The organism is Staphylococcus shinii (genome assembly GCF_017583065.1).
Classification (GTDB): domain Bacteria; phylum Bacillota; class Bacilli; order Staphylococcales; family Staphylococcaceae; genus Staphylococcus; species Staphylococcus shinii.
The window spans coordinates 346,027-461,369 of sequence record NZ_JAGEVL010000005.1 but is presented as its reverse complement, the minus strand read 5'-3'; the positions used below and the strand labels follow the sequence as shown (position 1 = coordinate 461,369).

The window sequence follows — 115,343 nt, the reverse complement described above, 5'->3', positions numbered from 1 at the left end:
CCATAACAATAAAAAATAGCTCTAAAGAAATTTACAACGATAAATTTCTTTAGAGCTAATCTTATTATATTTCTTTTAATAGCTACTATTTCTTTACCATTTAGTTCTGTTCATTTCTCTCAACTTCGTCAATTTTATCAACTTTACGCTGAGAACCGCCTTCCCAACTTACATTAAGATATGCTTCCACATTTTTCTTAGCGACTTCTATACCAATAATTTGAGCACCCATTGTTAAAATCTGTGCATTATTACTTAATTGCGCACGTTCTGCAGAATAAAAATCATGTGCTAATGCAGCGCGTATCCCCGTTAATTTATTAGCTGTTATAGCTACACCAATACCTGTGCCACATATTAAAATACCGCGAGCATTTTGGCCTTGTTGTATACTTTTACCAACTTCAGCTGCCACATCTGGGTAGTCTGTTTCTGCACATTGATGACAACCAAAATCTTCAACTTCATGCCCTAACGCTTCAACATGTTCTTTGACCGCTTCTTTTAAATCGTATCCATTATGGTCTGCACCAATTGCTATTTTCATGTAATTTCCTCCTTAATATTTTTCCTTTAATTTTCAATAAAACTGTCAAATGTTTCTAACATTAAATAGGCAGACATCGCGCCTGGGTCCACGTGTCCTTGAGATCTATAACCTAACCTCTTAGAACGTCCTTTATTAGAAATAATATCTTTTGTACTTTCCATACCTATATGAGCTTCTTTTAAAGCTTTATTGTATCCATCTGTAAATGGCATCTCTTGTTCCATTGATTGTGCTAATGATTTATAAAATGGTTCTAATGTATCTATCATTGTTTTATCACCAATTTCGGCTTTACCTCTATCTTTAATACCTTTACTAAAAGCAATCCAAAATTGATATAATCCATTATCATTCAACTCTGTTTGGTTTTTAATCGCAACCGCACCTTTTAAATAACCAGACGCGTATAAAGGACCGACAGATGAACCTACAGCATCTAAAAAACTTTTGCCTACAGCCACACTAATTTTCGCAATATCATTTTGTGATACTAGCTCATTCTGAATCGTTTCCTTTACTGCTTGATAACCAATGTCCATTGTGACACCGTGATCACCATCACCAATTTTTCGGTCTAACTCACAAAGTTCGTCTTTTTTCTGTTCAAACAGTGTTGTTAACGCTAATATATAATCTTTAAATGCTTGATTTGTTAATATCATATTTACGCCTCCCTAAACTACCTTGAAGTTCGGACAATCTACTGGATGATCCACGCATGCCTTCAGCGTCTCATCCACTTTCATTAGCGTCACTGAGAAACCGCCCATCTCCATAGAAGTAATAAAGTTGCCTACAAATGTTTTATAAATGCTAATGTTTTTATCTTCTAAAATTTCACTTACTTCTTTATTAATTATATAAAGTTCCATTTGAGATGTAGCACCCAGACCATTAACTAAGACAACCACTTCATCACCTTCATGATATATCGCTTCTTTTAAAATGTTTTGCATAATCACATTTACTGTTTCTTTAGCTGTTCGAATTGTTGTTTTTTCTATACCTGGTTCACCGTGATGACCTAAACCAATTTCCATTTCGTTATCTTCTAAATCAAAACTTGGTTTGCCTGTTTGAGGTAAATAACAAGGACTTAAACCTATCCCCATAGAACGTGTTTGATCATTTGCGAATTGCGCAATACGTCTTACTTCTTCTAAGTTATATCCAAAGTCTGCCGCCGCACCGGCTGCTTTATACACAAGTAGTTCGCCAGCGATTCCTCTACGGTCATCAATATCTTTAGATGAAGCAACATCATCATTGCCGATAACAGCCGCCGTTTGGATATCATCTTCTATTTCTGTCATTTCGCTAGCCATCTCAAAATTCATTAAGTCACCAGCGTAATTACCATAAATATATAACACACCGTAATCTTGATTGATTTCTTTCGTCACAGCTTGGATTGGTATCGGTGAAGGAGATGCAAATATATTACCCACCGCGACACCATCTGCCATACCTTTCCCTACATAACCTAAAAATCCAGGTTCATGACCAGATCCTCCACCAATCAATACGCTTACTTTACGTTTTTCACTTCTTTTGTTACCTATTAAAGCCCTTTTATGAAGTTCTGAACGTCTTAAATATTCAGGATAAGCAGCTAAATAACCAGTCATTAATTCATCAATAACATGGTCTGGATTATTAACCATTTTTTTCATTTCAATGCGCTCCTTTTATTAAATAAATTCTGTAGTCATTGACTTTAATTTAAGGTACAAGAACAATTTTTAATGATTTGTCTCCTTTTTTCATCAAATCAAATCCTTGTTCAAAATCTTTTAAAGGCAATTGATGTGTGACAACGCCATCAGTTGGAAAGTCATCTTTTTGGATACCATCAATAACAAGTGGATAGCAATAAGGTCCTAAATGACTACCCATTAAATCTAATTCTTTACGATCTGAAATGATGCTCCAATCTACCGTTACAGGATCAGCAAATACAGAGAATTCTACAAAACGACCTAATTTTCTGATTGCACTTAAACCTTGTTCAACAGATTTAGGATGACCCGTAGCTTCAATATAAGTATCACAACCATACCCTTCAGTCATCGCCTTGATTTCCTTAACGACATCAACCTTAGCCGGATTCATTACGATATCAGCACCAAATTTCTTAGCTAGTTCTAAACGCTCATCTTTCATATCTAAAACGACTAATGTCTCAGCTCCTGCTTTTTTAGCTGCGCCTACCATACCTAAACCTAATGTGCCAGCACCAGAAAGTACAACAAAATCTCCTAATTTGATATTGGCACGCTGTACTGCATGCAAACTACAAGCGTAAGGTTCTATTAAAATTGCTTTTTCTATAGGCATATCCTCAGGCACTTTATAATTGATTGCTTCTTTTGTGAATTTCATATACTCTGCCATACCACCATTTACATTGTTTTGGAAGCCATATAAGTCATGTTTTTCACACATCCAATATTCTCCACGGTTACAGAATCTGCAATCCCAACAAGGTACGATTTGTTCGGAAATTACACGGTCGCCAATTTCAAAATCTATAACATCCTCGCCCTTTTCAACGATACGAGCTATAAATTCGTGACCCGGAATCATTGGTGCTTTAATATATGGTGGCTGCGTTTCATCACCCCAAAAGCTCGGCGCACCATCATAAGCTTTAATATCACCAGCACATATGCCACATGCTTCTACTTTTACGATTATTTCTTTTGAATTTTCTATTTTCGGAGTTTCGACTGTTTCATATTTATATTCACCAGGTGCGTAAGCTACAACAGCGTTCATTTGTTCTGGATAATTTTTCTTAGTCATAATTAAAATCTCCCCTTTTCTTTTTAGAAAACGTTTTCATTAACAATTATTATTCTAATATATTTTTTCGTTTCTTTCAAACATTCTTTCATTTATTTTCATTTTTCTTTGTTTTAGTTTTCTTGTGCACTATTTATGTTAAAATGTATTATGATATAAAGAAGGATGTGACTTATATGAAAATATATGCTGATGAGCGTAGAGAACATATTTATACCTATATAAAATCTCATAAACGCGCAACGGTAAAACAGCTCTCTGATTACTTAAGTGTTACAGAAGCAACTGTAAGAAGTGATTTAAGACGCCTTGAAAGTGAAAACAAATTAATCCGTACACACGGTGGTGCAAAGATAACCAATAATCTTGGGTCTAAGTTGAATTTTTCTTATCGTTTATCTCAAAAACATTCGGAAAAATATAAAATTAGTAAGCATGCTTTAAAAAAAATACAACCACAACAATGTATTATGATTGATGCAAGTTCTACAACTTATGAACTAGCTAAACTATTAACCGAAACGACAATGGAACTAACTATCATCACAAATGGCTTAGAAAACGCGGTATTATTAAAAGAGAATCCACATTTAACTGTGCTTGTGGTTGGAGGTTTTGTTTCACAGGATTCAAACGCAATCACCGGTAATATTGACTCGCAAATACTAGAAATGTATCACATAGATTATTTCTTTTTATCTGCGAATGGCTTTACACTTGAAAATGGGTTAACTGATTTCTCTTTACCTGAAGTTCAATTAAAAAAACAAATGGTAAAAGAAAGTGAAAATGTCATTGCGCTTATTGATAAAAGTAAATTTGATATATCCTCGACTCTTTCTTTTGCAAAAATCAGTGATATTACAGAAGTCATAACTGATGAAACACCATCAAATAAGTGGAAAAAAGATGTACCATTTTCATTAACAGTTGCACCATGAAAAAATGAAACACAAAAAGGAACAATGATGACTTTATCTAAAAGTAATTTACATTTAGATCGTTAAAGTACATCATTGTTCCTTTTATTTTGAGTATTATTATACGCCGCCACTCCAGCCAATCGCTGTATATACATAAAGTAAGACGCCTGCAACTATTATCCATATGACAAATAACGGTGCCATAAATTTGAACCATGAGCCAAAGTTAGCTTTAGCGATGGCTATAGCACCAATTGTAGCACCTAAAGTTGGCGTAATAAGGTTACCTAATCCACCACCAAAAGAAAGTGAAGTTAGTAATATTTGATCATTAACTCCTAATGCTGTTGTAACAGGTTGTAATATAGGCACCATCACACTCATCAACCCAGAACCAGAGGGCACTAAGAAATTGAATATTGTAGCTACAAAAAACACTAATACTGAAACAACGCCTGATGAAGCACCCTCAAGTTGCGTCGTCAGACCATGCACAATAGTGCTTAAAATTTGTCCTTTTTCTAATATCACACTAATGGTATTTGCCATAATGATAGCAAAAGCAACTACAAGCATTGGTTTCGCGCCTTCTAAAAATCCATCTACCATTTCAGATGGCCGTTTTTCTTTAACAATATAGGCTAACACGAAGCTTAGACCAAATACTGTAATAAAAACACCATTACCATATCGTTCAGTCCAATTAAGCAAACCGTTTCCTAGCGCCAAAATGATTGGCGTCACAACAACTAAACCAACGACAATAATATCTCTCCAACTTACCTTTCTATCTTCCACCTCCATTGCTTCATTTGATGAATGATTGCTTTGCTGTTGCCAATATTTTGTCGTCATCATACTATTGTCCGGGTTTTTAATCACTCTTCTCGCGTACCATACTACATATAATAAGGTCACAATTAAAAATACAACATACATAATTGCTCTACCACCGTAACCTGAATAAAGTGCGACATCAGGATATACAATTTGTCCTATTTTAGCCATTCCTGAAGGTGAAACTGAAAATGCCATATACAAAGGTAAAAATGTAATCGCTAATGCCATAATAGGGTCTAATTTTAAACGTTTTACTAAAATAACACCTAGGGTTACAAACACAATCATTTGGTCACCGCCAACAAAGAAACCGATAAAAGCCATTAGCGAAAATAAACCTATGATTAATGGTAATGCACCTGCATGTTCAAATCGATAAATCATGAAATTGGTCATTTTCGTAACTGAATTCAACTGCAGAATGCCTCCCATTGAACCTCCTATAAACAATAGCAAGGTAACAGTTTGGGCAGACTGAATACCACCATTTAAAATCAAAGTTATTGCATATAATGGATTCACAGGATGTTGTTCGATTGCGTGATACGTCCCTTGTATCATTGAGCCATCTTTTGCTGTATTAAATGCCCCGGCAGGAATAACATATGTCAAAAAGCAAGCAAACATCATCATTATTAACATCATTAATAAAACATGTGGTAATTCTAATTTTCTTTTTGTTTTTACAGAATTTTGGTTTGCTGTTTGATTAATGGTATTTTGATAAGATGTTGTATTATATTCTGACATAACCGTTCACTCCTTTTAATAAAAAATAGACACAACTTTTATAATTCAGATGTGTCCATCAATTTCAACGCTTGTAAAAATTTAATTCGTAACTTGAGATTGTGTATATCTATTTTCTTTGAAAGGGAGGCCAAGATGATCTCTTAACGTTTCACCATGAAACGATTTATCATAATATCCTTTTTCTTCTAAAATAGGTAATACATTTTCTAAAAATTCATCATAAACCGCACCATATATATGTGGACCAAAAATAAAACCATCTGCTGCGCCGTCTTCTACCCATTCAATAATCAAATCTGCTACTTCTTCGTATGTTCCCATAAACGGAGAGCGTCTGACTGTTTCTTCAAGCGCAACTTCTCTTAACGTTAATTGATTTCTTTTTGCACGAATAGCGATTGCATCTGCTGTAGCTCGAAAACTATTTTGTCCAATTTCTCCTAAATCTGGAAAAGGTGCATCTAAGTCATATTGGCTAAAATCATGGTGATCATAATAACGGCCTAAATAATCTAACGCTTCATCAATATTTGCTAAAGTTTTAATATTTTCAAAGCGCGCTTCTACTTCATTTTTTGTATTAGCTATGACTGGCGCTAATATTGGATAAACTCTTACCTCATCTGGATTACGATTATAAGCTTTGGCTTGCGCTTTAATGCTTTCATAATTACGTTGTGCACTTTCTTTTGATTCTCCTAATGTGAAAACAGCATCTGCATATTTAGCAGCATAATCTTGTCCTTTAGTTGAAGCACCAGCTTGAAAAATAACCGGTTGACCTTGCTCAGAACGACTTGCATTCAAAGGTCCTTTAACTTGGAAATATTGACCTTTATAATTTAATGTGTGCATTTTATTTTTATCTAAATATTCGCCTTTTTCAGCATCAAATTTAAAAGCATCATCTTCATATGAATCCCATAATCCTTGCACTACCTGGATATGTTCTTCAGCAATATCATATCTCGTATCATGCTCTGGGTGATCGCCTTTACTATAATTATCCGCACTACCTTCAAGAGGTGATGTAACTACGTTCCACCCTGCGCGACCGTGGCTGATATTATCAATTGTAGCTAACTGTCTAGCAACAGTAAAAGGTTCACTATATGAAGTGGAAATTGTACCGACTAAACCAATTTTTTTAGTAATAGGTGCAAGTGCAGCTAGCAGTGTTAAAGGTTCATGCCTATCTAAGAAATGGGGGATAGATTTTTCATGAATATATAGTCCATCAGCTACAAAAACAAAACTAAAACCCGCTTGCTCTGCTCTCTTAGCAATATCTAGTTGATAATCAAAATTAGTACTTGCATCGCTTGGCACCTCATTAGACTTCCAAGCATGCATATGGCTACCTGGACCATTTAACATAATCCCAAAATCTATTTTTTTCTGACTCATAATACCCCTTCTTTCTGATTCGCAATTGTGTATAATGGCGCAAGTTGCTCAACCGTTTTTAATCTTAATTTGTGATTTTGTACTGGCATATGCAACATAAACTCGTCAATGAGTCCTTCATTATTTAACTGAACTAGTTGTTGTTTAACTTCAGCAGCTGATCCTTCCAAAACTTCTATTTGCTTTTCTTCAACCTCAAAGTGTTCTGTACTCTGATTAATAAAATCTTCTAATTGCTCCTTAGTATTTACAGTAATCTTCCTACCATCCTTAAAATGCAAAGCGTAGTTTGTACGGCCAGCTTTAACTAATGCTTTATCATTTTCGTTTTCTGTTACTACTGCTGCTATAGCAACAATGAACCGTCCTTCTGGGTATTGTTGTTTATAAGATTTCACTGCGCTTCGTAACGTATCAACATTAGAATTTATAAAAAATGCATATACAAAACCGACATTTTCATTCGCTGCAAACTGTGCCGAATTATCACTACCACCTAATAAAAAGAGCTCAGGGGTATGAATTTCATTATCTCGTATAGACGTTTGTAATTGCTTATATGGCTCGTCTTCTTTAAAACTGCGCTTATTGAAACGGTTTAACAATTGGAATTTATCATTAAATGTTACTTTCGATGATTTGAATTCTGATTGTAAAGCTTGTGTTGCTAATGGAAATCCACCAGGCGCTTTACCAATTCCTAAATCTACTCTACCTGGTGCAAGGTGACTAATAAGATGGAATTGTTCTATTACTTTAAAAGGGCTATAGTGCTGTAACATAACTCCTCCTGAACCTACACGTATTTGGTTAGTCTTGTTCAGTAGATGTGTCACTAATATTTCTGGGCTTGTGCCCGCAACTTCTGGAATATTATGATGCTCTGCAACAAAATATCTTGTATATTTTAATTTATCTGCTAGTTGTGCTAATTCAACAGTTCGCTGTATACCCTCATTTACCGTTTCATTAATATCAATTGGACTTTGATCTAGAATACTCATAGATGTCATATACAATCCCCCCAAATCAATTTTCTGAATATTAGATTACTAGTAATATTATGCTTCTTACATAATTTTGTCAAGTATTCTTATCGTTTTAATAAGGATTAGATACAGACAGAATTATTTAACGTGTGAAATTTAAAAATATTCATAAAAATAGAAGTTGGGCGTTATTTAACTCCAACTTCTATTTCGGGTATTTATAGGAATTGTCTATACACATCGACGTTCTTTGTATATAATGTTTTATTTCATCGTTTATTACTATAAAAAGACGACGCAATATAATTAGCTATTTTCGTTGCAATTTCATGACTATCGCTCTATTTTGAAATTAAAAACAAGCTACTTATAATGCTGTGTATCCACCATCAATTGTGACTACGCTACCTGTAACAAATGATGAAGCATCAGAAGCTAAATATAGTGCTGCTCCTTGTAATTCTTCAGGCACGCCTGGTCTACCTAATGGTGTAAAATTCATCCATGTGTCAATCATTTCTCCACCTTGGGCGAAGTAATCTCTAGTTAATTCCGTTTCCATATAACCTGGAGCAATCGTATTTACACGTATACCATGTTCTGCCCATTCATTAGCCAAACTTTTAGTAAACATAATTACTGCACCTTTAGAAGTATTATATGCTGCTTGAGGTTGTGGTGTGTTTACGATAATACCTGACATTGAAGAAGTGTTCACAATAGAACCCCTTTGTTGTTCAATCATCACTTTACCTACAGCTTGTGAAACTAATACCATGCTATTGATATTGACGTCCATATTTTTAACCCAGCGATCATATGGCATATCTTCAAATTTAACATGTTCATTGATACCAGCATTGTTGAATAGGATGTCTATACGTCCAAACTTATCCATTACATCTGAAACCATTTGTTCAACATCTGACACGTTTGTCACATCTACTTTACATGCCAAAGCTTGATTTCCTGTTTCAGTTTCGAATTCATTTGCTGTTTCTTTTGCTAAATCTAAATTAATATCAGCAATAACTAAGTTGGCGCCTGCTTCAGCTAAACCTTTTCCCATTGCTTTACCTAAGCCTGAAGCACCTCCTGTCACGATTGCGACTTGGCCATCCAATTTAAATTTGTCTAAAACACTCATATATGTAACCTCCATTTAATTCTTCTGTTATTTGTAATTGTAAAATAAATTAATATCCAAAGATAGTGGAAACGCTTACTAATTTTATTCTCTGTCTTTAATTCAACATACGAGCTTTACATGTTAACTTATAAAAATCCATTTATAAGATACTACGCTATAATTTTTACATCTGTTTTAAATATTAATACCAAAATTATTTAAGCTGCACAACGCTTCATAGCTTAATAGCTTAATAAATCTATAACTTATCTAAAAGTAATACCCTTTTTAATAAGTTATAAAAAAGACGAGACAGAAATCAAAATTTGAAATTTGATCTCTGTCTCGCCTATAATAGTCATTTAATGAATAATTAAATGCTAATTCTTTACAATTACATATTATTTAGTAAGACCAACCTATTGGATTCTCGGCATGTTCTTCTAATTCTATTTCATCAATATCAACCATTGATTCTGAAATATTTCTAGAATGGTAACCGATACGTTCTAATATTGCAATCATATCTAAATATAGTAATCCACCTTCTGGTGAACACTCACCTGAGCTTAAACGCTTGATATGTTTTTTCCTTAAATCATGTTCAAGTTTGTATGAGTCATTACTAATTTTAACAATTTCATCACGTTTAACTCTGTCATAAACATTAAACATTTCAACTGTTTTTTCAAATGACATGTTAACATGGTTGTAAAGCTTTTCGATACTTTGTTCAGCTTTATCAGATATTTTGATAGGGTCTGTTTCTTTTTTCTTCAGATCTAATAAATAGGCTTCTGATAAGCCAGCCACTTTTAACATCGTGCGATTAACATCGAATAACACAGACATTCTTTCTGCATCATCTTGTGACAACTTCTTCTCAGATATTTTAGTAAGATACTGTCTGACATTATCATACATATTGTCAATTGCTGCGTGTTTCTGAATAATATCTTTTTCAGTTTTTTCATCGTAATGATTGACTTTTTGTAACATAGATAAAGTCATTCTACCAATGTTTTGGATTTCATCTTGAGCTTCTTGTAGAGCAATATTAGGCGCTCTATTAATTAAATTTTTATCAAGATGTCTTGGCTTGTATTTTTCATTAATATCTTCACCTGGGATAATTTTCGTAACAATCCAAGCTAGTACAAAAATAAACGGTAATTGAATTAAAGTATTAGTTATGTTAAATGTACCGTGCGCAAATGCAATAACCATTTCTGGTTTTAAATGCATCGCTCCTTGCATCCATTCAATAACTATTTGATATAACGGTAAGATAAGTAAGAATATTGCTGCGCCAATTACGTTAAACATAACATGAACTGCCGCAACACGTTTTGATGCGAGAGAACCCGCTAAACTTGCTAAAACAGCAGTAATCGTTGTACCGATATTGTCGCCTAATAATACTGGTAATGCGCCATGTAAACTAATTAAATCATTGGCAAAGAACCCTTGTAATATACCAATCGTTGCACTTGAGCTTTGGATGATGACAGTTAAGAATGTACCTGCTATAACACCATATATTGGGTTTGATGACATATCTAACATAATTTGCTTAAATCCATCTAAATTAGCAAGTGGTTTTACTGCCCCGCTCATTAACTCCAAACCATAAAATAGTGAACCAAATCCAAATAAAATCATACCGATATTTTTTACTTTTCTTTTCTGGATAAAGAATATTAAAAAAGCACCAATTGCTAGGATGGGTAGTGAATAAGCACCGATATCAATACCTATAATAAATGCAGTAACCGTGGTACCTATATTCGCTCCCATAACAACTCCAATTGCTTGTCGCATTGTCATAAATCCTGCACTTACGAGACCAATTGTAATAACTGTAGTCCCTGAACTACTTTGAATTAAAATAGTAACAATCATACCTGCAAGAACACCCATGATTGGGTTACTAGTAAATTTATTTAATATACTTCTTAGTCGATCTCCAGCAGTGGCTTGTAGGCCATCGCCCATCTGTTTGATACCATACAAGAATATACCTAAACCACCGATAAAAGTGAAAATTATCTCCATTACGGATGAATCCATTGTCACACCTCTTTAAATTATTTGTAAACTATGTGAATTATAACTTATTTTTGTTAAGCAAATGTTAATTCTTTATTAAAATTACAGGAAAAGTGCTAAACAATTATGTAATCATATTTCATTATGTCTTCAATACATATATAAACACTACAATGACAGCTTTTAATAAAAACAACAAACATTCAATTATACACAAATAAATTTTGTACATTTTATGAACTTAACTTTATATTAAATAACTATCGAGTTAGTTGACATTTTATAATAAATACTTTATATGTTTTTAACATAAAAAAGCAATGCTTTATCTTTCATTTCTACTTGAATACGTTACTTTTTAATAAAAAAACACTTCCGAATAAATTCATTTTAATATGAATTCAACGAAAGTGTTTTTATATTTTATAAACTTATGAAGGAACTTCTGTACGTTTACCACTATGCTTTCTAATTATTGCAGCACTTAATGAAGAGACAATGCCAAAAATAATAAAACCTACAAACATCCACATAGTACCATTCATTTCTAATGGTTGATTCATATAAAGTAATTCTCTCAAATATTCACCATAGTGAGTAAATGGATTCCAACTTACAATATAGTCTTGATAAAATTTCGGTAGCATTTGTTTAGGGAACATCACAAGTTGCATACTAAAGAACATGGCTATAAAGAATATTGGAATAGACTTCATGCCTAGCCAAGTCATTACACCTAATATAAGTCCTATAAAGCCTAATAGCGCAATTGAAACATACATACCTATTTTATTAATATCTGGAAAATCAAATCCCTGCGCAGCCGACATAAAGTAAACATATCCAAAGCCACCTACAAATGCAGTAATTACACCTATTGCTATTTGTCCTAACGAAGCAATTAAGCGATGTGTTACTTTAATATTATTAGAAGTTCTAAACGCAAAGAATAACAATATAGAGGCAACGATTGAACTAATCCACACCGGCATAAACATTAAGAAAGATGCATTACCGTTACCTTGATGATCTTTAACTTTATGAATCTTTTGATCAGCTACTTCTACTGGATTTGTTAGCCCTTTAATATCACTTGCATTAACTTTAACACCTTGTTTTTCTAAAGTATCTAAACTCTGTTGTGTTATTTGTTTATTTAAATTATCACCAATACCCTTTAATACATTTGTAGAAATTTGTGATGCTTGCATATTCGCGCCATTATTAATTAACGTTTTAAATTCTGCACGTTTGACTGTAACATCTTGAGAAGCCCCAGATTTAGCCATTTGACTTTGCATTTGTTTAGCCTGTTCTGGTTGTATTTCACCTGATTTTACTTTATCTTGCATTTCTTGCTTTTTACTATCCATTATTACTTTTTGAGTTTTACTCATTGCATGTTTTGAAAAATCTTTTTCGAAAATAGCTGCACCAAAATATTTTTGTTCATCTATCCCTTTTCGTGCTTCTTTTTCATTATCAACTTCAACCCATTTTACAGTATTAGAATCACTATTTAATAAATTATCTTCTAATTTTTTTCCTATATTAATATCGTTATTTTGAATAGAAGTTCCTTTATCTTGATTCACAATCGCAATTGGTAATTCCTTTGGTTTTGGATTATACGCTGGATAAAACGCAATTGAAAATATAACCAATATTACTAAAATTGCAATTGGAGCTATCCAAAGTAATTTACTTTTAAATATATTCATTTTTATTTACCTCCTTATCGAACACTATGTTGATTAATAACTACTTTGTTTATTATAATGAGCATAATGCAATTAGCAATACGCAATACACTTAGTATTGTTTGTTTATCAACAAACAATCATGTTTTGTCTATTAAAGTTTAAGGAGTTGAAAAAATGGTAGAAGATCGTCGTGTCAGAAAAACTAAAAACGCAATTAAGCAAGCTTTTATAAAATTATTAGCAGAAAAAGAACTAGAGCGGATAACAATACAAGATATTACAACCCTAGCTGATATTAATCGAGGTACTTTTTACTTACATTATGAAGATAAATATATTTTACTTTCAGATCTCGAAGATGAATTTATTGATGATTTAGCTGAAGAAATAGGTACTTTTAAGTTAGTTTTACAAGGCTCAAATTTAGAAGATTTCGCCAAAATTTTTTCGGAAAAAATTCTTAAAAATATTATATTACACATTCAAAAAGATATAGATTTTTACTTACTTATTTTTAAATTAGATAGAAAAAGCCATCTTGAAGATAAAATTTCTGAGCTTATATATGTTAATATGGCTAAAAACATTAATAACAAGACAAAAATTTCAGGCATTCCATTAGATTATTTTCATAGTTATGTATCTGGTGCTACGATTTCTTTTATCAAACATTGGGTACAAGATAAAAATAGAATGGATCCCGACGTGGTTGTTGATTACTTATTCAAAATTATATTTAATGGTCCGTTACGCCTAATGGCGAACGAACAATATCAATAATATTTCTAAAGAAAGGATTTCATTTTATCATGATAACTGCATATAAACATTCTCCAACAGATAAAATAATTGAATCTGAACTGAATCAAACAGCTTCGTGGGTTAATGTTGTTGATCCCAACTGGGAGGAAATCGAAACACTAATAGATTTATATGGTATTCCTGAAGATTTTATACGTGATCCACTAGATAGTGAAGAAAGTGCGCGCGTTGAATACGACGAAGATTCGCATTATTCATTAATCATATTAGACTTACCCATTATAAATGACACTAATTCAAAGGTATTATCATTTATTACTATTCCTTTAGGCATTATTATTGGAAATAAAAAAATCATTACGATCTGTAATGTTGAAAATGAATTCTTAGAAAACTTTGCGCGTCAGAATATAAATTTACGTTTCCATAGTCGTTTTGCATTAAATATATTGTTAACAATTACAAATCATTACAATAGAAATTTAAGATTGCTAAATAAAACACGTATTCGAATTGAACGTGACTTAAAGAATAATGTCACAAATAAACAACTTTATAATTTAATGGAAGTAGAAAAAAGTTTAGTTTATTTTTTAGCTGCACTTAAGGGTAATGAAAGCATCGTAAAAAAATTATTTCGTTTACCAGCTATGAAACGATTTGATGAAGATGAAGATATTTTAGAAGACTTGGTAATCGAAAACAATCAAGCCTTAGAAACGACGAGACTTTATACAGATATCCTAGAAAGTATCACTACTTCATATGCGTCATTACTATCAAATGAAATGAATAATACGATGAAAACATTAACACTTTTTACTGTATTTTTAACATTGCCAACATTAGTATTTAGTTTTTTTGGTATGAATGTGCCCTTACCTATCGATGACCATAGTTATGTTTCATGGCTCATTGTAATCGGCATATCTCTCATTATCGTAACTATTGTAGGTGCATTTTTATGGCGTAAACAAAAATTTTGAATTAATTTATAGACTAATGCAGTGCCCGCGGAAAGCGTGCACAAAAAACTGTCAACAAAGTTGGAAAATTTGTCGACAGTCTGAGACTAATCCGCCTTCATACGGATTAGTCTTTTATTTTGATAATGCAATTTTTGTAATACTATTAATCTTAATATATCTTTATACTACTATGCTTCAATATTTCTATATTTCTTTCTATATGATAAAGCGTATGTTAAGCCAAATGCTACAATAAATGCAATTATCATGGCTATACCATAATGTAACCAACCATTGTTTTGACCACTAATAGATATAAACCCTGGTATACCTGCAGTACCTAATGCAATAGCTTTAACTTTGAAAAAAGCTATATAGGCAGAGCCAATACCTGAGCCAACGATTGCTCCAATAAATGGATATCTTAACTTCAAGTTCACTCCAAACATTGCTGGTTCTGTAATACCTAGTAAAGCAGATACACCTGCAGCCGAAGCTACGCCTTTTAACTTTTTATTTTCCTTTATAATAAGGAACGCTGCAAGAGTTGCCGCACCTTGTGCAATATTAGACATGGTTGCAATAGGGAATATAAATGAACCACCTGTCGACGTACTGTCAGCAATAAGTTGTGTTTCAATAGCAATAAAACTATGATGCATACCTGTAATAACGATTGGTGCGTATAATAAACCAAATATAAGACCACCGATAGCGCCACCAAATTCATATAACCATGTTAAACCATCTGATAGCCAATATCCTAACGTACGTGTTAATGGACCAACCAATGAAAATGTTATAAAACCTGTTGATAATATTGCTAATAAAGGGGTTAATAAATTATCTAATACTGTAGGTATAACTTTTCTTAGCCCTTTTTCAATTGTCGCAAGAATGTATGTAGCTACTAGCATTGGTAATACTTGACCTTGGTACCCTACTTGATTAATTTCTAGCCCAAATAAGTTCCAATGAGGAATTTCTTTACCCGCTTCTAATGCTTTCGGATAATCATAAGCACTCATCAATTCTGGATGAACCAATATCATTCCAAGCGCTGCGCCGAGATATGCGTTACCCCCAAATCGTTTAGCCGCACTAAAACCAATTAATATAGGTAGTAATGTGAATGGTGCATTAGCAAAAATATTAATCATTTCAGCTAAACCACTAAACTGATTTTGTACTTCTATTAACGATTTATTATCATAAAAAATACCTGGTGCAGTTAATATATTGTTGATCCCCATGAGTAAGCCACCAGCTACAATCGCTGGTATAATTGGAACAAATATATCTGAGAGCATTTTCACAAACTTTTGAAAAGGATTCATGTTTTTAGTGCCCTGTGCTTTTACCTCTGACACCGAAGACGCTTCTTTGCCTGTAAGCTTTTCTAATTCACTAAATACTTTATTTACCGTACCAGAACCTATAATGACCTGGTATTGTCCTCCTGTTGAAAATGTGCCCTTTACAACATCCATACTCCCTAATGCCTTTTCATCTACCAAACTTTCATCTTTCAATACAAGTCGCAAACGTGTTGCACAATGTGTCATTGCATCAACATTATCTTCCCCACCAAGCGCTTGCAAAATATTTTCTGCAGCCTTTTTATAATTCATTATATAACCTCCTCTATCTAACGGAACCGGTACCAAAACACTTTATAATCATTATTGTAATCGGTTCCAATAAATAACGCAATCCCATTTTTGTATATTCTTTATGACTAAACTTTTAAATCAACCCACTACTGCCGTATCATTTTCTTGTATATTGGTGTAATGTGCTTTAATCTTATTTATAAAATAATCTTGTAAGGTTTTTATATTTTCTGCATTTGTAGTTGTATTATCCAAATGTATTGACCACGCTCTTGCAGGACATTGCGTATCAAAAAACATTTTATGAAGTTTCACCGTCTCTCTGTTTACTGGTAACTGATACTTTTTCAATAGCAAGGCTGCAATCCAAAAACTGGCTTCTTCATTCTCCATAAATTCTTTATCAGACAATATCCCATTAATTTTTGATTGGCAGCGTTCTATGCCAATATAATGCGTATTCGCAAAAGCATCACCACAATGCCATTCTACATCTGAAGATGGATGAAACCAATAACATGTCTGCTTATCAACATATGCACACGCCCATCCCTTATCCAATTCATTATTATCCATTCTTTGTTGTAACCAAGCAATATAATCCTTTGCATTGTTATTTTCTGCATCATCATGTAACACCACGCCTAATACATCTGGTTTTAATTCCGTTATTTTAGTTTTTTGATTGTAAAATTCAGAATAAATATGTTCCATTTGTTAACGTCTCCTTTAATAAATCTAATGTAAAAATTTAAACTGATTTATCCGAAAAAATCATCTCTTAAACAAAATACATTGCCTGAAACTTAATTTTTAATATCGAACCTCTTTATAAGATAAAAAAATATTTATATTTAAAGGATTAAAAGACACAACTTTTTGTAATATAATGTATTTTAAACAATATACCATTTTAAATTATTATCAGGAGTTGCCTTTACTATGAAAAATACAACTTTGTGTATTCATGAATTTTTAAACACTCATACACAACGGTGTATACATCAAGTCATAATTTTATTTTCTTTAAACAATAAACTAGATGTTACCTTAAATGGCCACCAGTTATCTGCTGAAAACCATATTATTATTATAAATCACAACGATTTATATCACATCTCAGATGCTGAACAAGTAGTAGAAATGTGTATACCAATACAACAATTCACAAAAACAGTTAAAAGTTTCTTCAATTTTTATTATAACTATAAATTGTTAAATTCGAATGAATATCTAAAATTTCAAATTTTAACGATGATTCAACAGTTGAGCCAATGTGAATCAATTGAGTCACCTATGCTGAACGAAATTATAACGATAATCAATAAGGAAACAAGGGTTGAACATGATTTTATCTATATCCCATCTATACATACAGAAAATACATTACTAAATAATATAACTGATTTTATAAAAGCTCATGTTGCTGAACCACTTTCCTCTAAAGATGTTTCGAGTACATTTTATATTTCTGCGCCTTATATTTCTATATTATTCAAGAAATATTTGGGTATTAGCTTTAAACATTATATAACTAGTCTAAAAATTGCTTTATCACTCGTTGATCTTATTCAAACGAAACATGCAATTTATCATATCTCTGAACATTACGGCTTCAACCATTATTCAAATTATATTCATCAGTTTAAATTTTTCTTAAATATAACACCTAATGAATTCAGAAAATCAGTACATAATTTGCATCAAGACAACATCGTACTAATAAACAATGATTTGAATCGCTTCAAGTCTCAAATTGATATAATCACTAAAGAAAAGCCTGGGCCTTTAAAACAATTACATATCGATATCGAACAATTGGATTTTAAGGATTGGGCAAAAACTCCAACTATCTTTATTCATATTGATAGTTTAATGGATATTATTCAGTCTGACCTTAATTCTAAATTGAATTTTAAAGATTTAACTGATGCCTACGTATTAATAAATAATGTTAGAAACTTCTCTTTAGAAAATTTAAGCCTCACTGGTATGATTGATTTTATCGATTCACTGTTTTCTGATTATGTAGGTATTGCGCTAAGAATAAAATCGATGACACAATTTGATTTTATCGAAGGTTTGATATCACAATTTTTAAAATTCAAACCAGAATATGCAAAACAACAACAGAATTATAATTTTCTAATTCTCTTTGATGCATCTCATTTATCATTGAAGGATGTTAACCGATTATATATTAAAATCAAAAACCTGAATTTTAATATAAAAATGGCTATCACTATTGAAGGCGTAATTGAACAGGTTACTTCGCTGAAGCATGCGTTCACATTACTTCAAAGGTTTAATTTTGATTATCATTTTATTGATATAGAACAAGTACAAGTTCGAAAGTTATTAAACAAAAAAGGTGAAGGTTTCAATAATTCAATGAGTTATTACGATTATTATAATAAAGTGATCAAAGCATCACATATTGACACATCAAAGTTTGTATATACAAAACTAACAAAGCAATGCTTCAAGTTTTATGAAGAACACTATCCTTTAGAAATCACTGATTTAATGTGTCATATACTTATCTTGTTAAATAGAGGCTGTGGTGTAGGATACGAGCTGATGCGAAAAGAGAAAGATGATGTCGCTCTAATGAATAGTCATGGAATCTATGAACCCTTAATGTACTTATATCAATTCATTAAACCTTTTATTGGCAAAGCTATTTCTATACATAAAAATTTTATTATGTTAAAAGAAAGAGATGAGTTTCATTTGCTTTTATTTAATTCTATAAATCACCGTACTTCACCGAAAGATGTACTCAATGTCGTCTTAAAACAATCTTTATTAAATTCAAATATCACATTGTTCATCCAAACGTTGAATCGAGAACATGGATTTATAGACTATGCTTTACCGCCTTCTTTCAACGACATATATATCGAAAGATCTTTATTACGCTATATTGAACAATCCACTATACCAAAAGCAGAAATTAGACAGTTTACAGAATTTAAAAGCAGCTTAGAATTCATATTGCATTATGATGAATTAAAATATATTCGGATATTACAGTCTTAACATTTCAACTATACAATCGTGATAAAGTAAAATATTTAAAAGCATAATAAGACTTTCATTATTAACGTAACTAAATCATGAATAGTACTTTCGATTGCATAATTTAATTATTTTAGATATAACAGAAAGAAATAGATATAAAGGAGAATTATACCTTGAAAAACAGTAAAGTATTCGCAATTACTATAAGCATAATAATGTTAATTGTTGCTATCGTATTGATTATTATGATGATGTCTAGCGGCCAAAAAGAAACTTATTATGGTTATATGAAAAATGAAACAACGGCTGATAAAATAATTAGTGAAAAAGATCATAAAATAGAAAAAGATGTTAAGTTACCTGCTGAATCAGGATTTTCTCCTAAAAAAGGAGATTTTGTTAAGCTAATTAAAGCAGAAGGTGATGGTGCTTTTAGTAAAATGGAAGTTGTAGATCATGACGACATCCCTCACGGTTTAATGATGAAAATTCATGATATGGGTGAGATGAAAGGTATGTGATGTTTGTAAGTTAACATACCACTAACTTTTGCAAAGCTATAGCCTTTATACAATTCGAATGATCTTAATTAAAGTTGATATTCATTTTTTATTAAGAGTCATAAACGAAACTCCCTTTAAAGTTTTTCACTTTTCCAGTGTCTACTTTAAAGGGAGTTTATTATTAATTGTCTTAGCATAAATCAATATATTAGCTGTAGCTGACAGGATTGAAAATTAAAGCTCATTTGTCTAAATACTATTGCTCAGGCAAACCTTTTATCCATGTCAACTTTGTTTGCGGGGAATGAAATCTTTTTAAGTGTACTAGATTCCTGTTCAATTTCCCTCGCTTTTAACAATGTATTCCTATTTGTCTTTCGGTTTATAATCTTCTTTAAATTCGTTATGTTTAGCATCTTTGATATTTTTGTTGGTCTCACTATCAAAACCTTGTACTAAGATGCCTTTAAATGTACTAATTGGTTGCACCGTATACGTATGTTCCGGATCATCTTTAAATTTAACTTGCTTATAATATAAACCCTTCTTAGCACTATACAATGTTTTCTCAGATTCAATTTCTTCAGTTAAATTTTGTTCATCCATATAACGATCTACTAGTTCTAGATTTTTATGTCCTTGATATGTTCTCATTCCAAAGAAAAACACAATAGCAATAATCAGTGACAAAACTAATAGACCCATGATTTTTAAAAATGTTTTCATCATTAATCTCCTTTAGTTAAAACGATAACTTTCTAACTGATAGATGAGTAAGTATACTCCCTCATTAATGCTTTATTACACCATTATTATATAACAAAAACACAATATTATCAGTATGACTGATTGTAAATGATTAATAAAGTCATATAGGCTTTTTGTAACAAAATCTTCTTAAATTAAACCTTCATACTAAATCAATTTTGATTTTCTTAAGACTTACTTTCTCAATTTAAAAACACTTTATATTACGGTTCTTTTCCACTATATAGTTTCTTGTTAAGTAAACGTCGATAAATATTATTTTTTTATCAGAAAGAGGTGCGCAACCGTTCCTTGACAACAACCATAGTTCATAATAAGGTTAAATTTCAAAAGGGGTGATTAAATGGAGGAAAAAGACAGCTACTTAGAAAGACAACTATGTTTTCTTTTTTATGTGTCTTCTAAAGAAATCATTAAGAAGTATACGTCTTACTTAAAAGAATTCGATTTAACATATACTGGCTACATTGTGCTACTAGCAATTGAAGTAGATGAAAAACTCAATATTAAAACGCTTGGCGAACGTGTTTATTTAGATTCAGGGACACTTACACCTTTACTTAAAAAACTTGAGAAAAAAGGCTATGTAACTAGAACACGTGAAATTGATGATGAGCGTAACCTACAGATTGCACTTACAGAAAAAGGCGCAAATGTTAAAGAACCACTCTCTAAAATATCAAAACGTGTGTTTAGCGAATTCGATATGGATATAGACGAAGCTATTAATTTAAAAGAAACATTACAACACTTCGTTAATAAACATTTTTCTAAAGATATTTAATCTGTCAGAGGTAAAGTTAAAGTTAGAAGTTCTAGTTTTCATGTTATTATTTTTGACTTTACTTACCTCTTACTTAAATCTTTTTATTATGCCCCCTTCCGCTGCCCAACAATGTTACTAACTTAATTATCTTAATATTACACTTTTTTTATTTTTACATAGTTTGACTTTGACTTTCTTTGACTAATATATTATACTATATTTGTACGATAAAAGGAGAGGTGAACAGAGATGATACAAAGCACTAACAATCTTACTAAAGATTTATTAGAAAGTTTAGTCTCAGACCATCACGATTTCAAAGTAAATGTATATCAAACACAAGATAGCTATACAGTTGAAGCTGAACTTCCTGGTTATCAAAAAGATGATATTACTATTAATTTTGAACATAAAACGTTAACTATACTAGCAAAACGTGTATCTAATATACAACAAGATAGCACTTATCTAATTAATGAGCGCAATTCTAATGAGCAAAGTAGACAGTTTATCTTTAAAAATATCGACACAAATAAAATAAATGCATCTATGAATAACGGCATCTTAACGGTAAAACTACCAATTAAACAAACGAAAACACAAATTTCAATTGACTAAATCTAAAATTTAAGGAGAGATGTATCATGGCTTTTAATAAGAGACCGTATAACAATCCATTTTTCGAAGGTGACCCAACTGAGTTATTTAGAGATTTTGGACGTCAATTTTTTGAACATTTTCCTGAAACTACGAGCATTAAATCAGATGTCAGAGAGTTAGATAATGTTTTTATAATTGAAGCTGAACTTCCTGGTTTCAAAAAAGAAAATATTAGCTTACAATTTGAAAATAACGCTCTAACAATTGAAGCTAAGCAATCAAACGACGATAAAGAGCAAGATGAGGATGGTCGCATACTTCATCAAGAACGCACTTATAGCGATGTTAAGCGTCAATACCCTTTTGAAAATATAGATGAAACAGCTATTAAAGCATCATTTGAAGATGGCGTATTAAACGTAACACTACCTAAAAAAGCACAAGAAGAACACTCAGCATCAAATATCCAAATAGATTAATATAGTCATTTTATTGGCTACTGATAATCTTTATAAAATAAATTAAAAAGCTGTAGTTAGAGAAATTATCTAACTACAGCTTTTTTTATAATGTCGTTTTTAATTTTTCACGTTTCATAATGTGACTCATGGTAACTAAAGCAATTACACCAAATATCGCTAATAAGATAAAAGAGAAATGACTTGTTCCAGTAAGACTTGTTATATAGGCTATGACTAATGGCGGGAAGAAACCGCCTAAGCCCCCCATCATTGAAACTATACCATTAGCTGATCCAGCCTCTTTTCCAAAATAAGATGGCACGAGTTTAAATATTAAACCATTACCGACACCTGCGCACATACTAATGAGTAAACAACCTATTGTAAATAATAAGATATGGGCTGATAGACCTAGCATAATTGCACCGATAATCATTAATATAAAGTCACACATTAGTAAAGTTACAGCATTAAACTTATCTCCTAACACGCCGCCTAGCGGTCTTAGGAAAGTAGATAATGCGATAAAGACACCCGCTCTTATACCTGCATCAACTTCACTGATGCCAAAATTTTGTACTAAAAAATTAGGTAAAAACAATCCAAAAGCTACGAATGAACCAAATGTAATAAAATACCAAAGTGATAAATAATATAATCTTAAATCTTTCATCAAAATTTTATACTGTTTAACTAAAGGTACTTTTATTTTTTGTTCTTTATTGTCACCTAACAAAAACATAAAAATCGCAAAAAGTGCTATGACGATTAAATAACCTCTCACTGTTGATTGCCAGCCTATAATACCAGCTATCGGGGGCGCTAAGAATGAGGAAATGGCAGTCCCAATATTTCCCATGCCATATATACCATTTGCTAATCCTACGCGTTCTTTTGGAAAATACTTAGGTATGGATGTTACACCTACTGAAAATACTGCGCCACCTACTCCAAGAAAGAAACCTGATGCCATTAACATCCTAGGCGATTGTGCATAACTTAAGAAGAATATCGGAAATAATAATATAATAAAACTACAAAAGAATACCCATTTCGCACCAATAATATTTGTCAAATAACCAAAAGGGACCCTTAAAATAGAACCTAATATAACAGGAATAGCTAAAATAATAGAAAGTTGGCTGCTTGTAATATGCACATCCTGAGAGATAAAAGGCATAAGTGGCGCAATAATACTCCATGCCATAAAACCTACAACAAGACTTAAAGACTGTAATGTTAATTGAAAAACACCACTTGCTTTGTTCATTTATTTCACCTTCAATTTATAATATTTTTTGATAACTAAGACCAGTATTTGCACACAGTTGAAGTGCTGAATTTCTATATAACAATCATTATCACCGGTGTAATATGAGTAAGTATAAACGTTACTATTAGCAGAATCCTGGCCTCATTTTTATTATAAAATCTTTGTGAAAAATTGAACATAAGGATTATCCCTTAACAAATTGCGGAATTTCCCTACTTCATTAAGCGGCTTTTTTAAAAATAGAATATATTCCAGTAGTTAGATAGTGAAACGACTTTATCCTGTATTATATGTGTTCTAATTAACAAAAAGAGCTAACCTATGCCTATCTATTTAGGCATTTACGTTAGCTCTTTTATATAATTAATGTTTTAAAAATCAATCAATTTTTTCTTCATAGCATATTCTACTAATTCTGGTTTTGATTTTAATTCTAATTTTTGCATAATATGTGTTTTATGTGCTTCAACTGTTTTTACAGAAACAAATAACTTTTCAGCGATATCTTTATTCCCATAACCTTTTGCTATTAAAGGTAATATCTCTATTTCACGCTTTGATAAAATCTTATAAGGGTCTGTTGTAGCTTGCTTATCATGACCTGAATTGTTCACGAATTCATTGACTAACGATGTCGTCAATTTCATATCAACATATGTTTCCCCTTTAAAAACTGTTCTAATTGCCAGTATCAATTGTTCATCAGGGGCGTTTTTTAAAATATATCCTTTAGCTCCATTTCTTAATACGTGAAATAGATATTCTTCGTCATCATACATTGTTAATATTAAAATTTTCGTATCTGGAAAACTTTCTGTAATTTTGCTTGTTGCTATAAGCCCAGATTCACCTGGCGGCATACTTAAGTCCATGATTAGTACGTCTGGCTTGTACTTCATTACTTTTTGGTAAGCTTCCACGCCATCGGCTGCAGTTCCAACTACTTCCATATCTTCTTGATAATTTAATATCATTGTAAACCCAGTACGTACAACTGCATGATCATCCGCGATAACTATTCTCAAAATTAATGTCTCCTTATCCCCTATATTGGAACTTCTAATGTAACAATTGTGCCTCGACCTATTTGAGTATCAATATTTATTTCAGCATTTACAAGTTCTGCACGCTCGTTCATACCATAAAGTCCCAAGCCTGTTCCTTTTGGCTGGTCTGTCTTTATAAATCCATTGCCTCTGTCTATGATTTCAGCAATAAGTTTTCCATGACTAACTTGTACATCAACTTCAATTGTATCAACGTTCGCATATTTAATCGCGTTAAATAAAGCTTCTTGTACAATTCTATAGACTACAGTTTCAATTTCATTACCAAATCTATGCATTGCTAAATTAGATTGATAGATAATATTAATACCATAATTTACTTCTGCCTGTTTAAAATATGTCTTAAAGGCTGCATCTAATCCTAAGTCATCTAATGAAGACGGTCTAAGTTCCACAGATAAATTACGTATATCATCAATTAACTTAGACATTAAGCCTTCTATGCGTTTAGAACCATTAACCAACTGTTCTATTTCTTGTTGATATTTTAAAAGTCTTAATTCAACATCGATATTTAACATTTCTTGTACTACACTATCATGCAATTCTCTAGATATTCGTTTTCTTTCATTTTCTTGTGCTGAGATTGTTTTTTGCATCATTTTTCGTTGGTACATCTTATCGTGTCTTTCTATTTGAGGCGATACATTTTGTAACGTGAACGCTTTAATTCCTTTAGATTCGTCAATCGTTTGATAGGTAGCTGCAAAGGGTTCAACTGTACCACGTGTTGTTTTCATAAATACCTGAAAGCTAGTATTTCCTACGTTTTCTGGCTCTAAAAAGCAATACCTACAAGATTGCAAATCAAATTCATTAGTATAACCGTCACAATGATTACATATGACATTAGTCATACCTTCATAATCATTGTCCAATGAGATAATATCCCTTGCTGCTTGATTCATTGCAACAACTTGGCCACGATTATCAACGAATACAATTTTTTCACTCGTATTATTAAAATATTGCATTAACAACGATTCCATATCTAACTGTTGATTGCTTTCCATTATAATCACCTAATCTTCTTCATTAAATATGCCCAATTTACTTTTAAGTGATATGTTTTTATATGTTTTAGGCAATGGTTGTTGGTTTCTCTGGCCTAGTAATAAAACACCATAAACTTTCTTTTCATACCATAAAGGTATCGCAACCATCGCTGTTAATAACTCACAAAGAACGATAGGATATTTATGTTGTTCGTGCGAAGATAATGATTGTGCTACATTTTCTATCACCATACGTTTACCTGTCTTCATCACGTTACCTGCTAATCCTTTTCCCTTACGTAGCACAATCAGTTTATAACGATTATTTAAATTTCCAGAGGCATAACACCACTTAATTGGGGAAATATCACTTTCTTGCTCATAAAATGCTATTGCCGCAAAATCAAATCCTTCTTCGCTTCGAATTGAGTCTAATATTGATTGGTAGTTAATACTTTCTTTTAACGATAACGCCTTCAACTTATCGCCTCCATTCAAACTTTATGTTTACGATAAATAATATAACTACGACTTGCATATGTGAGTGGCACGCTCCAAACATGCACCAATCTAGTAAACGGCCAGAATGCCATAATTATAAAACCTAAAAGTATATGCATTTTAAAAGCAAGTGGCACTTGTAACATCAAATCGGCGTTCGGAGAAAATATAAATAATTGTCTAAACCAAACTGATATTGTCTCTCTATAATCAAATGATGGTATCGTTGCATTAGTCACTAGCGTTGCATAGCATCCCATAAAAATAATCGTTAATAATAAGAAATTAACAATAATATCAGATGCTGAACTTAGTCTTCTTATATTTTTTTTAGTCACACGTCGTGCAGTTAATAGCAACATACCAATCAATGTTATTATACCAAAAATACTTCCAATATAAACAGCTCCAATATGGTATAAATGATCGCTCACGCCTACTGCAGTTAACCAAGATGCAGGGATAAGCAAACCTACTATATGCCCCATCGCCACAGGAATAATACCCAAATGAAACATTAAACTGCCCCATTTAAGTTGTTTCTTTTCTATAAATTCACTAGATTTTGCAGTCCATGAAAATTTATCAAACTTAAATCTAGCAAGGTGCCCGATAAAAAAGATTGCTATACATAAATAGGGCATAATCACCCATAGAAATTGATTAAACATGTTGCTCCACCTCATTTGCAGGCTCTATACAAGCTTTTAACGTTTCTCTTAAACCTTTTATTAAGAAATAATAAGGGCTATTTTGCTCGGCTAATTGGTTTGTCATTGCATACGTACCATCCTCAATAATCATAATGACAAATTCAATATTCCCTTTTGCTCTTGGATCATTTTGCCACTGTGCTATATACAAAAATTCAAGCATTAATGGCAGAAAATCAGATAGTTCATTATCTGCCATCTTCAATCCAAACATTTCATATAATACTTTTAATTTAGCTAATAATTGTCCACGCTCTTTTTGAGTATCTAATTTATTATATGTCATATAGAGTGGCGCAGTTTTATTGAAATCAAATGTATCGGAATACAATTGCTTTATTTGTAGTAAGCTCAATTCATACATTTGTTCACGATACTGAATTATATCTTGGTATGCCGGATGTTCCATATGAATAACTTCTTCAAACGTTTTAGGGTGTAATGTCAGCTTATCTGGAAATATTAATTGTTGTGCAAAGTATCCAAGTGCCTCTTGATGTTTATTAAACTGCGCTAAATTAATCACGGAAAATCCCTCCATAGAAATTTTCATTATAGATTTCTTGTCCTGATTTTCCAGAAGCAGTAGTTACAGGCACACCACATCCATCGCAATTCGACCCGAAGTATTCTCCTCCATATCCTTCACTACCTTGAGCACGATATGTGTCCATATAGGCTTCTTTGTGTGATGTTGGTATCACAAATCGATCTTCGTGTTTAGCAATTGCTAATAATCGATACATATCTTTAGTTTGTCTTTCGGATAATCCAAGTTTTGATAATCTATCTACATCGAACGCTTTATTTGTTACTTGGGCACGCATATAACTTCTCATCATTGCCATGCGTTGCAATGCCGATTTCACTGGCTCAGTATCACCTGCTGTAAATAAGTTAGCTAAATATTGAATCGGTAATCTCATTTCTTCGATTGCCGGGAATATCATATCAGGATTTCTATTAGCTTTCGTTGCAGTTTGTCCTTCAAAATAACTCATAATAGGACTAAGCGGCGGGCAATACCATACCATTGGCATTGTGCGATATTCTGGATGTAAAGGGAATGCTAATTTATATTCAATAGCTAACTTATAGACTGGAGAATTCTGAGCAGCTTCTATCCATTCTAATGATATTCCATCTTTTTGTGCTTGTTCTATAACCGCTTCATCATAAGGATTTAAAAATAAATCTAATTGTTTTTCGTATAATTCTTGTTCATTTTCAGCTGTAGCGGCTTCTTCAACTCTATCAGCGTCATAAAGTAGTACACCTAAATAACGCATTCTACCAGTACACGTTTCTGAACATACTGTTGGCATACCTGCTTCAATTCGTGGGAAGCAAAAAGTACATTTCTCTGCTTTATTTGTTTTCCAGTTGAAATAAACTTTCTTATATGGGCAACCTGTCATACAATATCTCCAACCACGGCATGCATCTTGGTCTACAAGTACGATACCGTCTTCATCACGTTTATACATTGCTCCAGATGGACATGATGCTACGCAACTTGGGTTCAAGCAATGTTCACACAATCTAGGTAAATACATCATAAAAGTTTGATCAAATTGAAATTTAATATCTTCTTCAATACGCTTAATGTTTGGATCCTTTGGTCCTGTAACGTGACCACCTGCTAAATCATCTTCCCAATTTGGACCCCATTCTAAGTTTAATTTGTCACCTGAAATTAATGAATGTGCTGTTGCTACTGGAGAGTGATTAGTAGCTTTAGCTGTTGTAAGATTTTCATAATTATATGTCCATGGTTCATAGTAATCTTTAATCACTGGCATATTAGGATTGTAAAATATTTTCCCTAAAGCAATTTTCGATAACTTACTGCCGGATTTTAGTTCTAATTTACCTTTTTTATTTAAATACCAACCACCCTTATATCGCTCTTGATCTTCCCATTGTTTCGGATAACCAATACCAGGCTTTGTTTCTACGTTATTAAACCACATATATTCCGCGCCTGGTCTATTAGTCCACGTACTCTTACAAGTAACACTACACGTGTGACAACCTATACATTTATCTAAATTTAACACCATTGCAATTTGCGCTTTAATCTTCAAGCCAGTCAACCTCCTTCAGCTTTCTCACTGCTACATAAACATCTCTCTGATTCCCTATTGGTCCATAATAGTTAAAGTGGTAACTAATTTGCGCATAACCTCCAACAAGTTGTGTTGGTTTTAAATGAATACGTGTTGGCGCATTATGAGAACCACCTCTTGTATCTGTAATTTGTGATCCCGGTGTTTCAATATGTTTATCTTGAGCATGATACATAAACATCGTTCCTCTTGGCATTCTATGAGATACTACGGCTCTTGCTGTTACAACACCATTTCGGTTATATATTTCTAACCAGTCATTATCTTTAATATTGTGTTTTTCTGCATCCTCATTGGAAAGCCATACAGTTGGCCCTCCTCTAAACAAAGTCAACATATGTTGGTTATCTTGATAAGTTGAGTGAATATTCCATTTACCATGTGGTGTTAAGTAACGTAAGACAAGTGTACTTTCATCTCCGGTTACTTTTTTGTCTCTCGTACCGAATACCATTGGTGGTAAAGTTGGTTTATACACGGGTAAACTTTCTCCGAATTGCTGGAACACTTCATGATCAATGTAATAACTTTGTCGTCCTGTTAATGTTCTAAAAGGAACCAAACGTTCTATATTGGTAGTAAATGGTGAATAACGTTTACCATTTTTATTTGAGCCAGGGAACACCGCTGTTGGAATGACTTCTCGCGGTTGTGCAGTTATATTTAAAAATGAAATCTTTTCTGATGCACGTTCACTTGAAATATCTTTCAACGGCATGCCCGTTTGTTGTTCTAAATCCTCGTAAGATTTTTGCGATAACTTACCATTTGTAGCTGAAGATAAATTTAATACAACGTCTACAGCTCGTCTTGCAGTATCTAATCTTGGTCTATCATTTTTTACGGAATCCTCATCTTCTTCATTCCAAGTTCCAACCATGCTTTTTAACTCTTCATATTGTTCTGCTACGGAGAAACTTACTCCATGAGCACCTACTTTAGCTTTTTCTAATAAAGGCCCTACTGTAACGTATTTATCAAATATTTTAGTATAATCTCTATCGATTACTGCAAAACCTGGCATTGTTTTTCCAGGTATAGCTTCAATTTCGCCCTTCGTCCAGTCTTTAATTATCCCGTTCACATTAGAAATTTCTTGCTTAGAATCGTGTGCAAGTGGCGTTGTAACGACATCTTTATAAACTCCTTTAAGATGTACTTCAGCCATTTCTGACACCTCTTTACTTAATGTTTTAAAAATATCCCAGTCTGAACGTGATTCCCATAATGGGTCTATCGCAGGATTAAATGGGTGTACAAATGGGTGCATATCTGTAGATGACAAATCGTGTTTTTCATACCACGTTGCAGCAGGTAAGATGATATCTGAATACAATGGTGTAGATGTCATTCTAAAATCTAAAGATACTAGTAAATCCAATTTACCTTCTGTATCTTCTCTCCATTGAATTTCTTCTGGTTTTACCTCTTCGTTTGGCTCAGCTAATAAACCTGACTTTGCGCCGAGCAAATGTTTCATAAAGTATTCTTGGCCTTTAGCCGAGCTTGAAATTAAATTAGAACGCCATAAGAACAATGTCTTTGGATGATTTTGTTTTGAATCTGGGTCTTCAATTGCAAATTTCGTTTCTCTAGACTTCACGGACTCAATCGCACGTTTCATAATCGCTTCATTATTAAATTCTCCAACGTCTTTCGCTTCCTCACCAAAAGATAAACTATTTCTGTCAAATTGAGGATAAGACGGTAACCAACCACATCTAGCAGCTAAGACATTGTAATCAGCAGGATGTTGATGCTTAATATTTTCTGCCAATGGAGACTTCAAACTATCAATATTTGATTCTTCATATTTCCATTGGTCTGTTGCGAAGTAAAACCAACTTGTTCCATTTTGCAAACGTGGTGGTGCTTGCCAGTCTTTAGCAAAGGCAATCGTATTCCACCCTTCGATTGGTCGACATTTTTCTTGTCCGACATAGTGTGCCCATCCTCCGCCGTTTACACCTTGACAACCGCATAATAATACTAGATTTAAAATAGAACGATAAATCGTATCTGAGTTAAACCAATGATTAATACCAGCTCCCATGATAATCATTGAACGACCTTTGGTATCAATTGCATTTTGCGCAAACTCTCGACCAACTTGTGTCACAACATTTTGTTTAACCCCGGTAACTTTTTCTTGCCATGCTGGCGTATAATATGACGCTGCATCGTCATATCCTGATGCCTCAAGTTCATGATTGAAACGTTTCACACCATACTGACTCGTCATTAAATCAAATACAGTGGTAATATATTTTTCTTCACCATTTGCTAATTTAACCTTTTGTACAGCAATAGGACGTTCAAATATACCGTTACCTTCATTATTAAAAAATGGAAACTGTATGTTTTTTAATTCATATTCATCTTCAGCAAGGCTCATTGCTGGATCAATTTGCTTACCTTCTTCATTTTCTAGTTTCAGATTCCATTGTTTATCCTCTTCCCAACGTTGACCCATCGTACCATTTGGGACTGTTAACTGTTTTTGTAATTTATCAAAAATTACAGGTTTCCATTCACTATTTTCAGTGGATTGGCCTAAGTCATGTGCACGTAAGAAACGTCCTGCTTTCAAGCCATTATTATCTTCATCTAACATTAGGACAAATGGCATATCAGTATATTGTTTTGCGTAATTAATAAAATAGTTATTCGGTTCATTCACATAATGTTCTTGTAAAATAACATGCGTCATCGCCTGTGCTACTGCAGCGTCTGTGCCTGGGTGCGGAGCTAACCAATTATCAGCAAATTTAACATTTTCTGCATAATCAGGGGCTACAGAAATTACTTTCGTTCCTTTATAGCGAACTTCCGTCATAAAATGCGCATCTGGCGTTCTCGTTAACGGGACATTAGATCCCCACATCATAATATAAGCTGCGTTGTACCAATCACTAGATTCTGGTACATCTGTCTGTTCACCCCATATTTGTGGAGAAGCAGGAGGCAAATCCGCATACCAATCATAAAAGCTCAGCATTTCTCCACCTAACAAGCTCATAAAACGCGCACCAGAAGCATAACTTAACATTGACATAGCCGGGATTGGAGTAAAACCAGCCAATCTATCTGGTCCATATTTCTTAATTGTATATATAATTTGAGCTGATATAAGTTTAGAAACGTCTTTCCAATTCGTTCTTACTAATCCTCCCTTACCTCTCGCCTGTTTATAAATCTTAGCTTTTTCTTCATTTTCAACAATTGAAGCCCAAGCAGCTACTGTATTGTTTTGATGTGCTTCTAATGCTTCTGTCCATAACTCCCATAGCTTTCCACGGATATAAGGGTAACGGATGCGTAAGGGACTATATTCATACCAAGAAAAAGACGCTCCTCGAGGACAACCACGTGGCTCAAATTCAGGTAAATCTGGTCCACAACTAGGATAATCTGTTTGTTGGTTTTCCCAAGTAATCACACCATTTTTCACAAATACCTTCCATGAACAAGATCCTGTACAGTTCACACCATGGGTCGTTCTTACTACTTTGTCATGACTCCAACGTTCTCTATACATTTTTTCCCATTCACGACTTTTACTTTCTAAGATTGACCAATCACCATTAAATTTTTCCGTTGGTTTGAAGAATTGCAATCCAAATTTTTTCATTTTATACATCCTCTCACATCATTCATGTATAATTTATATAGTATTCACAAATTTTGTATTTCTTTAATTCTTATAATCATTGTACTTTTTTTCACAAAGTCTAAATATTAGGGATTTACCTATTTAGATAAAAGAATCCCCTAATAACTTTTCGAACATAAAAAACTCCCTTTACTTGTATAATGATTACCATCATTACAAGTAAAGGAAGTTTGTTTAAAATTTAAAAGTCATTTTTCTTTTATTTATACAGCAACTGCTTGTTCCTCACGCGCTTCTACTCGCATCAAGTGATCAATGATACCAGTATAAAATTCTTCAAGTTCTTGTCCTGTACGTTTTCTATCAAGGTTATCCAAACCTATGAAATCGACATGATCCCAATCTTTTTTAATTGGCATCACTTGCCAAACACCTTTTTCTGTAGCTTGCGTTAAATCTTGTACTTTTTTAGCGGGTTGTCCAGTTGGACTTAATGCAGATGTAACTGCTACAACACCATCATTTTCTTGCCAATCTTCTCTAGAATCTTTACCTATCAATTTACTTGTTAAATCCATTAGTCCAAACAAACCACTGTTAGGTCTGTGATGACCTAAACTATTTTTATGCGTTGCTTGACCTGCAAAAGATGTGTATACAATATTAGGATTAACTGATGTATTTAGGTTCAAATCCTCTGAGCCAAATGTTGTTAAATCTCTAGCTGCATTATCATCAGTATTCCAAACTGGACTATCTTTCAATCGTTTTACATATTCTATATAAGTTTCATTAGGCTGCTGTTCGAAGCCCCATTGTGAAAGTCCAAAATCAATTTTAGATTTTTTATTATTACCTAATTTTGCAATATTGTTCAATATATTTTTGATAAAATCTTTATTTGCTAACTTATCAGAAGCTTGAGAACCTTTATGTGGCGTTGCCAATGTTGTGATTGATGAAATCATATTATCTTTTTGCCCTTGGAATAATGGAGAAATTGTACCACCATGTTGTTCTTGATATTTAATTTCTTCAGGATTACCAAAACGTAAAAATTGCTCAAGTAAACGAATCGTTTGTCCGCCCATACTGTGACCAATTAAATGCACTTTCTGACCCGGTTCCCAGTCAGGCATAATACCTTCATACGTTTTTCCATATCTGTTATGACCGTATTTTGCCGCATGTGCCGCACCATAATCTACCTGACCGCCTTTAATATAGTGATATAACTCTACAGCACGACCATAGTTACTGCCAACTGCACTTATACTCGCTTCGTATACTTCATAACCTGCTTTTTCTAATTCTTCTTTCACTTTGTATTTCTTTCCACCCCAATAATTTGGATACAAATCCGGTTTATTACCATCCATTAAACCTAAGAAACCATGTACTAATATAATTGGGTATTTATTTACATGTACACCTTGTTCTGCTTTTTTAGCAGTTTTTAATAAAGATTCCACTTGAGCTTGTTGCACTTGAGAACGATTACGCGTTGTAGCTTGTTTATTTGCTTCTGAATCTTTTACTTTTGTTGGATCATTTTTAGTCTCTTGCTTTACTTCGTTTTTATTTGGATTAAAACCATTTTTTATTTTTAAATTTTCTATCTTTTGTTTATTGCTATTTTCGTCATTTTTATTTTCAGTGTCTGTTTGAGTTTTGTCATCTTTTTCTGCTTTCGCTTTATTCGAAGGTTCTTCTTCTTTGTCTGCTTCTACTTTATTCGAGGCTTCTTCTTCTTTTTCCACTTCTGCTTTATTCAGGGCTTCTTCTTCTTTGTCTACCTCTGCTTTATTTGGAGCTTCTTCTTCTTTGTCTACCTCTGCTTTATTCGGAGCTTCTTCTTCTTCTTTTTCTACTTCTACTTTATTCGGGGCTTCTTCTTCTTTGTCTACCTCTGCTTTATTCGGAGCTTCTTCTTTGTCTACTTTTACTTTATCCGTGGCTTCTTCTTCTTTTTCTACTTCTGCTTTATTCGGGGCTTCTTCTTCTTTTTCTACTTCTGCTTTATTCAGAGCTTCTTCTTCTTTTTCTACTTCTGCTTTATTCAGAGCTTCTTCTTCTTTTTCTACTTCTGCTTTATTCGGGGTTTCTTCTTCTTTGTCTACTTCTGCTTTATTCGGAGCTTCTTCTTCTTTTTCTACTTCTGCTTTATTCGGAGCTTCTTCTTCTTTTTCTACTTCTGCTTTATTCGAGATTTCTTCTTTATGTTCATTATCAGAATCTGTTGACAATTTTTGATCCGTGGTTTGGTCAACACTATTATTTTTTTCAATATTTGTGTCTTTTTTTTCTGTTGGCGCGTCTTGAACAATAGGTTCTGTTTGTTTTACTAAGTCATTGTGAGATGCGGGAGATGTTTCAGATGATTGCTGACTTAATTCTTCAGGTGTATTACTTGATTCTAATTTAAAATTATTTTCAGAGGGAACTTGTTTCTCTTTGTTTGAGCTCGTGCCATTAGCTATATCGGAGTTAACTGTTGGAATATTGTTATTAGCATTTTCTTGTGTGTGATTCAATTCACTTGCTTCAGAAACGTGCCCACTTGCTATAAAAAATGTTGCTGCTAATACTGAAACCGTTCCGACTGAATACTTCCTAATACTAAATCTTTGTACTTCTGTTTTTGTAGATTGTTTCTCTTTTCTCTTCATTAAAATCACCTCATATTATATTTTTTAAAACTACATTCCTCAAAATAAAATTGTTACCCCAATTAATAACTGTATGTTTACAACTTAACATATTTTATGTTGTGTTAAATTAATTTATAGTAAAATTTCAATGACATTATTTTTATATTGCGTTAATATATTTACTTTTTAAAAATAATAAGACTTAATTTAAGAATGGTTTCATATAAATTAAAACCTTTAGCTATCACGTTCGGTCTGAATTATCCATCTATTATTAGTGCAAATAAAAAATGACAAATTACTAACATAGTAATTTGTCATTTTTTATATTGCTTATTAAATTATGAAAGTGCTAAAAATAGAATTGTCTATGATTGATAATTATCCATAAATATATGTTCATCAAATTCTAAGTCTTTTTCCTGCTGTTCATAAAGTTTAAATTGAGATTTATGATAAGATTGTTGGGAATCTATTTTAATCAAGCAATAATGTCCTGCTGCATATAATTCAAAAGCTTTCTCAATAGCTAAACTTCGCTTTCCAGAAATCAAATAATTTTTTCTTTTCGTATTATCAATGTTTCTGAACATTTCATTTGCCATATCCATGACTTTACCTATAATAATGATACCTGGTGTCATTTCTAAATCTTGTGCTTCTACTTGTTTGATTATTGTAGTAAGGTGGCCAGAAATCATTTGTTCATGATAAGTAGACACATTATAAAAAATTGCTATAGGGAAATCTATTTTTGTTTTTTGATATATTTGTTTTACTATTTGAGGTAGCTTTTTTATGCCCATATAAATAGCCAATGTGTCTCCGTGCATAAGACTGTGTAAATCAAGTGCCTCTACTTGACCTTTACAGTGAGAAGCAGTTGTGAAAGTAATAGCTTTAGCAACATTTCTTGCAGTTAGCCCTATACCCATTTTAGCAGCCGCAGCACTAGCTGATGTAATACCTGGTACAATTTCAAAAGGGATTCCCTGTACAGATAATGCTACGGCTTCTTCTTGAACTCTACCAAATATTGCAGGGTCGCCGCCTTTTAATCTGACTACACACGAATGATGTTGTGCCGCTGAAATGATTTGTTCATTAATTTCACTTTGTTGTATATGTTTTTGGTAAGGTCGTTTTCCTACATCGATAATTTCACTTTCAGGTTTAGCTAATTGTAATATGAATGGGTTTACTAATCTATCGTATAATATAATGTCTGCACATCTTATCAATTGCTCAGCCTTTCTTGTTAAAAGTGTTGGATTACCTGGGCCGGCACCAACAAGATACACTTTGCCTGATTCTACTAAATGCATATATAAACTTCCCTATCGATAATTTCAACTTTATATACTTCTACACATCCTGTATCTGGTTCTTCCACAATGCCTGTCTTTAAGTCAATCTTTTGATCATGTAAAGGGCAATATATAAAGTCACCACTCACTGTCCCTTCCGAAAGTGGCCCTTGTTTATGAGGACAAATATTATTAACTGCATGAATTTCACCATTAGCAGTTAGAAAAATACCAATTTCATGATCTTTAACTCTTACTTTCTTTCCGATTAATGGTGTGAGTTCATCGACGTTCGCCACCTTTACTTTGTTCGTCGCTATCATACTTTCACTTCCTCTACTTCAAATATACTTTGTGCAAATTCATTATCTACAATCTGTCTCCAAGGTTCATTACCCGCCGCTGCTTTTGCTTTCATAATACGATTAAATAATTTCTGTTGTTTTTCTTGATCTAACAATACTGCTTGCACATTTTCAAAACCTAGTCTGTTTAACCAAGGCGCTGTACGTTCAGCATAATTTGCAGTTTCTCTATAATATTGCATCAACGCCCCACATAATAGAACTACTTCATCTTCAGTTTCCACTGTAGTTAAATGTTGGCCGACAGTTACTTCTGTACCGCCATTACCACCAATATATATTTGAAAACCATTTTCTACACCAATAACACCAAAGTCTTTAACGCCTGATTCTACACAGCTTCTTGGACATCCAGACACACCCATTTTGAACTTATGCGGTGTATCGATATACTCAAACATTTTTTCTAACCTGATTCCTAGTTGTGTTGTATGTTGTGTACCAAAACGACAAAATGATTTTCCAACACAACTTTTAACTGAACGTGTCTTTTTACCATATGCAGAAGCAGAACGCATCTCTAAATCTTCCCAGACTTGTGGCAACAACTCTTTCCTTATACCATATAAACCGATACGTTGAGAGCCTGTTACTTTCACTAGTGGTACATTATATTTTTTAGCAACTTCTCCTAAACGTATTAATTGATCTGCATCTGTAACGCCACCACGCATTTGTGGGATTACAGAGAAAGTGCCATCTTTTTGAATATTTGCATGATAACGTTCATTCGCAAATCTTGAAGCAATTTCATCTTCGTGATCAAATGGATATACCATATTTAAATAGTAATTTAATGCTGGTCTACATTTAGGGCAACCATCTTTATCTTTAAAGTTTAATTGGTTTCTTACTGCTTCAGACAACTTTAATTGTTTCGCTCTGATTTGTGTTACAATTTGGTCACGTGTTAAATCTGTACATGCACATATACCTGTAGGTTTAGCAGCAATAAAGTCATCACCCAATGTATATTCTAAAATTTGACCTATTTGTCCTTTACACTTACCACATGAGTTACCCGCTTTTGTCGTCTTTGTTACTTCTTCCACATTTGTTAATCCATTTGTTTTTATGGCTTCAATAATCTTACCTTTCGACACACCATTACATCCACAAATTGTTTCGTCGTCAGCCATATCTTCAATACTAAGTCCTACAGATTCACCGCCTTTATGCAACAGAGATACCATAGTATAATCATCGAGCAATTCTTCCTTTTTCATCATATTAAAGAAACGTGGCCCATCTTCAATGTCACTATATAATACTGCTCCGACAATTACATTATCTTTTACAAACACTTTTTTATAATGGTTTTGTTGACTATCAAAAATTTCAATACCTTTAACATCTTTGTCTTCAGTAATATATCCAGCACTATACAAATCACATCCTGAAACTTTCAATGAAGTAAACGTTGTAGATCCTTTGTAACCTGCCGTATCGCGACCTGTTAAATAATCTGCCAGAACTTTTCCTTGTTCATATAATGGAGCAACTAATCCATATACTTTACCATCATGTTCCGCACACTCACCTACAGCGAAAATATCTGAGTCACTAGTTTGCATATAATCATTTACTTGAATACCTCGATTTACCTCGAGACCACTTTCTTTAGCAACTTCTATAAATGGTCTTATCCCGACAGCCATAACTACTAAATCCGCTTCCATCGTCGTTCCATCTGATAGTTCGATACCTGTTACATCTTCATTACCAAGTATGGCACTCGTACTTGCTTGTAATTTAAAGTTCATGCCTTGCCCCTCTAGATCTTCTTTTAATAGTTCTCCTGCTTTTTTATCAAGTTGCATTTCCATTAACCACTCCGCCAAGTGAACAACAGTAACCGCCATACCTTGATCCATTAGCCCTCTAGCACATTCTAACCCCAGTAACCCTCCACCTATTACGATTGCACGTTTTTTAGATTGCGCTATTTCAATCATACGTTCAGTATCTTCAATAGTACGCCAGCCAATTACGCTTGGTAATGTTGAACCAGGTATTGGTAATACAAACGCTTTTGAACCAGTGGCAAATATACATACGTCATATTCAAATTTACATCCCGCTTTTGTTGTCACGTATTTTAAATTACGGTTAACTTCTACGACTGGATCACCCGTAACGAGTTGTATATTATTTTCTTTATACCAGTCGTAACTATTCATAATAGTTTCTTCAACTGTCATTTTCTTTTGTAAAATATTCGACAACATGATGCGGTTATAATTAGGGTATGATTCTTTACCTATTATCGTTATTTCATATTTTTCTGCTTCACGTTCTAATATTTCTTCTATCGTCCGTAGCCCTGCCATCCCGTTACCAATCATTACTAATTTTTTCTTAGTCATGTTTATCCTCCTTATAAACCTCTGTTAAATAAGCTTGTATTACCTGTGATATATGCTTCACTTTTGCACAATCGTTTCCATTAGATCTCAAACAAATTTTTATATCTTCAAATTCTATCTCTAACATATTGAAAAAATCGGACTGTCGCTGATCGCTTGTATGATTGACTAGTTGATGCGCCTTTGCATCTTTTTTTATTTGGTCATTAACCTTTGAATTATCAGTAGCAGCTATAACCAACGATGCATTTTTAATATCATTTTTGTCATAACACTTTGTTAATAGCTTTACGTTAGGATGTTCAATCTCAAAAAATTCAGGTAAAAATTTTTTACTAATAATCATTACTGAACAAGCATCTTCTTTTAATATTTGCGTTAGTTTTCTATATGCAATCTTGCCTCCGCCTATAATGACAATTTGTTTGTTGGTTACATTAAGTTGAATAGGATACATTTGCTAATTCCTCAATTTCTTTTATTCTGTCTTCTATTATTGCTAAAAGCTCATTATTAAAATTAATCACATCGCTATAATAAACATGTGACGCTATATTAAATTGATTAATTTCTTTTTTTATTTTTTTTACTAAAAAGCCGTTATAAAGAAAAACTGGCACAATCAATATACCTTCACTCTTATTTAAATACTGTTCTATATATAATTGATAGCTATAATCGCCATACACTGTCATCATCTGCATAGGTATATTAAAAACATTACAGTCACGCATTAATTTATTTAATGCATAATCCGGTTCTTTATAATAAGAACTTCCATGGGCGATTAAAATAATTCTGTTTACATGGCCTACTGAAACTAAAGCATTGGCAATCCGTCTGTTAATAATATTCGACATTTCTCTATGTGTACCCAGTGGTTGTGCAATATTACTTCTAATATGTGGATAGTCACTTTTCAAGGATCCTAAAACTGAGGGTATATCATATAAATAATGTTTTGCTGGAAACAACAACAAAGGAATGATATTAAATTCAAAAGATCCTTGTCGTATTAAATTGTTCATGACAACTCTCAAATTGTGCGTTTCACCCTCTAAAAATGCAATATGCACATGTCTGTTCTTTGACATCATCAATTGTTTTACAAATTCATAAATCATGTTGTTTTGTTTACCTTTTCGCATGCCATGAATCACTAAAATATTTTCAGCCATTTCCTCACCACCCATCTTATACTTGCATTGTAATACAAATTTAAGAAATAATGTGAATTTATTCACAAATATATATATAAATAGGGAATCCCCTTATACTTAAGATAAAAGGATTCCCTAATATATCTTTTATTAATTAATGAAAAGGTGGCATACCTAAGACTTCTTCATCAAATCTTTCAGGTATTAGCACTTTACGCATGATTACGCCTAAATCTCCATCATCACTTTCATGTTCAGCATAGACTTCATAACCGCGTTTTTTATAAATATCTAATAACCATGGATGTTTACGTGCAGAAGTACCTAAAGTTACTGCAGGTGCTTTAAGTGTATCTCGTAAGAATGTTTCTTCGACATAATTTAAAAGTTTACTACCATAACCTTTACCATCATAAGACGGTTTTGTAGCAAACCACCAAACGAATGGATAATGAGAGATACGACGTTTACCTTCCCAAGGATAACGAACCGTAATTGTTGAAATTATTTCCGACTCATTTTCCAATACAAATGTCGTACTTGTAATGATATTTTTTTTGACCAAATCTACGCTTGCATTAACAGATGGCCAATCAATTCCTAACTCTCTTAATGGTGTAAATGCTTCATACATTAATTTTTGTATTGATTCTGCATCAGATTCTACCGCAACTCTTATATTATAATCAGACATGTTGTCACTCCTATCTATTGTTCGCTCATTTATCCACTAAAATATTCCTATAATAACAAACAATTTTGCAATCATATAAATACAATATGGCTTCTTAATAATTGAGTCAATCGATACGTTTTATAAACTTAAATTAAATAAAAAGCAGTGAGACAATCATCTATTCTTAATGAATAAACTTTTGTTTTCTCACTGCTCGAGAGATGCTCAATATTTAAATAACTTAATTCGTTTGCTTAGACTCAACATAAACTTTGTCATATCATATTAAAGTCACAACTGATATTTTTGTTAAAGATAAATTAATTGCTCAAGCTATCTCTTCTACCATTTAAATAAGCATATACAAGCCCAACAAAAATACCTCCACCAATATAGTTACCAATAAAGGCGAATATAATATTTTTCAATACGTGTAACCACGCCACCGCGTCAAAATCATAAAAGATCATACCTGAATACAATCCAGCATTAAATACGACATGTTCATAGCCCATAAATACAAAAACAACTACACCACAAGCAATAAAGAATGCTCTAGATAAGCCATCCTTAAATTGGATTGACACGTAAATGCCAATATTAATAAAGAAGTTACAGAAAATGGCTTTCACTAAAATTGCGTACCACGTTGCACCAACTGTTTTACCATCTACCATTTTAATTAAACTGTTAACCATTTCTGTTGTCATGATGGGAGTAAATTTCATTAATCCAAATAATATAAGGCCACCTATAATGTTAAATAAGAAACAAACAAGCATAATTCCAAATGCTTTATTCATACCAATAATTTTATAATACCAACCGACAGTTAAATACATAAAATTACTCGTTAATAATTCAGAATGTGTTAACACAATTAGGACCAATGCTAAACTAAAAGAAATAGCTGCCATTAAATTTATTAAACCTTCATTTGTCCCAGCAAATTGCGTCTTGATACCTAACATAAATACTGTAACGATAGCTAATAAAAATCCCGACATCACTGATTTAAGTGCATAACGTCCTGGCGTTTGATTAAACATAACTTCTTTCATTTGTACTTGATTGTTTATGTTTTCAATAGTTTCATTCGACATATATGTATCTTTTATAGACTTATTATTATCTATCATTGAATTTTAAGCACCTCTCGTAATTCATTTTTAACACTTTTTCATACTAATAACCATATTATATTGCTTTCACTTGATATTTAATAGTATATCAAGCAATTTTTTTAATTTTAATTTATTGCGAGTTTTCAAAAATTATCGTAAACTTCACTTGTATAAAAAACAAACTCAAGTTTATAGTCAGGAGTTTTTACTTTGAACACACAATTTTCGGTGTCAATACATATACTAAGTTTATTAGGGACAAACAGCATACCCATGTCTAGTCAATATATTGCAGACAGTATCAATAGTAATGCTACACTTGTTAGAAAATTATGCCGTCATCTTAAAGAAGGGCATTATTTACAAAGTAGCCAAGGTGTTACTGGATATCGTTTAACATGTCCGACAGATACTATAAGATTAGGTGACTTATACCAACTTATTTTTTCTAATGCAGATCATTTCGCCAAAATCCATGGAGACAGTAATGTTGAATGTCACGTAGGTAAAAATATAAGCCACGCGCTAGATAAAATCTATACTGAAGTTGATCAATCAATAGTTAATAAACTTAATACATTTACAATTAAAGATGTTATTAACCAACTATAAAAAAGCTTGTGCAACATGCTTACAACTCATTTAATATATGGAGTGAAGCGCGTAACACAAGCGTTTTATTTTTGTGAAGGTATATAAAAATAGGCATTTTGATAATGGTAGAGTAAATGAGAACAATCAAATGGAACTCCTGTTGTTGTATAAAATACTTGTTCGTAATTTAAACAAGGGTCTCCTTCTACTAACTCCAACTTGTTAGCATCCGAGGCATTTAATTTATCTACGGTAAAATAAATATCCGAAAAACCGATTTTAACCTTTAGGTGATTCTCTAAATAGTTAAAAATAGATTGTTCTGCGATCGATTCATTTAAAAATAGTACGATATCTTTATTAAAATATGACTGTTCATAACATAGAATATCTCCATTTACATAAACAATACGTTCTAATAAATAAACTGACACGTCGTCTTTTAATTTTAATTTTTGTCGAACACTTTCGGGTGGTGTTACTTCCTCTACTTTCAACACTTTATTTGTCACTTCAAGCCCTACAACCTCGTCACTAAAACCACCTGTAGAGAATAAATTAAGGTAACCTTCTCTTTGCTTATTACGTACATAAATACCACTACCTCGAGCTTGATATATAAATCCTCGTTTCTCAAGCACTTCTAAAGCTTTAATTACTGTACTTTTACTCACTTGGTACTGCTCTTTTAAAGTTTCAACACTTGGTAGTTTATCTCCTGCTTGAAAATGCCCTTCTTCTATAAATAAGTTAATCTTTTGCGCAATTTGTTCATACTTGAGCATATATTTACTCCTTTAAATTTTAAATTCAACTCATTATAACATGTACACGATATAAATAAACCGAACCAAATTTTTGTAAGGGTATTTACAAATTGTACCGGTATAATTATAATAGAGTTTAAATGAAACGCTTACATTATTGTAATTTATATTAAGTATATTAAGGAGCTGAAGCGTGTGGCTGATAAAAACGAGATCCTTGCACAAAATATTCTAGATGCAGTTGGTGGCGAAGAAAATATTGTCAATAGTACGCATTGTGCTACAAGATTACGTTTAGTATTAAAAAGATCTATTCCTAATGCTAAACAAAAAGTCTCTGAAATCGAAGGTGTTGTGACAGTTGTAGAAAATAACGGTCAATTCCAAGTTGTTATTGGAAATAATGTTGGTGAAGTGTTTAAATCCTTCGAAGGTCTAACCAGTGAACATCAATCCGATGACGATGATAGTTCTGAGAATAAAGGTTCAATACTTAACAGAGTTATTGCAACCATGTCTGCAGTATTTGCCCCGTTCATTTATATTTTAGCTGCAGCAGGTATTTTACAAGGTTTATTGATTGTCATAAATCTTATTATTCCATCATTCAAAGACACAGGGACTTATGAAGTATTTAACTTTATGTCCTGGGCACCTTTCACTTTTTTACCAATATTTATTGCCATGACGGCTGCTAGACATTTCAATGTAAATGTTTATATTGCTGTCGCTTGTACTGCTGCACTTGTTAGCCCAGATTTAACTAATATGATAGAAAGAATACAGGATGGAGAAGCAATCAAACTATTCGGTATTCCATTAACAGAAACAAGTTACACGTCTTCTGTGTTACCACCACTTTTCTTAGTATGGATATTATCTTATGTTGAAAAATATTTGAATAAATGGATTCATGATGTTGTTAAACCCTTATTCACACCATTTTTAAGTATTGTCATCATGGTACCAGTTACATTACTAGTTATAGGGCCTATCACTACAATCGCTGCACATGGTATTGCCGGAGGTTTTAATTATCTTGTAGACGTTGCGCCATGGTTAGCAGGAGCCCTTATTGGCGGTTTATGGCAAGTATTTGTGATTTTCGGAGTACACTGGGGGATTACACCTATGGTATTAGCTAACTTTGAACAGCATCAAAGTGACGCTTTCCAAGCATTCCAGACAATTGCCGTAATTTCACAAATTGGTGCTGTTATAGGAGTATTAATCAAGGCAAAACGTACAGAAATTAAGCGTGTAGCTTCATCGGCAGGTATTACCGGCATCTTCGGTATTACTGAACCATCAATGTATGGTATAAATTTACGCTTCAAAAAGCCATTTATTATCGCATGTATAAGCGGTGCAATTGGTGCTTTTATCGCTAGTTTCTTTAACCCTAAATATTATGCATATGCTGGCTTACCAGGACCAATTACAATCGTTAATGGTTATAGTGCTGATAATCCTTCATCAATTTGGGGAATTATCATCGGATCGACGATTGCTATACTTTTACCAATTATTTTAATTCAATTTTTAGGATACGGAGATGATACAACAGAAGAAGTAGAAAATAATGCATCTTCCCCGCTTAATGCAGAAAGTACAGAGCACCCTCTAGAAACGATTGTCTACGCTCCTATTGATGGACAAGTGGTATCACTTTCAGAAGTTAATGACCCTATATTTGCTGAAGGTATGATGGGAAAAGGTATAGCCATTAAACCAGAAGATCAAACAATTCATGCACCTTTCGATGGTGTTGTGAGCATGGTTGCGGCCAGTAAACATGCTATAGGAATCACTTCTTCAACAGGGGTAGAACTATTGATTCACGTTGGTTTAGATACTGTTCAATTAAATGGAGAAGGCTTCGAAGTTTTAATTAATGAAAATGATTCATTACAACAAGGACAACCAATATTGAAATTCGATAAAGTATTACTTGATTCAAAAGATTATGACAGCATTATTCCTGTCATTATTACTAATTCAGCTGAATTTAGTGAAATTATAACAACAACAGAATCACAAATAGTAACAAACAATGAACTACTCACTATCATTAATAAATAATAATCTATTAGGAGGCAATTAAAATGACGAAATTACCAAAAGATTTTTTATGGGGTGGCGCTCTCGCTGCCAATCAATTTGAAGGTGGCTATAATCAAGACGGTAAAGGGCTAAGTGTCATAGATGTTATGACAGGCGGCGCCCATGGCAAAGCACGTGAAATCACTCAAGATGTTGAGCCTGACAAATATTATCCGAATCATATTGGTATCGACTTTTATAATCGCTACAAAGAAGATATTGCTCTATTTAATGAAATGGGGCTGAAGTGCTTACGTACTTCAATTGCTTGGTCACGTATTTTCCCTAACGGCGATGAAAGCGAACCAAATGAAGCAGGTTTAAAATTTTATGATGATTTATTTGATGAATTGTTAAAATATGGTATTGAACCTATCATCACATTATCTCACTTTGAAATGCCGTTACATCTAGCACGTGAATATGGTGGTTTTAGAAATAGAAAAGTAGCAGACTTCTTTGCCCACTTTGCCGAAACAGTATTTACACGTTATAAAGATAAAGTTAAATATTGGATGACATTTAATGAGATTAATAACCAAATGGATACAGACAATCCTATTTTCTTATGGACCAATTCAGGAGTAATTATAGAAGAAGAAGAAAATCCTGAAGAGGTTTTATATCAAGTGGCCCATAATGAACTTATAGCTAGTGCAAAAGCCGTTAAAATTGGTAAAGAAATCAATCCAAATTTTGAAATTGGTTTAATGATTTCTCATGTTGCAATTTACCCTTATTCTTCAAATCCTGAAGATATGATGGAAGCGGTAAAAGCAAACCGCCTACGCTTTTTCTTCCCTGATGTGCAAGTGCGTGGTTATTATCCAAGTTACGCGAACAAAATGCTGACACGTAAAGGTTACGATATAGGTTGGCAAGACGGTGATGAACAAATTTTAAGTGAAGGTACAGTGGATTACATTGGCTTCAGTTATTACATGAGTACAGTAGTTAAACACGATGCTGAATCATACACAGGTGAAAATGTTACCAATGGCGGTTTAGCAAATTCAGTAGATAACCCTTATATTCAACAAAGTGATTGGGGTTGGGCAATTGACCCTACAGGTTTACGCTATACGTTGAATATATTATATGACCGCTATCAACTTCCATTATTTATAGTAGAAAACGGTTTTGGGGCAGTAGACGAGATAGATCATAATGGTCAAATTATTGATACGTATCGTATTGAGTATTTGAAAGCACATATAGATGCTGCTATTGCTGCTGTTGAAGAAGATGGTGTTGACCTTATAGGCTATACACCTTGGGGTATTATTGATATTATTTCATTTACTACAGGTGAAATGAAGAAACGCTATGGTTTAATATACGTAGACAGAGATAATGAAGGTAATGGTACGTTAGAAAGAAAGAAAAAAGCATCCTTTGATTGGTATCGTAAAGTCATTGAAACAAATGGCGAATCATTAGATTAAAGCTAAATATCATCATTGTGAGAAATGGTCCGGAACATAAATATATGTCTCGGACCATTTCTTATTATTATTTAAACTTGCTTAACACGTGTAATCCATAGGCAAAAATACCGTACCCAGCCAATGTACGTACTACCCATTTCAAAGTTTGATTGGGGACTAATTTTTCAGTTGCTATGATAGCTGGCACAAAAGTGCTAAATGAATATAATCCAAGCACTTTAATATATCGTTTTTTCATTAGACACACCTCTTTTCACTTTCTATTATATCTAAAAAAGTGGTGTTATAACTGCGCCATTTCTAACATTTCTTTGACGTTTTATACTTCTAATTATTTTCCACTAGTATTGCCAAATTATCAAAAGTGCTATTCATACCTTCTTCAACACCCATGTCTAACAACTGTTGTGCAGCTTTAGGATCGGGTAATTCAGCAGTAGATTGAACCATTGTAGTACCATTATCGTTTTCAGTGATATGAATAATATTGTGCATACCTGCCATCTTTTTATCTATATTTCCATCTTTATCAGCAAAGTAATCATTATAGTCGATTTTTTTAGGTTCAACGACTTCATTATAATGTGTCACTGTATAACTTGTTCCTTGGGGCGCATGGATTGCAAAAAATGCATCACCGCCTGTTTGTACATCATATTTATATACTTCTGTGGTAGCGCCTTGAGGGTGAAACCATTTTACAAACAATGATTGATCCGTATAAGCGTTAAAAATTTGTTGGGCTGTTGCTTTAAAGTTTCGCGTATAAATAATTTTATTTTCGTCTATTTGAATACTCATTTAAGATTCTCCTTCATTCATAATGATATATGACGTTATGGATTTAACTTTAGCATCTTTACGATGACTTTCAAATTTAAAAATGTCTGTAAAATAAACTATTGAACCATCTTGTGCTATTTGTGTTCCATGTATTGCCCCTACCTTTCCATGCGAAATATTATCCTTCACCTCTAAAGAAGCAATATTAATTTTATGATCTTCAAGTTCTTTATAAAAATCATCAAAACCTTCTAATTTGAAACTACCCGGCACTTCCCAAACAAAATCATTGGTAACTATATTTGATAATTTCTTCTTATCAACTGTCGCTGAAGCAATTAAAAATGTTAACATTGTCCTCCTCTTTGGCGCATTATCGCAGGACAAATCACCTGTTAATTCAAATGGAACTTCAAAATTCGTTTCGTTTTTAAAATTTAAATTATGTGCTTTTAATGCTTCCTCAAGCAGTTCAATTGCTTTAGGACCAATTCCATGAATGCCTAGTAATACGGTACGTTCATATTTAGATACCGCTTCTAATGACTTCACGCCTATATTATGCAAAGCATTTGTTGCTGGTTTTCCTATATTTGGTAAACCTGTGGGCATACCATCGACCTCCCCTTTTACGCTTACTATACCCAAATTAAAAACAATTAAATTTTATTCTCGCTATCTTATATTAAAAGATAGTTGACAAACAAAATTTCCTTCACTATCTTATATAATAAGATAGTGAAAAGAGGGATGCCATGTCAGTTTCAAATCAAATGATGAAAGGATTGTTAGACGGCGCCATTTTAGGTCTAATTTCTCAAGGAGAAACTTACGGCTATGAAATTTTAGATAAATTGAAAGCTCAACAATTTCCTGAAATCAGTGATGGGAGTATCTATCCTGTACTATTAAGATTAAGTAAAAAAGGGTATGTAACTTCAATTTCAAAAAAATCAAATACGGGTGGCCCAAAACGTAAATACTATAACATTACAGAAGAAGGTAAAGTTGAATTAGCTAACTTTATTTATAAATGGAATTATTTAAATAATGGAATGAACAATTTGATGAGGAGTGTTAATGATGTTGAGTAAAAGAGCAGAAGATTTCTTATTAAAATTAAGAATAGAATTATTATTTCGCGGAAAAAATGAAGATGAGGTAAATACAATTGAAGAGGAATTACGAGACCATATTACAATTGCTGAAGAGAATAATGAAAATATCGACTCTCTATTAAACACACCTATCAAGTCTTACGCAGACAAATTCTCAACACATTTAAATATGACACAAGGTTTGTTCAAATATATTTTATATTTCATATCCTTCATGTTTATTATGACGACAATACCTAGAATGTTAGATAATTCATTTCAGTTAACGATTGCTTTAATTTGTTATTTCCTTTTTATTTTTTTAGGATCATTTATCTTTATTTTATTCTTTGTCAAAAAATTAATTATGCGCTGGGGAGACAGTAAAATAACTTATACTATTGTTGGAATTTCATCTGTAGCTATTTTTGGTATATATATATTAAGTGAATATTTATTACGAAACTACCCACTTTATATAATTTGGTCACCTAATCAGACAACTAATTTTACCCTTGGGCTAATACTTTTATTATTAACAATGCTGACTTGCTTTATTTTAAAACAAAAATTTTACGCTGGTCTTATACTATTGTTATGTATACCCAATCTGATTGGTACGCTTTTTACAGGCGGTGACTTTACGAACAAAAACTATGTAATTATTTCTTCAATTATCTTATTGATTATAACTTGGAGTTTTATCATTTATACAATTATCAAATATTATCGCGAAAGAGAATCAAATGACACGAACCAATCATAAGTATGAGTGACATACTAAAAAGTTGAACCGTACCCCAGCCGAGCATGCACAGTCAAAATCGTATGATATGTATATAAAAAGGACTAATCCGTTTTAAAATGGATTAGTCCTTTACTTGAAGAATGAGCTTTATATCTAAGTCACACTCTACTATATTTAAAAACTGTATTAGTCTTCTAAAGCAAATTCTAAACTTACTTGGAATAATACATCTTTACCAATCATAACGCCACCTGTTTCAAGTGCTTGGTTAAATGTAATTCCGTATTTTTCACGATTAATTTTACCATTAACGATAAATCCAGCTGTTGTAGCACCATTTAATGGATTTTTACTTTGGCCTTCATATGATAAATCAAAAGTTTCTTCATTTGTTACACCTTTAATCGTTACATTACCTGTAACAGATGAACTATCCGCTTTTGTTAATTCAAATTTAATTTCAGGATAGTTTTCAACATCTAAGAAATCTCCACTACGTAAATGGCCGTCACGATCTTCTACACGTGTATCAATTGAATTAGCATTGATAGTGAAATCACCTGATAATGAACTTAAATCATTTAAGTCACCATCTAAATTTGCATCAAATTCTGTAAATCTACCTTTAATATTAGATATCATTAAATGTTTAACCGAAAATTCAACTACTGAATGTGCTGGGTCAAAATTAAATTTTGTCATTATAAATATACCTCCAAAGTATTTGAGTTTTTATGATATACTAATTATACCAACTATATAATATATATCAACCATAAAACCTTATTTTCTTTGTTACTTTAAATTTTATTCCCTTTAAACTAAAATTCATGCATTCAAAATATAAAATTTAAACGTAGGGATAATGATTTTTAGTGCGCCAACATCTCTTCTTTGATTTCAGTTTTCGTTAATTTTTCAGGGTAATAAGTTGGCCAGTTATCTAGTTCTTTCAACACTTTACCTTTATCATCGCCTGTAAATATATGGAAATGTTCTGTCTTCTTAGGTGCTATATTATGATCGCTGAACTGAACGTATTTTGGTAAATCTTTATTATTATCTTCTAATTTATATGTGTATCTAACGCCTCTATTACCTTTTTCATATTTCAAAATGTCTTTACCATCGTAACTATACTTTCCAGTTATATCTTTACCATTTTTGTTAAATGTAATTGTATCATCAGTAATTTTTATCTTATCTACATCTGTTTTATAACCTTTATCGTAGTATTCCTTATATTCTTTAGCAGTCATAGAATCATCATCTTCAGCTTTATGTTTCATCACTTCGTCTAGAGTGCCATCTTTAAGATAAGGATAAACTGATTGCCACTCTCCTTTATAATCAGATAATGCTCTATCTTTAACTTGTTTATCTTTAAAATAACCATCAGAAATAGCCTTATCATGTTTCGCTTCATGCTTATCATCATCACTATGGATATTGTCACTTAATGCTTTATCAATATTTTTAATATTTTCTTTCATTAGTTTTTGATAAGTTAAATTATCATCTTTTTGCTGTTCTTTATTCAATGATTCCATATTATAGAATTTTAATGGTTTCGCTGATGTTTCTTTTCTTATAGTATCTGTCACTTTATTAGATACATTATCTTCGTATAATATATATTTGGCATCTGATTCTTTGATTTCTTTGACAATTTTAGTAAGTGCTTTTTGTGATGGGTCTTCTGCATTCATATTCTGAACGCCTTTTTGAACAAAGCCATATCTATCAGCTAGATAACCAATAGATTCATGTGAAATAAATACAGTGTTGCCCTGCTTCTTACTACTAGTTTCTTTCATCTTCTCATCTATGTTTTTTAATTCATCATTTAATTTATTGTAATTTTTTTCATAATACTTCTTGTTATCAGGATCTTTTTTAATCAATTCATCTTTAATTGCTTTTGCAAAAACTTGATCATATTTAGGGTCTAACCAAACATGTGGATCATATCCACCATGATGATGGTGTTCACCCTGTTCGTGTTCATGCTCCTCTTCATGTTCAGATTCACCGTGACTATGTTGATCAGTGAGCAATTGTGATTTGTCTAATTTATTTTCTAAAGATAATTTCTTGTCATCTTTTTTAATTGTAGCTGCAACTTTTTTGGCAACTGGATCTAAATTATCACCAGTATATACGAATAAATCTGCTTTTGAAGCGTTTATAATATCTTTTTGCGTTGGTTCATAACTATGTAAATCTGTACCTGCTGGATAGATAGAATTAACTTCTACATGTTTCCCACCAATTTCTTCTGCAAAAGATTTTAAAGGAAAAACAGTCGTATTAACTTTTATTTTTTCGCTTCCTTTATTAGACTCTGCGTTACCACATCCTGCTAACACCATTACTAAAGCTATCATGCTAAACATGATATATGTATATTTTTTCATTTCTAAACCCCCAAATAGTAATTATTACGATTTATAATTATAAGCTTCTTTTTGCTAAAGTGCAATAGCAAACAGGGAATTAATCGTAACTTTTACGATTTAAAAAATATTAAAAAAAGCGGCATAACAATAACTTATGTTTTCTAATAAGTTTGGTTATGCCACTCCTACTAAATAAGTCTATATTAGTAATTCATAGAATATTTATATTTAGTAATGTACTCCAACTACAGTAAAACACTACTGATGAAGTTCTTATTATAAATAACTATGATTCACTGTATCATGCATATATAAGCCAAGATTATTTATCTAATAATTTTTTATAATTTTTATATTTATAAGGATCTTCTAATTTTTCACCGGCGACATATACAGTTGGTGCTGTCTCAACATGATGTTCTTTAGCTTGTTGTTGATCTTTCTTTGCAGCTTTCCAAGCTTTACTGTCTGGCGTTGTGTATTCATTTTTAATTTTATTTTTCATATCTTGGTTTATCGGTAATTTATCTATTTGATTATCTACTAATGATTTATTAATCCATTCCTTTTCAGAATCTGGCTGCTGCTCAAACATTAACTTTTGAAATGTTAAATATTGATCAGGTGCAACGTGCTTAATCGCGTGACCAGCTCTTGAACCTATAATAGAGTCATCACCTAAAAATGCCATATTTACAAATTGGTAGTCTACCTTGTCTTTATCGATGTAATCCTTTTTTAATTTAGGCATTACATTAGTTTCTACTTTTTTACAATATGGACATTTAAAATCACCATATTCGATTATTTTAATTTTGCCATTTTCATCTGTTTTATCATCTTTATGTACATGTTGATCACTTGAACATGCTGTGACTAATATCATAATAGCTACTAATCCTATACTTAACCATAACTTTCTCATATTCCTATTAGTACACCTCTAACTCGTTCTTGTATTATTGGTTATTCTTCAAGATCCATATTCTCTTCTTTATAGTCTGGTTCATTTTTGTGCAAATAACCTTTAGTATTAAAGTTCTTTACATATTTTGCTTTTCCATCTTCAAACTTATAAGTAAAATAATGAATTTCCGCATCATTTTTTAATGGTTTATAAGCGATTGTAACGTATTTCCCTTTTTCATTAACGTAAATATTGGCGTCTTTTTTATCGAATTTACGCTCGACGTCACCTTTATGTTGTTTAGCAAGGTTTTTTTGATATTGCTGTTGCTTATTTACTGCTTTATCTATTTTATCAGCATATTTTCCACTGCTACATCCAGCAAGTACTAGTCCAAATATAGCAAGTAAAATCAATAACTTTTTCATAGTATGAAACTCACTCCTAAAACCTATCCATTTATCCATTCCAAGTAGATAGTTTAATATACATTATCACCGTAAATCATATCATACACCGATTATATAAAATATACTATATTAATTTGCAATTAAACACATGACTTCACCGCAAATATATGCGTAGCAAAATTTATGTTATTCAACAATACTTTTGATATAATGAATATGTATCACCCAACTTATTATTAAGATATTGTCGTTTAAGGAGGCAAAAACAATGTTATTTGTGAAGATTACTCCTGAAGAGTTTGAAAAATTCACACACAAACACTTTTCACACTATACCCAAACACGTATAAATTATGAAGCTCAACAACAAGCTCATTTATTAGGCGTTAAAAATGACGATGGGAATGTTATTGCTGCAGGTATGTTTACAGAGGCACGCGCTCTTAAATTTTTTAAATACTTTTATAGTCAACGTGGTCCCATACTCGATTATTCCGATATTTCATTAGTTAATTTCTTTTTTAAATCACTAACTCATTACTTAAAACAACATAATTGTCTTTATGTCTTACTTGATCCATATATTTTAGAAAATTTAAGAAATGCTGATGGTGAAATATTACAGTCTTATGATAATAGAATGCTAATACGTACTTTAAACCAATTAGGATATCAACACCAAGGGCTACCTGTAGGCTATTCCAAAACAAGCCAGATTCGTTGGTTATCTGTACTTGATTTAAAAGATAAATCAGAACAGCAGCTTTTAAAAGAAATGGATTATCAAACACGACGTAACATCAAAAAAACTGAAGAAATGGGTGTTAAAGTACGTCAATTACCTATCGATGAAACAAGTCGTTTTTTCAAACTATTTCACATGGCTGAAGAAAAGCATGGCTTTAGTTTTAGAAATCAGCAATATTTTGAACAATTACAAAAAGACTATCAGGAGTATGCCTCTATACAATTAGCGTATATTGATTTGAATGAATATAAGGATGATTTAATTAAAAAGTTAGATTCACTACACAGCCAATTGAAAGATGCAGAAGTTGCATTAGAAGAGAGTCCAAATTCTAAAAAACAAAAAACGAAACGAACACAACTCATGCAGCAAATCACTAGCCTACAGCGTAAAATTAATGATACAGAAACTACTATTGCATCAGATGGTTCAATATTAGACTTAGCTGCTGCCATATATATTTATAATGATTACGAAGTATATTATTTATCCAGTGGTTCAAATCCAACATACAATGCCTATATGGGTGCTTATAAATTACAATGGGAAATGATAAAGTTCGCTAAAGCACATGGTATTGAGCGCTATAATTTTTATGGTATCACCGGTGATTTTAGTGATACCGCAATTGATTACGGTGTACAGCAATTTAAAAAAGGATTTAACGCGCACGTTGAAGAATATATCGGTGACTTTGTAAAACCTGTCAGACCTGTATTATACAAATTGGGTAAATTAATTGGTAAATTATAACAAACACATATGAAATAACCAAATCTATAAAAACACCCATTCATTCTATTAGCTATGTACTGCTTAAAGGTTAGGCTTGAAAGCCAACTTTTAGCTACATGCTAAAGTAATGAATGGGTGTTTTGAGTTATATCATTTAGTCTATTTTATATGATTGAAACTACTTACTAATTAATTGGAGTTCAATCGCTAGCGCCCCGTAAGCCAACTCGTCGGTTTGTGAGTATATCTGGTAAATTGATGCTAATTTTTGTGATAATTGTATATTGTTGCTAAAGCCAGTCACTTGATTAGAATAATGATTCAACAGTGCTTGAAAAGAGGTGAACACTTCAGTTCCAATAACCTTAACTGTTATTTGTTCCGTCGATTTTAAATTTGTAAAAGTAATAAAATCCCCACTTTGTATTCCCTGTCTTTTAGTATCATTTAACCTCACTTCAACGGTCTTTATACCTTCTCTTACTAATTGAAATGGTTCATCATTTAATCTCATCGAATGTTCTATAAGGCTCACGCTCCATTATTATAAATTTTCTTGTTCTTGTTCAATTTTACGTTTACTTTTCAACATAAACACACTGATTAAACTAATAAATGAAATAATTACTGCAAACCAAAAGGCTGCATGATAACCACTTAATAACGCTTCGTGTTGTATTTGCATAGTCATTTCTTTTTTACCCATGCCTTTGTAATCGCTCATATTAGGTGTGAAATCTTTTGCTACTTGACTCATGATTGTAATTAAACCTGCTGTCCCAATTGAAGCAGATATTTGTTGCACCGTGTTAGTCATAGATGAACCATGGGCGTTCATATCGCGAGATAATTGATTCATTGTATGCGTCATTAATGGCATTAACCCAAGTGCAATACCAATCATACGAATCGCATAAACGGTTGCTAACACTGCTGCAGAAGTATTTTCATCCATTATAACAAAATATGATGTTGTAATTACTACGATAAGCATACCGATAAACGCTAATATTTTCGCACCATACTTTTCATATAAAAATCCTGAAGCTACAGACATAATCCCCATTACGATTGCGCCAGGCAATAATATCAATCCTGATTGAAGTGCTGAATCATTCATTATATTTTGAACAAACATTGGTAGTACAGTCTCTGAACCTATCATTGATATCATTGTGAACGCCATAATAACAATACCTACTGCGAATTGACTATTTTTAAATACTGAAAAATCAAGTAACGGTGTTTCTAATCTTGTTTGACGGAAAATAAAAATCGCAACAAGAATTATACCACCTATAACTGATGTTAATACAATGGGATCATTCCAACCATCACGTGAAATTGAACTTGTACCATACAAGAGTCCACCAAAACCTAATACCGATAAGGAAATGGATAATATATCAATCGGTGCTTTCCTATTTGTCCCTACGTTTTTCACAAACTTAAATGCACCTATAAACGTCAATGCTGCAATTGGAGCAACTACGTGGAACAATGAGCGCCAATCAAAATATTCAACAAGATAACCAGATAAAGTAGGCCCAATTGCTGGAGCCAATCCAATTACTAGTCCAAAAGTCCCCATATATTTACCACGTTCATGTGGTTCGAATATATCTAGTATAGTTGTCATCATTAAAGGCATCATAATACCTGAACCAAGTGCTTGCACAATTCTTGCACTTAATAAAATCGTAAAGTTCGGGCTAAAGCCCGCAATAATCGTACCGATAAAGAATATTGAAATTGCTGTTAGAAATACTTGTCTTGTAGAATAGCGCTGTATCACCATCGCTGATAATGGTATAACGACACCGTTTGTTAACAAGAATGCTGTAGTTAGCCATTGTACTTGCGTATAATCTATATTAAAGTCTTTCATTATACTTGGTAATGCTGTGGTCAACAATGTTTCATTTAAAAGTCCAAAGAAACCACCAAACAACATCATCAATATCATTATTATTTTAGTTTTTTGAGTCATTTTTATCTCCTACATTTCTTTAAGTTTAGCCTCTGAGAAATTAGCCACATTGGTGCATTATACATATAATTTTCAAATATAACATTAAAAATACTCAAAAATATTGTAATTTTTACATCTCATTAATAAAACTGATCTTTTCGAAATAAATCGTAATAATTCCTATTTACATTTTTGTATATTTCCTCCATAATGACTTTTGTGAAGGAGGTCATGTCAAATGAAATTAGATTTACAAACCGCTCGACGTAACTTGAATAGCCCAAACATTAAAACTAGAAAACGTGCGCGCAAGATTATTCAACAGCATAAGCGTAATAAATAATTCATCAATTCCTATTTATTACAAATCATTAATTTGGTAGTGATATCCCTAATATTAATATAGTTATTAAAAAGATTTGATAAGCCCAATCTCAATTATTAAATAACTAAACAATCAAATATACAAATGTTAATACACATACAAAAGGTCCAAGGCATGAATAAATGCCTTGGACCTTTTACATAAATTTTATTTATTCCTTTAATTATAAATAATACTTGTCTATTACTTGTAAATCATCTGTCAGTTCATATATTAATGGAGCGCCTGTTTTTATTTCATAGCCAATAATATCTTCGTCAGAAACATTTTCTAAGTATTTAATTAGTGCACGCAACGAATTTCCATGTGCTGAAACTAGCACTGTTTTACCATCTAAAAGTTGTTGTGAGATTTGGTCATTCCAATAAGGTATTACTCTTATTAATGTATCTTTCAAACTTTCTGATTCAGGCATAACTCTTCTATCTAAATGTTCATATTTTCTATCATTTAAATAATCATTTCTTTGTTCTTCACCTTGCTTAGGTGGCGCAACATCATAAGAGCGTCTCCAAATATGTACTTGTTCTTCGCCAAATTTTTCACGTGCATCATCTTTATTCAAACCCTGCAAATCACCATAATGTCTTTCATTTAGTCTCCAAGATTTTATAACTGGAATGAACAATTGATCAGATTCATTTAAAAGATGAAACGTAGTCTTAATCGCTCTTTCTAGTAAAGAAGTATATACAATATCAATTTCGATACCTTGATCCTTTAATTTCTTACCAGAAGTAATGGCTTCGTTTTTACCTTGCTCAGATAAATCTACATCTGCCCACCCTGTAAATAAATTTTCAGCATTCCAGACGCTTTGTCCATGTCTACATAAAATTAATTTTGGCATATTATTCCTTCTTTCATTAATTAAAATATAATTTTTCTGATTTTTACAGAAATGTTACAGCGAAAATAATTTATGAAATATATCATAAATGCAATCATAAAAGCATTTACGAATTTATCTTGCTTCTCTATATATTAAAATTATAACAATTTACACACATTTTTGAAATAAATGTCTTCTTATATTCACAAAAGATACTTTATTTTTATTTCACTGTAACCTACATGCACTTTTATGATGTTATAGTTGTAAACGTTGAATTAAGAAAGTAAGTATAAGCAAGTAAATAAAACAGATAATTATAAGAAATATATAAACCTGTATAGTTCGTTTTCGTACACAGGTAAAATCAATTAGGAGGATTTTTAACAATGAAAAAATTATTATTAGCATCTTTCGCGTCGATTACAATTGCAGCAACTGGATTTGGCGTGAGTTCAAATGTATCAACAGCTGACGCAGCTGAAACACCTGTACAACAAACAACACAATCAACAAATGATGTATATGATCAATTTATTGAAGCAGGCGGTACTAAAGCTTTATGGGACAATATTGTAATGCCAGAATCAAGTGGCAATCCAGATGCTGTAAATGAATTAGGCTATAGAGGTTTAGGGCAAACTAAAGAATCTTGGGGAACTGGATCAGTTGAAGAACAAACAAAAGGTATGATTAACTACGCCGAAGAACGTTATGGTTCGGTTGACGCAGCGATTGACTTCCGTGTAGCTAATGGCTGGTGGTAAGTATTACACCTGATTTCTAGGTTTAAATATATATAAGTAAGCGAATGGGTCATAGGACTCATTCATAAAAAAGGGACTAATTCCGTATTAATGATATGAGATTGGACATAAATCCCAGAAAAATAGCACTCAGATGATTTGATTCTATTCAATTCATCTAAGTGCTTATTTTTTTATTCAATACTTCGCATTGTTGACTCGCTTTCTTAGGGGACAACTTCAGACTGTAGTCTTTAGCTTGCGTTGTTCCCTCATGAGCCGTGCCAAAATACGTCGCATCCGTATGTAATTTTACATTAAAATACTAAAAAATAAGGCCCTTACGTAAAATTTAATAAACACTACTTAAATATATTAACGAGGACCTTATATATAAATTTCATAACATCGCTCAACTAATATTATCAATTGAAACTTCTGTTTTAACCCACTACAACGCAAAATACTATATTAGCTTTTAACGTTGTTTCTATATAGCAATTCAGTTGTCTGAAATTGATAAATTATATTTTTTTATTATAGTAATAGATTTTACTGTATTGATGCAGGTTCGGGATGTACATAGACAGACGATATACCTTTACCATGCATATGTTGTTCCACTTTATCACAAATATGATGCGCCTCTTCTAATGATAAATCTGAATCTACAACGATTGTTACATCAACGAAAATACTACTACCATGATATCTACCTTTAATTGTATGGACATCAATCACTTCTTCAATGTCTAATACATAATTCTTATATGCTTCTAGCTCCTGTTCATTAAATCCATCACTTAATGTAAATATAGCTTCTTTGAAAATACCGAAACCTGTATATATAATAAGCAAACCTAAAACAGTTGCTAGCAATGTATCTATGATCGGTAAACCAAACTGAGTAAATACTAAACCTATTGCGGTACCAATACTAACTAAAGCATCTGATAAATTATCTTTGGCTGCTGAATTAAGCGAACTACTGTTCGTACGCTTTGCAAGCTTTTGGTTGATAGTAAAAACGGCTAACATAATCAAACCACTAATAACACTGACATAAATCGTGACCGCATTCGGTGTACTGTGTTCATTTGAAAATACATTCGGCAGATTTTCAATTACTACTTGAATACCAACAAACATAATAATAAACGAAACCAGTAATGATGAAATATTCTCAGATTTTAAATGACCATAGGGGTGGTTTTTGTCTGCTGGTTTAATAGAAATTTTCAAACCAATAATAACTGCTAATGAAACAATAATATCTGTCATATTATTGATACTATCAGCCCTTACCGCTGCCGAATCATAGATATACCCTACTATAAATTTTAAAATAGAAAGTATGATATAAACGATTAAACTCAGATATGCACCTTTTTGTGCAAGTTTTAAATTCTCACTTTGTGTCATGTGCTACATCCACCTTAATTGATATTGGATTATATATTATGACCTATCACAAGCATATTTACAACATTTTTTATTATAAAATTATTTAATATTTTTTAGTTAATTATTTTTTTAGCCATTCCTAAAACATACTGTTAAATTGTGCAAAAATTAAAATTATAAAGTTGAAAGTCCTGATGTATCTTCAATCTTTTCTATTAGTGTCCTACTAGTTCTTTGGTTATATAGTAGTATTAAATAAAAAGAGCATTATCGTAGCCACTCCAAAATACAGATAGGACAACTAATAATGCTCAATAATCAATGTCATTTCCTCAAAATTTAATTTGGTGTCAGTCTCTTAATATATATTTAGATAATACAAACGTAATTGGTATAGTAATAATAAGCCCAGCAAATGGTGCGATAACAGATGAAATGTGGAACCATTGTACAAATATATATAATAAGATGGTTTGCATCCCCATATTAACTACTTGAGTTAATGGGAATTGAATAAATTTGCGCCATGTAGGTTTTACTTTGTATACAAAATAACAATTTAGATAATAAGAGACTATAAAACTAACTATAAATCCACTGATATGGCTGACTAAATAATTTATATCAATTAACTTTAATAAAAATAAATAAATTACGTAATAATTAAAGGTGTTAATTCCACCAACAAGAATAAATTTTATAATTTCATATTGTGTCTTGGTTAAATCCATCAATTTTCTCCTTTGTGTGCCAATCTAAAATCTCCATACTACAATAAAATATAATTTGTTTACCAAGGTGAAATACGTATAAATATATTGCTTATAAATCAGTATTTCATCATAATAAATTGTATTATATATTAAAAATAATATCTCGAATAGTGTGCACGTATTAAATATGTAACTTTGTCATTGCATTTATATTCACATGTGCGATAATAATCTAGTTACTAAACATTCAATTTTTCTTTATTATAACGTAACTAACTGTGCTTAAAGGAGTACTTTATATGGATAAAATTACCAATCGCCAACTGCCTTTGATGGTCATTATTATGTTAGGTATTATGACTACTTTTGGACCTTTAACAATAGATATGTACGTACCATCACTACCAAATGTACAGAGTGATTTTGGAGCAACTACCTCACAAGTACAACTTACACTGTCGTTTGCTATGATTGGGCTTGCAATTGGACAATTTACTTTTGGCCCTCTATCTGACGCGTATGGGCGTAAGAAAATAGCCTTACTTATTATTTCAATATACGTCATCGCTTCATTAATAGCGGTATTTACAACATCGCTTTCACTTTTACTAATAATACGCCTTATACAAGGGCTAACTGGGGGAGGCGCCATCGTTATTGCCAAAGCATCCATTGGCGATCAACACAAAGGGAAATCTCTTGCTAAGGGATTAGCCTCTTTACTAGTCGTTAATGGGATTATCACTATCCTTGCACCTTTAATTGGTGGATATGCTTTAAGTGTTTCAAATTGGAAAGCAATATTCCTAATTTTAACCGTTGTTAGCTTTGCAATATTAATTTTTGCATTCTTCAAAATGGAAGAAACGAGAGATACAGATCTTACAAAACTTAATTTTCCCTTAATATTTAAAGACTTTGGATATTTACTCAAGAAACCAGCGTTTATCATTCCAATGCTCTTACAAGGATTAACTTATGTGATGCTCTTTAGTTTTTCCTCTGCTGCACCATTTATTACACAGAAGATATACGATATGACACCGCAACAATTTAGTGTTTTATTTGCGTTAAATGGTATCGGCTTAATTATTATGAGTCAATTAACAGCCTTACTCGTAGAATATATGAATCGCTATCTTCTTCTTGTATTATTGACATTAATACAGATTTTAGGCGTTGTGTTAATTATATTCGTGCTTATATTCCACTTACCATTATGGGTATTAATCATCGCATTTTTCCTTAATGTATGTCCTGTAACTGGAATTGGTCCACTAAGTTTCACATTAGCTATGGAATCAAGAACTGGTGGCAGTGGTAACGCATCGAGTTTACTCGGTTTATTCCAATTTATTTTGGGCGGGATTATGTCCCCTCTTGTAGGCTTAAAAGGTGAATACAGCGTTATGTCTTACCTTATTATTCTAGTGATTACTACTATATTAATTATTTTATTAGAAGTATTATTAAAATCTATCTTAGTTAAACATAACGCATAAATTCTAAAAGCCAACATTTTAGAGTGTATAGAATAACAAACTAACAATGCTAACAAAACCGATTAACTAGTCAAATACGACTGGAATGGAAAGCTATATGTAAATTTCATTTCTATCCTAGCCAATTATATGGGGCGAGCTTACAAAATCAAGTTTTAAATTTTTGATTTTTAGCCTGCCCCTATTTTAATTAATCTATTTTTAATTTAAACAATTGGTAACCATATTTCTGTAATATAATCTTCAGCTCTAATTTCCCCTTCTTTATAAAACTCAAAAAATGGCGCATTTCGTAATTCATAATCTAATGATGGTAAGATATATCTATTAATAGATTCCATAGCTTTTTTTATAGAACTTGGTACTGGACCTTCAGCATCAAACACAATGTATCTCCCGCCTGCTATTTCTGTTTGTTGCCAAGTTGTATTAGTATCATCACTAGTAACCCCAATTAAATAATGCATTTCCCCATTATCGAGTGGTTTACATAAACCTAAGAGACCTGGTAAACGTTCGTAACCTAATTTTAATAAGTCGTGTTTTTTACCACTTTCATCAAAATCCATCCAGAACATAAAAATATTTTCTTGTGCTTTTTGTCCTGTAGCATATTCTCTTTTTTCTCCCACTACAGATAATGTTGGTAGTGTTTCTATTCTATGGTTCATATGTAATCCCCCATATTCATTTTTCTGTTATTATAACCAAAACATCATAGCAATATCTATTCTAAGCTATTAACAGATTGCTTAAGCATCTTAATAGGTAATTTTTAAGAATAAATATATAATAAATGAAATGTAAAGTTGCTTCGTTTTTACATTGGAATAAAATCATTAGGGAGAGCGTCATCATGAAATTAAATATATTACCTGTTAAGCCAATCAGTCAGTTGTTTCCAATACCAATGGTTATGGGCTGTGAAGGGGTATCTACAGCAATGATGTTACAGTTTAATCAGCATAAAATACCAGCTACTCAAATAATGAAACATTGGCCTAAACATAAAAATAATCCTTATAAAGGATACGTAGGTCATCACTTATGGATTAAATGGGGGCACCATCAAACTATTTTCCCTTCTGCCCTCGTCCCACATCTAAAGCGCTATGATCAACATATTATAGATAGTACGGGGCAATCTTTAACGGATTTATGTGCAGTTTTAGATAGTGGTCAACCTGTTGTTATTTATCATACCGTACTCGGACAACGACCATTGCGTCGTACTTATAAATTAGATAATCAACCAACTAAATTAGTTTCTAATATCCATGTTACTTTACTCATTGGCTATGATGATAATAATTACTATTACATCGACCCCCTATGGTCACATATAGGAAAATCAATTGTATTTCCAGCACTAATACCTAATAAATACCAAGTAATAAAAATTAGAAAATCAAAGTTAGCACAAAGTTACAACGCACCAGGCCGTTTGAGCTTTCATATACAAACGTAATTATTTTTGAACGCTAAATAAAAATCAGTTACTTAATAAATGGCTATATCAGGTGCTTCAATATGTAGTTACAATAAATTTAATAATAAAGAAGCGACCATGTTATCTTTATGGTCGCTTCTTTTCACTATATGTTAATGGTATATAAAGCGTGATTAATTTCTTGCGCTATATTATCAGAACGCCATTCTCTTTGATAACCGAGACATGAACAAATATATGTTACCCCCTGTTCTTCAAAGACATTTCTAAAATGGACATGTCCCATAATGCTGTATCGAATATCATATTGTTGATAAATCGCATCAAAATCAGAAGTCCCAATAAAAGCATTAAAATAATCAAATATTCTATGAGGCATTGGTACGGCAAACCTAGGGTGTGTCACAATATGCGTCATTAAAATAATATGTTTATGTTTCACTTGTTCTATATCTTTAATTGTTTGTTTTGCTGCAATCGTCGATAGCTTTCTATCTTCCATAGGCCAATCTATTTTAACTTTGTCTTGCCAAGTTGCGCCATAGTATTTTCTACGAGCTATACGCTCAAGTGAAAATTCTGGACTTGCGTACGTATAGTCATACCAACCTGTATTACCAACAATCGCCCATGAGTCATTGAGATGGTATGGTTTACCTATCAAACACGCTTCCATATTCATATAGTAATCTAAAATTTCAGCAGACGATGCATCCGTATCTGTAGCCCAAAAATCATGATTTCCTGGAATAAATAATATTTTTATATGTGATTGAGTCTCTACATCATAGATAAACTTATGCGTTAATTTATAATTATTAGAAATATCTCCTGCAATAAGTAACAGTTCTATTTTTCGTTTCTGTATAGCATTTACTAATTCGTGTGTATAATCCTCTGGTGTTAATCTCTTGTGGCGATCAATATGCAAATCTGATATGACACCTATTTTCATTACTATCACGTTCCTCTATTATCTTAACACCTCTATTATGACACATTTGAATATTAACTTTTAAATCATGCGCCTATAAATTAATAAGTATTGAAGTCAATTGTTTTTTAAAATTACTATCTATGCTTTTGTGATAATGGTAATATAAAACAATCAAAAAAATAAGGAGTAAATATGTTATTATTAGAAGCTTTTTTAATATTTATTATAGCAGTGATTATTAGTTCAATTATACATAACAAGTTTCCAAAGATACCAATGGCTTTCATTCAAATTGGGTTAGGTGTTTGTTTATATATTCTTCCTATCCCCTTACACTTTGAATTTGAACCAGAAGTATTTATGATGGCTGTGATTGCCCCATTACTATTTGTTGAGGGCACACATGTATCTAGGTCTAAACTGTTAGAATATCGCAAACCTATTATTTTAATGGCGATGGCGTTAGTATTTACAACTGTGATAGGTGTAGGTTATTTCATTGGGTGGATTTGGCCTGAATTGCCCATGCCTGCTGCCTTCGCGATAGCAGCCATTCTTTGCCCCACAGATGCTGTCGCTGTACAAGCTATTACTAAAGGAAAAATATTGCCTAAGGGTGCGTTAACTATATTAGAAGGTGAATCGTTATTAAATGATGCTGCTGGTATCATCTCTTTCAAAATCGCTGTTACTGCACTTGTTACTGGTGCATTTTCTGCGTTCGATGCAATCGAACAATTTATTATTTCAACTATTCTAGGCATATTGATAGGTGCAATTTTTGGCTTCATGATTGTACGACTCCGTGTTTATCTATCCATGAACAAGGGTCTTAAAGATGGTAATACAATGATATTCATTCAATTATTAACACCTTTTGTCGTCTACTTTATTTCTGAGATGTTGCACGCGTCGGGGATTATTGCAGTGGTAGTGGCTGGTTTAATACATGGATTTGAACGTGAACGATTGATTCGTGCTCAAACCGAACTACAAATGAACTATAATCAGATATGGAGTACATTAAGTTATGTTCTGAATGGCTTTGTCTTCGTCGTATTAGGTTATATTATACCTAAGGTTGTTTCTTCAATTTTCAAAGACGAACCGCAGAACATTATATTCCTGATTATTACAACATTACTCATTGCATTAGCTATTTATGTTTTCCGTTTCATCTGGGTCTTTATGTTATTCAAACAATTTTATTATCCAAATAATATCCAATCGTATCTTAATGACCAATATGAAGTGCCACCAAAACGTGTACACTACGCTTTTATTATGACAATGTGTGGGATTCACGGTACAATTTCTCTTTCTATGGCATTAACATTGCCTACTTTATTAGCACAACAACAAACTTTTACTTATAAAAATGATTTACTATTTATTGCTTCCTTAATGGTAATTATTAGTTTAGTTATGGCACAAATCGTGCTACCTATTATTACGCCTTCAGAAGAGAAAACAACATCAACCACTATGAGCTATGCGGTTGCAAAAATTTATATAGTACAGCATGTTATTAAAGATTTTAAAGCAAAGTCTAAAGCACAAACGTCCACAAATTATAGTACAGTTATTTCTGATTATTTTGATGAACTATTCTTCCTACTGCAAATGACGCCAGAAGAAAATAATGCTAAAGAGGTCAAACGACTAGAAACAATTGCTGGCGAAGTAGAGACAGAAACGTTAGAACGTTTAGTAACTCAAAATAAAGTTGACCGTCAAACGATTTTGAACTATCGCTCAGCTATAGAAACATCAAGACAATTTAAAGAATCATCAGCTGTTCATAAATTTAAGGTTGTTATTAAAATGTTGATTTTAAGATGGAGAGCAAAAAAACATGAAGAGAGTTCACAGATAAAACAATTCAAATCAAATTTTCAAGAAGTAAAAAAAGTTATGCGTATCGTACATCATAATGTCGCAATACGTTTGAAAGAAGAACAAACAAATGAAAATGTATTAGAAGTCAACATCGTTTTAAACCAGTATTACAACAGACTGCACAGAATTAGAAGAAATCGTAATAAGCAAAATGAAACACCTGTCACAACAAATGAAGCACATAAGTTAGAAGGGTTATATTTACAAAGAGCTTATCTTGATGAACTAATTCAAAATAAACAACTAGATGCACATGTCGCTGCACAAGTTAGAGAACATATTAATTATAATGAAATCATATTGACTTCAAAATAAAACTACTGTCACTACATCCAATTTCACCTTGGGGTAGTGACTTTTTTACATTATTACAATATAAATATAAAGCCTTAAAATCATTTTTCAATTGTGTTAAAGTTATATTTATTAATACATTAATTGGAGGAAATATATTATGTATTGGAAAAGGCTCATTGTATTATTAGTTCCCCTATTTTTAACTGGCTGTGATTATTCTACAGACGAAGCTAAAAGCGGCTTATTTTATTCAATTTTTGTCCAACCAATCGACATGTTGTTACATGGATTAGGACATTTATACAAAGATAATTATGGTTTAGCAATCATCACAATCGTGTTACTAATAAGACTATTTCTGCTTCCTTTTATGCTTGCACAAGTAAAAAACATGCATATGATGCGCGAAAAAACAAAAATTGTTCAACCGCAAATTGACGAGGTGAGAAATAATATTAAAAATGCGAATTCACAAGAAGAAAAAAACGAAGCACAACAATCGCTAATGAATCTTTATAAACAATATGATATTAATCCTTTAAAAAATGTTCTAGGATGTTTACCTATACTTATACAATTGCCTATATTATTCGGTTTAATTATTACTTTAAAGTATCCTACAGGAGATGGCATTGATCGTTATCCAGACTTTTTATGGTTCAACTTAACAGAACCTAATCTTTGGATTTCGCTAATTGCAGCAGTAGTATATTTCTTCCAACCGTTAGTTAATGCGCGCCACTATCCTAAAGACCAAAGAAAAACACACTATATATTGATGGTTTTATCACCTATATTCATCACATATATTTCCCTACATTCTGCTGCAGCACTTGGACTATATTGGACTGTTGGTGGATTATTTTTAATTATTCAAATGCATTTTGCACATTCATATTACGGTAAACTTGCACGCAACAAAGCAAATCACCTTCAAGATCAGTTAAATGAGCGTAAATCGATTTAAATGTATTTAAAATTTTGTTATTTAAACACTTAATATTTTTGCTTTTTATAATTTATTTGAATTGAAAAATTTCTTTTTTCAAAATAATGATGCTATAATAACATCAATTTAGTATAGTAAGGGGGCTTTCTATGGATTTTACAATTAGAGAGTTGACGGAAGAAGATCGTCATGGTAAAGCCAATGTCCATTACGAGAGTTGGTTAAAAACGTATAATCACATTTCTGAAAACGACTACTTAGAAAATCTTGATAAAGAACAATTTATTAAGAAGTCCTCTATACACGATCTTCCTACCTTAGTAGCAACCGTCAAGGGAGAGATTGTAGGGTTTATCACTTATGGTAAAACAAAATCTATTTCAGAATCTGACAATTGGAGTGAGATATACGCGTTGTATCTTTTAGAAGCGTATCAACGTCATATGATTGGCTATGCTTTAACACAACGAGCACTAGAGCTATCTTATCCAGATAACGTGACACTCTGGGTTGTAGAAGAAAATACTAACGCTATTAATTTCTACGAACAAGTTGGATTTAAAAAAACGCCATATAAACAACCTACTTTCTTCGGCAAAACATATAACGAAATTCGCATGGATTACACACGTACTGAACACGATAATTAAATTCAACACAAATAAAAAGGGGATAGGAAATCTTGTTTTAAAGATTTCCTACCCCTTTGTTTATATTATACAATAGAATTTGTTAACTTTTACTTTAGTGTGTTTCTCCAAGTGCGACTTTAATATCTTCGTCAGACTCAATGATAGCTTCTAATGCAGCATTTAATCCCTTTCGGATCGTTTCCACAGACATTGAAGGCTTTTCGGGTTTATCTACTACTTGTTCAGGGATAAATGGCACATGAATAAAACCGAATTTTATATTAGGAAATTGCGTTGCATGTAAGTAACCTAATTGATATAAAATATGATTACATACAAAGGTTCCAGCCGTGTTAGATAAACGTGCAGGCACACCACTCGCTTTAATAGCTTCAGTCATACGTTTTACAGGTAAGTTTGAAAAATACGCCTGTGCCCCATCTTGATGAATGCATTCGTCAATCGGTTGTTGACCTTCGTTATCTGCTATCCGTGCATCATCAACGTTAATACCAACACGCTCTGGTGTTAATTCAAACCTCCCGCCTGCTTGTCCAATTGCTAACACAACATCATAATCATATTGCTTCATACGTGCTTCAACTGCATGTTTACTTTTATGAAAGACAGTTGGTATTTCTAACTTATCTATCGTATGTCCTTCAATACTATCTGGTAATAGTTTCACCGCTTCTAATGCGGGATTAATTTCTTCTCCACCAAATGGATCAAATCCAGTTATTAAGATTCTCATTTTAAAACGCTCCTTTTTCAATTGAAATCAGTTAAAACGCCCATACATACATTAAGCCAATATGTATTACTATAAGTATCAGTGCAATCGGTGCTTGTGCTTTGATAACGCCAAATTCCTGTTTCATTTCTAATAATGCTACCGGCAATGTATTAAAATTAGCTGCCATTGGGGTTAACAAAGTACCACAGAATCCGCCAGTCATAGCTAATGCACCTGCGATAACAGGGTCGCCACCTTGTGCGATGACAAACGGAATACCAATACTTGCAGTAATTACTGTAAATGCAGCAAAAGCATTTCCCATTAACATAGTAAAAAATACCATACCTAATATATATGCAGCTGCACCTATCAAGTGATTTCCTTCTGGTAATACAGACGAAATACCTTTTGATATAACATCTCCAACTCCACTTACAGTAAATAGCACCCCTAAAGCAGCTAAAAATTGAGGTAAAATACCCACCGTACCAATTTGTTGCGTTAGACGGTCGCTATCATAAAGCACATATTTCATCTTAGGTTTAATTACTATATATGCAGCTATTAACCCTAATATAGAGGAAACGCCTAAACCTATTGCGCCACCTAAAGGCGTCCAATTGGAAACAGCGATAGCTGCAATTGCTAAGATGACAGCTGGAACAAATAGTTTATTCCCATATTTTTGGGCACCATGTAGCCCTTCTTTTTCAGTCACATCAACAATATTATTAATTGTCACTTGTTTAAATAAAGTCAGTATCCCCATCATTAAAATAAATAAACCATTAATTACGTTTGGGATATAAGGACCAACAATAAATGTTGCCGCTAACAAAATCCAAAATAATGCTGTGCCATACTTCTTTTTATGGGTAGAAGACTTCAAAATCCGAAAAGCAGTGTATAGTAATTGTAAACCTATTAAAATATAAAAAACTTCTAAGATATTATTTAATACTTGTTCACTCATCACGGCTCACCTGCTTTGAGTTATATTTTTTATCTAAATATTTATCAAATCTTATATTATTAAGCCAGACAAGCACTAATACAATTAAAGCTATGGGTACTGATGCCAAAACTAATTCAATTGCGTCTACCTTAATGCCTAATGATTGAAATGTCCCTACCATTAATAAAACCCCTGCAGCACCGACAAATAAATTTTGTCCAAAGAAGTTTCCATAATTTTCCATTGCAGAAGTTTGTGCTTTTATTTTTTCTATGTCTGCTTCATCAACTTCATCGTCTTTCAAATTATATCTAGTTTTTAACGCCCCTTGAACCATTGGATTAATCAGTGGACGCACAAATTGAGGATGACCACCGATGCGTATTGAAGCCACGCCAGCAATTTCTCTAATTAGTAAATATATTGTCATCAGGCGTCCACTTGTAACTCGTTTCACTTTTCCTATCATGTTAGAAGCTTGTTTTTTCAAACCGAATCGTTCAATCAAGCCAACCATTGGTAACGTTAATATAAATAATGTAACTAAACGATTATCAACAAACGCTTTACCCAGTGTTTCTAAAATGGAATAAAAATCTAATCCAGACACGAGACCAGTAACAACAGCAGCAATTAAAATCACTGCAATCGTATCAATCTTAAACAGGAACCCCAATATAATAATTAGAATACCAATTAACTTTAACCACTCCATAAAACCCCTCCTTATGCCTACATTATAATTTTAAATTTTCTAAATACAATAAAAATTATCGAAATTTCAATAGTTTATAACCGTTCGTCATAATTATTAGTACTTTTTAATATTACTAATAGAAAACACTTGCACTTAAACTGGCTAGACTAATATTAATTATTCATATTTGTACATAACAAGCCAACATGAACACGCTGACTTAAACATTTGATAATATTTTTATGTTATAACAATTTGTATATAGAAAAAGGGCAACACACATAAGTGTATCGCCCAATTGATTCCATTAAAAAGACGTTGGCTGGAGTAAAACAATGGATAATAGCCATCTTCTCCTTGCCAAAGATAGAGAAGCTTATTTTTTATGGTCACATTTACTAACTAATACCAAGCTAATGATTGTCAAAATGATCATCAGCATTTGATAACCAATATTACTCCTTTCTAGGAGTGTTACTATTCTTTATAGGCATCAACCTATTTAGAATGAGATTAGCCATCATCTATCCAACTTGCTCACTTTTTTATTCTAACTTCATGTCATTTTTAACTAATGTAGCAGAGAAAATCAAAATTAATACGTTATCTAATTTTGATAGCTCTTACTATCATCAAATGATTAAATTATAGTATATTTCAGTTATTTCCAAAATAAAAGAGCTATATCCTTTTAATACCAAGGGATAGCTCTTTTACTTTAACCAGTATATTGAGTCAGTGAGACCTATGCATGAGCTTCAGCTCAAGTAAAAATGTTATTTCTTTCAATACTAATAAGTTTCGATGTGCAAGACGACGAAACTTTTTAAAATAAATTAGATTTCTATAGCCTTCTTTTTAAAATAATCATCTATATCACGAACTCATTCATCACAATTAAAATAACTCTCGACATTCTATAAATTACAACCATTTTAATTCTGAATCAGCAACATTACGTGATGGTAATAATGTTTCTATCACCAGGATAATTGTACAAATTAACGAAATTATATTTAATGATACAGCAACACTATTGATTTGAATAATATCAAAGGTAATATTAACAAATATAGATAGTACAATTAGTATGATTGCTGTTGCGCGTTTTCTACCGGCATCATAAAATCTACGCAATGTAATTGCAAACATTGGTACGATTATCGCTAAAGCAAATATACCCACAAAAGCTGATAATATTGCCGCTACAATAAAGATACCCGTAATAAAGCAAACGATACCGATGAGCGCAATGATGAATATACTAATGATATGAATCAATACCGGTGTCCAAAATTCTAATCTGTTTGATTTGCCATTAAAATCTATATATTTTCTCCAAAAATCTTTATACGCCTCTAGCATGTGCTTACCACTCCATTTTCTTCTTGTGGAACTTTTAAAGTACATATACATATATTCACTAATATATCGTAATACCCTATTTTTTAAAACTTATACTAAAAATATTAGTAAATTTAAAAACATTATATCAAATAATTACTTATTTTGTTTTAAATATATGACTTTACGATACGAGTTAATACGTATGGCAATTCTATAAACGCACTATTTTTATGTAGTCTTTCACTTACTTTATGTGCATCTTTACCGATAGGTCCGCAAAGTATGGTTGGCGCACTAATAGCTTGTATCGCTTCAAAAGGAATCGAATAAGTTTGATTAAAATTAGGTGCATTTTGTTGATAAGTAATTATTTGAGACATGTCGCCTGAAAAATTCAAATAACTACTATCACTAATGCCATTAAAATAATGAACACGTTCACTGTTACGTTGAAATTGTTCTTGTAAAGTTTGACGGACCAATTCAATAGTTTCCTCAACTTTTGCATCATAAGACGTATTAACTGCTGGATAATAAGGCGTTGCAAAAAAAGTAACGACCGCTGGCGCAATGTTTCTACAGATTTGCATTAATCTATCTGTCACTTTAATACTTTGTAAATGTAAATCCTTAGTTTGTCGTATCACTTCTCTTATTTCTTTATCTATAAATGCTTCACCATGATGTTTGATCGCATATGTTTTCAATTGCTCAAATGTCAGTACATTAATTTTAGTATCAAAAGGAATATTTTCGCTTTCTAAAACCGATAACCAATCACTTTCACAACATTCTGTTGCTTTTATTACTGTATCAATAAATTGCCTATATAAGTCAGCAGGTTTCTGTTTGAAAAGGAACATATTAAATAATGCCATTGTTCTAAATGGTGTTTGTACATCGTATGTTTGCTTAATATCTCTTGTCATTAATGAAACAGGCAAAGGTGTCGTTTCATTTTCAAATGCTTCTTTAAATATACTATTGTATTCTACCGCTTGATTAATATAACTCATCATAAAATTAGAGCTCAAACCATCCATTGGGTTGCCTACATGTGTCTCTTTGCCATAACACAATACACCTGGCATTATTTTTCCAATAGAACCAGAATATATATAATGTTGTTCATCTGCACTAGCTTGTTGGAAAGTAGGTTCACTGTTTAAATGAAGCTGAATATCTAAATGATGTTGTTGTTTTAATCTAGCAATGGTCTCTACAGCTTTGCGCATACCCGAGGAATTCACTTCTTCATCTGGTACAGTGACTAGAATTAAATTGATATCCCAGTCTTCGATACTTGCTTGTTCTATTAAAGACAAATGCAACATTAAACCTGCCTTCATATCCATTACGCCACGTCCAAACAAGTATGTATCACGATTTAAATCTTCAATAGCATCTTCACTGAGATAACTATTGTTTTCTTTAAAAATAGTTTTTAACGCATCTGGATTAAAAGCATGTTTACTATACGGGCCAAAGTCTTCTACGCCTACAGTATCAAAATGACTGATTAGAACAATAGTTTTTCTAGAAGTAGGTGCCTTATAAAACGCTACAACTGCTTCTTTTTCATCTTCAGTCCGTTCAAGTAATATATGAGATTGATGCTGTTGAAAATAATTTAATTTTAATAGTAAATCTTTTACAAAATTAGGAAATGTAGTCTCACCTTCTGTATTAGTAATCGTCTCATGCTTAACTAAACTTTTTAATAAATTCAGTCTATCTTCATAAGTTTGCCATAGTTGCTGTGACACATAACCCCTCCTTATGTAAACGCTTCCTTAATTATAATATGTTTTTCATTTCATAATCAATATATTCTCGTCAAAAAGCTTGGTGAATTTAACATCCATGCACTTAATATAGTGTGAACTTCGAGTTTATATAAAAATATAATAAAAAACGGAATTACAAAATCAATATTATAAATTGATTTCGTAATTCCGGTTCGAAAATAATTAATTATAATTTAAAGTTCTATAGATTTACGTTAATTATTAAATTGATTTTTTGGTACTAATATAAGTACTGCTAAAAATGCGATAATCGCTAATGCTGCATTGAACCACAAGCCAAACATTGCTCCAACTTGTATATTCGATACTACAGTCATCACGGTAAAGATAGTACCAGATAATGCGACACCAAATGAATTTCCTAATGATGATGCCATTTTATAAACACCTGACGCAACGCCAACTTTGTCTTCTGGTGCAGTTGATACTGCTGTATCTGTCGATGGTGTTGCGTACATACCTAATCCCATACCATAGATTAAATAACCTATTATACACGTTACAATATAAACTAGCGTAGGTAAAAACGTGAATGAAATTAAAATAATCCCAATAGCATTAAGTGCTGCACCAATTAGCATTGGTCTTCTTGGACCAACCTTTTGTAGCACTTTTTCTCCGACTCTAATCATTACAAGCACGGCTACTAAATACGTAATAGACATGACGCCAGATTGGAAAGAACTAAAATGTAATCCAGATTGGAAATACGTATTAGCAACAATAAGTGTCCCTGCCACTGCATTTAATAAAAAGTTAGAGATTGTAGCACCACTATAACCTTTATGTTTGAATAGTTTAAAATCTATAAGTGGATTTTTAACTTTGCTTTCATAATAGAAAAAACAAAGTGTTGAAATAATAAACACAACAATTAGTGACATGATGAATGGTGAGAAAATCCCATAATTAGATGATTCTGTGATAATCAAGTTAACACTTAGCATTGCAATAATTAAAATAATAAGGCCTACTATGTCAAATTTAGCTTGCTTTGTTTCTTCTGTTTGTATAGCTTTCGTTTCTGGTGTATGTCTCATTAAATACATCGCCATTAATGCTACAAGAATCGAAATAATAAATATTGATCTCCAACCAATAAATGTAGACATTATGCCACCAAATAATGAACAAATGCCTGTGCCTCCCCAAGAACCTATTGACCAATAACTCAATGCGCGTTGGCGACGACTACCAATATAATATTCATTGATAATCGCCAAAGTTGAAGGCATAATACACGCTGCAGATAACCCTTGGATTGCGCGTCCAACAACAAGTAATGGCATAAACCCTGGTATTATGATTAATAACGAACCAACAATACTTAATATCAATCCGATGTAGGTCATTTTCACTCTACCATATCTATCAGCCAGCCCTCCTGTTCCTACTACAAATAAACCACATAATAATGCAGTTAAACTTACTGCCACATTGATTGTTCCATAATTCGTATCAAATGATGACTCTAAATCTGGAACAATATTTACTAATGATTGGGCAAACAACCAAAATGTAATGACCCCTAAGAAAATACCGACAAGAAGTTTATTATCTCCTTCAAACGAATGTGTTGATTCCATATGCTTTTTTCCTCCTAATTTCCCGTAAACACATAGATCACATTTCAAAACAGGTATACACGCCTTTAACGCTATCCTCCATATAAACTGGAAAACCGCTAAAAAAGTCTATATCTATTTCAAAACTAATCTTTTAAGATACAATTGGCTTAAAATTATGTAATAATTATATGCAATTAAATTTATATTAATATCTACATTTTTTACAAATCCTTTTAAAAGCCAATATTAATAAAATAACACTTCACTCTCAATAATGCTAAAGAACTGCGTCAATTATGTATTTATTTACATAGTGAGTAATTTGATTCTCCACTCTAATCACTGCTATATTGGGATATTGGATATAATTTATATAAAATAATTCACATAAAACTCATTAATCTATAAAATTCTGTATAATCAACCATGTCAAACTAATAAAAAAAAGGTGAAACCATGTTAAATTTATTTATCTTATTACTAGAACGCGTTGGCCTAATTATACTCATCGCATATATTTTAATGAATATTAACCATTTTAAATCGATGATGAATGACCGAGAAAAACGCCGTTCGCAATGGCAACTAATTATCATATTTGGTTGTTTCTCTATGCTTTCAAATTTTACTGGTGTACAAATTCGTGGTGATGAAATTATCAACGGCACGGTCTATAATCATTTGAGTCCTGATGCGTCGTTAGCAAACACACGCGTATTAACAATTGGAGTATCCGGGCTAATTGGAGGTCCATACGTCGCCTTAGCTGTGGCATCGATTTCTGGCATTTATCGTGTTTATATCGGGGGCGCAGATGCATACATATATTTAATTTCTTCAATTATCATTGCACTTGTTTCAGGCTATTTTGGACATAAAGCTATGCGAGCAAACAGATACCCAACAATTGTAAAAGGCGCGCTCATCGGTGGTGCTACAGAAATTATTCAAATGCTTTGTATTTTAGTATTTTCTGATAATACCGCACACGCGTGGACATTAGTGAAACTTATTGCCTTACCTATGATTTCCATTAACTCAATAGGTACAGCTATATTTTTATCAATCATACTTTCTACAATTAAGAAAGAAGAAGAAACTCGCGCAATCCAAACTCATGATGTCTTACAATTAGCTAACCAGACTTTGCCTTATTTCCGTTCAGGTTTAAATGAGCAATCAGCTAAACAAGCTGCTGAAATTATTCTGAACTTAATGCGTGTTTCAGCCGTTGCTATTACAAATCGTAAAGATATATTAACTCACGTTGGTGTTGCAAGTGATCATCATGTTGCACAAAAAGCAATTATTACGGATTTATCAAAGATTGCAATTCAAACTGGAACTTTAAAAGAAGCTTATTCAAGTGAAGAAATTGGTTGTAACCACCCTGGATGTCCATTAGAAGCTGCGATTGTTATGCCATTACATGTAAAAAATGAAGTCGTAGGTACACTAAAACTCTATTTTACTAACAAGCACGACGTAAATTTTTCAGATAGACAGCTAGCAACTGGACTTGCAGATATATTTTCTAGTCAACTTGAGCTTGGACAAGCTGAAACACAAAATGCATTAATAAGAGATGCTGAGATAAAGTCACTTCAAGCCCAGGTTAATCCTCACTTTTTCTTTAATTCAATTAACACGATTTCAGCATTAGTAAGAATTGATAGTGAAAAAGCACGAGAATTATTATTACAACTCAGCCAATTTTTCCGTTCAAATTTACAAGGTACACGTAATAATACCATTTCTTTAGAAAAAGAATTACAACAGGTTGAGGCTTATTTATCATTAGAACAAGCACGTTATCCAGATCGCTTCAATGTTAGTTTTGATATCGATGATTCAAGCTATAGTGCTTTAGTGCCACCTTTTGCAATTCAAATCCTTGTAGAAAATGCAATTAAACATGCATTTAAAAATAGAAAGTATGATAATAATATTATTGTAAAAGCCCACCAAAATAATTTCGGATTAAATATTTCTGTCTCAGATAACGGTCAAGGCATACCAGTTAACAAACTTGATAAAATTGGCAAAACTAGTGTTTATTCAGATTCTGGCACAGGGAGTGCATTAGAAAATTTAAATCAAAGGTTAGATGGTTTATTTGGCTATAAAGCTAAACTTCAATTTGAATCAAATAAACAAGGTACAAAAGTAAGCTGTACAATTCCACATAATATTACAGAGGAGGAATAAATATGAAGGCGATTATCGTAGATGACGAACCGCTAGCACGTAATGAACTACACTATTTATTAAATCAGATTCGTCCTTTTGATTTAATTAAAGAAGCCGAAAATATCTCTGAAACATTAGAATTGTTACTTTATGATAACTATGATGTTATTTTCTTAGACATTAATTTAATGGATGAAAGTGGTCTTGATTTAGCTAATAAAATCAAAAAAATGAAGCATCGCCCTTTGATTATATTTGCTACTGCACATGATACTTTTGCGGTAAAAGCGTTTGAATTAGATGCCATTGACTATATTTTGAAACCATTTGAACAACAACGAATCGCACAAGCTATCCATAAAGTTGAACAAGTGCTTCACTCAAATATCGAACAACAAAATTTTATAAATAATGATAATAATCCTAATGAAACACACAACAAACTTGAGAATATGCCAAACGTACTTCCTATAGAAGTTAACGAGCGTATTCATATTATTAACTTAGATGATATTATCGCAATTTCCGTCAATAACGGTGTCACAACGATAAATACGACACTCAATGAATTTGAGACTTCTGAACCGCTGAATCATTACGAAAAAAAATTAGACACTACTCAATTTATGAGAATTCATCGTGCCACTTTAATTAACAAGACACATATTCAAACAATTGAACATTGGTTCAACTATACTTATCAATTAACCATGACTAATCAATTAAAATTCCAAGTGAGTCGCTCTTATATGAAACCATTCAAACAAGATATGGGGTTATCTTGATTTTCAAGTTCTAATTTATGCATTTCAGAAACAACGTCTAGTAAGTCGCATGCCAATCCAACTAAAGTAATCGCTTTCATTTTATAATTAACCCAAGATCAATACGGGAGGAACTTTAATTATGGAAGCAAACAAACAACAAAATGCAGCACAAACGCAGCATTCAAAAACATATAATTTTTTCCATCAAGCACTTGTGATTGCTATTATCATGCTTATTTCAAATATTATCGAAAGTTTCATGCCAATTCCTATGCCAGCTTCAGTTATAGGTCTTGTGTTACTATTTATAGCGCTATGTACAGGTATTATTAAACTTGGTCAAGTCGAGAAAGTCGGCACAACTTTAACGAACAATATTGGTTTTCTATTTGTACCAGCAGGTGTATCAGTTATTAATTCACTAGGTATTTTAAGTACGAGCCCTATCCTAATTATTTTATTAATTATTATTTCAACACTCTTATTGTTATTATGTACAGGGTTCTTTGCTCAAATGCTTATAACTAAATCCTTTATTCCAAGAAAAAGACCACAAAAACAACTTGCGGAGGATAAATTATGATTGAACATTTAGCTATCAACACGCCCTATTTCGGCATCTTACTTTCATTGATACCATTTATTATAGCCACATTTTTATTTAAAAAAACTAATGGCTTTTTCTTATTCACACCACTATTTGTAAGTATGGTCGTAGGTATAGCGTTTCTAAAATTAACTGGTATAGATTATGCAAATTATAAAATTGGCGGAGACATCATTAATTTCTTCCTGGAACCGGCAACTATATGTTTCGCTATTCCTTTATATAAAAAACGTGATGTTTTAAAAAAATACTGGAAACAAGTACTAGGCGGTATTACTTTAGGTACCACTGCAGCACTCATTTGCATTTACTTAATAGCTGAAGCATTCCAATTTTCTAATGGCATTATTGCATCTATGTTACCTCAAGGTGCGACAACTGCTATTGCACTACCTGTTTCAGCGGACATCGGTGGCATTAAAGAACTAACTTCATTAGCTGTTATATTAAATGGCGTAATTATTTACGCACTCGGTACAAAGTTAATCAAACTATTTAATATTACCAATCCTATCGCTCGTGGCCTTGCACTTGGCACAAGTGGACATTCCTTGGGCGTCTCTTCAGCACAAGAATTTGGTGAAACAGAAGCTTCAATGGCATCTATTTCATTAGTTATTGTCGGTGTAATTGTTGTAGTTGTTGCTCCAATTCTTGCAGCAATATTACTTTAAATAATAGTAATTATATTGTAATGAGAAAGAGAGAAATCAATAATCTAAAAGTTGATTTTTCTTTTTCTCATTTTCATTTCCATAAGCACAATGATTTAAAATTTTGGAAAGATACACTCAAGTTATATAAAATATAACAATTTTATAAGTTATCAGAAAATTAAAATTACTTATGATTATATCCTTGTATTGTGATAGGAATTGTTGTATTATGCATGTATTATTAACTTTGGAGGTTTAAATTTATGACATTATTTTTACTAGAAGCAAATGATTTAGCTTTTGCCTCAAATAAATCTGACTTAGAAAAGAAAGCTGCAGACTTAACTACAGGCTCTGTACCGACGCTTATCGAAGTACAAGCAACTGAAGATTTAACACATGGTTATTTTATCGTCGAAGCAAATAATGAAACGGAAGCAAAACAATTTTTAGAGGATGCTTCAATTAATATAAATTTAGTAAAAGAAGTTCGTTTAGTAGGTAAAGAACTAGATGAAGTTAAAGCCGGAGATCCAAAAATTGATTATCTAGTAACATGGAATATTCCTGAAGGTATTACCATGGATCAATATTTAGCTCGTAAAAAGAAAAATTCAGTTCATTACGAAGAAGTACCTGAAGTTCAATTCCAACGTACTTATGTATGTGAAGACATGACTAAATGTATTTGCTTATATGATGCACCAGATGAAGATGCAGTACGTCGTGCACGTAAAGCCGTAGATACACCTATCGATGACATTGAAAAAATTTAAAGAACTACTTTCTCAATGAAATTGAGATTAGTAGTTCTCATAATTGAAGTAAAAAATCATAACTAATCACTTCACGAGTATGGGACATATATAACCCCTTTTACTTGTGAGCATTTAATATATCATGCACATTAAATGACTAATGTATAGTCATACTTGTGGGGGCGGGAATTTGAAATTCAACTATAATTTGGATTTCAATCCCGCTCCTTTATTATCAATTTAATCCCTACTAAAACGATACGAATAATTGAGGTGAAATACGTGATTCATATTGACCATATTCAACATCAATTTGGCGATAACCAAGTTATCAATGATTTTGAACTCAATATAAATAAAGGAGATATCGTTACTTTTATAGGTAAAAGCGGATGCGGTAAATCTACGCTATTAAATGTAATAGGTGGTTTTTTAACACCTACATCAGGCACAGTAAATATCGATGGTGAAATTAAACAAACACCTTCACCAGATTGTTTAATGATATTCCAGCACCACAATTTATTACCTTGGAAAAATATTAATGACAATATAAGAATTGGTTTATCACGACAACTAAGTGACAATGAAATTAACAAACATTTAAAAAGTGTTGATTTAAATAATAAAGGCACCTTATTCCCTGAAGAACTATCTGGTGGTATGAAACAGCGTGTGGCACTGTGTAGAGCACAAGTCCACCAACCAAATGTGATATTGATGGATGAACCATTAGGCGCATTAGACGCCTTTACTCGTTACAAATTACAAGACCAACTAGTTCAATTAAAAGAACAAACTGATGCTACGATTATTTTAGTAACACATGATATTGATGAAGCTATTTACCTTTCTGACAATATCATATTGCTTGGTGAAGGATGTGAAATCATTAGTCAATACAACATTAAACAATCACACCCACGTAACCGCAATGATAGTCATTTATTAAATATTAGAAATGCAATTATGGAAAAATTTGCTTTAAATCACCATATGGCAGAACCGGAATACTATTTATAAGGAGTGTTAGACATTGAAAAAGTTATTTGTTCTTTCAGTAATGTTCCTTTTAATAGTTTCTGGGTGTACAAATGATAACCAGCAAACAGCTCATAACAATAATCAAAATAAAAAGACTATAAAAATCGGTTACCTCCCTATTACACATTCAGCTAATTTAATGATGACTGAACAAGTTAGACAACAAGCAAAAGAATCGGGATATAATTTAAAACTTGTACGTTTTAATAATTGGCCAGATCTTATGGATGCATTAAATAGTGGAAAAATAGACGGTGCTTCAACACTCATTGAACTCGCGATGAAATCTAAGCAAAAAGGTTCCAATATAAAAGCTGTCGCACTTGGACACCATGAAGGTAATGTAGTTATGGGACAACAAGGGAAGAAAGTTTCTGATTTCCATAAACATGAAAATTATAGTTTTGCTATTCCTCATCGGTATTCTACGCATTATTTACTATTAGAAGAAATGCGTAAACAACTGGGTCTTAATGCAAAAGACTTCAGTTATCATGAAATGGCACCTGCTGAAATGCCCGCAGCTTTAAATGAAGGACGAATTTCAGGTTACTCAGTTGCAGAGCCCTTTGGCGCACTGGGTGAAAAGTTAGGAAAAGGAGAAACAATTCAGCATGGAAGCGACATTATACCAGATGCGTATTGTTGTGTCCTTGTATTAAGAGATGACCTAATAAACAACCACACTGATGCTGCAAAAGCATTTATATCTGACTATAAAAAAGCTGGTTACAAAATGAATAATCAAAAACAAAGCGTGGATATTATGGATAAACATTTTAAACAAGACAGAGATGTTTTAGAACAATCTGCCAAATGGACTTCTTATGGTGACCTTACTATTGAAGAAAAAGGTTATAGCAAAATTAAGAAGTTAATTAATGAACACAAACTGTTTAAAGCACCAGATTATAATGAATTTATAGACCCAACGTTATATAAGGAAGGATAAAGTGAAATGACAACTACATTAATCAAAAAATTCACATTGCCCCTATTCACTTTCATCATTTTTCTATTTTTATGGCAATGTGTCATTTGGATAGGTAATTACCAACCTATTCTGTTACCAGGCCCTATTCTCGTAGCACAAAGTATATGGCAATTTATTATTTCCGGGGAAATATTCACACATTTAGGTATTAGTCTATTTCGTTTTTTTGTAGGTTTTGGAACTGCAATTTTAATAGGCGTACCAGTTGGGTTCTTATTAGGTCGTAGTAACACACTTTTTCATGCTATAGAGCCTTTATTACAGTTGATTAGACCCATCTCACCTATTGCTTGGTCACCATTCGTAGTTTTATGGTTTGGTATTGGCAGTCTGCCAGCAATGGCGATTATATTCATTGCTGCTTTCTTCCCTATTGTCTTTAATACTATTAAAGGCATAAGAAATGTTGAACCGCAATATTTGAAAATTGCAGCGAATTTAAACCTCAAAGGATGGTCATTATATAGAAATATATTATTTCCAGGCGCCTTCAAGTATATTATGGGTGGTATTCATATGGCGGTTGGTACAAGTTGGATTTTCTTAGTTTCAGGCGAAATGATTGGTGCTCAATCTGGATTAGGCTTCCTAATTGTGGATGCGCGTAACATGTTAAATCTAGAAGATGTCTTATCTGCAATCTTCTTTATTGGTTTATTCGGATTCTTAATTGATCGACTCATTAGTTACTTAGAAACAATCATTTTAAAAAGATTTGGAGAATAAAGGAGCGTATATATATGAGTTTACAAACACTTATTAAAAATGAATTAGAACCTTATTTAATAGAAATTGACGAAGGTTCATACTACCCTAGAACATTTATTCAAAATTTATTTAAAGAAGGCTATTTCAAAGAAGATGACTTAACTAACAATTTAGAAGTGATCGAAGAAGTATCTAAATCATGCCTTACTACAGGGTTTTGTTTATGGTGTCAATTAGCATTTTCAACTTACTTGCAAAATGCTAAACAACCTCATTTTAATCAAGATTTACAACAGGCACTACTTAGTGGAAAAGTATTAGGTGCAACAGGGTTATCTAATCCCATGAAATCATTTAATGATTTAGAATCATTTAATTTAAATCATTATTACAAAGAGAATCAATTATTCGTGAAAGGTAAATTACCTGCAGTGAGTAATATAGGGCCAGACCACTATTTTGGCGCTATATCAAAAGCTGAAAACGGTGACGAATTAGTCATGTTTATTGTACATGCAAACCAAGACGGCGTTACTTTAGAGGAAAAATCAAATTTCTTAGGCGTTAATGGCTCAGCTACTTTTAAAATCGAACTAAACGATGTACTTATTCCAAAGAATCAAATTATCACTCATGATGCAAAATCATTTGCCGCTGATATCCGTCCTCAATTCGTTGCACTGCAAGTACCAATAGCATTAGGTTCTATTCGTGCTTCACTTGATTTGATACATCAATTTTCCGATGCACAAAACGGTATAAATAAATACTTAGAATACGATATTGATGATTTCGAATTACGTTTACAACAAATCAAAACAGACTTTTATCATTTAATCCAACGCAAAACTTTACAACATGATTTTGCTGAACTCATCAACTTAAAAAAACAAGCTGGCTACTTATTATTAGAAGTGAACCAAGCTTCTATGGTGAACGGTGGATCTAGAGCTTATTCACCCAAAGCGCCACAAGCACGTAAATTAAAAGAAGGTTTCTTCTTCGCTGCGTTAACACCCACTTTAAGACATATAGGTAAATTGGAAGAAGAAATCAACACTAAGCATATTACTTCAAAGTAATACATTTTTTCTTTATCGTTTGTACAATCAACTTTTCAAGTCAAAAAACCTCAACCATTTTTATGATTGAGGTTTTTATTTATGCTAAATCATTGTTTTAATTTGCTATTTATCCTATGAACCATTCAATTGCACGTTTTACTGCCTTGTCCCAATAAGCATAATCGTGCTTACCAGGTCCATCTTCAAATTGGTAAGATACATTTTGTGCATCCAAATATGCTATAAATTGTTTATTATCTTCGTAGAGTTGATCTTCTGTTCCACACATAATAAGTAACTCTGGTATTACCTTGCTTTCAGCTATTGCTTTATCTACTAAATAATATGGATCAAGTTCTGTATCCTGTGTCATTTTATCTACACCTGCAATTGCTTGGCCTGAAAAGTCATTCCAATCAATGTCTATAAAGGTTTGTGCATTAAATACAGATGATAATGGACAAGCTTTAGCAAAACGATGACCTTGTGTTAAGGCATATTTTATCGTTCCATATCCTCCCATAGAATGCCCTGCAATAAAGTTATCCTCTCTCTTCTGTGATAACGGTAAGATTTGATGTGCATAGTCTAATACTTCTAACACATAGTCAAAGTATTTATGACCAAATTTCATATTACTATAACCACTATGGTCAGCGTTAGGCATAATAACTGCAATTTGATGGTCATTAGCATAACGCTCAATACTTGTATAGCGCATATAAGATGTTTCATCACTTGATAAGCCGTGTAACAATAACATTGTCTTTAATTGTTTAGGCTCTACGTCCGTATTAAAATAACTAACATCTTCAGGTAAAATAGCTATAAATTGGTGATTCATACCAATAGTTTTGGATTTGTAATTTATCGTTAACAACGCCATATTATTTCACTACTTTCTTTACTGATTAATACCCTGAGGTCTATGTTTTTGTTTCTTCTGTGTTCTATTTGTAGGGTCTAATCGTTTTTCTAATAACCTTAATACAATATCTATTAAAATTGCAATTAATGCAATTGGTATCGCACCAGCTAAAATAAATGTAGTTCCATCTGTAGCATTTGTTCCACGGATTACAATATCACCTAAGGTCGGTGCACCAATAAATGACCCAACAGCGACAACTCCAATAGCTACAACAAGAGCAATTCTTAGTCCTCCTAAAATAACAGATAAAGCTAATGGTAACTCTATCATGCGTAAGACTTGATTACGTGTCATACCCATACCTTTACCGGCATCTTTAATATTTTCATCTACGCCTACAATACCTGTAAAAGTATTTTTAATAATCGGTAATAAAGCGTATAAGAATACTGTTACTACTACTGTCGTCGGTCCTAGACCCATAACTAACATCAAAATGGCAAGCATCGCTATAACGGGTACGGTTTGTATAATATTAGCAATTGTAATAATCGTCCATGAGAGTTTCTTATATCTAGCTATAACAATGCCAAGTGGGATACCCACAATAGCTGCAAATAGCACGCCATACACTGACATAAGTAAATGCTTAATAAATAAATCCCAAAGGTAGCCAAAGTTTACTGAATAATATTCGATTAATTGCTGTAATAGATTACCCTCCATTATTTTTGACCACCCTTCTTCTCATCTTCAAAATAGTTATGTTTTTTCAAGAAGTTTTCTGCAACAACTGCAGGCTCTTTCCCTTTACCATCAGCCTGATAATTAAGATCTTGCATTTCACTTGTTGAAATCTTATTCTCTAACTTATTAATAATCGGTTTTAACTCAGGGTATTTATCTAATAATTCATTTGTTACTACCGAACTAGCTGCATAAGGTGGGAAAAAATGTCTATCATCTTTCAACACTTTTAAATCGTATGCTGCAATTCGACCATCTGTGGAATATCCTACTGCCACGTCAAGATTTTTAGAATTCAAGGCATCATATACTAAACCAATTTGCATCGGTCTAACAGTATTAAATTTAAAACCATATTCTTTAGTAAACCCTGGATAGCCATCGCCTTTACGATTTAACCATGAGCTATCGACGCCTAGTTTTAATTCATCACTATGTGCTTTCAAATCAGACACTGTTTCTAAATTATATTTTTCAGCTGTCTCTTTTGTAACCATAAACGCATATGTATTTGCAAAACCATATGAGTTAAAGAATGTTTGATTAAATTTCTTTTGGAAACCTTCTTGAGTAGCTTTCATTGCTTTCTCTGGATCTTTAATGGGATCTTCATTCAATGCGCCTGTTAAATCTGTACCATTGTAACGGGCACCCGACATATTTGCATCACCGTTTACAAGAGCGTTATGCTGAATCGTGCTTGAACCTAAGTTATTTATTAATGTTGGTTTAATTTTCCCATCAGTATCATGTTCTATTAAAAGTCTCAGCATATGAGACATAATTTGTGATTCACTCGTCGCAAGTGCTGTAATCTTGACTTCGTTGTCTGAGCTATTTCCACCTAAACCGGGTAAACTACATCCAGACAACACCGTCAGACACAGTACAAGCGCGATACAATACTGTTTCAATCTTTTCATAATGTCCTCCTTAATTTATCTGGATACTTTTAACCCTTTTGGTACTGCCCATTTTTCAACTAATGATAGTAATAGATCTACAATTAATGCTAATGCTGTTACAAGCACTGCAGCACTTACAATCATCAATGGATCATATAAGTTTAATCCGTTAAATACAAAGTCACCTAAACCGCCCGCACCGACATAACTGGCAAGCGTCGCCCAACTAATTACATAAACAGATGATAATCGAATACCACCTAAAATCAACGGTAAGGCTAATGGCAATTCCACATCTTTCATTAATTGAAAACGAGTCATGCCCATACTTATTGCCGCTTCTTTAATATTACTATCGATATTTTTAACACCTAAAACAGTATTATTTAATATTGGTAAAAGTACATAGATAAATAAAGCTATGATTGCTGGTAATTTTCCCACGCCAAAAATTGGTATCATGACCGCAAGTACAGCTAATGTAGGAATCGTTTGTAATACACCAGCAACTGTAAGCACAATATTTGAAGTTCTTTTCATCTTGGATAGAATTATTCCTAAAGGCACAGCTACTACAATGGCAATCAACAAAGCGATCATTGAGATATAAAAGTGTTCTACTGTTTTAGAAATCAGTTGACCACCATATTGCTCTATGAATTGTTTCATTATATATCAGCTCCTACATTATCGGGCTCTACAATTGCAGCTTCAGTAGCGCTAACATCCTCATCTAATTCTCCCCAAATACTGTCATAAACGATATCTACTAAGTTGGCTCTCGTAACTAATCCAATCAATGTTTTACCATCACTATCCACTACTGGCACATTTCTTACATTTCTCTTAAGGATTGTACGAACAGAGTCTTGTAATTTACTATCTATTCGTACTCTATAAATATCACGTTGCATCATATCAATAAGATCCTTATGCGTTCTTAAACCTTGATTGATATCTTCAATATCTAAGTAACCTAATAATCGGCTATTGTTACCTACTACAAAAATAGTATCGACACGACGTGCTCTCATAATTTCTACTGCTTCATTCAATGTACTATCCGCATGTACTGTAACTGGTTTAATCATCGCATCTTTAACCGTACGCATGTTAGGTCTATCTTGTATCAATCTATTTTGACCAATAAAGTCACGTACAAAGTCATTTGCTGGATGTCGTAAAATATTGTCAGGTGTGTCATATTGGATCACACGACCTTCTGACATAATACAAATTTTGTCGGCTAGCTTAATCGCCTCATCCATATCATGTGTGACAAAGATAAATGTTTTACCTAATTTTTGTTGTAACTCTTTAACTAAATCTTGTAATGTATCTCTAGTAATTGGATCTAACGCCCCAAAAGGCTCATCCATCAGAATAACATCCTGTTCAGCAGCTAATGCTCGAACAACACCAATACGCTGTTGTTGACCACCAGAAAGTTGTGAAGGATATCTATCTAAAAATTCTTCAGGCAAGTCGACTAATTTAATTAATTCTTTCGCCTTTTTTTCTTTCTTTTCTTGTGACCATTTTAATAATTTAGGCACTAAAACAATATTTTCTCTAATAGTCATATGTGGCATCAATCCGATTTGTTGAATAACGTAGCCAATTTTTCTACGCAATTCTACTGGATTCATCTTACGGACATCTTTGCCATTAATTGTAATTTGGCCATCAGTTGCTTCTATCATTCTATTTATCATTCTTAAGGCAGTTGTCTTACCGCTACCACTTGTACCAATAAATGCTATAAATTCACCAGATTCAACCTCTAATGAAATATTATCTACAGCTTTTTTACCACCGCCATAGACTTTAGATAAGTTTTTAATACTTAACATGGGTCAATTCCTTTCTATGTATATATTCAATTTCAACTAATCCCTAATAAATTCAGGGCTACTTGTGGATGTTATACATATCCTAAAATAAGTAAAAACATGAGCACATATAGCCCTAATTTGTTTATGTTTTGCTAAATACATATAAATAGTCGTTTTTGCTTAAATTTTTATCAGCCTATATATAACAAGATACATCAATTAATAAAATTAAACAATTTATAATGATGAATTTTGTTTATCAATACATTCAAAAAACCTTTTATTGAATAGTTTAAAATTTATTAATAAAATTTATTTTCGTTTAATTCCAATATGATGCCCAAGTTCTTTAGGTTGATGTTGAATTAATGCAATATCTGCATAAAGTTCAACTGATTTTCTAATAGTTTCTGGAAATGGCTTCGGTTTATTATATTCAGTATCAATACCCATTAGCATCACTTCATATGTCGCGCACCTATCATTTTGCTCATTAGTTAATGTCATAAATACATGTAAGCGTTTCGTATCAAAATCAAATAATTCAATTGTAACAGTAATTGACTCATTTACTTTTATTTCTTTTAAATACATCACGTGATTTTCAAGTGTAAATATTGTATATTGCAATTGTTCGATTGCTTGTAAATCTAACCCTAAAGTAGCTAACCACCCGTCTGTTGCATCGCTGAATACGCGGTTATACTCAGCGTCATTCATATGGCCATTATGATCCACCCAAGTTTTTTTTACTGTTGTCGTATATTCAAATAATGATTGAGTCATATTAATACACCGACTGATTATTGCTTTTTTTCATTGAAGGTGTGTCTTCTGGCCAATATGTTTCTGCAAGTTGCTTCACTTTAACTAAGAATTCATTGCGTTTTTGGTCAAGTTCTGACATCGTTTGGCCTTGTGATGAAGATTCACATCCATTGACGACTTCATCATAAAGTTCTTGGGTTAATTCAGGAGCTAATAACTTAGTCCAAGGTTTTTTCAATGCAGGACCAAATTGTTTTAACATATGACGCATACCGCCCTCACCACCAGCTAAATGGAACGTCATAAACGGGCCATATTGCGCATAACGTAATCCAGCTGCGTGGGTAAACGCTTTATCTACTTCTTCTGTAGTAGCGATGTCATCATTAACAATATGCAACGCTTCTCTCCATAACGCCTCCATCAATCTGTCCGCCACATGTCCTTCAATTTCATGTCTCACATGCAGTACATCCATACCAATACTTTCGTAAATTGTTTCAGCTTTTACTGTTATTTCTTCTGTAGTTAGTTTACCAGGAACAATTTCAACTAAGGGCAAAATATAAACTGGATGAAATGGATGCGCTACCACTAATCTTTCTGGATGTTGTAAATTCTTTTGTAATTCTGAGGGCATGATACCTGATGTACTAGAACCTATTGTAGCATCAGGTTTTGCATAGAAATCTATCTCAGTTAATACTTGATCCTTTAATGATTCAATTTCTGGAACATTTTCTTGAATGTGATCTGCATCTTTAACTGCTTCTTCTAAATGAGGGGTGAACGTTAAATTTTCTAAAGATGCATTTTCTGCTAAGCCAAGTTGTTCAGCATATGGCCAATTTTGTTTCACTTGTTTCAACATACTTTCAAATGCATTTTCACTCGGATCTGTCGCTATGACTTCATGTCCATGTGCTAATATTCTTGTAATCCAACCGCTACCGATTACACCTGTACCTACAACTGCAAACTTCATTTTGTACCTCCTTGTGGCGATCTAAGCTTATACTTTTCACGCGCCTCTGCCGGTGTCATCGGCTCAATATCTAAATCTTTGAGTATTTCTACTGCTTTTTCAACAAGTTGTTCGTTAGATGCTTTTACACCTTTTGCTAAATATAAATTGTCCTCTAAACCAACACGAACGTTACCACCACGTTTTGCTGCTTCCTCTACTGTTGGAAATTGCATCCTTCCAATACCAAATGCTGACCAATCTGCATTTTCAGGTATACGTGTTTTAAAATATTCGATGGTTTCTGGATCATTTTCAGCGCCCCATGGAATACCTAAACAGAATTGAAATAGCGGTGTACCTTCAATAAGTCCTTCATTTATCAATTGTTTTGCAAAAGAAATATGGCCACTATCAAAGCACTCTAATTCTGGTTTAACACCTACATCCTTGACCAATTGAGCTTGTTTTCTTAACCAATCTGCAGGGCTCAAATAAATAGCGTCGCCCATATTGACACTACCACAATCTAATGTACACATTTCAGGTAATAATGTGCCAACTGGTTCATGTCTCTCATCAGGGGTTTGCATATCAGATCCTTTCTCTGCTGTATATGGATCTTCAAGGCTTGGAATGAAATCTCCACCTCCACCTGACGTAATATTAATAATGATATCTTCATCTGCTGCTCTAATTAGCCTTACTGCTTCCCTAAAAAACTCCACATTATGACTAATCCCTCCTGTTTTTGGATCTCTCGCATGAATATGTGCTACAGTAGCACCAGCCTTTGCGCATTTAATTGCAGAATCAGCAATTTCTTGTGGCGTCACAGGGACATGCTTATTTTTATCTACAGTATCTCCAGCACCTGTCAATGCTGCTGTTAGCATAACTTTTTTCATTGATATAAACCTCCAAGAGCGTTTTTAATACATCGGTTAGTGTACCAACTGGACGGTTTAGTTTCAAGCCTTTAAAGATTTAAAAAAAGGAATAATCAACTTTAAATTGTCGATTATTCCTTTAGTAACAGTATTTACCGTAGTTTATTCATTTTATTATTTTTTTATAAATTACATAGACTAAAAAATAATTTAGTCGTTTTTATCACTTTGAGTATATTCCGTCAATCTGTCCAACACTTTTTCTCTCATCGATTCATCTAAATTATCTAAACCAAAAATTTCTGATAACCACAATCCATCAACTGCCAACCTAATTATAGTGGCGTCTACTTTATCTAGCCCATCATTTTCAATATTATGTTGCCACTCTTTATATGTGTCTTGTAATGGTAATAGTAAATTACTGTTTATGCCTTGGGCAGCAAGCATGCCAGATGTAATCGAACCATTTTCAGCACGATGTTCACGAGTTGCTTCAATAAAGGCACGAACCCATTTACCGTTCTCGTTATTATCTTTTTCTACATATTCATTAACATTGTTACGATATAGTTCGTCTGCATGGTCAACGAGCCCTTGTATTAACGCAAATTTGTTTTGAAAATGGTACAATAAGCCTCCTTTACTGACACCAGCTCTTTTAGCAACAGCATCTAACGTTAAATATTCACTACCTTGTTCATCAACGATAGCTGCAGCTGCCTGTAATAATTGTATCTGTTTGGAAACTCTTGGCATTCATACACCTTCTTTCTCAATGTACTATCTGACCTGTTGTCTCGTAGTATTTTATATTCGAGCAAACTATATACGATAAACGCTAAAGTTGCAACTCTATCTTTCTATAACTTCTAAATTAAAGACATAGGTATATTATCATAATTTCTAATATAGTTTACTTTATGTACACTGCCACGGCATGCATGATTATAGGAATAATTAAAAGCAGGGACAGTAATTTTAAGCCCCAGCCTAAACGCTTTATTCATTTTAAAAATTATTTATCATTCATGCCTTTACCATTTAAAATATGATCTATATATTTCAATACGCGATTTTCACGTGTGGAAGTTCTTTTAGCCTGTGCTATATGATACATATATTGTCTTTGTCTACCAGGAGTCAATTGATTAAACGCTTCTTCAAGTTCTGGTATTTCATCTAATTTTGCTTGTAATTCTACTGGCATTTCGTAGTCTTCTGTTTCTTTCATAGGTACTTTTTTTCCTGATTTTTCTATTCTTATAGCTTCTTCAATATACCATTTAATTTCTTCTCTACGACGCTCTATTTCTTCTAAACTCTCAAAACGTAATTGTCTAGCTGCTTGTACATTTTTAGTTTGTTGAATCAATGTTTGATAAGGATCTTCCATAATAGCACCTTTTTCAAACAACAACGCACAATAATGTTTGAAGTCTTGTACAATCACTATGTTTTTATTCTCTAGTGTATAACAAGGATGCATCCATTTGTAATCTTCAACTAATTCAGTTTCTCTAATAATTTCACGCATCAATTTAAACTCGTCTTGCCACTGTTTTAATCTATCAATAAATGCATCTACTTTTATATGATTTTGTTGATTTGGCATAACACTTGCACCTCATTATAATTTTTATTTATTTTTATTCTACTATAAAATGCTCTATTTTATCTATTTGGAATCTTTTTCATCATAAAACCTAAGTTTTCCGATTGATACACTATGAATTAAACGAGAATTATGTTATGATTTTTTTATTATTTTTACAATTACATAATATATAGAGGTGATTGAATGCAACAAGCAACAAATTTAAAAAAAGTGTTAGGTCTCACAGATGTTTTAGGAATTGCTATTGGGCAAATTATCGGGGCAGGTGTCATGTCACTAACTGGTATTGGTATACAGATGACAGGCAGTGGTATAACACCTGCGTTTATTTTATCCGCTGTTATAACGTTATTGACTATGTTTCCAATTGCTATATTAGGTTCTACACTACCTACTACTGGAGGTATGTACCAATATACTAGCCGTTTACTGACCCCTAAAACTGGTATATTTTGGCTAATGTTGTTTATGTTTTTACAAATTACCCTATCCTTATATGCACTGTCATTTGCGCAATATTTAGAAGGGCTTTTTCCTGGCGTACCTGTTAGAACTGTCGCCTTCTTATTGTTGACTATTTTATTCATCGTGAATATCGTCGGCGTTAAGTCAGCATCTATTATAGGAAATTTGATGGTCATTACCTTAATTGTAGCCCTTTCTTGTTTCATCATCTTTGGTATGCCACACGTTAACTTTGGCGTATTTAATTCAAAATCAATGTTCCCAGATGGATTTACAGGTTTCTTTACTGCTGTTGGTCTAGTTTCTTTTGCCACTGGCGGAGCACAAGTGGTTGCTGAATTAGGTGGAGAAATGAAAAATCCTAAAAGAGATATACCAATTGTTATTATTGTAGCCACTATTTTTGTTGGTCTATTATATGCCTTTATTGCGTCAATTGCAGTTGGAGTTTTACCGATACCTGAAGTTGCAGGTAGACCTTTAACAAGCGTAGCAAAAGAAGTACTGCCTACGCCCATTTTTATTTTCTTTATGATTGGTGGCGCGATGTTTGCTTTAGCTACAACGCTTAATTCGACTTTTACGTGGGTAACTAAAAGTTTGTTAATCGCAATTCATGACGGCTATTTGCCTAAAGTCTTAGGTCGTGTGAACAAGCAATTTGGCACACCACATTGGCTTTTACTTATTTTTTATATTATAGGTGCGCTACCTATCATTACAGGTATGTCTTTAAATGTTGTTGCACAGTTAGGTACTGGTATATCATTAATTGTATTTGCATTTCCTGCATTAGCTGTAACACAGTTACCTAAAAAATACCCTGAAGCTTATAAACAATCACCCTTTAAAGTACCCTATCCATTACTAGTTGTTATCGCAATCACTGCTATAATTATTTTACTTTATCAGTCTTATTTATTAATATCAGACTTAAAAGTAGGTTATATGATAGGCACATTAATTTATATCTTAATTTCAGCTGCTATTGCACAATTTTCGAATAGCAAAGCAAATTTAAATATAGATAATATACGTTTAAATACAACACACATTTCAGAAAAAATAAATTAATAAATGACCTCTCTATTAGGAAGCAGAACAGGGATCAAATTTTACTATAATGATTCTTAATCTGCTTCCTTTATTTCTGTTTATACGTTTAAAAACATATATTTTGCTACGGTACTTTTGTTTTACTTATTATTTAATATAAGTAAATTAATATGAAATAATACAATAATCATTACTTAACAATATTCAATTTTGGTACAATTAAATATAATCATTTTAATTAATCAGATGATAATCAGTATTTTTGTAAGCGCTTTAACTTAAGGGGGAAGTAAAATGCAACAAGAAAGTATTTGGTTAACAATTGTGGGCCTAGTGATTATTATTTCCATTGTAGGCTTATTAATTGCGCAACGCATTAGTCCAGTAGTTGGTATGATTTTAATACCGAGTATTGGGGCGTTACTTTTAGGTTATAATATTGGGGATTTAGTAAAATTTTTCAATAGTGGCTTAGACCAAGTTATAAATGTCGTTATTATGTTTATATTTGCTATTATATTTTTTGGCATAATGAGTGATAGTGGTTTATTTAAACCACTTGTAAAAAAATTAATACTACTCACTAGAGGTAACGTCATAGTAGTCTGTATCGTTACTGCTTTAATAGGTATCTTCGCACAACTTGATGGTGCTGGGGCAACAACATTTTTATTATCTATTCCTGCATTGTTACCACTTTATAAAGCCTTAAATATGAATCGCTATTTATTATTATTACTATTGGCTTTAAGCGCTGCTATTATGAACATGGTGCCCTGGGGTGGTCCTATGGCGCGTACGGCTTCAGTATTAAATGTTAAAAACGTCAATGAACTTTGGTACGGTATTATACCTGTTCAATTAATCGGTTTTGCACTTGTACTGATTTTTGCAGCTTATTTAGGGCTTAGAGAGAAAGCGAGAATTAACAAAGCTATAAATAAAGGTGAAGTTAGAGATACACAACATATAGATATTCATAAAATTGTAGATAATTACGAAAAAGATCAAGCAGTAAAATTCCCAGTACGTGGAACTGCAGTATCTAAACCATGGATTAATTGGGTTAATGGATTACTTACGATTATTATTATCGTCGTGATGTTAGCTAATATCGCACCGCCAGAATTTGCCTTTATGATAGGTGTTGCTATCGCGTTAGTAATTAATTTCCCAAACGTAGATGAACAAATGAGTCGATTAAAAGCACACGCACCCAATGCATTAATGATGGCCGCCGTAATTTTAGCGGCAGGAATGTTTTTAGGAGTGTTAAACGAAACAGGTATGCTAGAAGCAATAGCTTTAAACTTTATAGCTATTATTCCAGACGCAGTTGGCCCATATTTACATATTATTGTAGGTATCTTTGGTGTACCGCTTGATTTACTTACGAGTACAGATGCTTATTATTTTGCTGTACTTCCAATAGTTGAACAAACTGCTAGTCAATTTGGTGTCCCTGCTATATCTACCGCATACGCAATGATAATTGGTAATATTATTGGAACCTTTGTTAGTCCTTTCTCGCCAGCCTTATGGTTAGCTATCGGTCTTGCAGAGGCGAATATGGGAACATATATAAAATATGCCTTTTTCTGGATATGGGGATTCGCTATTATCATGTTGATTATCGCTGTATTAATCGGCGTAGTAGCAATCTAAGTTATGAATATAAATTGAACTTTTGAACTTAAAATGGGGACAGCTACCCGATACCAAGTTTTACTTGATATGTCGGAAGCTGTCCCCATTATTTATATATAAAATATTTGCTTTATGCTAAGTAAGTTTCACATGTTATCATATAACATTACGCTTGAACTTTGTTATATTTCGCCACGTTTTTTAAACTAATGATTAATATAAAGGCTAATAAGGCAATCGCGGCACTAAAGTAAGTTGTTGCAAAAACGTCTACTTTTGAAACAACTAAGCCACCTACAATCCCACCTATACCAATTCCTGCGTTTAAACTAGACATGTTCCAACTCATAACTTGGCTCGTATCGCCCTCTACATGTTCAATGATACCACTTTGTACAGCTGGATTTGTGCTCCACTGCATGATATTCCAAATAAAGATAACCATCAATAATAGACCTGTGCCCGGTAAGAAGACATTTAAGATTAACATCATAATAATAAAAATAGTTGTCGCAATCGTTAACCAACGTTTACTTGTGAGTTTATCTGATAAGAACCCACCCATTGATGTACCTATTACGCCTGCTACACCATTAATCAACAATGCGATAGACACAAATGATAAATCATGGCCACTTTTCAGCATCAACGGATTAATATAAATAAATGTCACTGAATTGGCAACGAGTAGTAAAAACGTTATACTCAAATATTTTACAATTTCTGCCGGTCTTAATATTTTAGAATAACTACTTGCACGTTGCGTTGTTTCTGTACCTGTTTTAGGTGTTTGAAATTGCGGTTGTGGTACGTAGAAGTACATTAGTATACCGACTAGCACGCTGACTGCGACAATAAATAAGAATGTATATCTCCATCCTACTAAGTCACCTATAATTGTCCCAATAGGTACACCAAATACATTAGCACCACTAAAACCTGAATAAACAATACCAATCATTTTCCCACGATGCTGTGGAGCTGTTAATAAAGCCGTTAATGCTAATATTTTCACCACGATTAACGCTGCCGCAGCTGATGATAATATACGTCCAAATACTAAGATTGAAAAATTAGGCGCCATAGCAATTATTACATTCCCTATAATAAAAGTTAGTAACGCCCATAACAAGACTGGCCTCGGTGAAAAGCGATTAGTTAATTTTACTAAGATTGGACCTGCTATAGCAAAAGTGATCGCATACAGTGTCACTAACTGACCTACTATCGCTTCTGAGACATGTAAATCATTACTCATTAGATTCATAATCCCAGCAACCATCATTTCAACCATACCTACAATAAATATACTTAAAATGAATGTTGCGATTCTCATCACTGACATAGATTCACTCCTCTCTTTTATAAATTTTTATTTTTACATAACCATTATATTATAAACCATACGTCAATACGTTTGAACATTTTAAAATGATAGTAGTTGTATGGTGTTATGATGGTTATTTGTCTTTGAAACACTTAAATTCAACAATTTCTAGAGATACACTCAAAAAATACCAACAAAACACGTAGCTTTGTTGGTACTGCGACTCAATTATAAACCGAATATATACCACTATAATTTACATGAGTCACTAAATATCCGCAAATATTTTAAATATGAAGTTAAATAAGTCATCATAACTCGATTACATATTATCTATCTTCCGTATGTAGATGACGCCCAATCAGTTGATCTCGATGATTAAAGAATTGTTTATAGCTTAAGTATGTCGCAATTAAAGCTGACATAATCGTCGCAGTTGTATGGATAAATACAACCATTAACTGAAACTTCACTGCTTCTAATGGTGCAACGCCACCTAATATCAATCCTGTCATCATACCAGGTATAGAGACGATACCATATGTTTTTACAGAATCAATCGTCGGTACAATCGCTGTTTTAATGCTGTTCCTAATTGTTGCCTTAGAGGACAATTTAGGGTTTGCACCTAAAGCTAATTTAGCTTCGATTTGACTCATTTCTTTTACAAATTCTTTATCTAAATTTTGATAAGCCAAGTTGATGGCTATCAAACCATTACTTCCCAACATACCTGCAATCGGTATAACTTCATTGGGTTTGAACTGTATCGCACCAGTCAGGATTACTCCAACTAATGGCAAGGCAACACCAACGAATATAGCTATAAATGAAATCCAAAACACATGATGCATTACTGGTGATGCCCTACTTATTGTATTCCAAGAAGCGTTTACAATAATTATCAATACAAATGTAAGCAGTAACCACTTTTGATTCACTCCAAAAATAAAATGTAAGAGATATCCCAAAATAACAAGTTGTACTACTGCACGTAATGTAGCAATTAATAAATCTTTAATTATATGTAATTTTTCTTTATAAGAGACAATGATAGGGAATAGTAACAGAAGACCGGTTAATGCTAACGCAGTTGTACTCATGATAAATCATCCTCCTGCTCAATTCGACCTTCAACGATTTTAATCCTTTTCTTGAAATGCCTACTACTTTGTTCATTACTATGTGTAATCCACAAAATTGAGACTCCTTCTTTGGCCATATTAAAAATTAGTTTTTCAATTTTTTCACTATTTTGCTTATCTAGTGCACTAGTCGCTTCATCTAACAACAACATCTGTGGTTTGTACATCAACTGTCTTGCTATTGTTATTCTCTGTCTTTCACCACCGGATAAATGATCTACTCTTGTATTAAAATTGTAATGGCCCAAACCAACTGTCTTCAATAAATATTTTGCTCTTTTACGGTCAAATTTCTCATTGCGTACTTCTGCTGGAAAAGCTAAATTTTCTCCTATAGTTCTATCAAACAAGTCGCTTTCTTGTAACAAATAACTAATTTTCATACGCAATGTTTCTGGGCTAATTTGCTCATAAGGCTTACCATTCAAATAGATTTCCCCTTCTGTAGGACTGATTAAATTATTAATCAAACGCATTAGTGTACTTTTCCCACTCCCTGAAGGGCCTACAATCGCAATGGTTTCTCCTTGTTCAATTTTCAAAGAAATATTGTTGATGATGTCACGTTTATCAACATGATATGAAACATTTTTCAGTTCTAACATGCTACAGCCTCCCTAAGATTTGCTTTATTCATCATTATTCCCTAACACATGATATAAATAACCAATTTCTAAGAAAATATAACTTAACACTACCTGATTAAAAGTTATTTTAAAATAACAATCGTTATAAATGATATAAAATTATTTAAACTATGCAGCGTGATAGAAACGGCCAAATTCATGCCACTTTTTAGATAAACAAAGGCAAGACTGGCACCAATTATAATATAACTTCCTATTTCAAAAGGAGACGTGGCTCCCATAACATGTATACATGCAAAAAGGATTATTGATAGAACCGTAGCAAAACCATAGGTTATTTTTTTACCTAATTCATGAATTATTAAATGCCTAAATATTAATTCTTCAATAAAAGACGTTAAAATGACTATATCTATAAATAATAGCGGTAACATCCAATTATTATCAAACAACTCTTCTAATAACATTTGATTTTGAGTCTCGCCATATTGAAGTGATTTAGGCAAAAAATCCGTCGCCCATTCATACCCAGTAATTAATACAATTGAAACGATATAAGTAGCCAAAATCATTAATAAATATTGTTTACTTTTCTTAAAACGATTCATCGCAATCGGTACTAATCGATGCTTCTTATGGATTAAATAAAAACTTAGCAAAATAATAATTTCAGAGATTACGGTACTTACAATCCTATAATCATTGTCTGCAACTGCATTTTTAATATTAAATAAAAAAGAAACGCCAAATATTACAGCTAAGACAATTAAAGGTACAACTTGATTGAATAGTATATAAAAAGGAATAAGCCAGAAATCTCTTTTCATAATATGCTTACTCTGCCATTTGTTTTTTTCTTGTAATTGCTTCGTGCTTTTTAACATTGATTCCTCATCCATAAGACACCTTCCTTTATATTTATATATTGCAAATATATCATGATTCAAATCACTTATATATATTTTATAAATTTTTCTATATCATTTCATTGTTTAGAACTTTAATATTAAGTGGCTTTTTCATTAGCTATTTTATTGTAAAATGATCATTTTGTTGTAACATATAGTTATATGGGGGGATGTTTTATGACAATATTAACCGTACTACAGTTTATTGTTAATATAATCATTGTTTTATTTTTATTAAGTGGTCTTATTGTAGGTGCACTATTACTATTTAAAGATAAACGCCAAAAACAACATAGCGTATTACGTAATTATCCTTTATTAGCTAGAATACGTTATTTTGGTGAGAAAATAGGGCCTGAATTACGTCAATATCTCTTTTTGGCTGATACTAAAGGTAAACCTTTTTCTAGAAATGATTTCACTAATATCGTTTTAGCAGGCAAATATAATTCCAGAATGACAAGTTTTGGTACTCAACGCGATTATGAAGATGGTTTTTATATTCAAAATACTATGTTTCCATTACAATCCTCAGAATTACACATCGATCAATCACCTATGATATCTTCTTTTATTTATCAAATAGATAATGAACGTCTATTTGATCGTGACGAGCATAGAATAAAAACAGAAATCGACCCTTACTATTTATCAGACGATAATCAAATTATACTCGGACCAGAGCTTGAACAACCTTTCAAACTAAAACGATTAGTCGGACAATCTGGTATGAGTTACGGGGCATTAGGCAGTCATGCTATTACTGCCCTTTCTAAAGGTTTGGGACAAGCTGGTACATGGATGAATACAGGTGAAGGTGGACTATCAAAACACCATCTTTCTGGTGATGTAGATATTATTTTCCAAATCGGGCCTGGTCTATTCGGAGTCCGTGATAAACAAGGTGATTTTGATATAGACGCCTTTACACATTTATCACGACAATCAAGAATTAAAGCTTTTGAAATCAAACTAGCTCAAGGCGCTAAAACAAGGGGCGGCCATATGCAAGGAAACAAAGTTACTGAAGAAATTGCAAAAATTCGTAAAGTTGAGCCATGGAAAACTATAAATTCACCTAATCGTTTTGATCAAATCGATAATCCGGTTGCATTACTTTCTTGGGTACATCAATTACAACAACTTGGTCAAAAACCTGTTGGCTTTAAAATAGTAATTAGCAAGGTCTCAGAGGTAGAAGACCTAGTGCGCTCAATGGTTGATACACACCAATATCCAAACTTTATAACAATAGATGGTGGAGAAGGAGGAACTGGTGCAACTTTCCAAGAGTTAGAAGATGGCGTAGGTTTACCTCTTTTCACAGCACTGCCTATACTTACTTCTTTACTTGAAAAGTACGGCATTCGAGATCGCATCAAAATTTTTGCTTCAGGCAAATTAATCACACCAGATAAGATTGCGATTGCACTTGGTCTAGGTGCAGATTTAATCAACATAGCTCGTGGCATGATGATTAGTGTAGGTTGTATTATGAGTCAACAATGTCATATGAACACTTGTCCAGTAGGCGTTGCCACTACTGACCCAAAAAGAGAAAAAGGCCTAATTATTGATGAGAAAAAATATCGTGTCACAAATTTTGTAACAAGTTTGCATGAAGGTTTATTTAATATCGCAGCTGCAGTTGGTGTGGAATCACCGACACAAATTACTAAAGAGCATATTATTATTAAAAATAAAGATGGTAGTATTCAATCTATCCAAGACTATAAATTAAAATTGATAGAACATGTATAGAAAATAAAAACACTATGACAATCGTTTCGAATTGTTTGTCATAGTGTTTTTATTTATTTGCTTAATTGGGTTATTTTGTCCGTAATCAATGCCTCTATTTCACTCTGTTCATCTTTTAATGGGTTAAACTCAAATTGAACTTCATTAATAAATACAGTTGGGATGCCTTTAATACCACGCTCAAATGTTTCTTCATTAATTGCTAGTGAACGTTCATCTGCTTCTTTGTTAGGTGTTAAATTAAGTGTTTGAGTCATTTTATCTTCAATTGCAGTAAAGCTCTTTTTCCATTCATCTTGTGTATCGTATAAATCACGTATAATTTCTATCGTTTCATCAACTTTTTGATAATTTAAATGAATATTTGCAACCGTCCCTTTTAATAAGGCTTGCTTAGTTTTATCAAAATGTTTGACCACATGTTGCACTTTACCTGCCTCAATAAATGGTTTGAGTGCCTTGTCTGCAGCTCTAAAATAGTTCTTACAATATGGACATGCAAAATTAATAAAAGATTCGACTTGAATTGGCGCTTCATTTGAACCTAATGTAAGATGATTAACTTTTGTCATTTTAACCCCTCCAATTTATCTATTATATTTATTGAAACATGATTCCTGATTTATTGCACATTTTTAATCTTAGTAAATTAGTAAGATTTATTTTTAGATTTATGCAGTTCTTATCAATTTTTATTTAAATCAAATGACTATATGGTATTAATCTTAAAATGGTAAAATATATCTATAAATCAAACTTGGGAGGGTTAATATGAATCAATCAGTAGAACTATTAAAATCTTTAACTGATGTCGATGGCATCGCAGGTCATGAAATGAAAGTGAAAGCTTTAATGCATGATTATTTAAAACCTGTTAGTGATGAAATTGTAGAAGATAACCTTGGTGGTATTTTTGGTAAAAAATCCGCAATAAATGGTAACAAAATATTAATGGTTGCTGGGCATTTAGATGAGATTGGTTTCATCGTTACTAAAATTGATAATGATGGATTTTTAAAATTCACTCCAATCGGCGGTTGGTGGAATCAAGTCATGTTGTCACAAAAAGTTACTGTTACAACAGACAAAGGTAAGAAAATCAGAGGAATTATCGGTTCTAAACCACCTCATGTACTATCACCTGAAGAGCGTAAAAAAACAATTGATATGAAAGAAATGTTTATCGATATCGGCGTTAAAAGTAAAAAAGAAGCCGAGCAATTCGGTATAGAAATTGGAAATATGATTACACCGTATAGTGAATTTGAAACATTAGCGAACAACAAATATTTAACTGCAAAAGCTTTTGATAATCGCTACGGATGCGCGCTTGCCGTTGATGTTTTACAACAATTAAAAAATGATGCTATCGATATTAATTTAGTGGCTGGCGCAAATGTACAAGAAGAAGTTGGTTTACGCGGGGCAAAAGTTGCTGCTAATAAAATCAAACCAGACTTAGCAATCGCTGTTGACGTTGCAATTGCATACGATACACCCGGCATGTCTGGGCAAGTTAGTGATACAGCTATTGGCAACGGACCTGTTGTCATTATCATGGATGCTTCTAATATTGGACACATCGGCTTTACCAAACATATTAAAGAAATAGCTAAGAAACATAACATTTCTATTCAATTAGATACTACAGCTGGTGGCGGTACTGATGCTGGTAGCATACACGTTGCGAATGAAGGTATACCAACTGTTTCCATTGGTGTCGCATTACGTTATATGCATTCAAACGTGTCAGTACTACACACTGATGATTATAAAAATTCAGTCGCACTTGTGACTGAAATTGTTAAATCTTTAAATGATGACGTTGTAGAAGAAATTATTTGGTAATATTTCTACACACTACGCTAAAAGATATAATACAATCAACACATACAAAACCTAGAGTGTGAATTTAAGCTACTGCCATTAATAAAGCGAGGCTGGGACAAATTAATTGTCTTAGCCTCGCTTCTTGATATAATTATTTTGTTTCTTATTAAAAATTGCTTGTTTTATTTAGTCGTGTTTTTCCAACTATCATCACTTAACATTTCACCAGGCCATGTATAAGCCATTACACCGCCATCAATGGTAATCGTTTCACCAGTAATAAACGAACTATCGTCTGATGCTAAGAATGCAACAAGTTTCCCAATTTCTTCAGGAGTTCCTAATCTGCCTAATGGAGTGACCCATTTTTGATTTTCTCTAAATGCTTTACCAGATTCTTCTTCAGCAGTACCAGTCAATTTATCAACAAGCGGCGTTTCAATAGTACCTGGTGCAATCGCATTAGCTCTAATATTTTCACGTCCATATTCTATCGCAGTTGAACGTGTAAAATTAATCACACCACCTTTTGCAGCATTATATCCAGAACGATTTAAGTCTGCAGCTAAACCTGAGAATGACGAAGTGTTAATAATAGAACCACCTTCATCCATCATTAATGGTAAGAAAAACTTAGTCATTAAAAAGGTACCTCTAAGATCGACTCCCATTATTTTATCGAAGACTTCTACAGGATATTCATGTATCCTACCAGCAGCATTATCAACACCTGCATTATTGAAGAGTACATCGATTGTTGAAAATTTTTCTTTAATAGCTTCTGCAAATCGTTCTACTGCATGTTCATCTGAAACATCAACAGTGTAACCTGAAGCTTTATATCCCGCATTATTAATTTCTTTAACCGTATCATGTACTTTTTCCGAGATATCTACTGCTATGACATGAGCACCTTCTTTAGCTAAAACATGCGCGGTAGCTGCACCAATACCTGTGCTCACTCCTGTTAATACAGCTACTTTATCTTCTAATCTTCCCATTATTACTCACGACTCCTTTTTAAAATACACTTTATTTTTTAACGTATCTCAATTATGTACTTCCTTTTTTAATTGCCTACAAAACTTCATTTATTAGTTCTTTTAAATTAAAACGTTTACAAAATCTGAACTTTATACAACTCTAAATTTTCAAAATTTTCATTTAATTATTATCTTTAATTTGTTATACTTTCGACAACTTAATTGGGAGGTTAGGACCATGTCATTAAATTCAAAGGAAAAACCAACGCTTATCAATAGATTTTTAAATATAGTAGAAAAGATTGGTAACAGATTACCTGATCCTAGTATTTTATTTTTCTTAATGTGCTTAGGTCTCGCCGTATTAACTTGGATTATTTCATTTTTCTCTATCACAGTTAAACATCCTGGCACAGGTGATACCATTGCAATTAAAAGCATTTTAAGTAGCGACGGCTTATCAATGATTTTGAATGATGCTGTTAAGAATTTTTCTGAATTTCCTGCCCTAGGTCTTGTATTAGCTGTCATGCTAGGAATAGGTGTATCGGAAAAAACAGGCTATTTTGATAAATTGATGATACAAGTAGTACACAAGGCCCCCAAGAAAATTATAGTCCCTGTAATTATATTAGTTGGCATCTTAGGTAACGCTGCTGGTGATGCCGCTACTATCGTGTTACCTCCACTTACTGCCATGGTCTTTATTAAATTAGGTTATCACCCTATCGCTGGTTTAGCCATGGCTTATGCCTCAGCACTTGGAGGTTTCTCAGCTAATGTCATGATTGGTATGTCTGATGCTTTACTTTATGCTTTTACAGAGCCTGCAGCAAAAATTGTTGATGATAATGTGCACGTAAACGTCGCAATGAATTGGTACTTCATAGCTGCCAGTATTATTGTTTTATTACCAGCTGTATATTGGGTAACCATGCGATTTGTTATTCCTAGGCTCGGAACATATGATACATCCAACTCAGATATTAAAGTTGACGAAGAAAATACAGGATTAACACCTGAAGAAAATAAAGCAGTTTTTTGGGCAAACATAAGCTTCTTTGCAATGATTGCTTTACTCATTGTTTTAGCAATTCCACAAAATAGTTTTCTAAGAAATGCTAAAACAGGTAGTTTACTTAACGATGCACCAATTATTAATGGTGTCGGTCTAATTATTTTAGTCTTATTTTTAGTACCTGGTTTAGTATATGGAATTAAAATGAAAGCATTTCAAAATTCTAAAGACCTAGGTAAAATGTTGGCTGATTCTATGGGATCGATGGGTTCTTTTATTGTTATAGTATTCTTTGCAGCGCAACTACTAGCATTCTTAGAGTGGAGTAATCTAGGCGTTATCATTGCAGTCAAAGGAGCTTCATTACTCCAAGGACAAAATGGAATTGTATTAATCTTAGGCATTATTTTATTAAGCGCAATCATTAACTTACTGATAGGTAGTGCATCCGCTAAATGGGGAATTTTAGCACCTATTTTTATACCAATGTTAATGCTTGTTGGATTTCATCCAGCTTTTACACAAATGCTTTATAGAATTGGTGATTCTATCAGTAATCCAATCACTCCGATGATGCCATATTTGCCATTACTATTATCTTATGCGCAAAAATATGACAATAATATGAAATTAGGTTCCTTACTTTCAAGTTTGATGCCTTATACCATCATTTTAAGTATTGTTTGGCCATTGTTTATGATTATTTGGTATTTATTAGGTTGGCCATTAGGACCCGGGGGACCTTTAAATATGAAATAATATATGACAATTATGCACATAACAGATAAATCTCTCATTGTTAGATACCTGACTGGTGGATTTGTCTGTTTTATATTATGTATTGTAATATATGCGATTTATTTTAAATTAATTTCTATTGAGCAGTATGAAAATAATTAGTAACAAATTATTATATTTAATGTAATATAAACTTAAGAAATGGGTAAATAAAATACAACAATATAAATTACCTCATTAATATTTTAGGAGGCATTATGGAACGTATAGGATTAATTGATATCGGCTCAAATACCATTAGATTGGTTATTTTCGAATTTGATAAAAAAACTGGATTAAATGAATTATTAAATATTAAAACGCCAGCAAGGTTAAGCCAGTATTTAACTGAAGATTTGGCAATGAACGACGAGGGAATTGGAGTACTCACTGAAACACTAAGTAGCTTTAAAAAGGTAGCTGATAAATTTGAAGTTGATGCATTGCATCCTATAGCTACTGCAGCAATCAGACAATCAACAAATAGAGATAAAATTCTCGAAAAAATAAAAAAAGAACTTAATATCAAAATTAAAATCATAAACGATCAAGAAGAAGCATTTTATGGTTTTTATGCAATTACACATACTACAGACATTAATGATGGCGTTTCTGTTGATATTGGTGGTGGCTCAACAGAAGTCACACTCTTTAAAGATAAAAAACTAATAAAATCGCACAGTTTCCCTTTCGGTGTCGTTACTTTACAACGTAAATTTTTTGTTGGCAAAGACCATAACGACAAATCTGCAATTAAAGATATGGAAAAATTCTTATCTAAACAATTTGATCAATTATCATGGATAAAAAATCAAGAAGTCGCACTTGTAGGTATTGGAGGTTCTGCTCGTAACGTAGCACGTATACACCAGTCTGAACACTCATACCCTATCGGTGGCGTACACAACTATACAATGTCTGAAGATAACATTGAAGAAGTATATACAATCATTAAAAAGAGTTCACGTGATGATTTAAAAGATATTGATGGACTAAGTAGAGACCGTGTGGATATTATACTGCCTGCCGTAGCAGTCTTTAATACTCTATTTAATAAAATAGATGCCACTCAATTTACATTCTCTCGAAAAGGCCTTCGTGAAGGCTACGCCATGAATGTTATTGGCGAACGTCACCCAGAAGAATTTAAAAAAGAAAATATTAGAACAGATGCCTTGTATCATTTAGCAAATGAATACGGTATTGAAGAAGCTAGTGCTAACCAACGTGTAAAATTAGCACAATCACTCTTAGAACAATTAATTAAATTAGATAAAATTGAAGTTTCAGCAAAAGAAAAATCTTTATTTGCTGAGGGCGCATACTTGTATTACCTAGGTAGATTTATCGACGCTGATTCAAGTTCGCCCCACACGTATTATATTATTGCTAACTCAATGATTGATGGCTTCAAACACGAAGATCGTGTCAAGTTAGCGCTGCTTGCAAGTTTTAAAAATAAATCCCTGTTAAAGTTCTTTAGTCATGAAACAAAATGGCTTCGTGGTAAAGAGTTAGATAATATCCAATACTTAGGAGGTATTATAAAGTTCGTCAATGCACTCAACATCTCTCATACAAATGCTGTTGAGCGTTTAAATCTCAAAAAAGAAAACGGTGAGTACATCCTTTACGTTTATTATAATGGCGCACCTATTGCTGAAGAATACCAAGCGCATAGACAAAAGAAACACATCGATAAAATCTTAAAGGAAAATATTTCTATAATCTTTACAAAATCTTAAAATTCTTATGATAAATTAAGTGTAGCAAAATATGTATCTAAGACTACTAATGAGGTGTAATAACAGTTATGCATAGAAATTTGGGAGATAAGTATTTAAATTCACCACAATATTATAATAATAGAGAGCTAAGTTGGTTAGATTTTAACTATCGTGTATTACAAGAAGCACAAGATAAAAACAACCCTTTATTAGAACAGCTTAACTTTGTTTCTATATTTAGCTCAAATTTAGATGAATTTTTTATGGTACGAGTAGCCGGTCTACAAGATCAAGTCAAAATGGGCTATGATAAACCAGAAAATAAAGCACAATTAACACCAAAGGAACAACTTGACCAGATTAAAATTAAAAACAAAAAAAACGTTGATTTACAGTATGAAATTTATAATGAATTAATCAATAATTTACGTCAGTATCAAGTAGAAATCGTAAAACCTCATAAGTTACCTGAAACGCTTTTAGCACAACTTGAAACAGAATTCAAAGTTGGTATACTACCTACTTTGACACCATTAGGTATCGATGCTTACCATCCTTTTCCTAAATTAAATAATAAGAGTTTAAACATTTTTGTAAATATAGATACACCTGATGAAATTAATTCTGCTATTGTACAAATCCCATCATTAATACCACGTTTTTACGCACTGAATGAAGGTGATAAACAATACATTATTATGGTCGAAGACATTATCACTTATTTTATAAATGATTTGTTCACAGGGTTTAATGTCATAAATACTTTTACCTTTAGAATTACAAGAAATGCAGATTTAACCATCCATGAAGACGGTGCAGAAGATTTATTAATTGAAATTGAACGTTTCTTAAAAGAGCGTAAACGCGGTACAGCAGTGCGTTTAGAAGTAGATGGTAGAGATACAACACATGAAGATATTATATGGATAATGAATCAATTAGAAGTTCATGATAATGATGTTTATTTCTTAGATGGACCACTTGACTTAACTATGCTTTCTGATTTAGTTGGTCATTTATCTAATAAATTAAAACACTTAAAATATAATAAATATGTACCACAAATTCCACAATCTTTAGGCGATAATAATATTTTTGATCTCTCTCTTAAAAGAGATATATTTTTTCATCATCCCTATGAATCTTTCGAACCTATAGTAGATTTTATACGTGAAGCATCTGAAGATCCTGATACGATTGCCATTAAACAGACACTTTATCGTGTCAGCAAAGACTCACCTATTATTAATAGCTTAAAAAATGCCGCAGAAAACGGTAAACAAGTTACCGTACTTGTAGAATTAAAAGCACGTTTCGATGAAGAAAACAATGTACATTGGGCTAGAATGCTAGAAGACGCTGGTTGCCATGTTATTTATGGTATGACACATTTAAAAACACATAGTAAAATTTCACTAGTAGTTAAACGTATTAATAATAAACTTACTTCTTTTGTACATCTAGGAACTGGTAATTATAATGATAAAACCGCTAAACTTTACACTGATATGGGGATTATAACGACGAACAATGAGATTGCTGAAGATGCAATTAACTTCTTTAACTATCTCAGTGGTTACTCAATAAAACCAATTTATAACAAATTAATTGTTGCCCCATTTGATATCCGTGACGTCTTTTTAGCGCGTATAGATAACGAAATCAAGGCGCAGCTACAATATGGTAATGGGAAAATTATTATGAAGATGAACTCTTTAACTGATAAAGACATTATACTCAAATTATTTGAAGCATCATGTGCCGGTGTTAAAGTGCAACTTATTATTCGTGGAATTTGTTGCTTAAAACCAGGTGTTCCGGGCATCAGTGAAAATATTGAAGTAGTGAGTATAGTTGGACGCTTTTTAGAACATTCTCGTATTTATTATTTCCATAATAATGGAGAAGATAACATTTATCTTTCATCTGCAGATGCGATGACGAGAAATATGATTAAACGTGTAGAAATTTTGTTCCCTGTTGAAGATAAAGCGATCGCAAGCCGTCTATTAGATTATATGAATCTTCAACTTTCTGATAATCAAAAAGGACGTTACCAAGATCAACATGGCAATTATCACTATATTGAAAATAATTTGTCACCATTAAATTCACAAGCTTATCTTATGAATGAAGCTATAAAATTTGGTGAATCTTTACAAGAAAAATCTGCACATCCTCAAGTTATTTCAGCTAATAATCGTAAAGGCTGGTTTACTAAGATACGAAAATCTTTTAAAAAATAAATTCTTAACATAAAGATTTGATTTAAAGTCACGTCTCTAAAGCGTTCAAATTGTTGCATAAGTGAATATTAGACGTGATATGACCTTATAAGAAGTGGAACAGCAATCAAATTAACCCTTGATGGCTGCTCCACTTCTTTTCTGTTTGTTAACTTTACCTATATTTCACTGACATACGCGATGAACGATTTTATTCAATAATTGTTAATAAAAGAGCATTTATTTATTCACACTACCATAATATATAAGTCCATGTACCGATAAACAAACACAATTTGCTATAATATGAATGAGATAAATTCGTACTGCAGGAGGATTACCATGACTACACTCAATCAACTTAAACAAACTTTTCCTTTAATCAATAAGTTACAAAACTATACACCTTTATTCTGGGAAAACCCAAATTTTCAAAAGTCAGAATCATTCCCTTTTTCTATAGACGATATTGAAGAAGCTGCTGCAAGATTGGATAGGTTTGCCAGCTATATTCGTATAGTTTTTCCTGAAACTGAGAAGAATGATGGCTTAATAGAATCACCTTTAAAACAAATTCCATTTATGCAAGATGCATTAACAAAATCAGATTTTCAAACAAATATAGGAAAGTTATGGCTTAAATGCGATAGTCACCTTGCAATTTCTGGTTCCATAAAAGCACGTGGCGGTATTTACGAAGTATTGAAACTAGCAGAAACTATTGCAGTAGATCAAGGCGGTTTAAACTATAGCGATGATTACAGTATTTTAGCTGAACCACAATATCAAGCACTATTCAGCCAGTATAACGTGGCGGTTGGTTCAACAGGAAATCTCGGTTTAAGTATCGGTATTATAAGCGCGAAACTCGGATTCAGTGTAACGGTCCATATGTCGAGTGACGCACGTCAATGGAAAAAAGATTTATTACGCGACCGTGGTGTAGAAGTTATCGAACATCAATCTGATTATCAATTTGCAGTTGCAGAAGGCAGAAAAGCAGCGGAACATGACCCAACTTGCCACTTTGTCGATGATGAAGGATCAGCCGATTTGTTCTTAGGCTATGCCGTAGCAGCTTTAAGATTAAAATCACAAATTAGAGAACAAAATATACAAGTTGATGCTGAACATCCTCTCTTTGTATATCTACCATGTGGTGTTGGTGGTGGCCCTGGTGGCGTGACTTTTGGCTTAAATCGAATGCTGGGTGAGCATGTTTATTGTGTGTTTGTTGAACCTACACATGCCCCATGTATGTTACTAGGAATGATGACCCAGCTCCATGACACTATTGCTGTCACAGATATTGGTTTGGATGGCCGTACTGATGCTGACGGTTTAGCAGTATCACGTCCTTCTCGCCTCGTTGGACAAATAATGAATAACATACTTTATGGTGCATGTACTGTATCTGATAAGCAAATGTATCGCTATTTATACGCTTTGAGCCAAAAAGAACACATATTCATTGAACCTTCAGCAGCTTCTGGCTTTGCTGGTATAAAACCAACAACTCAATCAGCAATCAATAATGGAATTGCTGTAGAAAATGCGAACCACATCGTTTGGGCAACAGGAGGTAATATGGTGCCTAAAGATGAAATGCTCAAGTACGTAGATTATGGCAAGAACTTAGTTGAAAATAATAAATATTAATTTCACTCTTCACTACAACAATATACAAAAATCACTCAATCAAAATAAATAACATTACTAGTTAAATTTAATTTTGTTACTATCAAAACTTAGAATTGTATAGTGGGACAGCGATCAATTTTTGGAAAAGTAATTTTGTTAATGCGCCTATTTAACGATGACTAAACACACTAAGTCCGAGACATCTATTTATGCTCGGGCTTTACTTTTATTTTTTATTAAAATGCATCATGTATATATTTTAAGGGAGCTAAAATGAACTCTGTCCATTATTTTCAGAATATTTATTGAATTACAAAAATATCTATGTTAAAGTGTTCTTTATCAATTCACTTTAGTTCGGTAGAGAAACAAAGTAAATGTAAAGGATGGTTATATTATGAATGCTACAACACTTATTAAAAACAAAGAAATTGAACTCGCATTTTTAAAGCATTTTCAACAAGCCGGATTTAAACTTGTCGATTTCAGCTTTATCGAATCTCTATCATGGCAAACACTTACAAAAGACGACCTTCAACAAATGACAGAGCGTAGTTTCTGGCAACATGACCATCATATCTTTGCGCTACGCAATGATTTTACTGATCAATTATTGCGTTATTATAGTAATTATCCACGACAGTTAAGCAATGTAGCTTATTCAGGACCTATTGTGCGTGATAATGAAGTCTATACTCAATTAGGTATAGAACACTACAACCCTACCATTACAGATATGCAAGAAGACTTTATGGCTTTTTATGAGTTTATAAAAACCTCACTTAACGATGAGATAGATTTTGTTATTTTAGGTCATTACCAGCTTATTGACTTACTTTTAACGACTAAAGAGCAAACTAATGAGATATTAAAACTCATTCAAGAACGCAATATTTCAGAGCTTACTTCGCAACTTGGTATCGCTCATCCAATCGTTCAATTACTAACTACTAAAACGACAGAACAACTAGATTTATTAAGTCAGATTTTCCAACATGATCATCGTACAATACAAGCGTTAAGACGTTGGGAACAGTGGTTCAAATCACTCGGTATTAATGATATACATCTAGATATTACGCCACAGCCACCCCGTTCATATTACAAAGGCGCATTCATGAGATGTCATCTTAAAGAAAATAAATATCAACAACTAACTGGTGGTTTTTACAAAGGTGATTTAGAAGGATTCGGACTCGGATTTATTTTATAAAAAAGGAGCGACGCACATGCTTACAGTAGCTTTAGCAAAAGGAAGATTATTAAAAAGCTTTATTGCTTATTTAAAGGAAATAAATGAACAATCATATGCACAAGCGTTAGAACAGAGAGAACGTCAATTATTAATTACTGTTGGTTCTATCCAATTTGTATTAGTTAAAGGGAGTGATGTCCCTATCTATGTAGAACAAGGTGTAGCAGACGTAGGTATTGTCGGAAGTGATGTACTGGAAGAAAGTAATTATACAATCAATAACCTTTTGGACTTACCTTTTGGCAATTGTCACTTTGCTTTAGCTTCTAAACCAGAAACAACTACTTTCACTAAAGTTGCTACTTCCTATATGAAAACCGCGCGTAAATATTTTGAATCACAGGGACTTGATGTAGAGCTTGTAAAGTTATCTGGTTCTATCGAGTTAGCTTGTTTAGTTGATATGGTAGATGGCATCGTTGATATCGTCCAAACCGGTACAACATTGAAATCTAATGGGTTAGTCGAAAAAGATACCATTAAGAATATAAATGCAAAACTTATTACCAACAAGCAATCATACTTTAAAAAATCAACGGAAATTGACGATTTAATTCAAACTTTGGAGGTGTCACTCATTGATTATAAATAAAGCGACATTTTTAAATGACTATTTAGATCAGTCCTCTTTAAATGAGGATTTGTATCCCCTAGTTAAAACAATTTGTGAAAAAGTTAAATTGGAAGGTGATCAAGCACTCAAAGCCTACAATAAAGAGTTAGACAAAGTAGATACACCTCAATTAGCAATTCCATTCTCAGAGTTAGAAGCAGCCTTCCACCGGTTAGACAATAACTTGCGAGAAGCTTTACAACACAGTCACGCTCGTATTGAGACTTACCAAAAATCTATCAAATGGACAGATCAGCAAGGTTCTATTGAATGTTATGAAATGTATCATCCTATAGAACGCGTTGGTGTGTATGTACCAGGTGGCAAAGCGAGCTACCCTTCAACTGTATTAATGACTGCAACACTTGCGAAAGTTGCAGGAGTCGAAAATATAACTGTTGTAACACCGCCGCAAGCAGATGGCCTACCTGATATCGTTTTGGCCGCATGTTATATTGCTGGCGTTGATGATGTATTTCAAGTTGGTGGCGCGCAAAGTATAGCTGCACTTGCTTATGGAACTGAAACGATACCTAAAGTTGATAAAATTGTCGGCCCAGGCAATCAATATGTCGCTTATGCGAAAAAATATCTTTTTGGTCAAGTAGGTATAGATCAAATTGCAGGACCAAGTGAAATTGCTTTAATCATTGATAAGACTGCTGATTTAGATGCGATTACATATGATGTATTTGCGCAAGCTGAGCATGATGAATTAGCACGTACATTTGTTATTAGTGAAGATGAGGAACTGCTACAACAACTCGAACAAAAGATTCAACAAACACTCACTGACATTGAACGTCAATCTATCGTAAAGGCAAGTTTAGCTAATCACCATTTCTTGATTGCTGTTGATGATTTCACA

Annotated in this window: 107 protein-coding genes (1 of these 107 running past the window's edge); 41 read left to right on the top strand and 66 right to left on the bottom strand. The window is 32.7% G+C overall.

Features of this window, described 5'->3' with window-relative positions; genetic code table 11:
- Positions 1-100: 100 nt before the first annotated feature.
- From rpiB to J5E45_RS08630, 4 genes are read right to left on the bottom strand one after another with little or no spacing between them, the layout of a single operon-like run.
- Positions 101-547 (bottom strand): ribose 5-phosphate isomerase B, encoded by a 447-nt coding sequence (gene rpiB / locus J5E45_RS08645; RefSeq protein ID WP_069792350.1) that lies wholly within the window; start codon positions 545-547, stop codon positions 101-103.
- Between the two features lie 26 nt (positions 548-573).
- A complete protein-coding gene (dhaL, locus tag J5E45_RS08640) occupies positions 574-1,212 on the bottom strand; it encodes a dihydroxyacetone kinase subunit DhaL (RefSeq protein WP_107548735.1) in 639 nt (212 codons plus the stop codon).
- A 12-nt stretch (positions 1,213-1,224) separates the two neighbouring features.
- Positions 1,225-2,223, bottom strand: a complete 999-nt coding sequence (locus J5E45_RS08635) for a dihydroxyacetone kinase subunit DhaK (protein ID WP_039069634.1) — start codon at positions 2,221-2,223, stop codon at positions 1,225-1,227.
- Between the two features lie 49 nt (positions 2,224-2,272).
- The gene (locus J5E45_RS08630; protein ID WP_069792349.1) at positions 2,273-3,355 is read right to left on the bottom strand and encodes an MDR/zinc-dependent alcohol dehydrogenase-like family protein; all 1,083 of its coding nucleotides are present in this window, start codon (positions 3,353-3,355) and stop codon (positions 2,273-2,275) included.
- A 176-nt stretch (positions 3,356-3,531) separates the two neighbouring features.
- On the opposite strand from J5E45_RS08630, the gene J5E45_RS08625 reads away from it, so the two are divergent.
- A complete protein-coding gene (locus J5E45_RS08625) occupies positions 3,532-4,296 on the top strand; it encodes a DeoR/GlpR family DNA-binding transcription regulator (protein ID WP_039069636.1) in 765 nt (254 codons plus the stop codon).
- A 99-nt stretch (positions 4,297-4,395) separates the two neighbouring features.
- Here J5E45_RS08625 and J5E45_RS08620 read toward each other — a convergent pair whose 3' ends face one another.
- From J5E45_RS08620 to J5E45_RS08595, 6 genes are all read right to left on the bottom strand, one after another.
- Positions 4,396-5,868 (bottom strand): Na+/H+ antiporter NhaC family protein, encoded by a 1,473-nt coding sequence (locus J5E45_RS08620; protein WP_208182034.1) that lies wholly within the window; start codon positions 5,866-5,868, stop codon positions 4,396-4,398.
- Between the two features lie 81 nt (positions 5,869-5,949).
- Positions 5,950-7,278 (bottom strand): LLM class flavin-dependent oxidoreductase, encoded by a 1,329-nt coding sequence (locus J5E45_RS08615; RefSeq protein WP_208182032.1) that lies wholly within the window; start codon positions 7,276-7,278, stop codon positions 5,950-5,952.
- A complete protein-coding gene (locus J5E45_RS08610) occupies positions 7,275-8,291 on the bottom strand; it encodes an MsnO8 family LLM class oxidoreductase (RefSeq protein WP_069792346.1) in 1,017 nt (338 codons plus the stop codon). The genes J5E45_RS08615 and J5E45_RS08610 overlap by 4 nt, the downstream gene beginning before the upstream one ends.
- 343 nt (positions 8,292-8,634) lie before the next feature.
- Positions 8,635-9,414: a glucose 1-dehydrogenase gene (locus J5E45_RS08605; RefSeq protein WP_039067269.1), complete on the bottom strand. Its 780-nt coding sequence runs from the start codon at positions 9,412-9,414 to the stop codon at positions 8,635-8,637.
- 387 nt (positions 9,415-9,801) lie between these two features.
- Positions 9,802-11,466 carry a Na/Pi cotransporter family protein gene (locus J5E45_RS08600; RefSeq protein ID WP_107548732.1) on the bottom strand — a complete coding sequence of 555 codons (1,665 nt, stop codon included), beginning with the start codon at positions 11,464-11,466 and terminating at the stop codon, positions 9,802-9,804.
- Between the two features lie 410 nt (positions 11,467-11,876).
- Positions 11,877-13,166, bottom strand: a complete 1,290-nt coding sequence (locus J5E45_RS08595; protein WP_101049820.1) for a YhgE/Pip domain-containing protein — start codon at positions 13,164-13,166, stop codon at positions 11,877-11,879.
- A 156-nt stretch (positions 13,167-13,322) separates the two neighbouring features.
- On the opposite strand from J5E45_RS08595, the gene J5E45_RS08590 reads away from it, so the two are divergent.
- Positions 13,323-13,928 (top strand): TetR/AcrR family transcriptional regulator C-terminal domain-containing protein, encoded by a 606-nt coding sequence (locus J5E45_RS08590; protein WP_039067272.1) that lies wholly within the window; start codon positions 13,323-13,325, stop codon positions 13,926-13,928.
- 29 nt (positions 13,929-13,957) lie between these two features.
- On the top strand, positions 13,958-14,896 hold the full coding sequence (locus tag J5E45_RS08585; protein ID WP_039067273.1) for a magnesium transporter CorA family protein: 939 nt from the start codon (positions 13,958-13,960) through the stop codon (positions 14,894-14,896).
- 170 nt (positions 14,897-15,066) lie between these two features.
- On the opposite strand, the gene J5E45_RS08580 is transcribed toward J5E45_RS08585, so the two are convergent.
- Entirely contained in the window at positions 15,067-16,509 is a 1,443-nt protein-coding gene (locus J5E45_RS08580; protein WP_039067275.1) for a sucrose-specific PTS transporter subunit IIBC, read from the bottom strand.
- A gap of 120 nt (positions 16,510-16,629) precedes the next feature.
- Positions 16,630-17,205 carry a peptidoglycan recognition protein family protein gene (locus tag J5E45_RS08575; protein ID WP_107549760.1) on the bottom strand — a complete coding sequence of 192 codons (576 nt, stop codon included), beginning with the start codon at positions 17,203-17,205 and terminating at the stop codon, positions 16,630-16,632.
- A 228-nt stretch (positions 17,206-17,433) separates the two neighbouring features.
- On the opposite strand from J5E45_RS08575, the gene rsp reads away from it, so the two are divergent.
- Together rsp and J5E45_RS08565 are read left to right on the top strand one after the other, a co-directional pair.
- Complete coding sequence (rsp, locus tag J5E45_RS08570) at positions 17,434-19,533, top strand: AraC family transcriptional regulator Rsp (protein ID WP_208182031.1); 2,100 nt, start codon at positions 17,434-17,436, stop codon at positions 19,531-19,533.
- 155 nt (positions 19,534-19,688) lie between these two features.
- The gene (locus tag J5E45_RS08565; RefSeq protein WP_039067279.1) at positions 19,689-20,036 is read left to right on the top strand and encodes a DUF4889 domain-containing protein; all 348 of its coding nucleotides are present in this window, start codon (positions 19,689-19,691) and stop codon (positions 20,034-20,036) included.
- A gap of 348 nt (positions 20,037-20,384) precedes the next feature.
- On the opposite strand, the gene J5E45_RS08560 is transcribed toward J5E45_RS08565, so the two are convergent.
- On the bottom strand, positions 20,385-20,744 hold the full coding sequence (locus J5E45_RS08560) for a DUF3139 domain-containing protein (RefSeq protein WP_080750263.1): 360 nt from the start codon (positions 20,742-20,744) through the stop codon (positions 20,385-20,387).
- A gap of 385 nt (positions 20,745-21,129) precedes the next feature.
- On the opposite strand from J5E45_RS08560, the gene J5E45_RS08555 reads away from it, so the two are divergent.
- From J5E45_RS08555 to J5E45_RS08545, 3 genes are all read left to right on the top strand, one after another.
- Positions 21,130-21,570, top strand: coding sequence for a MarR family winged helix-turn-helix transcriptional regulator (locus J5E45_RS08555; RefSeq protein WP_039067281.1), 441 nt, complete (start codon positions 21,130-21,132; stop codon positions 21,568-21,570).
- 231 nt (positions 21,571-21,801) lie between these two features.
- Complete coding sequence (locus J5E45_RS08550; RefSeq protein WP_107548645.1) at positions 21,802-22,170, top strand: Hsp20 family protein; 369 nt, start codon at positions 21,802-21,804, stop codon at positions 22,168-22,170.
- A 26-nt stretch (positions 22,171-22,196) separates the two neighbouring features.
- Positions 22,197-22,631 carry an Hsp20/alpha crystallin family protein gene (locus tag J5E45_RS08545; protein WP_039067284.1) on the top strand — a complete coding sequence of 145 codons (435 nt, stop codon included), beginning with the start codon at positions 22,197-22,199 and terminating at the stop codon, positions 22,629-22,631.
- A gap of 85 nt (positions 22,632-22,716) precedes the next feature.
- On the opposite strand, the gene J5E45_RS08540 is transcribed toward J5E45_RS08545, so the two are convergent.
- From J5E45_RS08540 to J5E45_RS08465, 16 genes are all read right to left on the bottom strand, one after another.
- Entirely contained in the window at positions 22,717-23,883 is a 1,167-nt protein-coding gene (locus tag J5E45_RS08540) for a nitrate/nitrite transporter (protein WP_208182029.1), read from the bottom strand.
- A gap of 374 nt (positions 23,884-24,257) precedes the next feature.
- Positions 24,258-24,911: a nitrate respiration regulation response regulator NreC gene (nreC, locus tag J5E45_RS08535; protein WP_039067288.1), complete on the bottom strand. Its 654-nt coding sequence runs from the start codon at positions 24,909-24,911 to the stop codon at positions 24,258-24,260.
- A gap of 20 nt (positions 24,912-24,931) precedes the next feature.
- Positions 24,932-25,966, bottom strand: a complete 1,035-nt coding sequence (locus tag J5E45_RS08530; RefSeq protein ID WP_069792339.1) for a sensor histidine kinase — start codon at positions 25,964-25,966, stop codon at positions 24,932-24,934.
- A 9-nt stretch (positions 25,967-25,975) separates the two neighbouring features.
- Positions 25,976-26,428, bottom strand: coding sequence for a nitrate respiration regulation accessory nitrate sensor NreA (gene nreA / locus J5E45_RS08525; protein WP_039067290.1), 453 nt, complete (start codon positions 26,426-26,428; stop codon positions 25,976-25,978).
- A 14-nt stretch (positions 26,429-26,442) separates the two neighbouring features.
- On the bottom strand, positions 26,443-27,120 hold the full coding sequence (gene narI / locus J5E45_RS08520; protein WP_101049828.1) for a respiratory nitrate reductase subunit gamma: 678 nt from the start codon (positions 27,118-27,120) through the stop codon (positions 26,443-26,445).
- Positions 27,113-27,688 (bottom strand): nitrate reductase molybdenum cofactor assembly chaperone, encoded by a 576-nt coding sequence (gene narJ, locus J5E45_RS08515; RefSeq protein WP_208182027.1) that lies wholly within the window; start codon positions 27,686-27,688, stop codon positions 27,113-27,115. The genes narI and narJ overlap by 8 nt, the downstream gene beginning before the upstream one ends.
- Positions 27,681-29,249, bottom strand: coding sequence for a nitrate reductase subunit beta (gene narH / locus J5E45_RS08510; protein WP_208182026.1), 1,569 nt, complete (start codon positions 29,247-29,249; stop codon positions 27,681-27,683). The genes narJ and narH overlap by 8 nt, the downstream gene beginning before the upstream one ends.
- Positions 29,239-32,922, bottom strand: coding sequence for a nitrate reductase subunit alpha (locus tag J5E45_RS08505; RefSeq protein WP_208182024.1), 3,684 nt, complete (start codon positions 32,920-32,922; stop codon positions 29,239-29,241). The genes narH and J5E45_RS08505 overlap by 11 nt, the downstream gene beginning before the upstream one ends.
- Positions 32,923-33,167: 245 nt before the next feature.
- Positions 33,168-35,573, bottom strand: coding sequence for a YSIRK-targeted triacylglycerol lipase (gene lip, locus J5E45_RS14455; protein WP_208182022.1), 2,406 nt, complete (start codon positions 35,571-35,573; stop codon positions 33,168-33,170).
- A gap of 350 nt (positions 35,574-35,923) precedes the next feature.
- A complete protein-coding gene (gene cobA / locus J5E45_RS08495) occupies positions 35,924-36,880 on the bottom strand; it encodes a uroporphyrinogen-III C-methyltransferase (protein WP_208182014.1) in 957 nt (318 codons plus the stop codon).
- Positions 36,871-37,185: a nitrite reductase small subunit NirD gene (gene nirD, locus J5E45_RS08490; RefSeq protein WP_208182013.1), complete on the bottom strand. Its 315-nt coding sequence runs from the start codon at positions 37,183-37,185 to the stop codon at positions 36,871-36,873. Before nirD ends, cobA begins: the two co-directional genes overlap by 10 nt.
- The gene (nirB, locus tag J5E45_RS08485) at positions 37,182-39,593 is read right to left on the bottom strand and encodes a nitrite reductase large subunit NirB (protein ID WP_208182012.1); all 2,412 of its coding nucleotides are present in this window, start codon (positions 39,591-39,593) and stop codon (positions 37,182-37,184) included. The genes nirD and nirB overlap by 4 nt, the downstream gene beginning before the upstream one ends.
- Positions 39,586-40,050: a precorrin-2 dehydrogenase/sirohydrochlorin ferrochelatase family protein gene (locus tag J5E45_RS08480; RefSeq protein ID WP_039067299.1), complete on the bottom strand. Its 465-nt coding sequence runs from the start codon at positions 40,048-40,050 to the stop codon at positions 39,586-39,588. The genes nirB and J5E45_RS08480 overlap by 8 nt, the downstream gene beginning before the upstream one ends.
- Positions 40,031-40,771, bottom strand: a complete 741-nt coding sequence (locus tag J5E45_RS08475; protein WP_208182011.1) for a sirohydrochlorin chelatase — start codon at positions 40,769-40,771, stop codon at positions 40,031-40,033. The genes J5E45_RS08480 and J5E45_RS08475 overlap by 20 nt, the downstream gene beginning before the upstream one ends.
- A 136-nt stretch (positions 40,772-40,907) precedes the next feature.
- Entirely contained in the window at positions 40,908-41,447 is a 540-nt protein-coding gene (locus J5E45_RS08470) for a GNAT family N-acetyltransferase (RefSeq protein ID WP_069792330.1), read from the bottom strand.
- 302 nt (positions 41,448-41,749) lie between these two features.
- A complete protein-coding gene (locus J5E45_RS08465; RefSeq protein WP_208182009.1) occupies positions 41,750-42,568 on the bottom strand; it encodes a formate/nitrite transporter family protein in 819 nt (272 codons plus the stop codon).
- 195 nt (positions 42,569-42,763) lie between these two features.
- Between J5E45_RS08465 and J5E45_RS08460 the strand changes: the two genes are divergently transcribed.
- The gene (locus J5E45_RS08460; RefSeq protein WP_069792329.1) at positions 42,764-43,165 is read left to right on the top strand and encodes an Rrf2 family transcriptional regulator; all 402 of its coding nucleotides are present in this window, start codon (positions 42,764-42,766) and stop codon (positions 43,163-43,165) included.
- A 65-nt stretch (positions 43,166-43,230) separates the two neighbouring features.
- On the opposite strand, the gene J5E45_RS08455 is transcribed toward J5E45_RS08460, so the two are convergent.
- A complete protein-coding gene (locus J5E45_RS08455) occupies positions 43,231-43,932 on the bottom strand; it encodes a GntR family transcriptional regulator (RefSeq protein ID WP_069792328.1) in 702 nt (233 codons plus the stop codon).
- A gap of 177 nt (positions 43,933-44,109) precedes the next feature.
- Here J5E45_RS08455 and J5E45_RS08450 point away from each other — a divergent pair, with 177 nt between their 5' ends.
- On the top strand, positions 44,110-45,996 hold the full coding sequence (locus J5E45_RS08450) for a beta-glucoside-specific PTS transporter subunit IIABC (RefSeq protein WP_069792327.1): 1,887 nt from the start codon (positions 44,110-44,112) through the stop codon (positions 45,994-45,996).
- A gap of 23 nt (positions 45,997-46,019) precedes the next feature.
- A complete protein-coding gene (locus J5E45_RS08445; RefSeq protein WP_039067307.1) occupies positions 46,020-47,462 on the top strand; it encodes a 6-phospho-beta-glucosidase in 1,443 nt (480 codons plus the stop codon).
- Positions 47,463-47,529: 67 nt separating this feature from the next.
- Here J5E45_RS08445 and J5E45_RS08440 read toward each other — a convergent pair whose 3' ends face one another.
- The 3 genes from J5E45_RS08440 to J5E45_RS08430 all read right to left on the bottom strand — a co-directional run bounded on the left by J5E45_RS08440 (position 47,530) and on the right by J5E45_RS08430 (position 48,860).
- Entirely contained in the window at positions 47,530-47,703 is a 174-nt protein-coding gene (locus J5E45_RS08440; RefSeq protein WP_039067308.1) for a hypothetical protein, read from the bottom strand.
- A gap of 89 nt (positions 47,704-47,792) precedes the next feature.
- Positions 47,793-48,266 (bottom strand): SRPBCC family protein, encoded by a 474-nt coding sequence (locus tag J5E45_RS08435; protein WP_039067309.1) that lies wholly within the window; start codon positions 48,264-48,266, stop codon positions 47,793-47,795.
- Entirely contained in the window at positions 48,267-48,860 is a 594-nt protein-coding gene (locus tag J5E45_RS08430) for a helix-hairpin-helix domain-containing protein (protein WP_039067311.1), read from the bottom strand.
- Between the two features lie 143 nt (positions 48,861-49,003).
- On the opposite strand from J5E45_RS08430, the gene J5E45_RS08425 reads away from it, so the two are divergent.
- Positions 49,004-49,342: a PadR family transcriptional regulator gene (locus J5E45_RS08425; protein WP_039067312.1), complete on the top strand. Its 339-nt coding sequence runs from the start codon at positions 49,004-49,006 to the stop codon at positions 49,340-49,342.
- Positions 49,332-50,111 carry a hypothetical protein gene (locus J5E45_RS08420; RefSeq protein WP_039067313.1) on the top strand — a complete coding sequence of 260 codons (780 nt, stop codon included), beginning with the start codon at positions 49,332-49,334 and terminating at the stop codon, positions 50,109-50,111. Before J5E45_RS08425 ends, J5E45_RS08420 begins: the two co-directional genes overlap by 11 nt.
- Before the next feature lie 168 nt (positions 50,112-50,279).
- Here J5E45_RS08420 and J5E45_RS08415 read toward each other — a convergent pair whose 3' ends face one another.
- From J5E45_RS08415 to J5E45_RS08400, 4 genes are all read right to left on the bottom strand, one after another.
- Positions 50,280-50,795 carry a YceI family protein gene (locus tag J5E45_RS08415; RefSeq protein WP_039067315.1) on the bottom strand — a complete coding sequence of 172 codons (516 nt, stop codon included), beginning with the start codon at positions 50,793-50,795 and terminating at the stop codon, positions 50,280-50,282.
- Between the two features lie 170 nt (positions 50,796-50,965).
- Positions 50,966-52,510 (bottom strand): zinc ABC transporter substrate-binding lipoprotein AdcA, encoded by a 1,545-nt coding sequence (gene adcA, locus J5E45_RS08410; protein ID WP_208182007.1) that lies wholly within the window; start codon positions 52,508-52,510, stop codon positions 50,966-50,968.
- A gap of 304 nt (positions 52,511-52,814) precedes the next feature.
- On the bottom strand, positions 52,815-53,417 hold the full coding sequence (locus J5E45_RS08405) for a DsbA family protein (RefSeq protein WP_208182006.1): 603 nt from the start codon (positions 53,415-53,417) through the stop codon (positions 52,815-52,817).
- Positions 53,418-53,458: 41 nt separating this feature from the next.
- On the bottom strand, positions 53,459-53,827 hold the full coding sequence (locus J5E45_RS08400) for a cystatin-like fold lipoprotein (protein ID WP_069792322.1): 369 nt from the start codon (positions 53,825-53,827) through the stop codon (positions 53,459-53,461).
- Positions 53,828-54,077: 250 nt separating this feature from the next.
- Between J5E45_RS08400 and J5E45_RS08395 the strand changes: the two genes are divergently transcribed.
- Positions 54,078-55,310 carry an aminoacyltransferase gene (locus J5E45_RS08395; RefSeq protein ID WP_119585392.1) on the top strand — a complete coding sequence of 411 codons (1,233 nt, stop codon included), beginning with the start codon at positions 54,078-54,080 and terminating at the stop codon, positions 55,308-55,310.
- Between the two features lie 160 nt (positions 55,311-55,470).
- Here J5E45_RS08395 and J5E45_RS08390 read toward each other — a convergent pair whose 3' ends face one another.
- Both J5E45_RS08390 and J5E45_RS08385 read right to left on the bottom strand, forming a co-directional pair.
- Entirely contained in the window at positions 55,471-55,806 is a 336-nt protein-coding gene (locus J5E45_RS08390) for an ASCH domain-containing protein (protein WP_080750265.1), read from the bottom strand.
- 30 nt (positions 55,807-55,836) lie between these two features.
- Positions 55,837-57,282 (bottom strand): MDR family MFS transporter, encoded by a 1,446-nt coding sequence (locus J5E45_RS08385; RefSeq protein WP_039067324.1) that lies wholly within the window; start codon positions 57,280-57,282, stop codon positions 55,837-55,839.
- A 220-nt stretch (positions 57,283-57,502) separates the two neighbouring features.
- Between J5E45_RS08385 and J5E45_RS08380 the strand changes: the two genes are divergently transcribed.
- Entirely contained in the window at positions 57,503-57,607 is a 105-nt protein-coding gene (locus tag J5E45_RS08380; protein ID WP_017722768.1) for a putative metal homeostasis protein, read from the top strand.
- 205 nt (positions 57,608-57,812) lie between these two features.
- On the opposite strand, the gene J5E45_RS08375 is transcribed toward J5E45_RS08380, so the two are convergent.
- Entirely contained in the window at positions 57,813-58,499 is a 687-nt protein-coding gene (locus J5E45_RS08375; RefSeq protein ID WP_039067326.1) for a 2,3-diphosphoglycerate-dependent phosphoglycerate mutase, read from the bottom strand.
- A 371-nt stretch (positions 58,500-58,870) separates the two neighbouring features.
- On the opposite strand from J5E45_RS08375, the gene J5E45_RS08370 reads away from it, so the two are divergent.
- A complete protein-coding gene (locus J5E45_RS08370) occupies positions 58,871-59,248 on the top strand; it encodes an aggregation-promoting factor C-terminal-like domain-containing protein (protein ID WP_039067328.1) in 378 nt (125 codons plus the stop codon).
- Between the two features lie 531 nt (positions 59,249-59,779).
- On the opposite strand, the gene J5E45_RS08365 is transcribed toward J5E45_RS08370, so the two are convergent.
- Together J5E45_RS08365 and J5E45_RS08360 are read right to left on the bottom strand one after the other, a co-directional pair.
- Positions 59,780-60,649, bottom strand: a complete 870-nt coding sequence (locus tag J5E45_RS08365) for a cation diffusion facilitator family transporter (protein ID WP_069792320.1) — start codon at positions 60,647-60,649, stop codon at positions 59,780-59,782.
- A gap of 332 nt (positions 60,650-60,981) precedes the next feature.
- A complete protein-coding gene (locus J5E45_RS08360; protein ID WP_039067330.1) occupies positions 60,982-61,362 on the bottom strand; it encodes a GtrA family protein in 381 nt (126 codons plus the stop codon).
- A gap of 281 nt (positions 61,363-61,643) precedes the next feature.
- On the opposite strand from J5E45_RS08360, the gene J5E45_RS08355 reads away from it, so the two are divergent.
- Positions 61,644-62,846, top strand: coding sequence for a putative multidrug effflux MFS transporter TcaB (locus J5E45_RS08355; RefSeq protein WP_208182005.1), 1,203 nt, complete (start codon positions 61,644-61,646; stop codon positions 62,844-62,846).
- Between the two features lie 206 nt (positions 62,847-63,052).
- Here J5E45_RS08355 and J5E45_RS08350 read toward each other — a convergent pair whose 3' ends face one another.
- The gene (locus tag J5E45_RS08350; protein ID WP_208182004.1) at positions 63,053-63,517 is read right to left on the bottom strand and encodes a GyrI-like domain-containing protein; all 465 of its coding nucleotides are present in this window, start codon (positions 63,515-63,517) and stop codon (positions 63,053-63,055) included.
- Positions 63,518-63,702: 185 nt separating this feature from the next.
- Between J5E45_RS08350 and J5E45_RS08345 the strand changes: the two genes are divergently transcribed.
- Positions 63,703-64,314 carry a C39 family peptidase gene (locus J5E45_RS08345; RefSeq protein WP_208182003.1) on the top strand — a complete coding sequence of 204 codons (612 nt, stop codon included), beginning with the start codon at positions 63,703-63,705 and terminating at the stop codon, positions 64,312-64,314.
- 127 nt (positions 64,315-64,441) lie between these two features.
- On the opposite strand, the gene J5E45_RS08340 is transcribed toward J5E45_RS08345, so the two are convergent.
- Positions 64,442-65,251, bottom strand: a complete 810-nt coding sequence (locus J5E45_RS08340; protein WP_208182002.1) for a metallophosphoesterase — start codon at positions 65,249-65,251, stop codon at positions 64,442-64,444.
- A 174-nt stretch (positions 65,252-65,425) separates the two neighbouring features.
- On the opposite strand from J5E45_RS08340, the gene J5E45_RS08335 reads away from it, so the two are divergent.
- The 3 genes from J5E45_RS08335 to J5E45_RS08325 all read left to right on the top strand — a co-directional run bounded on the left by J5E45_RS08335 (position 65,426) and on the right by J5E45_RS08325 (position 69,028).
- Entirely contained in the window at positions 65,426-67,447 is a 2,022-nt protein-coding gene (locus J5E45_RS08335; protein ID WP_208182001.1) for a cation:proton antiporter, read from the top strand.
- 139 nt (positions 67,448-67,586) lie between these two features.
- A complete protein-coding gene (gene yidC / locus J5E45_RS08330; RefSeq protein ID WP_101049872.1) occupies positions 67,587-68,396 on the top strand; it encodes a membrane protein insertase YidC in 810 nt (269 codons plus the stop codon).
- A gap of 131 nt (positions 68,397-68,527) precedes the next feature.
- Positions 68,528-69,028 (top strand): GNAT family N-acetyltransferase, encoded by a 501-nt coding sequence (locus J5E45_RS08325; RefSeq protein WP_039067338.1) that lies wholly within the window; start codon positions 68,528-68,530, stop codon positions 69,026-69,028.
- A gap of 94 nt (positions 69,029-69,122) precedes the next feature.
- Here J5E45_RS08325 and pcp read toward each other — a convergent pair whose 3' ends face one another.
- From pcp to J5E45_RS08295, 6 genes are all read right to left on the bottom strand, one after another.
- Positions 69,123-69,764 (bottom strand): pyroglutamyl-peptidase I, encoded by a 642-nt coding sequence (gene pcp, locus J5E45_RS08320; RefSeq protein ID WP_039067339.1) that lies wholly within the window; start codon positions 69,762-69,764, stop codon positions 69,123-69,125.
- A gap of 31 nt (positions 69,765-69,795) precedes the next feature.
- The gene (locus J5E45_RS08315) at positions 69,796-70,722 is read right to left on the bottom strand and encodes a DUF979 domain-containing protein (protein ID WP_069792313.1); all 927 of its coding nucleotides are present in this window, start codon (positions 70,720-70,722) and stop codon (positions 69,796-69,798) included.
- On the bottom strand, positions 70,715-71,419 hold the full coding sequence (locus J5E45_RS08310; RefSeq protein ID WP_208182000.1) for a DUF969 domain-containing protein: 705 nt from the start codon (positions 71,417-71,419) through the stop codon (positions 70,715-70,717). Before J5E45_RS08310 ends, J5E45_RS08315 begins: the two co-directional genes overlap by 8 nt.
- A 906-nt stretch (positions 71,420-72,325) precedes the next feature.
- Positions 72,326-72,766 carry a DUF805 domain-containing protein gene (locus J5E45_RS08305; protein WP_039067343.1) on the bottom strand — a complete coding sequence of 147 codons (441 nt, stop codon included), beginning with the start codon at positions 72,764-72,766 and terminating at the stop codon, positions 72,326-72,328.
- 149 nt (positions 72,767-72,915) lie between these two features.
- Positions 72,916-74,514 carry a M20/M25/M40 family metallo-hydrolase gene (locus tag J5E45_RS08300; protein WP_107549168.1) on the bottom strand — a complete coding sequence of 533 codons (1,599 nt, stop codon included), beginning with the start codon at positions 74,512-74,514 and terminating at the stop codon, positions 72,916-72,918.
- A gap of 236 nt (positions 74,515-74,750) precedes the next feature.
- Positions 74,751-76,142 carry an MFS transporter gene (locus J5E45_RS08295; RefSeq protein WP_039067346.1) on the bottom strand — a complete coding sequence of 464 codons (1,392 nt, stop codon included), beginning with the start codon at positions 76,140-76,142 and terminating at the stop codon, positions 74,751-74,753.
- A 438-nt stretch (positions 76,143-76,580) separates the two neighbouring features.
- On the opposite strand from J5E45_RS08295, the gene J5E45_RS08290 reads away from it, so the two are divergent.
- The 9 genes from J5E45_RS08290 to J5E45_RS08250 all read left to right on the top strand — a co-directional run bounded on the left by J5E45_RS08290 (position 76,581) and on the right by J5E45_RS08250 (position 84,930).
- Positions 76,581-78,332 (top strand): sensor histidine kinase, encoded by a 1,752-nt coding sequence (locus J5E45_RS08290; protein ID WP_069792310.1) that lies wholly within the window; start codon positions 76,581-76,583, stop codon positions 78,330-78,332.
- A 2-nt stretch (positions 78,333-78,334) separates the two neighbouring features.
- Positions 78,335-79,099: a response regulator transcription factor LytR gene (locus J5E45_RS08285; RefSeq protein WP_069792309.1), complete on the top strand. Its 765-nt coding sequence runs from the start codon at positions 78,335-78,337 to the stop codon at positions 79,097-79,099.
- Between the two features lie 121 nt (positions 79,100-79,220).
- Complete coding sequence (lrgA, locus tag J5E45_RS08280) at positions 79,221-79,664, top strand: antiholin-like murein hydrolase modulator LrgA (protein ID WP_039067351.1); 444 nt, start codon at positions 79,221-79,223, stop codon at positions 79,662-79,664.
- Positions 79,661-80,362, top strand: coding sequence for an antiholin-like protein LrgB (gene lrgB / locus J5E45_RS08275; protein WP_119615149.1), 702 nt, complete (start codon positions 79,661-79,663; stop codon positions 80,360-80,362). Before lrgA ends, lrgB begins: the two co-directional genes overlap by 4 nt.
- A 245-nt stretch (positions 80,363-80,607) precedes the next feature.
- On the top strand, positions 80,608-81,120 hold the full coding sequence (locus J5E45_RS08270; protein WP_107530031.1) for a DUF4242 domain-containing protein: 513 nt from the start codon (positions 80,608-80,610) through the stop codon (positions 81,118-81,120).
- A 264-nt stretch (positions 81,121-81,384) separates the two neighbouring features.
- On the top strand, positions 81,385-82,125 hold the full coding sequence (locus tag J5E45_RS08265; RefSeq protein WP_107554361.1) for an ABC transporter ATP-binding protein: 741 nt from the start codon (positions 81,385-81,387) through the stop codon (positions 82,123-82,125).
- 13 nt (positions 82,126-82,138) lie between these two features.
- On the top strand, positions 82,139-83,098 hold the full coding sequence (locus tag J5E45_RS08260) for an ABC transporter substrate-binding protein (RefSeq protein WP_208181999.1): 960 nt from the start codon (positions 82,139-82,141) through the stop codon (positions 83,096-83,098).
- Between the two features lie 6 nt (positions 83,099-83,104).
- Entirely contained in the window at positions 83,105-83,866 is a 762-nt protein-coding gene (locus J5E45_RS08255) for an ABC transporter permease (protein WP_208181998.1), read from the top strand.
- Positions 83,867-83,880: 14 nt separating this feature from the next.
- Entirely contained in the window at positions 83,881-84,930 is a 1,050-nt protein-coding gene (locus J5E45_RS08250) for an acyl-CoA dehydrogenase family protein (RefSeq protein ID WP_208181997.1), read from the top strand.
- Between the two features lie 109 nt (positions 84,931-85,039).
- Here the strand turns inward: J5E45_RS08250 and J5E45_RS08245 are convergent, their stop codons facing one another.
- The 10 genes from J5E45_RS08245 to J5E45_RS08200 all read right to left on the bottom strand — a co-directional run bounded on the left by J5E45_RS08245 (position 85,040) and on the right by J5E45_RS08200 (position 93,507).
- The gene (locus tag J5E45_RS08245; protein ID WP_069792308.1) at positions 85,040-85,798 is read right to left on the bottom strand and encodes an alpha/beta hydrolase; all 759 of its coding nucleotides are present in this window, start codon (positions 85,796-85,798) and stop codon (positions 85,040-85,042) included.
- Between the two features lie 18 nt (positions 85,799-85,816).
- A complete protein-coding gene (locus J5E45_RS08240) occupies positions 85,817-86,509 on the bottom strand; it encodes an ABC transporter permease (RefSeq protein ID WP_069792307.1) in 693 nt (230 codons plus the stop codon).
- Positions 86,509-87,453, bottom strand: coding sequence for an osmoprotectant ABC transporter substrate-binding protein (locus J5E45_RS08235; protein WP_039067358.1), 945 nt, complete (start codon positions 87,451-87,453; stop codon positions 86,509-86,511). Before J5E45_RS08235 ends, J5E45_RS08240 begins: the two co-directional genes overlap by 1 nt.
- 15 nt (positions 87,454-87,468) lie before the next feature.
- Positions 87,469-88,104, bottom strand: coding sequence for an ABC transporter permease (locus J5E45_RS08230; protein ID WP_017722793.1), 636 nt, complete (start codon positions 88,102-88,104; stop codon positions 87,469-87,471).
- A complete protein-coding gene (locus J5E45_RS08225; protein WP_039067360.1) occupies positions 88,104-89,288 on the bottom strand; it encodes a betaine/proline/choline family ABC transporter ATP-binding protein in 1,185 nt (394 codons plus the stop codon). The genes J5E45_RS08230 and J5E45_RS08225 overlap by 1 nt, the downstream gene beginning before the upstream one ends.
- Before the next feature lie 294 nt (positions 89,289-89,582).
- Positions 89,583-90,056 (bottom strand): thioesterase family protein, encoded by a 474-nt coding sequence (locus J5E45_RS08220; RefSeq protein ID WP_039067362.1) that lies wholly within the window; start codon positions 90,054-90,056, stop codon positions 89,583-89,585.
- A gap of 1 nt (position 90,057) precedes the next feature.
- Positions 90,058-91,023: a 3-hydroxyacyl-CoA dehydrogenase NAD-binding domain-containing protein gene (locus tag J5E45_RS08215; protein WP_208181995.1), complete on the bottom strand. Its 966-nt coding sequence runs from the start codon at positions 91,021-91,023 to the stop codon at positions 90,058-90,060.
- Positions 91,020-91,910 (bottom strand): beta-keto acid cleavage family enzyme, encoded by an 891-nt coding sequence (locus J5E45_RS08210; RefSeq protein ID WP_039067366.1) that lies wholly within the window; start codon positions 91,908-91,910, stop codon positions 91,020-91,022. Before J5E45_RS08210 ends, J5E45_RS08215 begins: the two co-directional genes overlap by 4 nt.
- Positions 91,911-92,102: 192 nt before the next feature.
- Positions 92,103-92,651: a TetR/AcrR family transcriptional regulator gene (locus J5E45_RS08205; protein WP_208181994.1), complete on the bottom strand. Its 549-nt coding sequence runs from the start codon at positions 92,649-92,651 to the stop codon at positions 92,103-92,105.
- A 259-nt stretch (positions 92,652-92,910) separates the two neighbouring features.
- Positions 92,911-93,507 (bottom strand): YdeI/OmpD-associated family protein, encoded by a 597-nt coding sequence (locus tag J5E45_RS08200; RefSeq protein WP_101049899.1) that lies wholly within the window; start codon positions 93,505-93,507, stop codon positions 92,911-92,913.
- Positions 93,508-93,693: 186 nt separating this feature from the next.
- On the opposite strand from J5E45_RS08200, the gene J5E45_RS08195 reads away from it, so the two are divergent.
- Together J5E45_RS08195 and J5E45_RS08190 are read left to right on the top strand one after the other, a co-directional pair.
- Positions 93,694-95,049: an APC family permease gene (locus J5E45_RS08195; RefSeq protein WP_107549141.1), complete on the top strand. Its 1,356-nt coding sequence runs from the start codon at positions 93,694-93,696 to the stop codon at positions 95,047-95,049.
- A 276-nt stretch (positions 95,050-95,325) separates the two neighbouring features.
- Positions 95,326-96,696, top strand: a complete 1,371-nt coding sequence (locus J5E45_RS08190) for a CitMHS family transporter (protein ID WP_107549708.1) — start codon at positions 95,326-95,328, stop codon at positions 96,694-96,696.
- A gap of 148 nt (positions 96,697-96,844) precedes the next feature.
- Here the strand turns inward: J5E45_RS08190 and J5E45_RS08185 are convergent, their stop codons facing one another.
- The 4 genes from J5E45_RS08185 to J5E45_RS08170 all read right to left on the bottom strand — a co-directional run bounded on the left by J5E45_RS08185 (position 96,845) and on the right by J5E45_RS08170 (position 100,636).
- Complete coding sequence (locus J5E45_RS08185; RefSeq protein ID WP_069792299.1) at positions 96,845-98,023, bottom strand: MFS transporter; 1,179 nt, start codon at positions 98,021-98,023, stop codon at positions 96,845-96,847.
- A gap of 311 nt (positions 98,024-98,334) precedes the next feature.
- Positions 98,335-99,108 carry an ABC transporter permease gene (locus J5E45_RS08180; RefSeq protein WP_039067375.1) on the bottom strand — a complete coding sequence of 258 codons (774 nt, stop codon included), beginning with the start codon at positions 99,106-99,108 and terminating at the stop codon, positions 98,335-98,337.
- On the bottom strand, positions 99,105-99,755 hold the full coding sequence (locus tag J5E45_RS08175; RefSeq protein WP_039067376.1) for an ABC transporter ATP-binding protein: 651 nt from the start codon (positions 99,753-99,755) through the stop codon (positions 99,105-99,107). The genes J5E45_RS08180 and J5E45_RS08175 overlap by 4 nt, the downstream gene beginning before the upstream one ends.
- A gap of 104 nt (positions 99,756-99,859) precedes the next feature.
- Positions 99,860-100,636 carry a CPBP family intramembrane glutamic endopeptidase gene (locus J5E45_RS08170; RefSeq protein ID WP_208181993.1) on the bottom strand — a complete coding sequence of 259 codons (777 nt, stop codon included), beginning with the start codon at positions 100,634-100,636 and terminating at the stop codon, positions 99,860-99,862.
- A gap of 186 nt (positions 100,637-100,822) precedes the next feature.
- On the opposite strand from J5E45_RS08170, the gene J5E45_RS08165 reads away from it, so the two are divergent.
- A complete protein-coding gene (locus J5E45_RS08165) occupies positions 100,823-102,406 on the top strand; it encodes an FMN-binding glutamate synthase family protein (RefSeq protein WP_039067379.1) in 1,584 nt (527 codons plus the stop codon).
- Positions 102,407-102,459: 53 nt separating this feature from the next.
- Here the strand turns inward: J5E45_RS08165 and J5E45_RS08160 are convergent, their stop codons facing one another.
- Positions 102,460-102,978: a thioredoxin domain-containing protein gene (locus tag J5E45_RS08160; RefSeq protein WP_039067381.1), complete on the bottom strand. Its 519-nt coding sequence runs from the start codon at positions 102,976-102,978 to the stop codon at positions 102,460-102,462.
- Between the two features lie 199 nt (positions 102,979-103,177).
- On the opposite strand from J5E45_RS08160, the gene J5E45_RS08155 reads away from it, so the two are divergent.
- The gene (locus J5E45_RS08155; protein ID WP_069792296.1) at positions 103,178-104,254 is read left to right on the top strand and encodes a M42 family metallopeptidase; all 1,077 of its coding nucleotides are present in this window, start codon (positions 103,178-103,180) and stop codon (positions 104,252-104,254) included.
- Positions 104,255-104,418: 164 nt separating this feature from the next.
- On the opposite strand, the gene J5E45_RS08150 is transcribed toward J5E45_RS08155, so the two are convergent.
- Positions 104,419-105,237, bottom strand: a complete 819-nt coding sequence (locus J5E45_RS08150; protein WP_039067383.1) for an SDR family oxidoreductase — start codon at positions 105,235-105,237, stop codon at positions 104,419-104,421.
- 220 nt (positions 105,238-105,457) lie between these two features.
- Here J5E45_RS08150 and J5E45_RS08145 point away from each other — a divergent pair, with 220 nt between their 5' ends.
- The 7 genes from J5E45_RS08145 to hisD form a co-directional block, all read left to right on the top strand.
- A complete protein-coding gene (locus J5E45_RS08145; protein WP_039067384.1) occupies positions 105,458-106,996 on the top strand; it encodes an AbgT family transporter in 1,539 nt (512 codons plus the stop codon).
- 233 nt (positions 106,997-107,229) lie between these two features.
- On the top strand, positions 107,230-108,759 hold the full coding sequence (gene ppx, locus J5E45_RS08140; protein ID WP_069792295.1) for an exopolyphosphatase: 1,530 nt from the start codon (positions 107,230-107,232) through the stop codon (positions 108,757-108,759).
- Between the two features lie 68 nt (positions 108,760-108,827).
- Positions 108,828-110,987, top strand: coding sequence for an RNA degradosome polyphosphate kinase (locus tag J5E45_RS08135; protein WP_039067386.1), 2,160 nt, complete (start codon positions 108,828-108,830; stop codon positions 110,985-110,987).
- A gap of 321 nt (positions 110,988-111,308) precedes the next feature.
- Positions 111,309-112,625 carry a D-serine ammonia-lyase gene (locus J5E45_RS08130; RefSeq protein ID WP_208181992.1) on the top strand — a complete coding sequence of 439 codons (1,317 nt, stop codon included), beginning with the start codon at positions 111,309-111,311 and terminating at the stop codon, positions 112,623-112,625.
- Between the two features lie 379 nt (positions 112,626-113,004).
- Positions 113,005-113,820 carry an ATP phosphoribosyltransferase regulatory subunit gene (locus J5E45_RS08125; RefSeq protein ID WP_039067389.1) on the top strand — a complete coding sequence of 272 codons (816 nt, stop codon included), beginning with the start codon at positions 113,005-113,007 and terminating at the stop codon, positions 113,818-113,820.
- 16 nt (positions 113,821-113,836) lie between these two features.
- Positions 113,837-114,454: an ATP phosphoribosyltransferase gene (hisG, locus tag J5E45_RS08120; protein ID WP_039067390.1), complete on the top strand. Its 618-nt coding sequence runs from the start codon at positions 113,837-113,839 to the stop codon at positions 114,452-114,454.
- Positions 114,444-115,343, top strand: partial view of a histidinol dehydrogenase gene (hisD, locus tag J5E45_RS08115; protein WP_039067425.1) — the 5' portion only. The gene runs 357 nt beyond the window's last position; the window shows 900 of its 1,257 coding nt (coding positions 1-900); it begins with the start codon at positions 114,444-114,446; its stop codon lies beyond the right edge, outside the window. The genes hisG and hisD overlap by 11 nt, the downstream gene beginning before the upstream one ends.

What these genes read in the sequence shown, in the direction of transcription:
- J5E45_RS08595 (WP_101049820.1), bottom strand. Translation starts at nt 13,166, where the DNA reads ATGAATATATTTAAAAGTAAATTACTTTGGATAGCTCCAATTGCAATT.
- nirD (WP_208182013.1), bottom strand. Translation starts at nt 37,185, where the DNA reads ATGATAGCGACGAACAAAGTAAAGGTGGCGAACGTCGATGAACTCACA.
- J5E45_RS08360 (WP_039067330.1), bottom strand. Translation starts at nt 61,362, where the DNA reads ATGGATTTAACCAAGACACAATATGAAATTATAAAATTTATTCTTGTT.
- J5E45_RS08160 (WP_039067381.1), bottom strand. Translation starts at nt 102,978, where the DNA reads ATGACAAAAGTTAATCATCTTACATTAGGTTCAAATGAAGCGCCAATT.
- J5E45_RS08415 (WP_039067315.1), bottom strand. Translation starts at nt 50,795, where the DNA reads ATGACAAAATTTAATTTTGACCCAGCACATTCAGTAGTTGAATTTTCG.
- lip (WP_208182022.1), bottom strand. Translation starts at nt 35,573, where the DNA reads ATGAAGAGAAAAGAGAAACAATCTACAAAAACAGAAGTACAAAGATTT.
- J5E45_RS08165 (WP_039067379.1), top strand. Translation starts at nt 100,823, where the DNA reads ATGACAATATTAACCGTACTACAGTTTATTGTTAATATAATCATTGTT.
- J5E45_RS08180 (WP_039067375.1), bottom strand. Translation starts at nt 99,108, where the DNA reads ATGAGTACAACTGCGTTAGCATTAACCGGTCTTCTGTTACTATTCCCT.
- J5E45_RS08385 (WP_039067324.1), bottom strand. Translation starts at nt 57,282, where the DNA reads ATGACTCAAAAAACTAAAATAATAATGATATTGATGATGTTGTTTGGT.
- J5E45_RS08325 (WP_039067338.1), top strand. Translation starts at nt 68,528, where the DNA reads ATGGATTTTACAATTAGAGAGTTGACGGAAGAAGATCGTCATGGTAAA.
- adcA (WP_208182007.1), bottom strand. Translation starts at nt 52,510, where the DNA reads ATGAAAAAATATACATATATCATGTTTAGCATGATAGCTTTAGTAATG.
- J5E45_RS08575 (WP_107549760.1), bottom strand. Translation starts at nt 17,205, where the DNA reads ATGGAACATATTTATTCTGAATTTTACAATCAAAAAACTAAAATAACG.
- J5E45_RS08375 (WP_039067326.1), bottom strand. Translation starts at nt 58,499, where the DNA reads ATGCCAAAATTAATTTTATGTAGACATGGACAAAGCGTCTGGAATGCT.
- J5E45_RS08150 (WP_039067383.1), bottom strand. Translation starts at nt 105,237, where the DNA reads ATGGGAAGATTAGAAGATAAAGTAGCTGTATTAACAGGAGTGAGCACA.
- J5E45_RS08560 (WP_080750263.1), bottom strand. Translation starts at nt 20,744, where the DNA reads ATGAAAACATTTTTAAAAATCATGGGTCTATTAGTTTTGTCACTGATT.
- rpiB (WP_069792350.1), bottom strand. Translation starts at nt 547, where the DNA reads ATGAAAATAGCAATTGGTGCAGACCATAATGGATACGATTTAAAAGAA.
- nirB (WP_208182012.1), bottom strand. Translation starts at nt 39,593, where the DNA reads ATGACTAAGAAAAAATTAGTAATGATTGGTAACGGGATGGCAGGGCTA.
- J5E45_RS08205 (WP_208181994.1), bottom strand. Translation starts at nt 92,651, where the DNA reads ATGCCAAGAGTTTCCAAACAGATACAATTATTACAGGCAGCTGCAGCT.
- J5E45_RS08335 (WP_208182001.1), top strand. Translation starts at nt 65,426, where the DNA reads ATGTTATTATTAGAAGCTTTTTTAATATTTATTATAGCAGTGATTATT.
- J5E45_RS08430 (WP_039067311.1), bottom strand. Translation starts at nt 48,860, where the DNA reads ATGCCCACAGGTTTACCAAATATAGGAAAACCAGCAACAAATGCTTTG.
- narI (WP_101049828.1), bottom strand. Translation starts at nt 27,120, where the DNA reads ATGTTTAATCAATTTCTATGGGTGATTATGCCCTATTTATGTATAGCA.
- rsp (WP_208182031.1), top strand. Translation starts at nt 17,434, where the DNA reads ATGAAAAATACAACTTTGTGTATTCATGAATTTTTAAACACTCATACA.
- J5E45_RS08540 (WP_208182029.1), bottom strand. Translation starts at nt 23,883, where the DNA reads ATGAACAAAGCAAGTGGTGTTTTTCAATTAACATTACAGTCTTTAAGT.
- J5E45_RS08455 (WP_069792328.1), bottom strand. Translation starts at nt 43,932, where the DNA reads ATGCTCAAGTATGAACAAATTGCGCAAAAGATTAACTTATTTATAGAA.
- J5E45_RS08630 (WP_069792349.1), bottom strand. Translation starts at nt 3,355, where the DNA reads ATGACTAAGAAAAATTATCCAGAACAAATGAACGCTGTTGTAGCTTAC.
- J5E45_RS08600 (WP_107548732.1), bottom strand. Translation starts at nt 11,466, where the DNA reads ATGGATTCATCCGTAATGGAGATAATTTTCACTTTTATCGGTGGTTTA.
- J5E45_RS08405 (WP_208182006.1), bottom strand. Translation starts at nt 53,417, where the DNA reads ATGAGAAAGTTATGGTTAAGTATAGGATTAGTAGCTATTATGATATTA.
- J5E45_RS08355 (WP_208182005.1), top strand. Translation starts at nt 61,644, where the DNA reads ATGGATAAAATTACCAATCGCCAACTGCCTTTGATGGTCATTATTATG.
- lrgA (WP_039067351.1), top strand. Translation starts at nt 79,221, where the DNA reads ATGGAAGCAAACAAACAACAAAATGCAGCACAAACGCAGCATTCAAAA.
- J5E45_RS08195 (WP_107549141.1), top strand. Translation starts at nt 93,694, where the DNA reads ATGCAACAAGCAACAAATTTAAAAAAAGTGTTAGGTCTCACAGATGTT.
- J5E45_RS08220 (WP_039067362.1), bottom strand. Translation starts at nt 90,056, where the DNA reads ATGACTCAATCATTATTTGAATATACGACAACAGTAAAAAAAACTTGG.
- J5E45_RS08225 (WP_039067360.1), bottom strand. Translation starts at nt 89,288, where the DNA reads ATGTTAAGTATTAAAAACTTATCTAAAGTCTATGGCGGTGGTAAAAAA.
- J5E45_RS08175 (WP_039067376.1), bottom strand. Translation starts at nt 99,755, where the DNA reads ATGTTAGAACTGAAAAATGTTTCATATCATGTTGATAAACGTGACATC.
- J5E45_RS08250 (WP_208181997.1), top strand. Translation starts at nt 83,881, where the DNA reads ATGAGTTTACAAACACTTATTAAAAATGAATTAGAACCTTATTTAATA.
- J5E45_RS08170 (WP_208181993.1), bottom strand. Translation starts at nt 100,636, where the DNA reads ATGGATGAGGAATCAATGTTAAAAAGCACGAAGCAATTACAAGAAAAA.
- J5E45_RS08365 (WP_069792320.1), bottom strand. Translation starts at nt 60,649, where the DNA reads ATGACACAAAGTGAGAATTTAAAACTTGCACAAAAAGGTGCATATCTG.
- J5E45_RS08545 (WP_039067284.1), top strand. Translation starts at nt 22,197, where the DNA reads ATGGCTTTTAATAAGAGACCGTATAACAATCCATTTTTCGAAGGTGAC.
- J5E45_RS08550 (WP_107548645.1), top strand. Translation starts at nt 21,802, where the DNA reads ATGATACAAAGCACTAACAATCTTACTAAAGATTTATTAGAAAGTTTA.
- J5E45_RS08145 (WP_039067384.1), top strand. Translation starts at nt 105,458, where the DNA reads ATGTCATTAAATTCAAAGGAAAAACCAACGCTTATCAATAGATTTTTA.
- J5E45_RS08395 (WP_119585392.1), top strand. Translation starts at nt 54,078, where the DNA reads ATGTTATTTGTGAAGATTACTCCTGAAGAGTTTGAAAAATTCACACAC.
- J5E45_RS08445 (WP_039067307.1), top strand. Translation starts at nt 46,020, where the DNA reads ATGACGAAATTACCAAAAGATTTTTTATGGGGTGGCGCTCTCGCTGCC.
- J5E45_RS08590 (WP_039067272.1), top strand. Translation starts at nt 13,323, where the DNA reads ATGGTAGAAGATCGTCGTGTCAGAAAAACTAAAAACGCAATTAAGCAA.
- J5E45_RS08620 (WP_208182034.1), bottom strand. Translation starts at nt 5,868, where the DNA reads ATGTCAGAATATAATACAACATCTTATCAAAATACCATTAATCAAACA.
- J5E45_RS08240 (WP_069792307.1), bottom strand. Translation starts at nt 86,509, where the DNA reads ATGGAGGGTAATCTATTACAGCAATTAATCGAATATTATTCAGTAAAC.
- J5E45_RS08125 (WP_039067389.1), top strand. Translation starts at nt 113,005, where the DNA reads ATGAATGCTACAACACTTATTAAAAACAAAGAAATTGAACTCGCATTT.
- J5E45_RS08440 (WP_039067308.1), bottom strand. Translation starts at nt 47,703, where the DNA reads ATGAAAAAACGATATATTAAAGTGCTTGGATTATATTCATTTAGCACT.
- J5E45_RS08435 (WP_039067309.1), bottom strand. Translation starts at nt 48,266, where the DNA reads ATGAGTATTCAAATAGACGAAAATAAAATTATTTATACGCGAAACTTT.
- J5E45_RS08190 (WP_107549708.1), top strand. Translation starts at nt 95,326, where the DNA reads ATGCAACAAGAAAGTATTTGGTTAACAATTGTGGGCCTAGTGATTATT.
- J5E45_RS08305 (WP_039067343.1), bottom strand. Translation starts at nt 72,766, where the DNA reads ATGCTAGAGGCGTATAAAGATTTTTGGAGAAAATATATAGATTTTAAT.
- yidC (WP_101049872.1), top strand. Translation starts at nt 67,587, where the DNA reads ATGTATTGGAAAAGGCTCATTGTATTATTAGTTCCCCTATTTTTAACT.
- J5E45_RS08155 (WP_069792296.1), top strand. Translation starts at nt 103,178, where the DNA reads ATGAATCAATCAGTAGAACTATTAAAATCTTTAACTGATGTCGATGGC.
- J5E45_RS08635 (WP_039069634.1), bottom strand. Translation starts at nt 2,223, where the DNA reads ATGAAAAAAATGGTTAATAATCCAGACCATGTTATTGATGAATTAATG.
- J5E45_RS08185 (WP_069792299.1), bottom strand. Translation starts at nt 98,023, where the DNA reads ATGTCAGTGATGAGAATCGCAACATTCATTTTAAGTATATTTATTGTA.
- J5E45_RS08615 (WP_208182032.1), bottom strand. Translation starts at nt 7,278, where the DNA reads ATGAGTCAGAAAAAAATAGATTTTGGGATTATGTTAAATGGTCCAGGT.
- J5E45_RS08285 (WP_069792309.1), top strand. Translation starts at nt 78,335, where the DNA reads ATGAAGGCGATTATCGTAGATGACGAACCGCTAGCACGTAATGAACTA.
- J5E45_RS08350 (WP_208182004.1), bottom strand. Translation starts at nt 63,517, where the DNA reads ATGAACCATAGAATAGAAACACTACCAACATTATCTGTAGTGGGAGAA.
- J5E45_RS08235 (WP_039067358.1), bottom strand. Translation starts at nt 87,453, where the DNA reads ATGAAAAGATTGAAACAGTATTGTATCGCGCTTGTACTGTGTCTGACG.
- J5E45_RS08215 (WP_208181995.1), bottom strand. Translation starts at nt 91,023, where the DNA reads ATGAAGTTTGCAGTTGTAGGTACAGGTGTAATCGGTAGCGGTTGGATT.
- hisG (WP_039067390.1), top strand. Translation starts at nt 113,837, where the DNA reads ATGCTTACAGTAGCTTTAGCAAAAGGAAGATTATTAAAAAGCTTTATT.
- J5E45_RS08315 (WP_069792313.1), bottom strand. Translation starts at nt 70,722, where the DNA reads ATGAGTGAACAAGTATTAAATAATATCTTAGAAGTTTTTTATATTTTA.
- J5E45_RS08370 (WP_039067328.1), top strand. Translation starts at nt 58,871, where the DNA reads ATGAAAAAATTATTATTAGCATCTTTCGCGTCGATTACAATTGCAGCA.
- J5E45_RS08480 (WP_039067299.1), bottom strand. Translation starts at nt 40,050, where the DNA reads ATGTATCCTATTCAACTTAATGTAACCAACAAACAAATTGTCATTATA.
- J5E45_RS08505 (WP_208182024.1), bottom strand. Translation starts at nt 32,922, where the DNA reads ATGAAAAAATTTGGATTGCAATTCTTCAAACCAACGGAAAAATTTAAT.
- J5E45_RS08605 (WP_039067269.1), bottom strand. Translation starts at nt 9,414, where the DNA reads ATGAGTGTTTTAGACAAATTTAAATTGGATGGCCAAGTCGCAATCGTG.
- J5E45_RS08295 (WP_039067346.1), bottom strand. Translation starts at nt 76,142, where the DNA reads ATGGAATCAACACATTCGTTTGAAGGAGATAATAAACTTCTTGTCGGT.
- J5E45_RS08425 (WP_039067312.1), top strand. Translation starts at nt 49,004, where the DNA reads ATGTCAGTTTCAAATCAAATGATGAAAGGATTGTTAGACGGCGCCATT.
- pcp (WP_039067339.1), bottom strand. Translation starts at nt 69,764, where the DNA reads ATGAGAATCTTAATAACTGGATTTGATCCATTTGGTGGAGAAGAAATT.
- J5E45_RS08470 (WP_069792330.1), bottom strand. Translation starts at nt 41,447, where the DNA reads ATGTCTGATTATAATATAAGAGTTGCGGTAGAATCTGATGCAGAATCA.
- J5E45_RS08245 (WP_069792308.1), bottom strand. Translation starts at nt 85,798, where the DNA reads ATGGCGTTGTTAACGATAAATTACAAATCCAAAACTATTGGTATGAAT.
- J5E45_RS08465 (WP_208182009.1), bottom strand. Translation starts at nt 42,568, where the DNA reads ATGATAGATAATAATAAGTCTATAAAAGATACATATATGTCGAATGAA.
- cobA (WP_208182014.1), bottom strand. Translation starts at nt 36,880, where the DNA reads ATGCATTTAGTAGAATCAGGCAAAGTGTATCTTGTTGGTGCCGGCCCA.
- J5E45_RS08390 (WP_080750265.1), bottom strand. Translation starts at nt 55,806, where the DNA reads ATGAGATTAAATGATGAACCATTTCAATTAGTAAGAGAAGGTATAAAG.
- J5E45_RS08310 (WP_208182000.1), bottom strand. Translation starts at nt 71,419, where the DNA reads ATGGAGTGGTTAAAGTTAATTGGTATTCTAATTATTATATTGGGGTTC.
- J5E45_RS08135 (WP_039067386.1), top strand. Translation starts at nt 108,828, where the DNA reads ATGCATAGAAATTTGGGAGATAAGTATTTAAATTCACCACAATATTAT.
- J5E45_RS08625 (WP_039069636.1), top strand. Translation starts at nt 3,532, where the DNA reads ATGAAAATATATGCTGATGAGCGTAGAGAACATATTTATACCTATATA.
- lrgB (WP_119615149.1), top strand. Translation starts at nt 79,661, where the DNA reads ATGATTGAACATTTAGCTATCAACACGCCCTATTTCGGCATCTTACTT.
- J5E45_RS08420 (WP_039067313.1), top strand. Translation starts at nt 49,332, where the DNA reads ATGTTGAGTAAAAGAGCAGAAGATTTCTTATTAAAATTAAGAATAGAA.
- J5E45_RS08580 (WP_039067275.1), bottom strand. Translation starts at nt 16,509, where the DNA reads ATGAATTATAAAAAGGCTGCAGAAAATATTTTGCAAGCGCTTGGTGGG.
- J5E45_RS08270 (WP_107530031.1), top strand. Translation starts at nt 80,608, where the DNA reads ATGACATTATTTTTACTAGAAGCAAATGATTTAGCTTTTGCCTCAAAT.
- J5E45_RS08340 (WP_208182002.1), bottom strand. Translation starts at nt 65,251, where the DNA reads ATGAAAATAGGTGTCATATCAGATTTGCATATTGATCGCCACAAGAGA.
- J5E45_RS08210 (WP_039067366.1), bottom strand. Translation starts at nt 91,910, where the DNA reads ATGAAAAAAGTTATGCTAACAGCAGCATTGACAGGTGCTGGAGATACT.
- J5E45_RS08380 (WP_017722768.1), top strand. Translation starts at nt 57,503, where the DNA reads ATGAAATTAGATTTACAAACCGCTCGACGTAACTTGAATAGCCCAAAC.
- J5E45_RS08585 (WP_039067273.1), top strand. Translation starts at nt 13,958, where the DNA reads ATGATAACTGCATATAAACATTCTCCAACAGATAAAATAATTGAATCT.
- J5E45_RS08255 (WP_208181998.1), top strand. Translation starts at nt 83,105, where the DNA reads ATGACAACTACATTAATCAAAAAATTCACATTGCCCCTATTCACTTTC.
- J5E45_RS08400 (WP_069792322.1), bottom strand. Translation starts at nt 53,827, where the DNA reads ATGAAAAAGTTATTGATTTTACTTGCTATATTTGGACTAGTACTTGCT.
- J5E45_RS08200 (WP_101049899.1), bottom strand. Translation starts at nt 93,507, where the DNA reads ATGCCAAATCAACAAAATCATATAAAAGTAGATGCATTTATTGATAGA.
- J5E45_RS08610 (WP_069792346.1), bottom strand. Translation starts at nt 8,291, where the DNA reads ATGACATCTATGAGTATTCTAGATCAAAGTCCAATTGATATTAATGAA.
- J5E45_RS08290 (WP_069792310.1), top strand. Translation starts at nt 76,581, where the DNA reads ATGTTAAATTTATTTATCTTATTACTAGAACGCGTTGGCCTAATTATA.
- J5E45_RS08530 (WP_069792339.1), bottom strand. Translation starts at nt 25,966, where the DNA reads ATGGAAAGCAATCAACAGTTAGATATGGAATCGTTGTTAATGCAATAT.
- dhaL (WP_107548735.1), bottom strand. Translation starts at nt 1,212, where the DNA reads ATGATATTAACAAATCAAGCATTTAAAGATTATATATTAGCGTTAACA.
- J5E45_RS08230 (WP_017722793.1), bottom strand. Translation starts at nt 88,104, where the DNA reads ATGAAACAATTCATAGAGCAATATGGTGGTCAACTGATTTCTAAAACA.
- J5E45_RS08345 (WP_208182003.1), top strand. Translation starts at nt 63,703, where the DNA reads ATGAAATTAAATATATTACCTGTTAAGCCAATCAGTCAGTTGTTTCCA.
- J5E45_RS08130 (WP_208181992.1), top strand. Translation starts at nt 111,309, where the DNA reads ATGACTACACTCAATCAACTTAAACAAACTTTTCCTTTAATCAATAAG.
- J5E45_RS08555 (WP_039067281.1), top strand. Translation starts at nt 21,130, where the DNA reads ATGGAGGAAAAAGACAGCTACTTAGAAAGACAACTATGTTTTCTTTTT.
- J5E45_RS08475 (WP_208182011.1), bottom strand. Translation starts at nt 40,771, where the DNA reads ATGGCTGAAAATATTTTAGTGATTCATGGCATGCGAAAAGGTAAACAA.